This is a genomic window from Arthrobacter sp. Y3224198 (genome assembly GCF_059090025.1).
On record NZ_JBNHFG010000001.1, the window covers coordinates 1 to 115,343 of the forward strand.

98 protein-coding genes and 1 pseudogene (1 of these 99 running past the window's edge) are annotated in these 115,343 nt (G+C 66.9%); 70 read left to right on the forward strand and 29 right to left on the reverse strand.

All coding sequences use genetic code 11. From position 1 onward, the window contains the following. Both AC5RUF_RS00005 and AC5RUF_RS00010 read right to left on the reverse strand, forming a co-directional pair. Positions 1-212, reverse strand: a pseudogene (locus AC5RUF_RS00005) (hypothetical protein); the annotation flags it as partial. After that, the gene (locus tag AC5RUF_RS00010; RefSeq protein ID WP_493998623.1) at positions 209-973 is read right to left on the reverse strand and encodes an alpha/beta hydrolase; all 765 of its coding nucleotides are present in this window, start codon (positions 971-973) and stop codon (positions 209-211) included. The gene AC5RUF_RS00010 and the pseudogene AC5RUF_RS00005, both read right to left, overlap by 4 nt. A 168-nt stretch (positions 974-1,141) precedes the next feature. Between AC5RUF_RS00010 and AC5RUF_RS00015 the strand changes: the two genes are divergently transcribed. Next, positions 1,142-2,083, forward strand: a complete 942-nt coding sequence (locus AC5RUF_RS00015) for a lysophospholipid acyltransferase family protein (RefSeq protein WP_494129284.1) — start codon at positions 1,142-1,144, stop codon at positions 2,081-2,083. Positions 2,084-2,181: 98 nt separating this feature from the next. Then, positions 2,182-3,582, forward strand: a complete 1,401-nt coding sequence (locus tag AC5RUF_RS00020; RefSeq protein ID WP_493997039.1) for a class II 3-deoxy-7-phosphoheptulonate synthase — start codon at positions 2,182-2,184, stop codon at positions 3,580-3,582. 94 nt (positions 3,583-3,676) lie between these two features. Here AC5RUF_RS00020 and AC5RUF_RS00025 read toward each other — a convergent pair whose 3' ends face one another. Then, positions 3,677-5,809, reverse strand: coding sequence for a Stk1 family PASTA domain-containing Ser/Thr kinase (locus AC5RUF_RS00025; RefSeq protein WP_494129285.1), 2,133 nt, complete (start codon positions 5,807-5,809; stop codon positions 3,677-3,679). An 81-nt stretch (positions 5,810-5,890) separates the two neighbouring features. Then, complete coding sequence (locus AC5RUF_RS00030; RefSeq protein ID WP_494129286.1) at positions 5,891-7,219, reverse strand: LysM peptidoglycan-binding domain-containing protein; 1,329 nt, start codon at positions 7,217-7,219, stop codon at positions 5,891-5,893. Positions 7,220-7,526: 307 nt separating this feature from the next. Here AC5RUF_RS00030 and AC5RUF_RS00035 point away from each other — a divergent pair, with 307 nt between their 5' ends. Then, a complete protein-coding gene (locus AC5RUF_RS00035) occupies positions 7,527-7,880 on the forward strand; it encodes an Rv2175c family DNA-binding protein (protein ID WP_493997042.1) in 354 nt (117 codons plus the stop codon). A 221-nt stretch (positions 7,881-8,101) separates the two neighbouring features. On the opposite strand, the gene AC5RUF_RS00040 is transcribed toward AC5RUF_RS00035, so the two are convergent. After that, complete coding sequence (locus AC5RUF_RS00040; protein ID WP_494129287.1) at positions 8,102-9,277, reverse strand: polyprenyl synthetase family protein; 1,176 nt, start codon at positions 9,275-9,277, stop codon at positions 8,102-8,104. 3 nt (positions 9,278-9,280) lie between these two features. Beyond that, positions 9,281-9,793, reverse strand: coding sequence for a hypothetical protein (locus tag AC5RUF_RS00045; protein WP_494129288.1), 513 nt, complete (start codon positions 9,791-9,793; stop codon positions 9,281-9,283). 105 nt (positions 9,794-9,898) lie between these two features. Between AC5RUF_RS00045 and dinB the strand changes: the two genes are divergently transcribed. From dinB to nrdR, 25 genes are all read left to right on the forward strand, one after another. Continuing rightward, positions 9,899-11,122, forward strand: a complete 1,224-nt coding sequence (gene dinB / locus AC5RUF_RS00050; RefSeq protein ID WP_493996705.1) for a DNA polymerase IV — start codon at positions 9,899-9,901, stop codon at positions 11,120-11,122. A gap of 189 nt (positions 11,123-11,311) precedes the next feature. Beyond that, positions 11,312-11,686, forward strand: coding sequence for an SCO2097 family morphological protein (locus AC5RUF_RS00055; RefSeq protein WP_493996706.1), 375 nt, complete (start codon positions 11,312-11,314; stop codon positions 11,684-11,686). A gap of 283 nt (positions 11,687-11,969) precedes the next feature. Further along, positions 11,970-12,401: a division/cell wall cluster transcriptional repressor MraZ gene (mraZ, locus tag AC5RUF_RS00060; protein ID WP_493996707.1), complete on the forward strand. Its 432-nt coding sequence runs from the start codon at positions 11,970-11,972 to the stop codon at positions 12,399-12,401. 194 nt (positions 12,402-12,595) lie between these two features. Beyond that, positions 12,596-13,594, forward strand: coding sequence for a 16S rRNA (cytosine(1402)-N(4))-methyltransferase RsmH (rsmH, locus tag AC5RUF_RS00065; protein ID WP_493996708.1), 999 nt, complete (start codon positions 12,596-12,598; stop codon positions 13,592-13,594). Beyond that, on the forward strand, positions 13,594-14,307 hold the full coding sequence (gene ftsL / locus AC5RUF_RS00070; RefSeq protein ID WP_494129289.1) for a cell division protein FtsL: 714 nt from the start codon (positions 13,594-13,596) through the stop codon (positions 14,305-14,307). Before rsmH ends, ftsL begins: the two co-directional genes overlap by 1 nt. 45 nt (positions 14,308-14,352) lie before the next feature. Further along, complete coding sequence (locus tag AC5RUF_RS00075) at positions 14,353-16,134, forward strand: peptidoglycan D,D-transpeptidase FtsI family protein (protein ID WP_493996710.1); 1,782 nt, start codon at positions 14,353-14,355, stop codon at positions 16,132-16,134. Positions 16,135-16,150: 16 nt separating this feature from the next. Beyond that, a complete protein-coding gene (locus AC5RUF_RS00080) occupies positions 16,151-17,782 on the forward strand; it encodes a UDP-N-acetylmuramoyl-L-alanyl-D-glutamate--2,6-diaminopimelate ligase (RefSeq protein WP_494129290.1) in 1,632 nt (543 codons plus the stop codon). A 6-nt stretch (positions 17,783-17,788) separates the two neighbouring features. After that, a complete protein-coding gene (locus AC5RUF_RS00085; RefSeq protein ID WP_494129291.1) occupies positions 17,789-19,294 on the forward strand; it encodes a UDP-N-acetylmuramoyl-tripeptide--D-alanyl-D-alanine ligase in 1,506 nt (501 codons plus the stop codon). Beyond that, positions 19,291-20,394 (forward strand): phospho-N-acetylmuramoyl-pentapeptide-transferase, encoded by a 1,104-nt coding sequence (mraY, locus tag AC5RUF_RS00090; RefSeq protein ID WP_493998102.1) that lies wholly within the window; start codon positions 19,291-19,293, stop codon positions 20,392-20,394. The genes AC5RUF_RS00085 and mraY overlap by 4 nt, the downstream gene beginning before the upstream one ends. Continuing rightward, positions 20,391-21,938 carry a UDP-N-acetylmuramoyl-L-alanine--D-glutamate ligase gene (gene murD, locus AC5RUF_RS00095; protein ID WP_493998103.1) on the forward strand — a complete coding sequence of 516 codons (1,548 nt, stop codon included), beginning with the start codon at positions 20,391-20,393 and terminating at the stop codon, positions 21,936-21,938. The genes mraY and murD overlap by 4 nt, the downstream gene beginning before the upstream one ends. Position 21,939: 1 nt before the next feature. Further along, positions 21,940-23,340: a putative lipid II flippase FtsW gene (gene ftsW / locus AC5RUF_RS00100; protein ID WP_494129292.1), complete on the forward strand. Its 1,401-nt coding sequence runs from the start codon at positions 21,940-21,942 to the stop codon at positions 23,338-23,340. Further along, positions 23,337-24,446 (forward strand): undecaprenyldiphospho-muramoylpentapeptide beta-N-acetylglucosaminyltransferase, encoded by a 1,110-nt coding sequence (gene murG, locus AC5RUF_RS00105; RefSeq protein ID WP_494129293.1) that lies wholly within the window; start codon positions 23,337-23,339, stop codon positions 24,444-24,446. The genes ftsW and murG overlap by 4 nt, the downstream gene beginning before the upstream one ends. Continuing rightward, complete coding sequence (gene murC / locus AC5RUF_RS00110) at positions 24,443-25,876, forward strand: UDP-N-acetylmuramate--L-alanine ligase (protein WP_494129294.1); 1,434 nt, start codon at positions 24,443-24,445, stop codon at positions 25,874-25,876. Before murG ends, murC begins: the two co-directional genes overlap by 4 nt. After that, entirely contained in the window at positions 25,866-26,864 is a 999-nt protein-coding gene (locus tag AC5RUF_RS00115; RefSeq protein ID WP_494129295.1) for a cell division protein FtsQ/DivIB, read from the forward strand. Before murC ends, AC5RUF_RS00115 begins: the two co-directional genes overlap by 11 nt. 258 nt (positions 26,865-27,122) lie before the next feature. After that, on the forward strand, positions 27,123-28,319 hold the full coding sequence (gene ftsZ / locus AC5RUF_RS00120) for a cell division protein FtsZ (protein ID WP_494129296.1): 1,197 nt from the start codon (positions 27,123-27,125) through the stop codon (positions 28,317-28,319). Positions 28,320-28,350: 31 nt separating this feature from the next. Continuing rightward, positions 28,351-29,091, forward strand: coding sequence for a purine nucleoside phosphorylase YfiH/LACC1 family protein (locus tag AC5RUF_RS00125; protein ID WP_494129297.1), 741 nt, complete (start codon positions 28,351-28,353; stop codon positions 29,089-29,091). A gap of 33 nt (positions 29,092-29,124) precedes the next feature. Then, complete coding sequence (locus tag AC5RUF_RS00130; protein WP_494129298.1) at positions 29,125-29,877, forward strand: YggS family pyridoxal phosphate-dependent enzyme; 753 nt, start codon at positions 29,125-29,127, stop codon at positions 29,875-29,877. A gap of 100 nt (positions 29,878-29,977) precedes the next feature. Beyond that, the gene (locus AC5RUF_RS00135; protein WP_493998562.1) at positions 29,978-30,508 is read left to right on the forward strand and encodes a cell division protein SepF; all 531 of its coding nucleotides are present in this window, start codon (positions 29,978-29,980) and stop codon (positions 30,506-30,508) included. A 63-nt stretch (positions 30,509-30,571) separates the two neighbouring features. Then, entirely contained in the window at positions 30,572-30,862 is a 291-nt protein-coding gene (locus AC5RUF_RS00140) for a YggT family protein (protein ID WP_493998563.1), read from the forward strand. A gap of 155 nt (positions 30,863-31,017) precedes the next feature. Next, positions 31,018-31,674, forward strand: a complete 657-nt coding sequence (locus tag AC5RUF_RS00145; RefSeq protein WP_494129299.1) for a DivIVA domain-containing protein — start codon at positions 31,018-31,020, stop codon at positions 31,672-31,674. Positions 31,675-31,834: 160 nt separating this feature from the next. Beyond that, complete coding sequence (lspA, locus tag AC5RUF_RS00150) at positions 31,835-32,434, forward strand: signal peptidase II (RefSeq protein WP_494129300.1); 600 nt, start codon at positions 31,835-31,837, stop codon at positions 32,432-32,434. Then, complete coding sequence (locus AC5RUF_RS00155) at positions 32,431-33,366, forward strand: RluA family pseudouridine synthase (protein ID WP_494129301.1); 936 nt, start codon at positions 32,431-32,433, stop codon at positions 33,364-33,366. Before lspA ends, AC5RUF_RS00155 begins: the two co-directional genes overlap by 4 nt. An 85-nt stretch (positions 33,367-33,451) precedes the next feature. Next, a complete protein-coding gene (dnaE, locus tag AC5RUF_RS00160; RefSeq protein ID WP_494129302.1) occupies positions 33,452-36,991 on the forward strand; it encodes a DNA polymerase III subunit alpha in 3,540 nt (1,179 codons plus the stop codon). Positions 36,992-37,068: 77 nt separating this feature from the next. Continuing rightward, entirely contained in the window at positions 37,069-38,418 is a 1,350-nt protein-coding gene (hisD, locus tag AC5RUF_RS00165) for a histidinol dehydrogenase (protein ID WP_494129303.1), read from the forward strand. Positions 38,419-38,544: 126 nt separating this feature from the next. Continuing rightward, positions 38,545-39,045 carry a transcriptional regulator NrdR gene (gene nrdR / locus AC5RUF_RS00170; protein ID WP_493998016.1) on the forward strand — a complete coding sequence of 167 codons (501 nt, stop codon included), beginning with the start codon at positions 38,545-38,547 and terminating at the stop codon, positions 39,043-39,045. Between the two features lie 88 nt (positions 39,046-39,133). On the opposite strand, the gene ppgK is transcribed toward nrdR, so the two are convergent. Together ppgK and map are read right to left on the reverse strand one after the other, a co-directional pair. Further along, positions 39,134-39,934: a polyphosphate--glucose phosphotransferase gene (ppgK, locus tag AC5RUF_RS00175; RefSeq protein WP_493998017.1), complete on the reverse strand. Its 801-nt coding sequence runs from the start codon at positions 39,932-39,934 to the stop codon at positions 39,134-39,136. Positions 39,935-39,971: 37 nt separating this feature from the next. Next, on the reverse strand, positions 39,972-40,850 hold the full coding sequence (map, locus tag AC5RUF_RS00180) for a type I methionyl aminopeptidase (protein ID WP_493998018.1): 879 nt from the start codon (positions 40,848-40,850) through the stop codon (positions 39,972-39,974). A 76-nt stretch (positions 40,851-40,926) separates the two neighbouring features. On the opposite strand from map, the gene AC5RUF_RS00185 reads away from it, so the two are divergent. Continuing rightward, positions 40,927-41,091 carry an SPOR domain-containing protein gene (locus tag AC5RUF_RS00185; RefSeq protein WP_493998019.1) on the forward strand — a complete coding sequence of 55 codons (165 nt, stop codon included), beginning with the start codon at positions 40,927-40,929 and terminating at the stop codon, positions 41,089-41,091. Positions 41,092-41,119: 28 nt separating this feature from the next. Here the strand turns inward: AC5RUF_RS00185 and panB are convergent, their stop codons facing one another. After that, on the reverse strand, positions 41,120-41,986 hold the full coding sequence (gene panB / locus AC5RUF_RS00190; RefSeq protein WP_494129304.1) for a 3-methyl-2-oxobutanoate hydroxymethyltransferase: 867 nt from the start codon (positions 41,984-41,986) through the stop codon (positions 41,120-41,122). Positions 41,987-42,150: 164 nt separating this feature from the next. Here panB and AC5RUF_RS00195 point away from each other — a divergent pair, with 164 nt between their 5' ends. From AC5RUF_RS00195 to AC5RUF_RS00235, 9 genes are all read left to right on the forward strand, one after another. After that, positions 42,151-43,491, forward strand: coding sequence for a glutamine synthetase family protein (locus AC5RUF_RS00195; protein WP_493998434.1), 1,341 nt, complete (start codon positions 42,151-42,153; stop codon positions 43,489-43,491). A gap of 16 nt (positions 43,492-43,507) precedes the next feature. Then, complete coding sequence (locus AC5RUF_RS00200; protein ID WP_494129305.1) at positions 43,508-46,522, forward strand: bifunctional [glutamine synthetase] adenylyltransferase/[glutamine synthetase]-adenylyl-L-tyrosine phosphorylase; 3,015 nt, start codon at positions 43,508-43,510, stop codon at positions 46,520-46,522. A gap of 110 nt (positions 46,523-46,632) precedes the next feature. Next, positions 46,633-48,093 (forward strand): amino acid ABC transporter substrate-binding protein/permease, encoded by a 1,461-nt coding sequence (locus tag AC5RUF_RS00205; protein ID WP_494129306.1) that lies wholly within the window; start codon positions 46,633-46,635, stop codon positions 48,091-48,093. After that, positions 48,090-48,818, forward strand: a complete 729-nt coding sequence (locus AC5RUF_RS00210) for an amino acid ABC transporter ATP-binding protein (RefSeq protein ID WP_493998007.1) — start codon at positions 48,090-48,092, stop codon at positions 48,816-48,818. Before AC5RUF_RS00205 ends, AC5RUF_RS00210 begins: the two co-directional genes overlap by 4 nt. A gap of 63 nt (positions 48,819-48,881) precedes the next feature. After that, positions 48,882-49,544 (forward strand): NUDIX hydrolase, encoded by a 663-nt coding sequence (locus AC5RUF_RS00215; RefSeq protein WP_494129307.1) that lies wholly within the window; start codon positions 48,882-48,884, stop codon positions 49,542-49,544. A 71-nt stretch (positions 49,545-49,615) separates the two neighbouring features. Beyond that, complete coding sequence (locus tag AC5RUF_RS00220; RefSeq protein WP_494129308.1) at positions 49,616-50,062, forward strand: SdpI family protein; 447 nt, start codon at positions 49,616-49,618, stop codon at positions 50,060-50,062. Between the two features lie 268 nt (positions 50,063-50,330). Then, on the forward strand, positions 50,331-50,510 hold the full coding sequence (locus AC5RUF_RS00225) for a hypothetical protein (RefSeq protein ID WP_493996937.1): 180 nt from the start codon (positions 50,331-50,333) through the stop codon (positions 50,508-50,510). A gap of 79 nt (positions 50,511-50,589) precedes the next feature. Beyond that, positions 50,590-50,814 carry a DUF2188 domain-containing protein gene (locus tag AC5RUF_RS00230; protein ID WP_494129309.1) on the forward strand — a complete coding sequence of 75 codons (225 nt, stop codon included), beginning with the start codon at positions 50,590-50,592 and terminating at the stop codon, positions 50,812-50,814. 39 nt (positions 50,815-50,853) lie between these two features. Next, positions 50,854-51,198: a DUF8129 domain-containing protein gene (locus tag AC5RUF_RS00235; protein ID WP_494129310.1), complete on the forward strand. Its 345-nt coding sequence runs from the start codon at positions 50,854-50,856 to the stop codon at positions 51,196-51,198. 80 nt (positions 51,199-51,278) lie between these two features. Here AC5RUF_RS00235 and AC5RUF_RS00240 read toward each other — a convergent pair whose 3' ends face one another. Next, a complete protein-coding gene (locus AC5RUF_RS00240; RefSeq protein ID WP_494129311.1) occupies positions 51,279-52,172 on the reverse strand; it encodes an alpha/beta hydrolase in 894 nt (297 codons plus the stop codon). Between the two features lie 151 nt (positions 52,173-52,323). Between AC5RUF_RS00240 and AC5RUF_RS00245 the strand changes: the two genes are divergently transcribed. Beyond that, positions 52,324-52,869, forward strand: coding sequence for a dihydrofolate reductase family protein (locus AC5RUF_RS00245; RefSeq protein ID WP_494129312.1), 546 nt, complete (start codon positions 52,324-52,326; stop codon positions 52,867-52,869). A 32-nt stretch (positions 52,870-52,901) separates the two neighbouring features. On the opposite strand, the gene AC5RUF_RS00250 is transcribed toward AC5RUF_RS00245, so the two are convergent. Then, complete coding sequence (locus AC5RUF_RS00250; RefSeq protein WP_493996932.1) at positions 52,902-53,576, reverse strand: alpha/beta hydrolase family protein; 675 nt, start codon at positions 53,574-53,576, stop codon at positions 52,902-52,904. Positions 53,577-53,841: 265 nt separating this feature from the next. Between AC5RUF_RS00250 and AC5RUF_RS00255 the strand changes: the two genes are divergently transcribed. Next, on the forward strand, positions 53,842-54,018 hold the full coding sequence (locus AC5RUF_RS00255) for a hypothetical protein (RefSeq protein WP_494129313.1): 177 nt from the start codon (positions 53,842-53,844) through the stop codon (positions 54,016-54,018). Between the two features lie 170 nt (positions 54,019-54,188). After that, a complete protein-coding gene (locus tag AC5RUF_RS00260; RefSeq protein WP_494129314.1) occupies positions 54,189-54,842 on the forward strand; it encodes a hypothetical protein in 654 nt (217 codons plus the stop codon). Positions 54,843-54,955: 113 nt separating this feature from the next. On the opposite strand, the gene glnA is transcribed toward AC5RUF_RS00260, so the two are convergent. Next, positions 54,956-56,380, reverse strand: coding sequence for a type I glutamate--ammonia ligase (gene glnA, locus AC5RUF_RS00265; RefSeq protein ID WP_493996929.1), 1,425 nt, complete (start codon positions 56,378-56,380; stop codon positions 54,956-54,958). A 248-nt stretch (positions 56,381-56,628) separates the two neighbouring features. On the opposite strand from glnA, the gene AC5RUF_RS00270 reads away from it, so the two are divergent. After that, positions 56,629-57,069 (forward strand): RDD family protein, encoded by a 441-nt coding sequence (locus AC5RUF_RS00270; RefSeq protein ID WP_494129315.1) that lies wholly within the window; start codon positions 56,629-56,631, stop codon positions 57,067-57,069. Between the two features lie 456 nt (positions 57,070-57,525). On the opposite strand, the gene AC5RUF_RS00275 is transcribed toward AC5RUF_RS00270, so the two are convergent. From AC5RUF_RS00275 to lipB, 3 genes are all read right to left on the reverse strand, one after another. Then, complete coding sequence (locus AC5RUF_RS00275; RefSeq protein WP_494129316.1) at positions 57,526-58,278, reverse strand: DUF4191 domain-containing protein; 753 nt, start codon at positions 58,276-58,278, stop codon at positions 57,526-57,528. A 116-nt stretch (positions 58,279-58,394) separates the two neighbouring features. Next, positions 58,395-59,399, reverse strand: a complete 1,005-nt coding sequence (lipA, locus tag AC5RUF_RS00280; protein ID WP_494129317.1) for a lipoyl synthase — start codon at positions 59,397-59,399, stop codon at positions 58,395-58,397. Then, positions 59,396-60,121 carry a lipoyl(octanoyl) transferase LipB gene (gene lipB / locus AC5RUF_RS00285; protein WP_493997771.1) on the reverse strand — a complete coding sequence of 242 codons (726 nt, stop codon included), beginning with the start codon at positions 60,119-60,121 and terminating at the stop codon, positions 59,396-59,398. Before lipB ends, lipA begins: the two co-directional genes overlap by 4 nt. Before the next feature lie 157 nt (positions 60,122-60,278). Between lipB and AC5RUF_RS00290 the strand changes: the two genes are divergently transcribed. Together AC5RUF_RS00290 and AC5RUF_RS00295 are read left to right on the forward strand one after the other, a co-directional pair. Continuing rightward, a complete protein-coding gene (locus tag AC5RUF_RS00290) occupies positions 60,279-62,216 on the forward strand; it encodes a serine/threonine-protein kinase (RefSeq protein WP_494129318.1) in 1,938 nt (645 codons plus the stop codon). 48 nt (positions 62,217-62,264) lie between these two features. Then, entirely contained in the window at positions 62,265-65,813 is a 3,549-nt protein-coding gene (locus AC5RUF_RS00295; protein ID WP_494129319.1) for a S41 family peptidase, read from the forward strand. A gap of 78 nt (positions 65,814-65,891) precedes the next feature. Here AC5RUF_RS00295 and AC5RUF_RS00300 read toward each other — a convergent pair whose 3' ends face one another. The 5 genes from AC5RUF_RS00300 to AC5RUF_RS00320 form a co-directional block, all read right to left on the reverse strand. Then, complete coding sequence (locus tag AC5RUF_RS00300) at positions 65,892-66,320, reverse strand: OsmC family protein (protein WP_494129320.1); 429 nt, start codon at positions 66,318-66,320, stop codon at positions 65,892-65,894. Between the two features lie 79 nt (positions 66,321-66,399). Next, positions 66,400-66,747, reverse strand: coding sequence for a hypothetical protein (locus AC5RUF_RS00305; protein WP_493997266.1), 348 nt, complete (start codon positions 66,745-66,747; stop codon positions 66,400-66,402). Between the two features lie 368 nt (positions 66,748-67,115). Further along, on the reverse strand, positions 67,116-68,900 hold the full coding sequence (gene sucB, locus AC5RUF_RS00310) for a 2-oxoglutarate dehydrogenase, E2 component, dihydrolipoamide succinyltransferase (protein WP_494129321.1): 1,785 nt from the start codon (positions 68,898-68,900) through the stop codon (positions 67,116-67,118). Positions 68,901-69,023: 123 nt separating this feature from the next. After that, on the reverse strand, positions 69,024-70,406 hold the full coding sequence (gene lpdA / locus AC5RUF_RS00315) for a dihydrolipoyl dehydrogenase (RefSeq protein WP_494129322.1): 1,383 nt from the start codon (positions 70,404-70,406) through the stop codon (positions 69,024-69,026). A 189-nt stretch (positions 70,407-70,595) separates the two neighbouring features. Then, on the reverse strand, positions 70,596-72,125 hold the full coding sequence (locus AC5RUF_RS00320) for a leucyl aminopeptidase (protein ID WP_494129323.1): 1,530 nt from the start codon (positions 72,123-72,125) through the stop codon (positions 70,596-70,598). Positions 72,126-72,396: 271 nt separating this feature from the next. Between AC5RUF_RS00320 and AC5RUF_RS00325 the strand changes: the two genes are divergently transcribed. The 6 genes from AC5RUF_RS00325 (at position 72,397) to AC5RUF_RS00350 (ending at position 79,546) form a co-directional block, all read left to right on the forward strand. Next, complete coding sequence (locus AC5RUF_RS00325; protein ID WP_494129324.1) at positions 72,397-73,461, forward strand: proteasome assembly chaperone family protein; 1,065 nt, start codon at positions 72,397-72,399, stop codon at positions 73,459-73,461. Between the two features lie 33 nt (positions 73,462-73,494). Then, a complete protein-coding gene (locus AC5RUF_RS00330; protein WP_494129436.1) occupies positions 73,495-74,832 on the forward strand; it encodes an MFS transporter in 1,338 nt (445 codons plus the stop codon). A gap of 68 nt (positions 74,833-74,900) precedes the next feature. Beyond that, positions 74,901-75,656: an ABC transporter ATP-binding protein gene (locus AC5RUF_RS00335; RefSeq protein WP_493998168.1), complete on the forward strand. Its 756-nt coding sequence runs from the start codon at positions 74,901-74,903 to the stop codon at positions 75,654-75,656. 10 nt (positions 75,657-75,666) lie between these two features. Beyond that, complete coding sequence (locus AC5RUF_RS00340; protein WP_493998167.1) at positions 75,667-76,422, forward strand: ABC transporter permease; 756 nt, start codon at positions 75,667-75,669, stop codon at positions 76,420-76,422. Positions 76,423-76,566: 144 nt separating this feature from the next. Then, the gene (locus tag AC5RUF_RS00345) at positions 76,567-77,952 is read left to right on the forward strand and encodes a DUF4192 domain-containing protein (protein ID WP_494129325.1); all 1,386 of its coding nucleotides are present in this window, start codon (positions 76,567-76,569) and stop codon (positions 77,950-77,952) included. Between the two features lie 268 nt (positions 77,953-78,220). Next, complete coding sequence (locus AC5RUF_RS00350; protein ID WP_494129326.1) at positions 78,221-79,546, forward strand: RNA polymerase sigma factor; 1,326 nt, start codon at positions 78,221-78,223, stop codon at positions 79,544-79,546. 210 nt (positions 79,547-79,756) lie between these two features. Here the strand turns inward: AC5RUF_RS00350 and AC5RUF_RS00355 are convergent, their stop codons facing one another. After that, positions 79,757-79,978, reverse strand: coding sequence for a DUF7455 domain-containing protein (locus AC5RUF_RS00355; RefSeq protein WP_229947654.1), 222 nt, complete (start codon positions 79,976-79,978; stop codon positions 79,757-79,759). Between the two features lie 243 nt (positions 79,979-80,221). On the opposite strand from AC5RUF_RS00355, the gene AC5RUF_RS00360 reads away from it, so the two are divergent. After that, a complete protein-coding gene (locus AC5RUF_RS00360; RefSeq protein ID WP_493997677.1) occupies positions 80,222-82,333 on the forward strand; it encodes a DNA gyrase/topoisomerase IV subunit B in 2,112 nt (703 codons plus the stop codon). Between the two features lie 13 nt (positions 82,334-82,346). On the opposite strand, the gene AC5RUF_RS00365 is transcribed toward AC5RUF_RS00360, so the two are convergent. Further along, positions 82,347-83,360 carry a M56 family metallopeptidase gene (locus tag AC5RUF_RS00365; protein WP_494129327.1) on the reverse strand — a complete coding sequence of 338 codons (1,014 nt, stop codon included), beginning with the start codon at positions 83,358-83,360 and terminating at the stop codon, positions 82,347-82,349. A 16-nt stretch (positions 83,361-83,376) separates the two neighbouring features. Then, positions 83,377-83,742 (reverse strand): BlaI/MecI/CopY family transcriptional regulator, encoded by a 366-nt coding sequence (locus AC5RUF_RS00370; RefSeq protein ID WP_493998231.1) that lies wholly within the window; start codon positions 83,740-83,742, stop codon positions 83,377-83,379. A gap of 183 nt (positions 83,743-83,925) precedes the next feature. Here AC5RUF_RS00370 and AC5RUF_RS00375 point away from each other — a divergent pair, with 183 nt between their 5' ends. The 4 genes from AC5RUF_RS00375 (at position 83,926) to AC5RUF_RS00390 (ending at position 91,070) form a co-directional block, all read left to right on the forward strand. Then, the gene (locus AC5RUF_RS00375) at positions 83,926-85,527 is read left to right on the forward strand and encodes a cytochrome ubiquinol oxidase subunit I (RefSeq protein ID WP_494129328.1); all 1,602 of its coding nucleotides are present in this window, start codon (positions 83,926-83,928) and stop codon (positions 85,525-85,527) included. Positions 85,528-85,626: 99 nt separating this feature from the next. Further along, positions 85,627-86,643: a cytochrome d ubiquinol oxidase subunit II gene (cydB, locus tag AC5RUF_RS00380; protein ID WP_494129329.1), complete on the forward strand. Its 1,017-nt coding sequence runs from the start codon at positions 85,627-85,629 to the stop codon at positions 86,641-86,643. Further along, positions 86,640-90,068: a thiol reductant ABC exporter subunit CydD gene (gene cydD / locus AC5RUF_RS00385; protein ID WP_494129330.1), complete on the forward strand. Its 3,429-nt coding sequence runs from the start codon at positions 86,640-86,642 to the stop codon at positions 90,066-90,068. The genes cydB and cydD overlap by 4 nt, the downstream gene beginning before the upstream one ends. Before the next feature lie 9 nt (positions 90,069-90,077). Further along, a complete protein-coding gene (locus tag AC5RUF_RS00390; RefSeq protein ID WP_494129331.1) occupies positions 90,078-91,070 on the forward strand; it encodes a GNAT family N-acetyltransferase in 993 nt (330 codons plus the stop codon). Here the strand turns inward: AC5RUF_RS00390 and AC5RUF_RS00395 are convergent. Next, on the reverse strand, positions 91,067-91,822 hold the full coding sequence (locus tag AC5RUF_RS00395; RefSeq protein ID WP_494129332.1) for a metal-dependent transcriptional regulator: 756 nt from the start codon (positions 91,820-91,822) through the stop codon (positions 91,067-91,069). The genes AC5RUF_RS00390 and AC5RUF_RS00395 overlap by 4 nt on opposite strands. A gap of 166 nt (positions 91,823-91,988) precedes the next feature. On the opposite strand from AC5RUF_RS00395, the gene AC5RUF_RS00400 reads away from it, so the two are divergent. The 3 genes from AC5RUF_RS00400 to AC5RUF_RS00410 all read left to right on the forward strand — a co-directional run bounded on the left by AC5RUF_RS00400 (position 91,989) and on the right by AC5RUF_RS00410 (position 95,101). Next, positions 91,989-92,309, forward strand: a complete 321-nt coding sequence (locus AC5RUF_RS00400; RefSeq protein ID WP_494129437.1) for a metal-sensitive transcriptional regulator — start codon at positions 91,989-91,991, stop codon at positions 92,307-92,309. Between the two features lie 63 nt (positions 92,310-92,372). Then, positions 92,373-92,597, forward strand: a complete 225-nt coding sequence (locus tag AC5RUF_RS00405; protein ID WP_494129333.1) for a heavy-metal-associated domain-containing protein — start codon at positions 92,373-92,375, stop codon at positions 92,595-92,597. 44 nt (positions 92,598-92,641) lie between these two features. Further along, entirely contained in the window at positions 92,642-95,101 is a 2,460-nt protein-coding gene (locus AC5RUF_RS00410) for a heavy metal translocating P-type ATPase (RefSeq protein ID WP_494129334.1), read from the forward strand. 62 nt (positions 95,102-95,163) lie between these two features. Here AC5RUF_RS00410 and AC5RUF_RS00415 read toward each other — a convergent pair whose 3' ends face one another. Then, positions 95,164-97,662: a DNA gyrase/topoisomerase IV subunit A gene (locus tag AC5RUF_RS00415; protein WP_494129335.1), complete on the reverse strand. Its 2,499-nt coding sequence runs from the start codon at positions 97,660-97,662 to the stop codon at positions 95,164-95,166. 166 nt (positions 97,663-97,828) lie between these two features. Here AC5RUF_RS00415 and AC5RUF_RS00420 point away from each other — a divergent pair, with 166 nt between their 5' ends. The 4 genes from AC5RUF_RS00420 to AC5RUF_RS00435 all read left to right on the forward strand — a co-directional run bounded on the left by AC5RUF_RS00420 (position 97,829) and on the right by AC5RUF_RS00435 (position 103,307). Next, positions 97,829-100,516: a bifunctional acetate--CoA ligase family protein/GNAT family N-acetyltransferase gene (locus AC5RUF_RS00420; protein ID WP_494129336.1), complete on the forward strand. Its 2,688-nt coding sequence runs from the start codon at positions 97,829-97,831 to the stop codon at positions 100,514-100,516. A gap of 61 nt (positions 100,517-100,577) precedes the next feature. After that, complete coding sequence (locus AC5RUF_RS00425; RefSeq protein WP_494129337.1) at positions 100,578-101,252, forward strand: DUF5998 family protein; 675 nt, start codon at positions 100,578-100,580, stop codon at positions 101,250-101,252. A gap of 22 nt (positions 101,253-101,274) precedes the next feature. After that, positions 101,275-102,474 (forward strand): alkaline phosphatase family protein, encoded by a 1,200-nt coding sequence (locus AC5RUF_RS00430; protein WP_494129338.1) that lies wholly within the window; start codon positions 101,275-101,277, stop codon positions 102,472-102,474. 2 nt (positions 102,475-102,476) lie between these two features. Next, complete coding sequence (locus AC5RUF_RS00435) at positions 102,477-103,307, forward strand: thymidine kinase (protein WP_494129339.1); 831 nt, start codon at positions 102,477-102,479, stop codon at positions 103,305-103,307. A gap of 89 nt (positions 103,308-103,396) precedes the next feature. On the opposite strand, the gene sepH is transcribed toward AC5RUF_RS00435, so the two are convergent. Further along, positions 103,397-104,749: a septation protein SepH gene (sepH, locus tag AC5RUF_RS00440; RefSeq protein WP_494129340.1), complete on the reverse strand. Its 1,353-nt coding sequence runs from the start codon at positions 104,747-104,749 to the stop codon at positions 103,397-103,399. Between the two features lie 315 nt (positions 104,750-105,064). Here sepH and AC5RUF_RS00445 point away from each other — a divergent pair, with 315 nt between their 5' ends. Then, the gene (locus AC5RUF_RS00445; RefSeq protein WP_494129341.1) at positions 105,065-105,364 is read left to right on the forward strand and encodes a DUF4193 domain-containing protein; all 300 of its coding nucleotides are present in this window, start codon (positions 105,065-105,067) and stop codon (positions 105,362-105,364) included. A 4-nt stretch (positions 105,365-105,368) separates the two neighbouring features. Here the strand turns inward: AC5RUF_RS00445 and AC5RUF_RS00450 are convergent, their stop codons facing one another. After that, entirely contained in the window at positions 105,369-105,830 is a 462-nt protein-coding gene (locus AC5RUF_RS00450) for a DUF3093 domain-containing protein (protein ID WP_494129342.1), read from the reverse strand. 190 nt (positions 105,831-106,020) lie between these two features. On the opposite strand from AC5RUF_RS00450, the gene dut reads away from it, so the two are divergent. The 4 genes from dut to AC5RUF_RS00470 all read left to right on the forward strand — a co-directional run bounded on the left by dut (position 106,021) and on the right by AC5RUF_RS00470 (position 108,592). Further along, entirely contained in the window at positions 106,021-106,521 is a 501-nt protein-coding gene (dut, locus tag AC5RUF_RS00455; protein ID WP_494129343.1) for a dUTP diphosphatase, read from the forward strand. 210 nt (positions 106,522-106,731) lie between these two features. Continuing rightward, positions 106,732-107,502, forward strand: coding sequence for a DUF3710 domain-containing protein (locus AC5RUF_RS00460; protein WP_494129344.1), 771 nt, complete (start codon positions 106,732-106,734; stop codon positions 107,500-107,502). Positions 107,503-107,504: 2 nt separating this feature from the next. Further along, positions 107,505-107,846, forward strand: coding sequence for a single stranded DNA-binding domain-containing protein (locus tag AC5RUF_RS00465; RefSeq protein ID WP_494129345.1), 342 nt, complete (start codon positions 107,505-107,507; stop codon positions 107,844-107,846). Beyond that, entirely contained in the window at positions 107,843-108,592 is a 750-nt protein-coding gene (locus AC5RUF_RS00470; RefSeq protein WP_494129346.1) for a DUF3159 domain-containing protein, read from the forward strand. Before AC5RUF_RS00465 ends, AC5RUF_RS00470 begins: the two co-directional genes overlap by 4 nt. On the opposite strand, the gene AC5RUF_RS00475 is transcribed toward AC5RUF_RS00470, so the two are convergent. Together AC5RUF_RS00475 and AC5RUF_RS00480 are read right to left on the reverse strand one after the other, a co-directional pair. Further along, positions 108,487-109,293, reverse strand: a complete 807-nt coding sequence (locus tag AC5RUF_RS00475; RefSeq protein ID WP_494129347.1) for a potassium channel family protein — start codon at positions 109,291-109,293, stop codon at positions 108,487-108,489. The genes AC5RUF_RS00470 and AC5RUF_RS00475 overlap by 106 nt on opposite strands. Further along, positions 109,290-109,964 (reverse strand): potassium channel family protein, encoded by a 675-nt coding sequence (locus AC5RUF_RS00480; protein WP_493998475.1) that lies wholly within the window; start codon positions 109,962-109,964, stop codon positions 109,290-109,292. Before AC5RUF_RS00480 ends, AC5RUF_RS00475 begins: the two co-directional genes overlap by 4 nt. Before the next feature lie 226 nt (positions 109,965-110,190). Between AC5RUF_RS00480 and AC5RUF_RS00485 the strand changes: the two genes are divergently transcribed. The 3 genes from AC5RUF_RS00485 to dxs form a co-directional block, all read left to right on the forward strand. After that, positions 110,191-111,480, forward strand: a complete 1,290-nt coding sequence (locus tag AC5RUF_RS00485) for a class I SAM-dependent RNA methyltransferase (protein WP_494129348.1) — start codon at positions 110,191-110,193, stop codon at positions 111,478-111,480. A gap of 354 nt (positions 111,481-111,834) precedes the next feature. Continuing rightward, the gene (locus tag AC5RUF_RS00490; protein WP_494129349.1) at positions 111,835-114,660 is read left to right on the forward strand and encodes an aconitate hydratase; all 2,826 of its coding nucleotides are present in this window, start codon (positions 111,835-111,837) and stop codon (positions 114,658-114,660) included. Between the two features lie 172 nt (positions 114,661-114,832). Next, positions 114,833-115,343, forward strand: the start of a protein-coding gene (gene dxs, locus AC5RUF_RS00495; RefSeq protein WP_493997255.1) for a 1-deoxy-D-xylulose-5-phosphate synthase. It continues 1,463 nt past the right edge of the window; only the first 511 of its 1,974 coding nucleotides appear in the window; it begins with the start codon at positions 114,833-114,835; its stop codon lies off the right edge, out of view.

The following is a 115,343-nucleotide window of genomic DNA, read 5'->3' on the forward strand; positions in this document are numbered from 1 at the left end:
GCCCGGGTGCGCTCGGCGGGGGTTCCGGCGTCCGGCGCCGCTGCCGGCGCTGCTGGTACCTCCGGGCCGGACGGAGCCTCCGGGCCCGGTGCGGGGGGCCCGGCGTCGGGGGCCGCGGGACCGCCGTCGTCCATTTCTTCCAGGCGGGCCACCAGATCTTTCCAGACCTCTTCGTCCGTGGACTCGTTGTGTTCCGGCTCGCGGTCAGTCATGAACGCACTCCGGTGCTGACCTTTTGGATGAACTCATGCGAGCGGTCGAAAATCAGCGGCGCGTCATGGTCCATGGTTGCCACGTGGTAGCTGTTCTCCAGCGGCACCACTTCCAGGTCCGCGTTCACCAGCCGGCGGCGCAGCAGGTCCATGCTGGACTCAGGAACCACCGCGTCCACCCGCGAGCGGAACGCCAGCACCGGGGCGGTGACCGCCGGGAGGGACGCCGCGGTGTCCCGGAAGAGCTTGCCGAGCTGGTGCACCGCCCCAACCGGAGTCCGTGCGTAGGCGCCTTCATCCTGGCCCTCGAGCCGGATGTCGTTGCCGATGGCCGGTACCGATTTCATGACGTGTTTCAGCAGTCCGGAATACCGGGCCCGGGGGTCTGCGAACGTCAGCCCCGGATTCACCACGACGACGCCGGCCACCGGCCGGTGTGCGGCCAGGCGCAGTGCCAGTGCACCTCCCATGGACAGTCCGGCGGAGACAACACACTCCGTGCGTGTGCTGAGGGAGGAATAGGCCTGCTCGTATTCCTCATACCACCGCTGCCATGGAGTGCGGGCAAGTTCCTGCCAAGTGGTCCCATGCCCGGGCAGCAGGGGCAGGGCCACCGCGTAGCCTTGACCGGCAAGGTGGCGCGCCCAGGCTGCCAGGCTAACCGGGGACCCGGTAAAACCGTGGCTGAGAAGCACGCCCACGCCCGCGTTGGGACCATGCCCCTCATAGGAAAAGGCTTCGGCGCCGGGGAGGGAAGTCATACCTCTATGGTTGCATTAGCGGGGCTGTTTTCCACCCCGGCAGGGGCAAACTATTCACAGGCGCCGCACGCCGGAATTAACGGGCGGGGAACAGCGCGCATACAGTAGAGTCTGGGGAACCAAACAGGTCCCTAGTTTTAGTCTTGTCCGGACGGGAGATCAGGCCGCGTGTTCTATTGGGTGATGAAGACGATTTTCATCGGGCCGGTGGTAAATCTTCTCTTCAGGCCGTGGGTTAAGGGAATGAACAACATCCCCGAAACCGGCCCTGCCGTCCTGGTGAGCAATCATCTGTCCTTTTCCGACTCGATCTTCCTGCCGCTGGCCGTGCCGCGGCCGGTGAGCTTCCTGGCCAAGAGCGACTATTTCAACGGCAAGGGCATCAAGGGGAAACTGACAGCTGCCTTCTTCCGGCTGTCCAACCAGCTGCCCATGGACCGCTCCGGCGGCGCTGCCTCCGCCACGTCCCTCAAGGCAGGCGTCGACGTGCTGGAAAACGGGGGACTGCTGGGTATCTACCCCGAAGGAACCCGCAGCCCGGACGGCCGCCTCTACCGCGGCAAGACCGGCGTGGCCAAGCTGGTGCTCTCCACCGGGGTGCCCGTTATTCCGGTGGCGATGATCGGCACCGACAAAGTTCAGCCGATCGGGCGCAGGATCCCCAACATCCGCCGCATCGGCATCATCGTCGGCGAACCCCTGGATTTCTCCCGCTATGCGGGCCTGGAAAATGACCGGTTCATCCAGCGCTCCGTCACGGACGAAATCATGTACGAGCTGATGCGGCTGTCCGGCCAGGAATACGTGGATGTCTACGCCAGCACGGTCAAGGACAAGCTGGCCGCCCGGAAGGGCGGAAAGGCGGCAGAGGCCCGCAGTGCGGCCGTACGCCTCACCACCTCCGCGGATGCCGCCTCCGGGACGGGATCCGCCACCGGAGGTTCCGAGCTGCCCGACGAAGCCGGCGACAAGCTGCCGGGTACCGTCACCGTCATCGGATCGCAGCCGGCGAAGCCGGGCGCGGAACCGGTGAAGCCGGACACGGCGGACGGTGCGGATGAGGCGCCCGGGACCGGGAACGGCGGAACCCGGCGGTCCCACACCGCCTAGGAGCCGGTGCGCCGTCCGGCACCGCGCCGTATTGCGTGGACCGGCGGCGAATATGACGCGCTTGTTTGATCCCGGCGGGCAGCCAGTAGGCTTAAGTCGTGACTTACTCACCTGTAGACAGCGACTCAACCCCCACCACCCTTTCCGGAGCGGCGGCGACTTCCGCCAGCCACCCCGAGCTGGATAACTGGCGCTCCCTTCCGATCGGCCAGCAGCCGTCCTGGCAGGATGATCCGGGGTATAGGGCCGCCATCGAAGAGCTTTCGATGGTGCCGCCGCTCGTCTTTGCCGGTGAAGTGGACGTCCTGCGTTCCCGCCTGGCTGAAGCTGCCCAGGGGCGGGCGTTCCTGCTGCAGGGCGGTGACTGCGCGGAGACCTTCGAGGCCGCGACCGCGGACAAGATCAGCGCGCGTGTACGCACCCTGCTGCAGATGGCGGTGGTACTGACCTACGGTGCCTCGGTACCGGTGATCAAGATGGGCCGGATGGCGGGGCAGTTCGCCAAGCCGCGCTCCTCCAACGATGAGACCCGTGACGGCGTCACTCTCCCTGCCTACCGCGGGGACATGGTCAACGGCTTCGATTTCACTCCCGAGTCCCGCCGGCACGATCCCGCACGGATGGTCCGCGCCTACCACACGTCCGCTTCCACCTTGAACCTGATCCGCGCCTTCACCCAGGGCGGCTTCGCGGACCTTCGGCTGGTGCACCACTGGAACAAGGGCTTCACCTCCAACCCGGCACACTCCCGCTACGAGTCCCTCGCCCGGGAAATTGACCGCGCCGTGCGGTTCATGGATGCCTGCGGTGCCGACTTTGAAGCACTGAAGCGGGTGGAGTTCTTCGCCAGCCACGAGGCACTGCTTCTGGACTACGAGCGTGCCCTCACACGCGTGGACTCGCGGACCGGCCAGCCGTACGACACCTCAGGGCACTTCCTCTGGATCGGGGAGCGGACCCGCGACCTGGACTCGGCACACGTGGATTTCCTCTCCCGGGTACGCAACCCCATCGGCGTGAAGCTTGGCCCCAGTACCAGTGCCGAGGATGCCCTGGCCCTGATCGACAAGCTCGATCCGAACCGCGAACCCGGCCGGCTCACCTTCATCACCCGGATGGGCGCCCGGAACATCCGGGAGAAGCTGCCCCCGCTGGTGGAAAAGGTCACCGCCTCCGGCGCCAAGGTCCTGTGGGTGACGGATCCTATGCACGGCAATACCGTGACCTCGCCGAACGGGTACAAGACCCGCAACTTCGACGACGTAATGGATGAAGTCCGCGGGTTCTTCGAAGTCCACGATTCCCTGGGCACCTTCCCGGGCGGAATGCACGTGGAAATGACCGGCGACGACGTGGCGGAGTGCCTCGGCGGAGCGGACCCCATCGACCAGGAAGCCTTTGCCGAGGGGTACGCCTCGGTCTGTGACCCGCGGCTGAACCACATGCAGTCACTGGAAATGGCGTTCCTCGTGGCGGGTGCGCTGTCCCGCAGGGGCTAGCGGTTCCGGCTGCCCACAAAACAGGGCCTGTCTGGAAGGAGTTTCCTTCCAGACAGGCCCTGTTTGACGTCCCCATCGGTTGCCCGGCAGGGACCTAGACCACCTTGAGGGTGACGGTTGAGCCTTCCGGCGCCGTGCCGGCGCCCGGATCCTGGTCCCGGACCAGGCCCAGCAGCCCGCCCAGCAGGTTCTCCACATTTACCGTGAAGCCGCGGCTTTCCAGGTCCGCCTTCGCGTCCTCGGCGCGGCGGCCCACGTAATTGGGGACCTCGACCATCCGCGGTCCCATCGAGATGGTCAGCGTTACGGTGGAGCCGCGTTCCAGGAGGCCCGATGCCGGGGTCTGCGACACTACTGCCCCGGCGGGAACGGTAGCGCTGTTGACCTTGTCCGGAGCCATTGCGGCCGTGAGGCCCGCGGCCTCGATGGCCTTCACGGCCGCGTCCTCGGACTGCCCGGTGACGGCGGGAACCTCCACCGGCGCGGGCCCCTTGGACACCGTGATGTCCACGGGGGAGCCCAGGCGCAGTTGCGTGTCCGGCAGCGGCTGCTGGCTGATGATTTTGCCGATTTCGACGCTTTCGCTGTATTCCTCGGCCACGGTGCCCAGGACCAGCTGCGCATCGGCGAGGTCGGCCTCGGCGGACTCCACGCTACGCTGCACGATATTCGGTACGGAGAACAGCTGCGGGCCCTTGGAGACCAGCAGGGTGACCGGCTGGAACCGGCGGATTTCCCGGGTGGCCTCCGGATCGGTGCCCACGGCCAATCCGGCCGCCACCACTTCGTCGAACACCTCATTGGTGGTGTAGGTCAGCCCGGCATCGCCCAGCTGCACGCCGGCCTCTTCGACGGAGACGTTGCTGACATCGGGTACGGAGACCAGCGCTCCGGGGCCGGCGCCGAAGAACCACCCGGCAAATGCCGCCGCAGCCAGGAGGACTGCCACCAGCACACCCAGGAGGATGCCCCGGCGCCGGGGTTTTCCGCTGCGCAGGGCTACCTGGGGACGGTGTGCCTTGCGGTCGGTTTCCCGCATCCTGTCGCGGTCTTCCCGCTTCTCCAGCCGGCGCCGGGCGCGGGCACTGAGCCCGTCGCCGTCCGCGTCCGCATAGCCGTCGTCGGCTTCCCCGTCCCCGTCGGTATCGTCGCCGTCTCCGGTGTACCCGTGGCTGCCTGCCGGGAACACAGTGGTGGCGTTGTCGGTGCGGCTGATCACCTCGGTGTGGTTGCCATCGGAGGCCCCCTGGCCCGTGGCGGAGGCGTCGATGACGCTGGTGGCGGCACCGGCGGAGAGGACCTGCGTGGCACCGGAGATCACTTCGGTGGCAGCGTCGGGCGCGCCGTCCGGTCCTGCGGGCGGGCAGTGGAAGTCCAGCTCTTCGTCGCTGAGGGACGTACGGATATGGCGCAGTTCACCCAGCAGTGCCCGGCCGTTGACAGGGCGGTCCTCGGGGTCCCGGGCGGTGCACCAGCGGACCAGCTCATCCAGGTCCTCGGCCAGTCCCGGGCAGAGCGCAGAGGGTGCCGGGACGGAGGAGTGGACATGGGCGAAGGCCACCTGAATGGGGACGTCGCCGGTATAGGGCTGGCGCCCGGTGAGCATCTCGTACAACATGATGCCGGCGGAGTAGACATCGCTTCGTTCGTCGGCACCCCCGCCGGTCACGAGTTCAGGGGCCAGGTAGGCCACCGTCCCCACCAGGGTTCCGGTGTTGGTGCTGGTGGATACCGCCCGCGCCAGGCCGAAATCGGCGATCTTGATCCGGCCGTTGTCCGCCAGCAGGACGTTCTCCGGCTTGACATCGCGGTGGACGAGGCCGGCGTCGTGCGCTGCGGCCAGGCCTTCAACCACGGCGTCCATCAACGCAAGGGCCAGCCGGGGGGAGAGGGAGCCGCGCTCATCCAGCAGGCCGCGCAGGGTCCTGCCGGGCACGTACTCCATCACCAGATAGGCCAGGTTGTCCGCGATGCCCTGGTCCAGCACGCCCACCACATGCGGATGGGAGAGGCGGGCGGCGGATTTGGCTTCGCTTTCGAAACGGCGGAGGAACCCCCGGTCCGCAGCCAGGTGGGGATACAGCACTTTGAGCGCCACGTCACGGTCCAGCCGGCGGTCGGTAGCCAGATACACGGTGGACATACCGCCGCGGGCAATCAGGGACCTGACGTGGTAGCGGTTATCTACCAGCGTCTCTACCAGGGAGTCTTTCACGGGCTCATGCACTCTTCGATCCTAATGGGGGTAAGCGAAAGGGTCCGGATCGACACCCGATCCGGACCCAACCGCAACACTTCCGAAGCGTCCCTACTGGAAGGACGCCCGGTGCGCGAGCACGGAGTTTACGTAGCCCCGGGTATCGGCAAACATGCCGTATGTGTTCACGGAGTACTGGCCCTGGTAGTAGGACGCGATGGCGGTCTCCAGGCTGTCGCTGCTGCGGACCAGCGCGCTGATGATGGCGACGCCGGCCGTGGCGTTGTCGTAGGGATCCAGCAGGTTCAGCTGACGGCCCACAAGCTGCGAGGCCCATTCGCCCGAGGAGGGGATAACCTGCATGGTGCCGATGGCGTTTGCGGGGGAAACCGCACGCTGGTCAAAACCGGACTCCTGGAGGGCAAATGCCTGGGCCAGGGCCGGATCAACACCCATCTGGGCAGCCGTGTCAGCCACGATCTGCTGCATCTGCGCGCGGCTGGGAACGGGCAGGGAATTCAGGGTCTGCTTGTTCAGGTTGGCGCCGGCAACAACGTGCTCGGGGTAGGTGTAGTGCAGGAAGGTGCTGGGCACCAGGTCCGTGGGCGCCGCGGTGACCGGAGCAGAGGACGCAAGGCTGACGGTGCTGTCGCTGATGCTGATCTGCTGGCCCGGGTGGATAACCGAGGTCAGGGAAAGGCCGTTGGCGGCCAGGACCGAGGACAGGCTGACGCCGTGGCGCGCTGCGATGCCGCTGAGGGTATCGCCGGAAACCACCGTGTATGTGGCAGCGGTGCCTGCGGTGGAGGCAACCTGGACATCCGCCGGGGCAGCGGTGGGGGCCGTGGGAGCAGGGGCTGCTCCGTCCACGCGGATGGTCTGTCCGGGGTAAATGATGGAGGTGAGGCTCAGGCCGTTTGCGGACAGCACGCCGGAGAGGCTGACGCCGTGGCGGGCCGCGATGCCGCTGAGGGTATCTCCGGAGACAACGGTGTAGGTGCCGGCGGATGCCGCGGGGGCCGCGGGGGCCGCGGGAGCCGCCGGTGCTGCCGGTGCGGAGGCACCGGTCAACCGGAGATCCTCGCCGGCGAAGATCAGGGAAGTGGGCTGCAGGTTGTTCACGCGGAGGACTTCCGTCACCGAAAGCCCGTACTGAGCGGCAATCGAGGTGACGGTGTCGCCGCGGACAATGCGGTGGGTGGCAGGGACCGCGGACTCGGCAGGAAGAGTGGCGGGAACCTGAGTGGCCAGCTGGGAGGCGGCGACGCCGGTTGCTGCGCCGGTGTTCAGGTTCTTGATTGCCTGGAGGGGCATCTGGGGAAACAGCGTGTTCTGCGGGGCTGCAGGTGCGGCGGCGGCCGGCTCGGCAACGGCCAGCGCGGACATCATCACTGCGGGAATGGCGGCCGTGGTCACCGCGACACTCAGTTTGCGCGGCATTCCGGAACCAGCGGGACGTGCGCCTTGCGTTCCCGTTGTCGACGATGCGTTCATATGGTGCTGTTTCCTCATCTGTGATGGCTGCGGCCTTTACCGCAATCCTTGGGACTAAAAACAAGTGATGGAGCTTTGGTGCTGTTAATTCTGTTACTACTGTTGTTTAAGTTACTTGTGTGACTTTAGGTACTCCTGTGAATTTACACCAAGCGACCGCGGGCACAATACCTGAGTAGTCCTTTTTGTGTTTCAGTTAGGCCACTAATCGGCCAAGTGGCCCGCGGCACCCCGGGCATGGCACCCTTGAAGGGTGAATGAACTCCAGGAACTCGTTTCCGACTGGCTGACCCTGCCCGATGTGGCTGAACAACTCGACCTCCCTATTAACAAGGTGCATAGCCTGCTGGAGGAGCGCGCCCTGGTGGCCGTCCGCTTGGGCGAGCGGAAGATCCGCAGCATCCCCGCCGCCTTCATTGTCGACGGCGCAGTCCTCGACAGCCTGAAGGGCACCATCTCGGTACTGCATGACGCCGGGTTCGAGGACGACGAGATGATCCGCTGGCTTTTCACGGCAGATGAAACCCTGCCCGGCCGCCCCGTGGACGCACTCCGTGAAGGACGCAAGACCGAGATCCGCCGCCGCGCGCAGGCTCTCGCCTGGTAACCCTGCCTCGTTACGGCAGGAGGACCGGAACCCGGTAACACCTGTCACCGGCAGCATTGTCATAAGCGGACCTAATGACAAGCGCACTTAATATGCGGACTCTATAAACAGATGAGCCGCCACGTCGTTGACGTGGCGGCTCTGCTGTTGCCGGATTGTGCTGTTGCCGGAACGTGCTGCGTCCGGGATCCCGCTCCTGTTCCGTGCGCCGGCTGCGGGCTTCAGGAACTGCGCTTGACGGCTGCGTGCGCCAGCGCGTCCAGGGCAGCGCGGGAGACATCGTCCAGCGGCAGGTCGGCCAGGGCCGAAAAGGCCGCTTCGGTGTGCTGCGTAATGAGCTCTTCCGTGGCTGCCAGGGCACCGGTATCCCGGATGATTCCGCGCAGCAGTTCCACGCCGTCGTCGTCCAGGCCCGGGTCGCCGAGCCGCGCGGCAATCTCCCGGCGGACGTCCTCCCCTCCGGCGGACAGGGCATAGGCCACCAGGACCGTCCGCTTGCCTTCCCGCAGGTCGTCACCGGCCGGCTTACCCGTGGTCTGCGGATCCCCGTAGACCCCCAGGACATCGTCGCGCAGCTGGAAGGCTTCGCCGAGCGGCAGGGAGAACCGGGAGTATCCGGCAAGAAGCTCAGGTTCCGCTCCGGCCAGCGCCCCGCCGAGGGTCAGCGGATGCTCCGTGGTGTACTTCGCGGCCTTGTAACGCAGGATGTTCCGGGCCCGGATGACCGCGTGCTCGGGTTCATGGCTGGGGCCGACAACTTCTTCGAGGATGTCCAGGTACTGCCCGGCCATGACCTCCGTGCGCATCCGGTTGAAGATGCGCCGCGCCGGGGTCCCGTGGGCGGCGCGTTCCCCGACTGCCGAGAACATCTCCTCGCTGAGGGAAAGGCACAGATCGCCGGCCAGGATCCCGGCCGAGGAGCCGAAATGCGAGCCGTCCAAATGCCAGTTGGAATCGGCATGGGTCAGTGAGAAGGACCGGTGGACGCTCGGTCCGCCGCGGCGGGTGTCCGACCGGTCGATGATGTCATCGTGGATCAGGGCGGCACTTTGGAACAGTTCCAGGGCCACGCCCGCGCGGACCGCACAGGCGTCCAGTGCGGTGCCGCCGGCACCGCGCCATCCCCAGTAGGCCAGCAGGGCCCGGAGGCGTTTTCCGCCGCGGGCCAGGTTGTGGACCGCATCAAGCAGCGGAACGGCTTCGGCAGACACCTCGGCCAGGACCGAGTGCTGAACGGCCAGGAAGTCTTCCAGTTCGCTGCCGAGCAGGTGGCGGTAGGCAGCCTGCTCATCGGCGGCCGCCCGGGCGGCCGCTGCTGCGACTCCGGCGTTGGGCAGGGGAGCCACGGAACCGGGGGCGCCGGCGGATGCCGGGTCAGGGGTGCTGGCGGCAGTCATGGGCTACTTGTCCGTTTCGGTGGTGAGGGTGGAGCCGACAGTCACCGTGGCACGGCCGCCGTCCTTGACGATCACAGTAATATTCACGGTCTCGGGCTCGGCGGTGGCGGCGCGGACATAGTCCCGGGACGAGGGAGCCCCGCCCGCCGCGGGCGCGGCCGCGAACCCCTGTCCGGTGAGCGCCGCGTCGTAGAACGCGAGGATGTCGGCAACGGGCGCGGGGGAGGAAGCCACCAGGACGGAGGTCACCGTCCGGCCGGATCGGTCCACGGTACTCGAGAGGATATCCGCCCCGTCCATCACCGGGATCCGGTCCGCGGGGAAACCATCCGCCAGCGCCACCGGTGTGGCGGCGGCGGCGGAGGAGGAGACCGGCCCGGAGGTTGCGGCCGCGGAAGCCGGGGTGGACGGCGCGACGGCGGAAGCGGAGGGCGAAACCGCCGCTTCGCCGTTGTCGCATCCGGCGACAGCCAGCAGCAGGGATGCAGCGGTGAGTGCAGTAAGGGGCTTTTTCATCTGTTTCCGCATCAGTGGGGGGCAGGGGCCTGCACCCCAGTCTAGGCGACCGGGAGTCCGGGACGCCGAAGGCGAAAAGGGGGCGGGGGTGGCTACGATGAGAGCGTGAGCAATGGCCCCGATGCAGACAGCGGTAACCGTGACTGCACCATCATGCATGTGGATATGGACGCCTTCTACGTCTCCGTTGAGTTGCTCAAGCGTCCGGAACTGGTGGGCAGGCCGGTAATCGTTGGCGGGCTCGGGGGCAGGTCCGTTGTCCTGTCCGCATCCTATGAAGCACGCCGCTTCGGGGTGCGTTCGGCCATGCCCATGGCCATTGCCCGCCGGCAGTGCCCTCAGGCGGTGGTGCTGGAACCGCACCAGGAGGTCTACCGCTCCTTCTCCAAGCAGCTGATGGAGATTTTTGAGTCCATCACTCCGCTGGTGGAGCAGCTCAGCGTGGATGAAGCGTTCCTGGACATTTCAGGGTCGATGCGCAGGCTGGGGCCCCCGCGGGTCATCGGGGAACTCATCCGCAAGCGGGTGGCCGCCGAACTCGGGATGACCGCCAGCGTGGGAATTGCCGCCACCAAATTCGTGGCCAAGATTGCCTCCACACGCTGCAAGCCCAACGGGTTGCTGCTGGTGCCCAGGGAGCAGACCGTGGACTTCCTCCACACCCTGGATGTCTCCGCCCTGTGGGGCGTGGGCGCCAAGACGCGTGAAGTGCTGGCCCGCGTGGGTATTGCCACCGTGGCAGACGTAGCCAACACCCCGCCAAGCGTGCTGCGCCGGTTGCTGGGCGCCACCGGTGAACACGTGTATGAACTGTCCTGGGGGCGGGACGCCAGGGCTGTCACCCCGGTGCGCAGGGAGAAGAGTATCGGTGCGGAAGAGACCTTTGCCCGGGACGTCAGCGAGGACGAGGTGCTCCACACGGAACTGCTCCGCCTGGCGCACCGAAGCGCTGTGCGGCTGCGTGCCGCGGACCTGCAGTGCCGGGCGGTGTCCCTGAAGCTGAGGTACACGGACTTCACTACGCTGACACGCAGCCGCACCCTCACCGAGCCGGTGGACAGTGCGCAAATGATCTACGAGGCGGCGAAGGGTCTGCTGGCGTCACTGGGACGCAGGCCCCAGAGTGTTCGGCTGATCGGGCTTCGGGCCGAACAGCTAGAACCGGCACAGGGTGCAGCCATGCAGCTCACGCTGGACGGGCGCGAAGACAACTGGCGCTCGGCGGAGGACGCGCTGGACCAGATCAACCGGAAGTTCGGCGAACTGGGGGTTGTCCCGGCCCGGCTGATCCCTCCGTCGGCCCGCAAGCCACCGTCGGAAACGCCGTAACAGGCGCGGTGGAACCGGCCTGGAGGCCTACGCGGCCGAATACGTACACAGGCCGCTTTCGTGCGGACCCGTTGCCACCTATCCTTGGACTAAGTGCAAAGCAGCAGCGAGCCTGCGCAGGGAACACCCGGCGCCGCATGTTCGTTGGTTGGTTTACAGGGGCAGAAACCGGACGGCAAGGAGGCAGCAATGGCACTCTCGGAACACGAGCAGCGCTTGCTGGATCAACTGGAGCAACAACTACACGCCGAAGATCCGAAATTCGCGAATTCCATGGCGACATCCGCCGGCCGCGGTATTTCAACCCGGCGCATCGTCCTGGGGGCCCTGATGGCCGTGGCTGGACTGGCGGTGCTGCTCCTGGGTATTACCGAAGCCGGAATAGCGGTGGGTGTCATTGGATTCCTCGTCATGGGCGCCGGGGTCTACTACGCCACCACCCGCGGCCGGAAGAGTCCGCCCAAACCCGCGGACGGCCGCAAGGAACGTGAGTCCAGCACCCAGCGCGGCTTTATGAACAACCTGGAAAACAAGTGGGATGAGCGTAAGCGCGACCAGCCCTGACGTCCTGTTCCTCCGGTCCGCTCCCGGACCAACAGCTTCGCTAAAAGGATCCGCTCCGGCGGGTCCTTTTTTCTGTGCCGGCACGCCAACAGGTTCCCCAAATCCCTCCACTGCACTCCACCTCCGCTGTTTCCCCGGAATGACGCGGTTTTTGCGGCGCGGCGCGCCCGGAAACAGATAGCGCAAATCGTTGACTGTGGAGGGAAGTGGAGTAAAGTGGGGGACATAAGAGGGTAGGGGCGGTACTCGAGGGGTTTCCCCTAATCGGACGGGGTGGTGAGTGATGTTCCTGGGAACACATTCACCGCGTCTCGATGAGAAGGGGAGGCTGATCCTGCCGGCCAAGTTTCGCGAGGAACTGGCTGACGGCCTTGTCCTGACCAGGGGTCAGGAACGCTGCATCTACGTCTTCAGCCAGAAGGAATTCGAACGGGTCCATGACCAGATGCGGGAAGCTCCACTTTCCTCCCGCCAGGCACGCGACTACATTCGGGTCTTTTTGTCCGGAGCCTCTGACGAAGTCCCAGACAAGCAGGGCCGGGTCACCATCCCGCCGGCCCTCAGGTCGTATGCAGGACTCGGACGCGAGCTCGCCGTTATCGGTGCAGGAACGCGGGCCGAGATCTGGGATGCAACCGCCTGGCAGAACTACCTGGAAGAACAGGAAACCGCATTCTCCGAAACGGATGAGGACGCGATTCCCGGCATCTTCTAGGTGCACAACCCGCAATGACCACACCAGCACCAGCGGCCGGTCCTTGAATGAGATCTCCAGCCGCCCCACCGCACGCTTTCCTGGCTTCCCTTCCCCGGAGCCAGGCGGCTTTGACCGGTGAGGCGCGGATGGGGGCCTGATCCAAGAACCGGCAGCGGATGCCGGAACAACTATGTACGGAAGGAACGCCTCAGATGAGCGAAGAGCGCCCCACCGAGGAACGGCATGTTCCGGTGCTGCGCGACCGCTGCATCAACCTCCTGGCACCCTCGATCGAACGCGCGGTCGCGGAGAACGGACGCGCAGTGGTTGTGGATGCAACCCTGGGCATGGGCGGACACAGCGAAGCCATGCTGCAGCGGTTCCCCCAGCTGCACCTGATCGGCATCGACCGTGACCAGCAGGCCCTGGCCCTGGCCGGCAAGCGGCTCGAGCCGTTCGCTGACCGGACGGACCTGGTTCACGCCGTCTATGACGAGATAGCCGACGTCGTGAGGGACCTGGGCTTTGAGGGCATCGACGGCGCCCTGTTCGATCTTGGCGTGTCCTCGCTCCAGCTGGATGAACGGGACCGCGGCTTCGCCTACTCCTATGACGCTCCGCTGGACATGCGCATGGACACCACGCGCGGACGCACCGCGGCCGACGTCGTCAACACCTACAGCGAAGCCGAACTGGTCAGCATCATCCGGAAGTGGGGCGAGGAGAAGTTCGCCGGCCGCATTGCCTCGGCGATCGTTGCCACCCGGTCCACTCAGCCGTTCAGCACCACCGGAGAGCTGGTCGAGACCATCCGCAAGGTGGTCCCCGCTGGAGCGGCCCGCACCGGCGGCCACCCCGCCAAGCGGACGTTCCAGGCCCTGCGCATCGAAGTGAACGAGGAACTGGACGTCCTGGAGCGCGCCATTCCGGCGTCGCTCGAGGTGCTTAACGTCGGCGGCCGCGTGGTGGTCATGTCCTACCACTCGCTGGAGGACAAGATCGTCAAGGGCGTTTTCGCCGCCGGGGCACGTTCCTCGGCGCCCAAGGGTTTCCCCGTTGAACTCGAACAGCACAAGGCCCAGCTCACCAGGCTGACCAAGGGCACCGAAGTGCCCACTGACGAGGAAATCGCAGAGAACCCCCGGGCAGCGTCCGCCAAGCTCCGGGCAGTAGAACGAATCCGCAAACCCATGGATGGGGCCTCGAAATAATGAGTGAACGTCGGCCTTCGGCACGATTCGCAACCGGCCGGGCAACGGCCCCCACCGTGGGCAATACCGCCCGCGCGTTGGACTGGGATACCGCCGCACCCGCTCCTGCGCCGAGGCGGCGCACCCCGTTGTCGGTGGTGCCTGCCGCAACACGCCGCAGGCGCACCCCCTTCGCCGTCGTCTGTTTCGCCGCCCTCGTCCTGGGACTGGCATCCGTGCTGCTCCTGAATATCTCGGTATCCAGCGGCCAGTACGAGCTGGTGCAGCTGCAGGGGCAGCAGGCCGAACTCGCGCAGCGCAACGAAGCCCTGACCCAGGAAATCGAAAACCACCAGGCACCGCAGGTCCTGGCCGCCGCCGCCGGAGAGCTGGGAATGGTGTCCTCACCCACCTTCGGCACCATCGACCTGGAAACCCTCGCGGTCACCGGCACTCCGGAAGCCGCCAAGGACGGCGACCCGGCGAAGTCGCTGATCGGCGCCCCGAACGTATTGACATCACCGATCACCCCCGCGCCTTCCGTCGTTCCGGCCGAATCCCGCGATACGGTAAGGGCAACCGAGGCGCAGGAAGAAGCGGGTACCCGGGAAGCAGACCCGGCCCCCACCGTGCAGCCGGCCGCCCCGGCCGCACCTCCCGCACCCGAAGACGTTCCCGAAAGCGAGCTGAACGGCGGAACCATCCCGGTTCCCGCGCAGAAAAACGGAAACTGATCCAGGCCGGCAGGCATCGAATTTAGGCATTAACGAGGACACGTTGTGGCAAACACATCCGGCCCGGACAACCACAGAGTGGCCATCGTAGCGAGGCGGCTGCGCGTGGGAATGGTTATCGCCCTCGCGCTGCTGACAGTGCTGGGGCTGCGCCTTTTCCAGGTGCAGGCGCTGGACCCGGACGGCATGGCGCAGGCCGCCGTCGACAAACGGCTGGTCAACGTCACCGTTCCCGCCCTGCGCGGAAGCATCCTCGATGCCAAGGGCAACTATTTGGCACGCAGCGTCGAGCGCTTCGACATTGTGGTGGACCAGCGTCTCTCGCAGGACATAGGCGGGACCTACAAGCGCCGGGATGCCGCGGGGGCCCTGCAGGAAATCACCTTCGACCAGGCCTTCGACGAGCTTTCAGCCATTTTAGGACAGGACCCGGAAACCCTCCGCGCCTCAGTGCTGGGGGAGAAGGGGTTCAACTTCGTAGCCAAGACCGTAACCCCGGAAATCAAGGAGAAGGTCCTGGCGGTGAAGTTCCCGGGTATCTACGCGGACCGCACCACCCTGCGGACGTACCCGTCCGGGGCTGTGGGCGGTTCCGTGGTCGGCTTCCTTGGCACCGAAGGCGCCCAGGAGGGCCTTGAACTGACCCAGGACGAAATCCTGGCAGGCAAGGCCGGCAGCAAGACCTATGAAATCGGCGGCGACGGCATCCGCATCCCGTATGCCACGAACGAAGACGAGCCTGTCCGGGACGGGCAGTCCATCAAGCTCAGCATTGACCAGGACCTGCAGTGGTTCGCCCAGCAGACCATCGCCGCGCAGGTGGAGGAATACCGTGCGGAGTGGGGCAACATCGTAGCGATGGAAGTCGAGACCGGCAGAGTGGTTGCCCTTGCCGAATCGACCACGGTGGACCCCAACAATCCGGGGGCAACGCCGGCAGACTCGCGTAAGGCCCGTTCCGTGACCGATTCATTCGAGCCCGGTTCCACCACCAAGGTCATCACCATGGCCGCGGCCATCGAAGAGGGGATCATCACCCCGGCATCCCAGTTTGAACTCGAGCCCACCTACACGGTGGAGGGCCAGACCTTCAAGGACGCCAACCCCCACGGAGTGCTCCATATGACTTCCTCCGGCATCCTGGCCAAATCGCTGAACACCGGCACGGTGATGATCGGGCAGCAGCTGACGCCCCGGGAACGCTATGACTGGCTCCGGAAGTTCGGAATCGGCCAGCCCCTCAACGTCGGGCTGAACGGTGAGACTTCCGGACTGCTCGCCGAACCTGATGACTGGGACACCCGGCAGCAGTACACCGTGCTCTTCGGGCAGGGCCTGACCCAGACCGCACTGCATACGGCGAGCGTCTACCAGACCATTGCCAACGACGGCGTGCGGCTCCAGCCGAGCATCATCGATGCGGTGGTTGACGAGGACGGCACCGAGCATCCCGTGGAGAAGGCCGACGGCACCCGGGTGGTTTCGACCGAGACCGCCACGCAGGTGCAGCACATGCTGGAGACCGTGACCAAGGACGGCTCCGGTGCCAGCGGTGCGCTGAAACAGTACCGTGTCGGTTCCAAGACCGGTACGGCGGAGGCCCCCGGAGCCAACGGCGGCTACGACGGCTACACCCTCTCCTATGCTGGTATTGCACCCATGGACGATCCCAAGTACGTGGTTGTGGTTACCCTCCAGCGGCCGCAGGGCGATCTGTACTACATCGTGCCGGGCCAGTCCTTCCAGAAGGTCATGGAGCAGGTGCTGGTCAGCAACAACGTACCGCCGTCCACGGGCGAACCGGAGACCTACCCCATTGAGTACTAATTCCTGGAGCAACGAAGTGCCAACAAGTGAAAATCAGCCGTCGGGTTCCGGGCTTCGTCCGGCTGCCGTGGAGCCGATCACCGTGCGTGCGGCGGTGGACCGGTTGCCGGCCGCCCTGCGGGATATTGTGCCCGCTGCCGGGACAGCGGACACGGCCTGGGGCACGGAGCTGACGGGCCTGACCATCAACTCCCGGGAGGTGCAGCCCGGAGACCTGTACGTGGGCGTTCCCGGGGCACGCCACCACGGCGCCCGCTTTGCCGCCGCCGCTGAACAGGCCGGGGCAGCCGCTGTCCTGACCGACGCCGACGGCCTGGCACACACCGGCAGCCTGGGCATCCCGGTGTTCACCGCGTCCGAAGTCCGCCGGCTGGTGGGCCCGCTGGCCGCCGCCGTCTTCAATAGCATGCCCGCGGACGGCAGCCGTCCGGTGCTGCTGGGCATTACCGGGACCAACGGGAAGACCACCACTTCCTACTTCGTCAATTCCCTGCAGCAGGCGCTGGGCCGCAGCACCGGACTGATCGGCACCATCGAGATCCTTGCCGGCGGCGAGTCCATCCCGAGCGTGCTGACCACCCCGGAATCGCCGCAGGTGCACGGACTGCTGGCGCTCATGCGCGAACGCGGGCTGGATGCCGCCACCATGGAAGTCTCTTCCCACGCGATCACCTACCGCCGCGTGGACGGCGTCCGCTTCGACGTGGCAGGGTTCACCAATCTCACCCAGGACCACCTGGACCTGCATGGGTCCATGGAGGAGTACTTTGCGGCCAAAGCCGCTCTGTTCCAGCCGGAACTCTCCCGCCGTGCCGTGGTGACTGTTGACGACGAATGGGGGGTCCGCATGGCGGAACGGGCCGGCGTGCCCGTAACCACCCTGTCCACCGACGGCGGCACGCACGACGCCGACTGGAACGTCACCGAGGCGGCGCCGCGCGGACTCGGGCACTCCTTTGTGCTCTGCGGTCCCGCCGGCGAACGGCTGCGCGTGTCCACGGCCCTGCCCGGCGGCTTCAATGTCTCCAACGCTGCCCTGGCCACCGTCATGTTGCTCGCCTCCGGCGTGCCCGCGGCAGCCGTGCAGGAGGCCCTGGACACCCACGATCCGTTCACCGTCGAAGTTCCCGGGCGGATGCAGCTGATCGGCGAGGCGCCCGCGGCCATTGTTGATTTTGCGCACAACCCCGACGCCCTGACCCGCACCCTCGCCGCAGTCCGGGGCCCGGACAGCGGCAGCAGGGTGATTGTGGTCTTCGGCGCCACCGGGGAGCGTGACCAGACCAAGCGCCCCCTGATGGGTGCCATTGCCGCACGCCTCGCCGACGTCGTCGTGGTGACGGACGACGATCCGCACGGCGAGGACGCCGCGGCCATCCGTGCCGACGTCCTTCGGGGTGCCGAAGCGGCCCGGTCCGGTGAAGACCTTTCCTGCCTCATCGAGGAAGTTGCTCCGCGGGCCGCAGCGATCAACCGCGCCGTTGAACTTGCCCGGCCGCAGGACACGGTCCTGGTGGCCGGACGCGGCCACGAGGTGTGGCAGGAAGTGATGGGGGAGAACCTTGCCCTGGACGACCGGGTGGAGCTGCGCCGGGCTTTGACAAGATACGGATTCAGTGCCCTTTCGAGCGACGGGGTAGAGTCCTAAATCGTTATGATTGAACTTAATGCAGCCGAAATAGCGGCAATCACGGGCGGAAAGCTCATTGGTCCGGCCGCGGAAAACCCGGGCCTCACCGTGAATTCCGCCACCTCGGACTCCCGTGAGGCGTCCGAGGGCTCGCTCTTCATAGCCAAGCCGGGGGAATACTCCGACGGCCATCTCTTTGTGGGGGCGGCCTTTGAACGCGGGGCCGCACTGGCGCTGGTGGAACGTCCGGTAACCGACGACGCCGGGGCTCCTTACCCCGCCGTGGCGGTGCCCGACGCCGTGCTGGCCATGGGTGTCCTGGCGGCGGAAATCGTCCGCCGGCTCCGCGCCCACGGCGAGCTGACCGTCATCGGCATCACCGGATCCGCCGGAAAGACCACCACCAAGGACCTGCTGGCCGGCGTGCTGTCCGCTGCCGGACCTACCGTGGCGCCCATCGGCTCCTACAACGGTGAAGTCGGGCTCCCGCTGACCGTCTTTACGGCCGACTACGGCACGCGCTACCTCGTGATGGAAATGGGTGCCACCCGGATCGGCAACATCCGGTACCTGGCCGACATGGTGAAGCCCGACATCGGGGTTGTCCTGTTTGTCGGATCGGCCCACGCCGGAGAATTCGGCGGAGTGGAAAACATTGCCATTGCCAAGGGCGAGCTGGTGGAGGCGCTGCCGGCCGGCGGCACCGCCATCCTCAACGCGGACGACGTCCGGGTGGCCGCGATGGCCTCCCGCACCTCGGCGCCCGTCCTCTACTTCACCTCCTCGCCGGAGGAGGCACACGGCGCCAAGAACGCAGTCCGCGCACTGGATGCACGGACCGACGCCGAGGGCCGGCCGGTCTTTACGCTGCTGCTGCCCGACGGCGCACAGCACGAGATCCGCTCCGGACTGATCGGCGCCCACCACACAGCCAACCTGCTGGCCGCAGCCGCAGCGGCCTACGCGGCGGGTATCAGCGGTGAACAGATTGCCGCGGGCCTTTCCGGCCGCGCCGCCGCCAGCCGCTGGCGGATGGAACGGACGGACCGGGCGGACGGCGTCACCGTCATCAACGACGCCTACAACGCCAACCCGGAGTCCATGCGCGCTGCGCTGCGTACGCTTGCCGAACTCGGCCGCGAACGCCGGACCTGGGCGGTACTGGGCGAAATGCTCGAACTCGGGGAAGACTCCGTCACCGAGCACGACGCGATCGGCCGGTACGTCGTCCGGCTCAACATCTCCAAACTCATTGTCGTGGGCACCGGTGCCCGCGCCATGCACACCGGTGCGGTCATGGAGGGCTCGTGGGGGGACGAGTCCACCTTCGTGGAGACCGCGGAGGATGCCGAGCGCATCCTCGCGGAATCCCTGGCGCCCGGCGACCTTGTCCTGTTCAAATCCTCCAACGGGGCAGCCCTGCGCTACCTCGGCGATCGGATAGCCTTGGCCCCTGTAACACCGTCCGCACCATCTGACTCGGCCTCCCGGCCGGCACCTGCCGACAGGACCGGAGGCGAGAACCTGTGATCTCCCTGCTTGTGGGGTCCGCGCTGGCCCTGGTCTTCGCCTTTGCCGGCACGCCCCTCTTCATCCGTTTCCTGGTCCGCAAGGGATACGGCCAGTTTGTCCGCGACGACGGCCCCACCTCGCACCACACCAAACGCGGCACCCCCACCATGGGCGGCGCCGTCATCGTCGCCTCGGTGGTGGCTGCCTACTTCATCACCCACCTCATCAGCGGCATGCTCGGCTCGGGCTCGTTCAGCCCGACGGCGTCGGGCCTGCTGGTCCTGCTGCTCACGGTGGGCATGGGGTTGGTCGGTTTCATCGACGACTACACCAAGATCTCGAAACAGCGCAGCCTCGGCCTGAACGCGACCGCCAAAATCATCCTGCAGGCTGCAGTGGGCATTGCCTTCGCCATCCTTGCCCTGCAGTTCCCCAATGACCAGGGCCGGACACCGGCATCCACCGCGGTGTCCTTCATCCGCGACACCGGTTTTGACCTGGCCTTTGCCGGGACGGTCATCGGCGCCATCCTGTTCGTGATCTGGTCCAGCCTCATCATTACCGGCACCACCAACGGGGTGAACCTGGCCGACGGCCTGGACGGCCTGGCGGCGGGCGCCTCGATACTGGTCTTCGGGGCGTACTTCCTGATCGGCATCTGGCAGTTCAACCAGAGCTGCGGCTCCGCGGATGCAGGCGGGGTCTGCTACGAAGTCCGCGACCCCATGGACCTGGCACTGCTCGCCGGCGCCATGGCCGGTGCCCTGGTCGGCTTCCTGTGGTGGAACACGGCACCGGCAAAAATCTTTATGGGCGACACCGGCTCCCTGGCCATCGGCGGCGCCATCGCAGCCTTCGCGATCCTCTCCCGCACCGAGCTGCTGCTCGTGATCCTGGCAGGCCTGTTCGTGATCATCACGCTCTCGGTCATCATCCAGGTGGGCTACTTCAAGATCAGCGGCGGCAAGCGCGTCTTCAAGATGGCACCGCTGCAGCACCACTTCGAGCTCAAGGGCTGGGCGGAAGTCACCGTGGTGGTCCGGTTCTGGATCATTGCCGGATTGTGCGTCGCCGCGGCACTGGGCATCTTCTATGCAGATTGGGTGGTAGGACAGTGAGTGCTCCCCTGGAGGAACTGACAACCTGGGACGCGGACTGGGCCGGGCTGCGTGTGGTGGTCACGGGCATCGGCCTTTCCGGCTTCTCCGCAGCGGACACGCTGGTGGAACTCGGCGCCCGCGTTGTGGTGGTGGACGCGCGCGACACGGAGGAAAACCGTGCCAAGGCCGACACCCTGAAGATTGTCGGGGCAGCAGAGGTCCTGCTGGGGGCCGACGCCGTAGCGGATCTGCCGCTCATTGACGGGCAGGCCCCCGATCTGGTGGTGACGTCCCCGGGGTTCCGGCCGACGCACCCGGTGCTGGTGGCCGCCGCCGCTGCGGACATTCCGGTCTGGGGCGACGTCGAGCTGGCATGGCGGGTACGCATCCGCGAGGGCCGCAAGACCGCCCAGTGGCTGGCGATCACCGGAACCAACGGCAAGACCACCACTGTGTCCATGACCGAAAGCATGCTCCGCGCCGCAGGGCTGCGGGCAGTGGCTGCAGGCAACGTGGGCACCCCGATCCTGGACGCCATCCGGGATCCGGAGGGTTACGACGCCATTGCCGTGGAACTTTCCAGCTTCCAGCTGCACTGGACACACTCCATCTCTCCGCTGGCCAGCGTGTGCCTGAACATTGCCGAGGACCACGTGGATTGGCACGGCTCCTTTGAGGCGTACCTGGCCGACAAGGCCAAGGTGTACGAGAACACGCAGGTGGCGTGTATCTACAACGCCGAACAGTACGAGACCGAGCACATGGTCGAGGAAGCCGACGTAGTGGAAGGCTGCCGCGCCATCGGTTTCACGACCGGCGTCCCGGCAGTCAGCATGGTGGGTGTGGTCGAAGGCCTGCTGGTTGACCGGGCCTTCATCGAACAGCGCAAGGACTCGGCAGCCGAACTTGCCGCCATGGCGGACCTCGGTGAATATGCGCCGCGCCACATGGTGGCCAACGCACTGGCGGCAGCGGCCCTGGTCCGCGCGTACGGCGTTGAACCCGCTGCCGTCCGCGACGGGCTGCGCGCCTACTCGCCGGGCGACCACCGGATCCAGCCGGTGGCCCGGTTGGAAGACATCCTTTGGGTCAACGATTCCAAGGCAACCAATCCGCATGCGGCATCGGCATCGCTTGCCGCCTTCAGCAGCGTTGTCTGGATTGCCGGAGGCCTCTCCAAGGGTGTCGGGTATGACGACCTGATTGCCGCGCACCGGGACCGGTTGAAGGCAGTGGTGCTGATCGGTGTATCGACGCAGGACCTGCAGGAGTCGCTGGCAAGACACGCACCGGATGTGCCCGTGATCCACGCACTGGCAGAGCAGACTGGTGGGGACCCGGTGTCCGTAACCAGCGCTGAAGAGATCATGGTCCGGGCCGTCGCAGCGGCAGCCGCCGTCGCGGAAGCCGGTGACACGGTCCTGATGGCCCCGGCTGCGGCCTCCATGGACCAGTTCACGTCCTACGCCCACCGCGGAGAGGCTTTTATCGAAGCCGTCGCCGGGTATGTGGGGGAGCAGCAGGAGATACCGGGACAGAGCCAGACCCCAAAGGAGCCCTAGATTGTCCACCACGCCCACCGGCAGCAAGCGTAAACCGGTCCTGCGCCGCAATCCGGCCGCAGGGCCCGGTGCAGCCGGGGAGGGTGCGGTGCGGCCGGGCGGGACATCGGCACACGCCGGTTCGGGAGCGGAACGCGGGACGGCGGCCAAGGCCGCCGCAGCAAAGCCCACCGGCAGGACGGCGCCGGATGCGCGGACCTCCAACGGAAAACAGGGATCCGCGAAGCGTCTCCCGCGTTGGGACCGTTTTATGGTCTTCCTGGAAGGCAGCGGCCGCACTGCCACCGGGTCAAGCTACTACACCATCCTCGGTGCCACGCTGGCGCTGACGGCCATCGGCCTGATGATGGTCCTTTCTGCCTCCTCCGTGGAATCCATTGCCGCCGCGGCCGGAAGCGACGCAGGCGCAGCAACCACGTTCGACCTGTTCCTGAAGCAGTCCATGTTCGCTGCAGTCGGCGTGATCGCCATGCTGCTGCTCTCGCGGCTGAATCCCCGGCAGTACCAGGCCCTGGCCTGGCCGGGCTACTTCCTGGCCATCATCCTCCTGATCCTGGTGCTGGCCATCGGCAAGGAGGTCAACGGCAACAAGAACTGGATCGAGATCGGTCCCATTACCGGACAGCCGTCGGAAGCGGCGAAGCTGGCCATGGCCATATGGTTCGCGGCGGTGCTTTCCCGGAAGGGCCGGCTGATCAGCGAATGGAAGCATGCGCTGATCCCCGTGGTCCCCGGCGGCGGCATCCTGATTATCCTGGTGATGGCCGGCAGCGACCTGGGCACGGTGATCATCATGGGCATGATCATGCTGGCCGCACTCTTCTTCGCCGGTTCGCCCCTGCGGTTCCTGGGCGTTCTCGCCGCAGTCGCTGCAGTTGGCGCGGTGCTGATGTCTGCCGTCAGCGGCAACCGGTCCAACCGCATCAGCGCCTGGCTCCAGCTGGACTGTGATACAGGCCTCTGCGACCAGGCCAACGCCGGCATGTATGCGCTGGCCTCCGGTGGCTGGCTGGGTGTGGGGATCGGACAGAGCCGGCAGAAATGGAACTGGATTCCCGAGGCCCATAACGACTTCATTTTCGCCATCATCGGCGAGGAATTCGGCTTGCTGGGGACCTTGGTTGTCGTCAGCCTGTTCGCCGTACTGGCCATCGCCACGGTCCGGGTGACCATGCGGCACACCGATCCGTTCATCCGCATTGTCTGCGGTGCGGTGCTGGTCTGGATCATCGGACAGGCCGTGGTGAACATAGCCATGGTCACCGGACTGCTGCCCGTAATCGGCGTACCGCTGCCCTTCATTTCCTATGGCGGCTCGTCCCTGACCTTCACCCTCGCCGCGGTCGGCGTCCTGCTTTCCTTTGCCCGCAAGATTCCCGAAAGTGAAACAAAAGCTCCATGACGCATCATTCCTTGTCCGTAGTCCTGGCCGGAGGCGGCACCGCCGGGCACATCAGCCCGCTGCTGGCCATCGCCGACGCGGTGACCGCCCAGCGCCCCGACGCCCGCATCACCGTGGTGGGAACGGCGTCGGGCATGGAAACGCGCCTGGTTCCGGCTGCCGGCTACACGCTGGCCACCATTGACCGGGTGCCCATGCCGAGGCGCCCCTCTGCGGACCTCGCCAAGCTTCCGGTCCGCCTGGTGCGTGCCGTGCGGCAGGCAGGCGCCATCCTGGACAACGCGCAGGCCGACGTCGTGGTGGGGGTGGGCGGTTATGTGTCCACTCCCGTCTACCTTGCAGCCCGGCGCCGCTCCCTTCCGGTGATTGTCCATGAGGCCAATGCCCGCCCCGGACTGGCGAACCGGGTCGGAGCCCGCTTCGCCGCGGTGACAGGTGTTGCCTTTGAAGCGACCCGCCTGCCCAAGGCCGTCTGGGTCGGCATGCCCATGCGGCGGGAAATCTCCGGCCTGGACCGGACAGGTGCCAGGGCCGCGGCGCGTACCGCCCTGGGCCTGAAGCAGGACATGCCCACATTGGTGGTGACCGGAGGCTCCTCGGGAGCAGCCAGCATCAACCGCGCGGTGGAACAGGCGCTGCCGGCGCTGGCCGCCGCCGGAATCCAGACACTGCACATCACCGGTCGGGGCAAATCCCTGCTGGACGGAGCGGGGCGCCCGTTGGAAGCTCCGGGCTACACCCAGGTGGAGTACGTGGACGGCATGGAGACGGCCTACGCCGCAGCGGATCTGCTGCTGGCCCGGTCCGGTGCCGGTACGGTCTGCGAGATCAGCGCCGTGGGGCTGCCCGCCGTCCTGGTGCCGCTGCCGCACGGCAACGGGGAACAGGCGCTGAACGCCGAGGCGCTGGTGTCTGCGGGTGGCGCGCTCACCGTGGCCGATTCACTCTTCACAGCCGAATGGATATCCGGCAGGCTGATACCTTTGCTGGCCGATCCGGCCGCATTGGAGGCCATGTCACGGGCGTCCGCCAGCCTGGGCATCCGCGATGCGGACCGGCAGATGGCCGCATTCATTCTCGACGCAAGCGATAGGTCAAAGGCATGAACCGGCTCAATCCGAGCGAACTGGGAGAGGTACACTTCATCGGCCTGGGCGGCGCCGGCATGTCCGCCGTGGCCCGGGTGCTGGTGGCGCAGGGCGTTCCGGTGTCCGGGTCGGATGCCAAGGACTCGCCGGCGCTCCGCGCGCTCGAAGCCCTCGGCGCCGCCGTCCACGTGGGGCATGACGCTGCCAACGTGGACTCAGCTGACACCGTGGTGGTCTCCACGGCCATCCGTGAGCAAAACCCGGAACTGGTCCGGGCACGCGAACGGGGGCTCCGGATCATCCACCGGTCAGTGGCGCTTTCCGCTGCCATGGGGGAGCAGGACCTGGTGGCGGTGGCCGGAACCCACGGCAAAACCACCACCACCGCCATGGTGACGGTGATGCTGCGCGAAGCCGGACTTGACCCGTCCTTCGCCATCGGCGGCGACGTGGCGGCACTGGGCGTCAATGCCATGCACGGCTCCGGCAACGTGTTCGTGGCCGAAGCCGACGAATCGGACGGTTCGTTCCTGAACTACGCCCCGCAGGTCATTGTGGTGACCAACGTCGAGGCGGACCATCTGGACCACTACGGCACCGAGGAAGCCGTGTTTGCCTCCTTTGACGCCTTTACGGCACTGCTGCCTGCCGGGGGACTGCTGGTGGCGTGCGCGGACGACGCCGGGGCCTCGGCACTGGCCCGGCGCAGTGCGGCCCCGCGCACGGTGACGTACGGCTATGCGGCAACCGCCGACGTCCGTATTTCGGACACCCGGCCCGCCGGCGCGGGGTCGGCCAGCACACTGCACTTCCGGGCGGAGGGTGCCGACGCCGAGGTGCAGCTGGTCCTGCAGGTACCCGGAACCCACAACATCCTCAACGCGGCGGCTGCCTTCGCCGTCGGACTGGAGCTCGGCGTTGACCCGCAGGGCGCAGCCGCCGGCCTGGGCACGTTTTCCGGTGCCGCCCGCCGTTTCGAGGCCCGGGGCACCGCCCGCGGCGTGAAGGTCTACGACGACTACGCGCACCATCCCACCGAGGTCAACGCCGCGCTCAAGGCGGCCCGCACCGTGGCAGGAGAGCACCGCGTACACGTACTGTTCCAGCCGCACCTTTTCAGCCGCACCCGTAACTTTGCGGCGGAATTCGCCGCTGCCCTGGATCTCGCCGACACCGCCACGGTGCTGGACATCTACCCGGCGCGCGAAGACCCCATTGAAGGGGTCACCAGCGAGCTGATCACCTCCCGCCTGCACGTTCCCGGCGGCTATGCCGGCAATGCGGCGGAAGCAGTGGCACAGGTCGCTGACAACGCACGCGAGGGGGACATCATCCTCACCGTTGGGGCAGGCGACGTCACCGCCCTGGGTGGCGAACTGGTCCGCCGGCTTGCCGACGAGCCCGGACGTACGGCCGGAGCGGCCCGGAAGAGCGTCCATGGCAGGTAGGAAGCGGCCGGGGGACGACGCCGAAACCATCACGGCCACCCGCGAACTGGACGCAATGGACAAGGTGACGGACACCGGACCCCGCCGGACGGCAGGGCCGGCGGGAGCCGCGCCTGCGCCGAAACCGCGTACCGGAGCAAAATCTCACGGAGCAAAAGACCGCTCCGCCTCCCGGTCCGCGTCAGGATCCCGCTCCCGTTGGCCGGATAAGGCCCGCAGCAGTGCGGGCAAGCCCGGGGCCTCCGGGATTGCCGGCGGCAGCAGTGCGGGCACGGTCCTGGCCTTCCCTGAATCTCCGCGCAGGCGGCGGCGCCGGGCCGTCTGGATCGGCGCCGTGTCCGCTGTTGTAGCCGTGGCGTTGTTTTTCGTTTTCCTGTTCTACTCACCGGCCCTGGCACTGAAGACGGTGGTTGTGGAAGGTACCGACCTGATGCCGCGGGAGCAGGTTGAGGCGGCGTTGGAACCGCTGAAGGGGCAGACCCTGCCCACCATCTCGGACGCGGATGTCCAGGCGCTGCTGAAGGACCGTCCCGAGATCGAGGAGATTGACGTGGCGGCGCAGCCTCCCTCCACCCTGGTGGTCACTATCACCGAGCGGGAGCCGGTCGCGGTCCTGCAGGACGGCGCCCAGCTCGTGTTGATTGATGAGCAGGGCAGACGGCTCGCGGGGGCAGCGGACCGGGCGTCCGTCCCGTTGCCCCTGATTGACGGCGGCGCCGAGGCGGTGAACCTGCAGGTGTTCCCCAGTATTACTTCCGTCCTCGCGGCACTGCCCGCCGAGGTGTTGGCCACGCTGGAGAGTGCGTCGGCCGCCACCGTGGACTCGGTGGAGCTGAAGCTTGCCAGCGGGCAAACGGTATTCTGGGGGAGCGCCGACGCCAATGAGGCCAAGGCGCGGGTACTTGAGGCCCTGATGCGGATGGCACCGACGGATCCGCCCGTCCAGGTGTATGACGTCAGCACCCCGGACCGTCCGGTGACACGCTGACCGCGCGGGCAGGCGGGAGAAAGATTCCGCCGACACGCGGGGCCGGTAATTGCGGAAGAAGCGCTGGCCCCATAGCGTCTCAAGTAGAGGATTACTTGACATAACTATAACTCTCAAGTTGAGGGTTAGGGTTTGTCGGTTCAAGGTTTTCGGCCGGGCAGTCCGCGGGCATCCCAAGGGGGAGGGCCGCGCGGTTTATCCGGGCCGGCAGTTGTAGAAAACACAAAGTTGCAGAGATTCGAACAAGGGACACAGGACGTGGCAGCACCGCAGAATTACTTGGCCGTCATCAAGGTCGTCGGCATCGGCGGCGGTGGCGTGAACGCCGTAAACCGGATGATCGATGTTGGCCTCCGCGGCGTGGAGTTCATCGCCATCAACACCGATGCACAGGCTCTGCTGATGAGCGACGCCGACGTCAAGCTCGACGTCGGACGCGAACTCACCCGCGGCCTGGGCGCCGGCGCGGATCCCGAGGTCGGCCGCAAGGCCGCCGAGGACCACGCCGAGGAGATCGAGGAAGTCCTGCGCGGGGCTGACATGGTCTTCGTCACCGCCGGTGAGGGCGGCGGAACGGGTACCGGCGGCGCGCCCGTCGTTGCCCGGATCGCACGCTCGCTCGGTGCGCTGACCATCGGTGTTGTCACCCGGCCGTTCACCTTCGAAGGCCGCCGCCGTTCCAACCAGGCGGAGTCCGGCATCGACACCCTGCGGGACGAAGTCGACACGCTCATCGTCATCCCCAATGACCGCCTCCTGTCCATCAGCGACCGCAACGTGTCCATGCTGGATGCGTTCCGCTCGGCTGACCAGGTGCTGCTGTCCGGCGTCCAGGGCATCACCGACCTCATCACCACTCCGGGCCTGATCAACCTGGACTTCGCCGACGTGAAGTCCGTGATGCAGGGCGCCGGCTCCGCGCTGATGGGCATCGGCTCGGCCCGCGGCGAGGACCGCGCGGTCAAGGCCGCAGAGCTGGCAATAGCGTCTCCGCTGCTGGAGGCTTCCATCGACGGCGCCCACGGCGTGCTGCTGTCCATCCAGGGCGGTTCCGACCTCGGGCTCTTCGAAATCAACGAAGCAGCCCGCCTCGTGCAGGAAGTCGCCCACCCCGAAGCCAACATCATCTTCGGTGCCGTCATTGACGACGCCCTGGGTGACGAAGCCCGCGTCACGGTTATTGCCGCCGGCTTCGACCAGGTTGATGTCACCTCGCAGCCCGCTTCGCACAAGCCGGCCGAGCCCGCCACTCCGCCGTCCTCCGCACCGGCCGCCGGCGGCTTTGCGGCCGCAGCCCCGGCATCGGCAGGACTGTCGGCCTGGTCGCAGCGGTCCCACCAGCACAGCGATGTCCCGGCAGATGCCGGCTTCGACATCGACCTTCCGGCGGTAGTGGAATCTGATCTTTCCACCGGCCGTCCGGATGACCTGGACGTTCCCGACTTCCTCAAGTAGGAATCGGATACTGAGCGGCAAGCGCCCGGACATGGCAGCGGGGTTGTCCCGGATATTTTGGTGGCACCGGCAGGTTGGCGACAACCTGTGGGCCGGTTTCACCAACACATCTGCGGGCAACCTCGCTTTGCATGTCGGGGATGACCCCGCCGCCGTGCGACAGCGCCGGTCCGACCTGGAAACCGCCATGGGTGTGCACCCCGGCTCGCTGCAGTTCATGAACCAGGTCCACTCGGCGGTGGTGGTTGACGCGTCCGGCCCCACCGGCACCGGCGGCCCGGACCCCGGCGCGCCCACAGCCGACGGTCTGTTCAGTACCGACGGCAGGACACCACTGGCGGTGCTGGTGGCAGACTGCCTGCCGGTCCTGCTCGCCGGAACCGGAGCCGGCGGCCATCCGGTGACCGCTGCCGTGCACGCCGGCCGCAAGGGCCTGCTGGACGGCATCCTGCCCGCAGCGGTGGACAGGATGCAGACTGCCGGCGCCGCGGACCTGCACGCCTGGATAGGTCCGTGCGTCTGCGGGTCCTGCTACGAGGTGCCGGCCGCCATGCAGGAGGACGCCGTCCGGCTGCTGCCGGCCACCGCAGCGCGAACCCGCAGGGGCACACCCGCGCTGGACCTGCCCGCCGGTGCCGACGCGCAACTGACTGCCCTGGGCGTCCGGGTGGAGCGCATCCCCGGCTGCACGCTGGAAAACGAACAGCTCTCCTCCCACCGGCGGGATCCGTCCAGCGGGCGGATAGCCGGTGTCATCTGGCGCCGCGCGTAAAGAGGCGCCGTGCCCGGCGATAATGGAAAGACCATGACTTTGACTGATACACCCCGTGCCCTCGAGCTTGAGGAGCGGTTGCGGCGCGTCCGGAACCGGATCTCCGCCGCGCCGCGTCCGGCCGGCGTCGGGGAGCCGCGGCTTATTGTTGTCACGAAGTACTTCCCGGCCTCCGACGTGGAGATCCTCGCCGGACTGGGGGTCCGCGACGTGGGTGAGAACAAGGACCAGGAAGCCTCGGCCAAGGCCGCGCAGCTGCACGGGCTCGGCCTGGACTGGCACTTCATCGGCCAGCTGCAGTCCAACAAGGCGAAATCCGTGGTCCGCTACGCCTCCTCCGTGCACTCCGTGGACCGTGCCTCCCTGGTCACCGCACTGGGCAAGGCCATGGCCGCGGAGCAGGACCGGCGGGCGCAGGAGGGGCTGCCGTCCCGGCCGGAGCTGGCATGCTTCCTGCAGGTGGACCTTCGCGCGGCAGCTGCCCGGGACGCTGATCCCGGCCGCGGGGGAGCGGCGCCGGAGGATCTGCCGCAGTTGGCGGATGCTGTAGCGGGCACCCCGGGGCTGGTCCTGGACGGACTGATGGCGGTGGCTCCGCTTGACGAAGACCCCGCAGCCGCGTTCGCCCGGCTGCACCGGCTGTCGGAGCGCCTGCAGGCGGACCATCCCGGAGCGCGGGGCATCTCGGCGGGCATGAGTTCGGACCTGGAAGCCGCAGTGGCCAACGGAGCGACACACCTGCGAATAGGTTCCGATGTTCTGGGCCCGCGCCCGCCGGTGCGGTAGCGTCGAAGTACGAACATCACAAAGCCGCCGTCCGGCTGAGTAAACCGGCTATGCACTGGAATACGGACAGCTGCGGCGTTGAAGGATTAGAGGAGCAACCATGGCTGGCGCAATGCGCAGGACAATGATCTACCTTGGGCTCGCCGACGGTGACGAGCACTACGAGGCCGAACAGCGGAACCTGCGGGAAGCCCCGGCCAGGGAAGAAGACTTCGCTCCCATCCACGAGCCGGAGAACCTGGAACCCGAACCTGCTCCCGCCCCCGTCGTCCGCAATGCAGTGGAGGAGTACCGCGCACCCGTGACACCCATCAAGCGTGCCCCGTCATCCCGCGAGGATGTCTCGGGCCTGAGGCAGATCACCACCGTCCATCCCCGCTCCTACAACGATGCGAAGATTATCGGTGAGAGCTTCCGGGACGGCATCCCGGTCATCATGAACGTCACCGACATGGGGGAAGCAGACGCAAAGCGGCTCGTTGACTTCTCCGCAGGGCTGGTCTTCGGACTCCGCGGCAGCATCGAACGCGTCACCAACAAGGTCTTCCTGCTCTCACCCTCCTACGTGGAGGTCCTGGGCGACGACAAGAAGATCAGCGAATCCCAGTCCTCCTTCTTCAACCAGAGCTAACGTGCTCCCGTACCAACGGGACGCGGGGGCTGCCAACCGACTTCCGGAAATGAAACCCTTCGCGTGAATATCATTCTTCCCCTGGTGTACCTGGTGCTGGTGCTCTTCCAGCTCGCCCTCATCCTGCGGATTGTCTACGACGCGGTGCAGATGTTCGCCCGCCAGTGGCGCCCGAAGGGCCCGGCGCTTGTGCTGGCCACCGGCATCTACGGTGTGACGGACCCGCCGGTACGGCTGTTCCGCCGCATCATTCCGCCGCTCCGCCTGGGCGGAGTGGCCTTGGACCTGGCCTTCCTGGTCCTGTTCATCATCGTGTCAATCCTGACGCAGATTGTCGCAGGGCTGGCCTCCTAACGCAGGCCGGGACCGGGGTCCGGTTAGTTTTCGGCACCCAAAAGATATACTGTGAAAATTGATACAACCCCAGATTTTGTATGTCCGTAATTCTCTACGTAGAACCGCCTGCCTGACACGCAGGCGAATCTTATAATCCAGTATGAGGTGACCAGATGGCTCTGACGCCAGAAGATGTTGTCAACAAGCGGTTCCAGCCGACCAAGTTCCGGGAAGGCTATGACCAGGACGAAGTCGATGACTTCCTCGACGAGATCGTGGTGGAGCTGCGCCGGCTGAACGCCGAAAACGAAGATCTCCGCCGCCAGCTGGCAGAAGCCGCAGCCGGTGGTCCCGCTTCGGCGAAGTCCGTTCCCGCGCCCGTCGCGGCCGCCTCCACCACCGAGCAGGTCCGCGAAGAGCCGAAGCCTGAACCCAAGGTTGAAGCCCCCCGCGTCGAGGAGCGTCCGGCCCCGGTCGAGCCCAAGCAGGAGTCCGCTCCGGCTGCAGGCAACACCACGGAGACCGCCGCAGGCATCCTGGCCATGGCCCAGAAGATGCACGACGACTACGTCAGCGCCGGCGTGGAGCAGCGCGACAAGATCATTGCCGAAGCACAGATCGAAGCCAGCGGTCTCGTGACCGATGCCCAGGAGAAGAGCCGGAAGATCCTCAGCACCCTGGAACAGCAGAAGGCTGTCCTGGAGCGCAAGGTGGAGCAGCTGCGCGGCTTCGAGCGCGACTACCGTTCACGCCTGAAGGCATACATCGAAGGCCAGCTGCGCGACCTGGATGCACGCGGCTCGGTTGCTTCGGAAACCGCCGACGCGTAAGTTCGCCCGGTCCCGGCCGCGTACCGCGCTCGGATAGACTGAAGAAACACTGCAGCGGGCCGGCGGCCGGGTCACCCCGGCCGCCGGCCCGCTGTGTTTTTCGGCCCGACGGCGCCACCGGCCGGGCCATGCCACATCGAGCATCCCTAACGAAAGCACCATGACCACTTCTTCACCGGAGACCCCGGACAGCACCGGCACCGGCCGCAACCGCACGGGTATGGCGGCAATCGTCATGCTCGCCCTGGCAGCAGCAGCCCTTGTGGCGGACCAGCTCACCAAACTGTGGGTTGTCCGCACCATGACCGAAGGGCAGATCACCGACGTGCTGCCCCCGCTGCTGCGCTGGCACTTCATCCGCAATCCCGGAGCTGCGTTCTCCATCGGGACCGACTTCACCTGGGTCTTCACGATCATCATGGTGCTGGTCTCCGGTTTCCTGGTCTACCTGATGTTCAAGGTCCGCTCCCTGGCCTGGGCCACGGCCCTGGGCCTGGTACTTGGCGGCGCGCTCGGAAACCTGACCGACCGGCTGTTCCGCGCACCCTCCTTCGGCCAGGGGCACGTGGTCGACTTCATCGCGTTTCCGAACTTCGCGATCTTCAACATTGCCGACTCCTGCGTGGTGTGCGGCGTGATCCTGGTGTGCCTGCTGACCCTGCGGGGCATCGGCATCGACGGGAAGCGGACACCTCCCGAAGCCGCCGCAGTCGCCGGACGCAAACCCGCGGCAGCCGACGACGGCGAGGAGCAGCGATGAACGAGCTCCACGCCACGTTCGCTGTCCCCGACGACGCCGACGGCAAGCGCGCCGACGCCGTCCTGGCCGGGCTGCTGGACGTTTCCCGCTCGACCGCCGCGACCTGGTGCACCGACGGCTACTTCAGCTCCGGGGGCAAGGTGCTGGGCAAATCCGACAAGCTGCACGCCGGGCAGGAAATCACCGCCGACGTGCCCGAGCAGCGCGACCCGCTGGCCGTCGTCGTCGAACCCGTGGAGGATTTGAAGATCCTTGGCGACGACGAACACTTTGTGGTCATCGACAAGCCCGTGGGTGTGGCCGCGCATCCCTCGCCGGGTTGGGTCGGGCCCACCGTGGTGGGAGCGCTGGCCGCGGCCGGCTACCGGATCTCCACGTCCGGCGCCCCGGAACGCCAGGGCATCGTTCACCGCCTGGACGTGGGCACGTCCGGCGTGATGGTGGTGGCCAAGACCGAGCATGCCTACACGCTGCTGAAGCAGGCTTTCAAGGAGCGCACGGTCGACAAGATGTACCACGCAGTGGTGCAGGGACTGCCGGATCCCCTGAAGGGCACCATCGACGCGCCCATCGGCCGGCATCCCGGCTATGACTGGCGCTTTGCCGTGGTGGAGGGAGGCCGGCCCTCCGTCACCCACTACGAGGTGCTGGAGGCGTTCGGCAAGGCCTCGCTGGTGGAGGTGCACCTGGAGACCGGACGCACGCACCAGATCCGCGTGCACTTTTCCGCCCTGCGCCATCCGTGCGCGGGGGACCTCACCTACGGTGCGGATGCCAAGCTGGCAGCCGAACTCGGCCTGACCCGGCAGTGGCTGCACGCACGGAAGCTCGGCTTCACCCACCCCGGCACAGGCGAGTATGTGGAGTTCGTCAGCGACTACCCGCAGGACCTCCAGTACGCCGTGGATGCGCTGCGCAGCGGCAGTATCTAAGCCCGGCAGAGAGCCGCGGCACACCCGTGCCCGGCCCGGCGCGGCGGGGGACAGACCCCCGCCCGCCGGGGCCTAGAATGTACAGGTGGCTTCAGCAACTAGTACGTCAAAATCGTTTGCCCATCTTCACAACCACACCGAATATTCGATGCTGGACGGCGCCGCGAGGCTGACCGATCTGTTCAGCCACGCCGAGGAACTGGGCATGAACGCCCTGGCGACCACTGACCACGGTTTCGTCTTCGGTGCCTTCGACTTCTGGAACAAGGCCCGCAATGCCGGCATCAAGCCGATTGTGGGGGTTGAGGCCTACCTGACCCCGGGGACCGCGCGTGCGGACAAAACCCGTGTGAAGTGGGGCGACGGCGGACGCAACGACGTCTCCGGCGCCGGTGCCTACACCCATATGACTATGTGGGCCGAAAACACGGAGGGAATGCACAACCTCTTCCGGATGTCTTCGCTCGCCTCCCTGGAGGGCTACCTCTACAAGCCGCGCATGGACCGGGACCTGCTGCAGACCTACGGCAAGGGCCTGATTGCCACCACCGGCTGCCCCTCCGGCGAAGTGCAGACCAAGCTCCGGCTGGGACTCTACAAGGAAGCCGTGCAGGCCGCCTCGGACTTCCGGGACATCTTCGGCAAGGAGAACTTCTTCTGCGAGCTGATGGACCACGGGCTGGACATTGAGCGGAACGTCCAGGCCGACCTGATCAAGCTGGCCCGCGAGCTGAAGCTGCCCCTGGTGGCCACCAATGACCTGCACTACACCCACGCCGAAGACGCCTCGGCGCACGCGGCGCTGCTGTGCGTGCAGTCCGGTTCCTCCCTCGCTGACCCGAAGCGGTTCAAGTTCGACGCCGACGAGTTCTACCTGAAGTCCCCGGAGGAAATGCGGGCCATCTTCCGCGACTACCCCGAGGCCTGCGACAACACGCTGCTCATTGCCGAGCGATGCGACGTCGAATTCAACACCAAGGCGTCCTACATGCCGCGCTTCCCCTGCCCGCCCGGGGAAAACGAGGAATCCTGGTTCATCAAGGAAGTTGAAACCGGCCTGCACTACCGGTTCCCGAAGGGCATCCCCGACGATGTCCGCAAGCAGGCCGAGTACGAAATCGGCATCATCACCCAGATGGGCTTCCCGGGCTACTTCCTGGTGGTGGCCGACTTCATCAACTGGGCCAAGAACAACGGCATCCGCGTGGGACCGGGGCGTGGCTCCGGTGCAGGGTCCATGGTGGCCTACGCCATGCGCATCACCGACCTGAACCCGCTGAACCACGGGCTGATCTTCGAGCGCTTCCTGAACCCGGACCGTGTGTCGATGCCTGACTTCGACGTCGACTTCGATGACCGGCGCCGCTCCGAGGTGATCCACTACGTCACCGAGAAGTACGGCGCGGACCGCGTGTCCATGATCGTCACCTACGGCACCATCAAGGCCAAGCAGGCGCTGAAGGACTCCTCCCGCGTGATGGGCTACCCGTTCTCCGTGGGCGAGCGGCTGACCAAGGCCATGCCGCCGGACGTCATGGGCAAGGGCCTGTCCCTGCAGGACGTGCACAACAAGGACGCCAAACGCTACGGCGAAGCCGACGAACTGCGCGAGCTGCTCAAATCCGATCCCGACTCCCAGCGCGTCTTCGACACCGCCCTGGGCCTGGAAGGCCTGAAGCGCCAGTGGGGCGTGCACGCCGCCGGCGTCATCATGTCCTCCGACCCGCTGATCGACATCATCCCGATCATGAAGCGCGAGCAGGACGGGCAGGTGATCACGCAGTTCGACTACCCGACCTGCGAAGGCCTGGGCCTGATCAAGATGGACTTCCTCGGCCTGAGGAACCTGACGATCATTTCCGACGCGATCGAGAACATCAAGGCCAACCAGGGCATCGACCTGGATCTGGAGCACCTGGAACTGGACGACAAGGGTTCCTACGACCTGCTGGCCAGCGGTGACACCCTGGGCGTGTTCCAGCTCGACGGCGGGCCCATGCGCTCCCTGCTCAAGCTGATGCGCCCGGATAACTTCGAAGACATTTCCGCCGTCATCGCCCTGTACCGGCCGGGCCCGATGGGCGCCAACTCGCACACCAACTACGCCCTGCGCAAGACCGGGGTGCAGGAAATCACCCCGATCCACCCCGAGCTGGAGGAGCCGCTCCGGGAGATCCTGGATACCACCTACGGCCTGATCGTGTATCAGGAGCAGGTGATGGCCATTGCCCAGAAGGTGGCCGGCTTCTCGCTCGGCCAGGCAGACATCCTCCGCCGTGCCATGGGTAAAAAGAAGAAGTCCGAACTGGATAAGCAGTACGCCGGGTTCCACCAGGGCATGGTGGACCGCGGGTACTCGGAGGCCGCCATCAAGGCGCTCTGGGACATCCTGCTGCCGTTCTCCGACTACGCCTTCAACAAAGCCCACTCGGCCGCCTACGGTCTGGTCTCCTACTGGACCGCGTACCTCAAGGCGCACTACCCGTCCGAATACATGGCTGCCCTGCTCACCTCCGTGGGCGATGACAAGGACAAGCTGGCCATGTACCTGAACGAGTGCCGCAAGATGGGCATCACGGTGCTGCCGCCGGACGTGAACGAGTCCTCGGTGAACTTCACCCCTGTGGGCAAGGACATCCGCTTCGGCATGGGCGCCATCCGCAACGTGGGCGCCAACGTGGTCCAGGCCATGGTGGCTGCCCGCGAAGAGAAGGGCGCCTACACCAACTTCAAGGACTTCCTGATGAAGGTCCCGGCCGTGGTGTGCAACAAGCGGACCATCGAGTCGCTGATCAAGGCCGGCGCCTTCGACTCCATGGGCCATGCCCGCCGCCCGCTGGCAATGATCCATGAAGAGGCCATTGACTCCGTGGTGGTCCTCAAACGCAATGAGGCCGTGGGGCAGTTTGACCTGTTTGCCGCCATCAGCGACCAGGAGCCGGAAGACTCGATCAGCATCGACATTCCGGACCTGCCGGAGTGGGAGAAGAAGGACAAGCTCTCCTTCGAGCGCGACATGCTGGGCCTGTACGTCTCGGACCATCCGCTGCAGGGCCTGGAGGGCATCCTCAGCCAGCACGCCGACTCCACCATTACCAACATCGTGGGGGAGGAAGGCCCGCCCGACGGCGCCATCGTCACCATCGCGGGCATGATCACCTCGCTGCAGCGGCGCATCGCCAAGAACAGCGGCAATGCCTACGCGCGGTGTGAGATCGAGGACCTTGCCGGGTCCATGGAAGTCATGTTCTTCGGCCAGGTCTACGGGCCGATTGCGGCTGTGCTGGCCGAGGACCTGATTGTGGTGGTCCGCGGCCGGCTCCAGCGCCGCGACGACGGTGCCGTGACCCTGAACGCACAGGAACTGACCGTGCCTGACCTCAGTGAAGGGCACTCCGGACCGGTGGTCATTTCCATGGCGACGTACAAGGCCACCGAAACCGTGGTCTCACAGCTGGGCGACGTGCTGCGAACCCATCCGGGTACCTCGGAGGTGCAGATCCGGCTGAACGGATCCCGCACCGTGGAAGTGATGAAGCTGGGTGTGGACATGCGGGTCAATCCCACTCCGTCCCTGTTCGGGGACCTGAAGGTGCTGCTGGGTCCGGCCTGCCTGGACGGGTAGGGCACGGACCGGCAGCGCGGCGACGCAAACCGGAACGGGTGGGGGCCCGGCAAGAGCTGCTGGGTAGAATAATGCACGTGAATCCAACCAGTTCCGAAGCAGACTTTGACTCGTTCCGCACCATCGACCTGCGCGGGCAGCACCTGAGCCCCGCGGAGCTCAAAGGTGCCATGCCGCGCGCCGAGACCACGTTCGACGCCGCCTCGGACGCCGTCGCCGCCATCATCACCGACGTGCGCACCCGGGGTTTTGCCGCCCTGACCGAACTTGCGCAGCGGTTCGACGGCGTCGAGCAGCATCAGGTCCGGGTGCCCGGGGAAGCCCTCGATGCAGCGCTGGAACATCTGGATGCGTCCGTCCGGGCCGCCCTGGAAACGGCCATCGAACGGACCCGGACCTTCGCCAGGGCCCAGCGCCCCGCCGATGCCGAGGTGGAAATCCGCCCCGGGGCGGTGCTGGCACACAAGTGGCTGCCCGTTTCGCGGGTGGGACTCTATGTTCCCGGCGGGCTCGCGGTCTACCCGTCCTCGGTGATCATGAATGTGGTTCCGGCCCAGGCCGCCGGGGTTGAGTCGCTGGCCCTGGCCTCCCCGCCGCAGAAGGAGTTCGGCGGACTGCCGCACCCGACCATCCTGGCGGCCGCGAAGCTGCTGGGCATTACCGAGGTCTACGCGGTGGGCGGTGCGCAGGCCATCGCCGCCTTCGCCTACGGCGTGCGCGGCGACGGCGACAACCCGGCCATCCTGCCGGTCGACGTGGTCACCGGACCGGGCAACGTTTTCGTGGCCACCGCCAAGCGGCTGGTCAAGGGTGTGGTGGGCATCGACTCCGAAGCCGGACCCACCGAGATCATGGTCCTGGCCGATGACACGGCCGACCCCCGGCTGGTGGCAGCGGACCTGGTCAGCCAGGCCGAGCATGATCCGAACGCCGGCTCGGTGCTGGTTACCGCCTCCGAATCCCTGGCGGAGAAGGTCCGGGCCGAGCTCAGCCGCCAGGTCCGGGAGACCAAGCACAGCGAACGGGTGGCCACGGCGCTGTCCGGTGCCCAGTCGGGCGTGATCCTGGTGGACGGACTGGAGCAGGGCATAGCCGTCTGTGACGCCTACGCTGCCGAGCACCTGGAGATCCAGACCGCCGACGCAGCAGCAGTCGCGGCGCGGATCCGCAATGCCGGTGCCATTTTCGTGGGCAACTACAGCCCGGTCAGCCTGGGTGATTACTGTGCCGGCTCCAACCACGTGCTGCCCACCGGCGGCACGGCGGCCTTCTCCTCCGGCCTGAATGTCACCACCTTTATGCGTGCCATCCAGGTCGTGAACTACAACAGGGAGGCCCTGCAGGAGGTCAGTGCGGACATTGTGGCGCTGTCCGTCGCGGAAGACCTGCCCGCCCACGGTGACGCTGTCACGGTCCGCTTCGAGTAGCTGCCGGTGTGCCCGCAACATGTAGTAGGACTACCTACTACATGTTGTGGTGCTCCGCTTGGTTGCGGCCCGCTGTTCGCCCTATAGTTGGGAGCACCATAAGGCCCCTTCGCGAAAGGACGGGACATGTACTGTCCGTTTTGCCGCAACGCAGATTCCCGCGTCGTGGACAGCCGCCTGGCCGACGACGGATCCGCCATCCGCCGCCGCCGCCAGTGCCCCCAATGCGGGCGCCGGTTCTCCACGGTGGAGACCACCAGCCTCAGCGTGATCAAGCGTTCCGGGGTGGCCGAGCCGTTCAGCCGCAGCAAGGTCATCAACGGTGTCCGCAAGGCGTGCCAGGGCCGTCCGGTCAGCGAAGACGACCTGGCCATGCTGGCACAGGAAGTGGAGGAGTCCATCCGCGCCAGCGGCGTGGCGGAGATCGACGCGAACGAGGTGGGCCTGGCCATCCTGACTCCGCTGCAGAAGCTGGACCAGGTGGCGTACCTGCGCTTCGCGAGCGTCTACCAGTCCTTCGATTCCCTTGAGGACTTCGAAACAGCCATTGAGAAGCTGCGGGCCGAGGCTCGGGAGAACCACGGCCGGGTGCCGTCGGGAGCACAGCGGCCGCTGACGGCCCAGTAGGCGCATCACGGACATAGAAAGCGGCGGAAGGAGTATTCCTTCCGCCGCTTTTCCGTGCCCCGGCCTCTTTTACGCTCTGGCAGGCCCGCTACTTGATGTACTTGAAGTGCAGGGCCGCCTGCAGCGCGGCACCGACAATGCCGGCGTTGTTCTTCAGGTTGGCGGTCACCATGGGGGTGCGCAGTTCCAGCATCGGCAGGAAGTCCTCGCTGCGCTTGGAGATGCCGCCGCCGATCACGAACAGGTCGGGGGAGAAGAGGAACTCCACGTGCGAGAAGTAGCGTTGCAGCCGCTTGGAGTACTCTTCCCAGCTGATCCCGTCACGTTCCCGGGCCGAGGCGGATGCCTTGGTCTCGGCGTCGTGCCCGTCGATCTCCAGGTGGCCCAGCTCGGCGTTGGGAATCAGCACGCCCTTGTAGATCAGCGCGGAACCGATGCCGGTGCCCAGGGTGATGACCAGCACGGTGCCGTCCACTTCACGGCCGGCACCGTAGCGTGCCTCGGCCAGGCCGGCGGCGTCGGCGTCGTTCATCACCTGGACGTCACGCCCGAGCGCCTTGGTCAGCAGTGCGTCGACGTCGGTGTCCACCCAGCTCTTGTCCACGTTGGCCGCAGAGCGGGCGATGCCGTGCGAGATGATGGCCGGGAAGGTGACACCAACCGGGACATCGGGGCCCGGCCCGTCCGGGCGGGAGGAGAGCTCTGCGACGATCTGACCTACCACGCCTGCCACCGCTTCGGGGGTGGCCGGCTGCGGGGTGGGAATGCGGAAACGGTCGCCAATCAGCTTGCCCTTGGCGAGGTCGACAATGCCGCCCTTGATGCCGGTGCCGCCGATATCAATTCCGATGACGGCCTCGTGCTTGCCGGACTTATGCTTCTTGGCCATGGTTCTCCAGTAGTAGTTCTGAGCTCGGGTCTGCGGATTAGGGAAGGGTCAGAACTTCGGCGCCGTCCTCAGTGACGAGCAGGGTGTGCTCGAACTGCGCGGTGCGCTTGCGATCCTTGGTCGTAACTGTCCAGTTGTCATCCCACATGTCCCACTCAATGGTGCCGAGAGTGAGCATTGGTTCAATGGTAAACACCATTCCCGGTTCAATCAGCCTGCTGTACGCCGGTGCGGCGTCGTAGTGCGGGATGATCAGGCCGGTGTGGAACGCCTCGCCCACGCCGTGGCCCGTGAAATCGCGCACCACTCCGTAGCCGAAGCGCTTGGCGTAGGACTCGATGGTACGGCCGATGACGTTGATTTCGCGTCCAGGCGCAACGGCTTTGATGGCCCGGCGCAGGGACTCCTGCGTACGCTCCACCAGCAGGCGGGACTCTTCGTCCACGTCACCCACCAGGAACGTCCAGTTGGTGTCGCCGTGCACCCCGTCCATGTATGCGGTGATGTCGATGTTGATGATGTCACCGTCCGCCAGTTCCGTGCTGTCCGGGATGCCGTGGCAGATGACCTCGTTGATGGAGGAGCACAGGGACTTCGGGAAGCCGCGGTAGCCCAGCGTGGAGGGATAGGCGTGGTGGTCCAGGAGGAACTCGTGGCCCACCCGGTCCAGTTCGTCCGTGGTGACGCCCGGGGCGATATGCCGGCCCACCTCGACGATGGCCTGCGCGGCCACCTTGCTGGCAATCCGGATCTTCTCGATGGTCTCGGCGGACTTGACCTCGGAGCCGGTGAACGGGGTGGGGGCTTCCTTGTCCACATATTCGGGACGGGGAATCGACGCCGGAACCCGCAGCCGGGGGCTCACGGTCCCGGGCGAAAGATGTCCGACAGGTGCTGTGGCAAGTTTTTGGGGCATACCATCGATCCTATCGCCAGCGGCTCCGGCCGGGGGACGAGCAAAAGCCAAAGACAACAGCTGCAGGAGGACACCCATGGCCGATTTCTGGTTCAACGTTGTGACGCACGAGGTGGAGGAGGGCCCGCAGTCCGACTGGACGAAACTGCTGGGACCCTACCCCACCCGGGAAGAGGCGGAACTGGCGCTGCAGAAGGTCCAGGCGCGGAACAAGGCCTGGGACGCGGACGAAGACAACTGACCGGCGCGGACCCCCGGGCCGTGCCGGCCTAGAAGCTGTGTTCCGGTCCGGGGAAGGCGCCGCTGCGGACCTCGTCCGCGTATTCCTTCGCGGCCCGGGACAGCTCGGTGCGCAGGTCCGCGAACGCCTTGACGAAGCGCGGCTGCCTGCCGCCGCGCAGTCCGGCCATGTCCTGCCAGACGAGCACCTGCCCGGTGGTGGCGTTGCCGGCACCGATCCCGATGGTCGGCACCCGGACGGCGGCGTCGACGTCGGCGGCCACATCCGCGGGCACCATTTCCATCAGCACGCAGAAGGCCCCGGCTTCGGCGAGGGCGACGGCGTCCTGGACCACGGCCGCACCGGCGTCGCCGCGTCCCTGGACCTTGTAGCCGCCCAGTGCGTGTTCGGCCTGCGGGGTGAACCCGACGTGGGCCATCACCGGAATGCCGGCGGCCGTCATGGCACGGACGTGGTCCACGTAGTGCCGGCCGCCCTCCATCTTGACCGCGTGCACCAGCCCTTCCTTCATCAGCCGCACCGAGGACTCGATCGCCTGGGCGGGGGAGACCTCATAGGAGCCGAAGGGCAGGTCGCAAACCACCAGGGCGTGCTTGGCGCCGGCCGTGACGGACCGCGCGAAGACAATCATTTCGTCCATGGTGATGGGCAGCGTGGTGGCGTGGCCCATCACGTTGTTCGCGGCCGAGTCTCCCACCAGCAGGACCTCGATGCCTGCCTCGTCAAAGATTCCGGCGGCGTACTGGTCATAGGCGGTGAGCATGGCAAACCGGCCGCCGGTGTCCTTGAGCTGCTGCAGGTGCGAAATGCGGATTTTCTTCAGCGGCGGCGCGGCAGGCGCTGTGGAGTCCGCGGCTCCGGAGGCGTACGGGGAAGGCTGTTCGGCACTGGTCATGACTCGAGCCTACTAAAGAACGCACTTGCGGGACCGGCCCGCCCGCAGCGTGCGGTGCGTAACGCAACGGGCGGATGCGTCGCGCTGCGGCCGAAATCCGAAGTACGTAGGTAGAGTGAAGAAGGTTTCACATGTCTCGCCCGGGTACAGGAAAGAAGGTAAGGATGAACCGCCAGCAGGAATTCGTTCTGCGCACCATTGAAGAGCGCGATGTCCGGTTTGTGCGGTTGTGGTTTACCGACGTCGTGGGTTCCCTGAAATCCGTGGCGCTGGCACCGGCGGAAGTGGAAGGCGCCTTCGAAGAAGGCCTGGGTTTTGACGGCTCCTCGATCGAGGGCCTGGCCCGGATCTTCGAATCCGACATGCTGGCCCAGCCGGATCCGTCCACATTCCAGATCCTGCCCTGGCGCGGTGACGAGGAGCAGACCTCGCGGATGTTCTGCGACATCCTTACCCCGGACGGGCAGCCCTCGGCCGCCGATCCGCGCAACGTGCTCAAACGCCAGCTTGCCAAGGCCGCCGACATGGGCTTCACCTGCTACACCCACCCCGAGATTGAGTTCTACCTGCTCAAGTCGGACCAGCTGGATGCGGACGGCGAACCGGTACCCGTGGACCGGGCCGGTTACTTCGACCACGTCCCCGGCGGGGTTGCCCAGGACTTCCGCCGTACCGCGGTGTCCATGCTTGAAGCGGTGGGCATTTCCGTGGAGTTCAGCCACCACGAAGCCGGTCCCGGCCAGAACGAGATTGACCTGCGCTACGCCGACGCGCTGCAGACCGCGGACAACATCATGACTTTCCGCACGGTTGTCAAAGAAGTGGCCCTGATGACCGACTGCTACGCGAGCTTTATGCCCAAGCCCTTCTCCCACCATCCCGGCTCGGGCATGCACACCCACTTCTCGCTGTTCGAGGGCGACACCAACGCATTCTTCGAAGCCGGCGCCGAATTCCAGCTGTCCAAGACGGCACGCCAGTTCATGGCGGGCATCCTGCGCCACGCTCCCGAGTTCACCGCGGTCACCAACCAGTTCGTGAACTCGTACAAGCGCCTCTGGGGCGGCGGGGAAGCCCCCAGCTACCTCTCCTGGGGCCACAACAACCGTTCCGCGCTGCTGCGTGTCCCCCTCTACAAGCCGAACAAGGGGCAGTCCGCGCGCATCGAATACCGCGGCATCGATTCCGCTGCCAACCCGTACCTGTCCTACGCCGTGCTGCTGGGCGCCGGCCTCAAGGGCATCGAGGAAGGCTACGACCTGCCGCCGGGTGCCGAGGACGACATTGAGTCCCTGAGCGCGGCCGAACGCCGCGCCATGGGCCATGACCCGCTGCCGGCCTCGCTGCATGACGCGGTACGCGTGATGGAGGAATCCGAACTGGTGGCCGACATCCTCGGCGAGCAGGTCTTCGAGAACTTCCTGCGCAACAAGCGCGCCGACTGGAACGAATACCGCCAGCACGTGACCCGGTTCGAACTGCAGAAGAACCTGGGCATCCTCTAGGGGAAGGCGCGCCACTATGAGCCTGACCCGGCGGATGATCGCCACGGGGTTCCACGACCTGGAAAAGAGCACCCGTTTCCTGGCTGCCCGCGAACTGGAACCGGTGGACGAGGATGCCCTGTTTGCCGGGTTCAACTTCTCGGCGGACCCCGACCTGGCCCTGCAGTCCCTGGTGCGCCTGATCGGCCGCGCCCCGGAACTGGTGGATTTGGTCAACGCAGGGGAGGAGCAGGGCGAGGCCCTGTTCCGGCTGCTGGGCGCCTCGGAGGCCCTGGCGGAGTTTTTGATGCGCCATCCGCAGGACGTGTCGGTGCTGCAGCGCACGCTGCGCGCCGAGCCGGGCAGCACGGACGGGCCGGCGCTGCGGGCGTCGCTGCTGGACGCCGTCCATGCAGGCAGCGGCACCGCCCCCGTGGCCGGCCTGACCGGCACCGAAGCGTATGTGGCGCTTCGTTCGTGCTACCGCCGGCATCTGCTGGACCTGGCCGTCCGCGACCTCGGGGCGGCGTCGCCGACCGACTTCCTGCCCGCGGCCGGACGCGAACTGGCGGACCTCGCCGGCGCGGCGCTGGAGGCCGCGCTGGCGGTGTCCCGTGCGGAACTGGCTGCCAGCCATTCCGCCGAGGAAATCTCCGCGGTGAAGCTTGCGGTGATCGGCATGGGCAAGGCCGGTGCGCGGGAACTGAACTACATCTCAGATGTGGACGTCATCTACGTCATCGAAGCGTCCGGGATACCGGATCAGCGGGCAACGGCCATCGGCACCGCGCTGGCGGCCGGGATTTCACGTGCCATCAACGCCGCCGCTCCCGAGCCGCCGCTGTGGGAAGTGGACACCAACCTCCGCCCCGAAGGCAAGGACGGGCCGCTGGTACGCACCCTGGACTCACACCTGTCCTACTACCAGCGGTGGGCCCACAGCTGGGAGTTCCAGGCCCTCCTCAAGGCGCGTGCGATGGCAGGGGATCCGGACCTCGGCCGGCGTTACGAGGAAGCCGTCGCGCCGCTGATCTGGAGCAGTTCGGAACGGGACGGCTTCGTGGAGTCGGTGCAGGCCATGCGCCGGCGCGTCACCCAGAACATTCCCGCCCATGAGGAAGCCCGGCAGCTGAAGCTGGGCAGCGGCGGGCTGCGCGACGTCGAGTTCACGGTGCAGCTGCTGCAGCTGGTGCACGGACGGATTGATGAGTCGCTGCGGGTACGCGGCACCACCGCCGCTATTGCCGCGCTCAGCGACGCCGGCTATGTCGGCCGGACGGATGCGCGGGCCCTGGACGAGTCTTACCGGTACCTGCGGGTCCTGGAGCACCGCATCCAGATGGTGCATATGCGCCGCACCCACCTGATGCCCGAGAGCGAGACTGCCCTGCGGGTCCTGGCGAAGGCCAGCGCCGGCTCCCTTTCCGTGGAACGGCCAAGCGCGGACCGGCTGCGGGAACAGTGGCAGCGCACCAAGCGCCTGGTCCGGCAGCTGCATGAAAGCATCTTCTACCGGCCGCTGCTGAGTACCGCCTCGAACCTCAGTGCCGATGAAGTCCGGCTCAGCCCTGAAGCCGCCCAGGCCCGGCTGGCTGCACTCGGCTACGCCGATCCCCGCGGAGCCATGCGGCATATTGAGTCCCTGACCGTGGGCGTCAGCCGGCGCGCGGCGCTGCAGCGCCAGCTGCTGCCGGTGCTGCTGGCCTGGCTGGCGGACGGCGTGGACCCCGACGCCGGCCTGCTGGGTTTCCGCCGGCTCAGCGAGAACCTGGGCGACACGCACTGGTACCTTGGCATGCTGCGTGACTCCTCGGCAGCGGGGGAGCGGCTGTGCTCCATCCTGTCCTCGAGCCGGTTCATCACCGACCTGCTGGAGGTGTCCCCGGAGTCCACCGCCTGGCTCGGTTCCGACAAGGACCTGGTGCCGGTGTCCTTCGAGGCGCAGTGGCAGGAGATCCGGTCCAAGATGTCCCGCCACCCCGTCGCAGGGGAAGCCATGCGCCTGATCCGCCTGATCCGGCGCCGCGAGATGCTGCGCATCGCCATCGCCGACAGTGCGGGCCTGCTCAGCCAGCAGGATGTGGGCCGGGCACTGGCCGACGCCGACCGTGCCGCGGTGCTCGGGGCGCTCCACGTGGCGGAGGGCGAGGTCTTCGGCAACAGCGGGAAACTGACCGACCTGCTGGTGGTGGCCATGGGTCGGCAGGGCGGGCGCGAAATCGGCTACGGTTCCGACGCGGACGTTATGTACGTCCACCGGCCCCTGCCGGGCGCGGATCCCGCCGCCGCGCAGGCCCAGGCCGAAAAAATCGTCTCCTCTATCTCCACGTTCCTGCAGCAGCCGTGCACCCCGGCAGTCCTGGCCGAACGGCCCCTGGTATTGGATGCAGGCCTGAGGCCCGAGGGGCGGCAGGGTCCGCTGGTCCGCAGCCTGGAGTCCTACCGGGGCTACTACGGACGGTGGTCGCTGATCTGGGAAGCGCAGGCTCTCCTGCGGGCCCGGCCCATGGCCGGCAGCGATGACCTGGGCGAGGAGTTTATGGCCCTGATCGACCCCTTGCGCTACCCGGAGGACGTCACAGCCAACGACGTCAGGGAGATCCGCCGTATCAAGGCCCGCGTCGAGTCCGAACGGCTGCCCCGCGGAGCCGACCCCTCCCGCCAGCTCAAGCTGGGCCGCGGAGGGCTGAGCGACGTCGAGTGGTTGGTGCAGCTGCTGCAGCTGCAGCATGCCCGCAGGATCCCGGAGCTGCGGACCACCGCGACCCTGCCCGCGCTGGATGCCATTGAGTCCGCGCAGCTGTTGCCGGCCGCCGACGTGGCCACCCTGAGGCACGCCTGGCTGCTGGCCAGCCGGATCCGAAGCGCAAATGTTATCCGGGGCGGACGGAACCCCGACGTCCTGCCCTCCTCCCGCCGCGAGCTGGACGCCGTGGCCCGCTGGTGCGGTTACGGTGCAGGTCAGGGTGGGGTTTTGGAGGAAGACTACCTGCGCGACACCCGGCATGCCCGGGCGGTCTTCGAACGGTATTTCTACGGATACGGGGCGTAGGTCACACTTCCGGCGGGCCTTTCGGTTCGTTGCATTGCCACTGGTCTAGGTAGGCTCTATGGGGGCATTTGCGGCGCCAGCCGCAGTGAAAGAGCTAGGAGACGTTTATTTTGCTTAGTGGCAAACGGGCTTTTAAGGGCCCGGCTAAACTGGCCGTACCGCTGACCGCATTCCTCGCAACGTTGGCCTTGCTGCTTGGCGTACCTGCGGCCGGGGCTTTCGCGGCGGACAGCGTCGAGGGTGAAACCTTCGTCATCGGCACGGACACCACGTTCGCACCTTTCGAGTTCCGGGAGAACGGTGAACTCGTCGGCATCGACATGGACCTGATGAACGCCATCGCGGATGCTGAAGGCTTCGACGTCGAAATCCAGTCCCTGGGCTTTGACGCTGCGCTGCAGTCTCTGCAGTCCAACCAGGTGGACGGCGTGATTGCCGGTATGTCCATTACGGATGAGCGCCGGCAGGTCTTCGACTTCTCGGACCCGTACTTCGAATCCGGCATCCAGATGGCCGTAGCCGAGAACAACAACGACGTTAAGGGCTACGAGGACCTGCGCGGCAAGCGCGTAGCGGTGAAGACCGGCACTGAAGGGCAGACCTTCGCCGACTCCATCAAGGGCCAGTATGGCTTTGAAGTGGTTGCCTTCGCCCAGTCCGCGCAGATGTACGACGACGTCAAGGCCGGCGGATCGGTGGCCGTGTTCGACGACTACCCCGTGCTCGCGTACGGCGTGAAGTCCGGCAACGGACTCAAGACCGTCACGGAGAAGGAAGCCGGCAGCTCCTACGGGTTTGCCGTCAACAAGGGCACCAACGCCGAGTTGCTGGCGGCCTTCAACACCGGCCTGGCCGAACTGAAGGAAAGCGGCGAGTACCAGGAAATCCTGGACACCTACCTCGAGGCCGGCGCCACGGATTCCAGCTTCTGGACCCTGGTAACGGACAACGCCCCGGCGTTCGCCAAGGGCCTCGGCCTGACCCTTCTGGCCACCGCCCTCTCGCTGTTCTTCGCCCTGATCCTGGGCGTGGTGTTCGGCTTCCTGAAGGTCGGCAGCTTCAAGGTGCTGCGCGGCATCGCCTCCGTTTACGTCAGCATCTTCCGCGGCACCCCGGTCCTGGTGCAGGCCTTCTTCTTCTACTTCGGCCTGCCGCAGATCATCGACCGTCCCGTGGACGTGCTGACTGCCGGTGTGCTGACGCTGAGCCTGAACGCCGGCGCCTACATGACCGAGATTGTCCGCGGCGGCATCCAGTCCGTGGACCCCGGCCAGATGGAAGCAGCCCGCAGCCTGGGCCTTGGCTACGTCAAGACCATGCAGAAGGTCATCATTCCGCAGGCCATCAAGATCATGACGCCGTCATTCATCAACCAGTTCGTCATCACGCTGAAGGACACCTCGCTGCTGGCCGTCATCGGCTTCGCGGAGCTGACCTACCAGGGCCAGCAGATTTACGCCGTGAACTTCCGCACCGCGGAGGTCCTCATCATTGTGGCGGCCCTGTACTTCATCGTCATTACGCTGCTGACCAAGCTGGCGGACGTCCTGGATAAGAGGTTTAACAAGTGAGCAAGATCGAAACCATTGGACTGCGCAAGTCCTACGGCACCAACGAGGTCCTCAAGGGCCTGGACGTGGCCGTGGCCGAAGGCGAAGTGGTCTGCGTTATCGGCCCCTCCGGATCCGGCAAGTCCACGTTCCTGCGCTGCCTGAACAAGCTGGAAGACATCACCGGTGGCACGGTGACGGTCAACGGCGTTAACCTCACCGATCCCAAGGTGGACCTGAACTCGGTCCGCCAGCACATCGGCATGGTGTTCCAGCACTTCAACCTGTTCCCGCACATGACGGTGCTGGAGAACATCATGCTGGCACCGGTCCAGCTGAAGAAGGCGTCCAAGGCCGAGGTCCGCAAGACTGCGCTGGACCTGCTGGACCGGGTGGGCCTGGCCGACAAGGCCCACGCCCGCCCCGCGCAGCTCTCGGGCGGCCAGAAGCAGCGCGTGGCCATTGCCCGTGCCCTGGCCATGAAGCCGGACATCATGCTTTTCGATGAGGCGACGTCGGCGCTGGACCCCGAGATGGTGGGCGAAGTGCTGCAGGTTATCCGTGATCTCGCCAAGCAGGGCATGACCATGGTGGTGGTTACCCATGAGATGGGCTTCGCCCGTGAGGTGGCCGACCGGGTCATCTTTATGGCCGACGGATACATCGTGGAGGAAAACTCTCCCGAGCAGCTGTTCGGCAACCCGCAGGCCCCGCGCCTGCAGGACTTCCTCGCCAAGGTGCTCTAGCCTTCCGGGACCTCCCGTCTTCACAGCAGTGGCCGCCGACGGTGATTCGCTATGCTTCTTCGCATGAGTGAACTCACCGGTACGGCGGCCACTGTTGTCCTGCTGAGGGATTCCGACGCCGGCCCCGAGGTCCTGCTGCTGGAACGCCCCACGGCGGGATCCTTCGGCGGTGCCTGGGTATTTCCCGGCGGGCGGGTGGATCCCGGCGACCGCCGGGCCGGCGAGCCCGAGGCCGAGGCCGCCCGCCGTGCCGGCATCCGCGAAACCGAAGAGGAAACCGGGCTGCAGCTGCAGCCGGAGGCCCTCACGGCATTGTCCTGCTGGTTTCCGCCGGACAACATTCCGCGCCGCTACCAGACCTGGTTTTTTGCCGCGATGGCGCCCGACGGCGAGATCCGCCTGAATCCGGGGGAACTGCTGAACCACCTCTGGCTGTCGCCTGCCGAAGCCCTGGACCGGCACGCCAACGGCCTGATGCAGCTGGTTCCGCCCACCTGGGTGACGCTGAACAGCCTCCGCAACGATGAGGCGGCCGACGCGGCGCTGGCCCGCATCGCGGCAACAGAGCCCGAAACCTTCCGCACCCGTCCGCTGCCCGGCTATGCGCCCGGCACGGTGGTGGCCTGGGAGGGCGACGCGGAGTACGACGTCGCGGGCTCGCCGTCCGCCGCCCGGCACCGGCTGCTGATGGACGGTACGCGCTGGCGGTACGAGCGCACGCCGTAGGACCGTTATCGGTAACAGGAACGATGCGGAAGCTGTGTCCGAAGCCTTCCCGCAGCCGCTAGACTCCCCGTATGGGGATGATGATGACCGGAGTTTTTCTGCTTGGATGCGGTGCCGTGCTTTCGTGGGCCGCTGAGACCACCGCCAGGGGACGCACGGGGGTTAACTCCCTGATAGGCATCCGGGCGGGGTGGGTGACCAGGTCCGAGGCGGCGTGGCTTGCCGGTCATCGCGCTGCCCGGGTCCCGACCCATGCGGCGGCGGCTGTGTTCGCCGCCATGGGGGTGTTCGCGTTGGTTTTCCGCGGACGGGATGAGGCGCTGCTGGGCCTGGTGGTGGTGTCGGGCTCCCTGCTGGTGCTGGTCCTCGTCCTGACCGGTGCAGTTCGCGCCAACCGGGTTGCCTACCGGGTGGTTGCCGCTGAGGTGCTCGCCAAAGAGACAGCGGACGCCGGAGCAACTGCCAGTCCGGGCAGAAAAGCGGGATCCGGAACGCGCGGACCGGTTCTTCCGGACTAGAGCGTGGCTTCGGGACCAGCAACCGGGCCGGTCAGGGAATACGAACCCGCCCTCGCCCGCCCGGTGGAGCGGCTGCCCGGCCCCGGGACGCTGCCCGGGGGGCTTTATGAACCCAAATGGGACGGTTTCCGTGTTGCCGGCATCGACGGCGAGCTGCGGAATGTCGGGCGAACTGCCCCGCTGAAGCCGGCCGCGGCCCGGTCTGACTGCGTCCCTGGCAGCCGCCGGCAGGGACCAACCGTGGCCGGAAACGATTAAGTCTGCGGCCATGGACCGGTTCAACGGGGGAGCGGAACCCACGCGGATCGTCCGGGTGGAACCCCTGGTGGTGGAAGTGTCCGCAGACACCGCCTTTGCCGGCACCTCTTTCCGGCATGCGCTGCGGTTTGTGCGCACGCGGCCGGACATGGACCCGGACGAAGTGGGACTGCCGGCAGGCCTTCGCTGATGTTCTGGCCGATTTGCCATTCCCCCCGCCGGTAACGATAAGGTTGCTGATTATCCGAATCGAGGGAAGGATGGAATTCATGCCAACCGGAGATGTCGAGACGTATTACGAAGACGGAAAGTGGAAGAACCGCCGGCAGGGAAGCTCCCGCGCATTCTTTGTGGGCGGCACCAAGGCCGAGGCCGGCGTCGTAGGACGCGAAGCCGCCCGCCGCGACCGGGTGGAGCACATCCTCAAGAACGAGGACGGGCGGATCGGCCAGAAGAACAGCTACGGCCACGACCCGCGCAACATCCGCGGCTAGCGCTGACTCATCAAGCCCTATCCCAGGAGGAGGACCATCATGAGTGAATCACCTGCACACGAGAACCTGCCCCTTCCCGACTATGACCACATCCCGCTCGGCACCCTGCCGTCGCGGATCTCGTCCCTCGACGAGTCCGCAGTGTCCGAGCTGCTCGCGTTTGAACAGGCGCACGGCAAACGGCTGCCGGTCGTCCAGGTGCTGGAGCACCGGCTGGAAGCCCTGCAGAACGGGGCCGAGCCCAGCGAGGGCGGCCTGCCCGAGAACCTCCCCGAAGTGTCTTCCAGCTCCGGCGGGTCCAAGGTGTCGCCGGCCACCACGGGACCGAAGATCAACCCGCCGTCACAGGGCGATCCCACCAACCCGGCCCAGCCCCGTAAGTAGGGCTAAGCACGGTCAGGTCCGCGCCGGCGGGCCTGCCGAGCGCGGACCGGCCCCCTGCACCCGCAGGGGGCCGGTTCTGCTTAAGCCTGCCGGAGTGCCGCCAGGATCTGTTTCCGGGCCGCCCGGCCCTCCGGAACGGGCAGGAGCGGGTAGACATGGACGCCGCCCTCCGCGACGTGCAGGGACACCCGGCAGCCGGCCGTCCGCATTGCCACCTCCAGTCGCCGGATATCCGGATACGGCAGGTCACGGGTTCCGGCGAACAGATCGGTGGGCGGCAATCCGGCGAGGTTGCCGTTCAGGGGGCTGATCCGGGGATCATCCAACGGGTCGCCGTCGGCCCATGCCTCAGCGGACACACGAAGACCCGTACGGCTCAGCCAGGGGTCGCGCGCTTCCACGCCGGCCAGGTCCGGGTTCTGCATGGCCAGGTCCACCCAAGGTGACAGCAGCACCAACCTGCCCGGCTGTGGCAGCGACAGGGCCGGCAGCTGCTCGGCAAAGGCCAATGCCAGCCCGCCGCCCGCCGAATCGCCCATAAGGGTGATGTCTTCGGCAGCGTGCTGCCTCAGCAGCTCCTGATACACAGCGGCCAGCAGGGGAACCGCATCACGGTGGTTGTGCCGGGGAGCCAGTCCAGACAGCGGAACCTCCACCCGGTGACCGGCGGACGCCAGCCGGGCAATGAACCTCCAGTGCCAGCCGGTGATCGGACTGGTGTAGGAGCCGCCGTGCAGGTACAGCACCGCTGACCGCGGGCCGGCGCCCGGGTCCGGCGTACCTGCGACCGAATAGCAGGTGAACCCGTCCACGCTGCGCTGCCCGACCGGGAATTTACGGCGCAGCCGGCCCGGAGGGGGTGACGGATGTTTGGGCGCCGCCAGCCGCTGCGCAGCCCGCTCGGCCGTGGCGGTCAGGGGTTTCCGGCTCCACCGCAGGTACGGGGTGAGCATCCGCATCGCAACACTGGCCATCACTGCCCCCATCGGATCTGCCCGCCTGCGCAGAAGACTACTGCAGGCCGGGCGCGCGCCGCCCCCGGCACACCGCAGACCGGCGCACCGACGATCCGGCGACCTCACACGCACTGTTGACACCGGGACCCCGTGCGAACAGCCTGTAGGCATGCGAAAGGTAACCTCTTCCCTCTTCAGCACGGTCGACGGCGTGGTGGAATCACCCAATCTCTGGCAGTTCGACCACTTCGACGACGACATGGGCCCCGCCATGGAGGCCGCGTTGGCGGACATGGACACGGTGCTGATGGGCCGCAACACCTATGAGCAATGGGCCTCCTACTGGCCGGATCCCTCGCACGACGACGAGTTCGGCCAGTTCATCAACCCGGTACGCAAGTACGTGGCCTCCCGTACCTTGGACGGACCGCTGGAGTGGGAGAACTCCTCACTCATCGACGGTGGCCTGGAGGGTTTTGTTGCGAACCTGCGCACCACCGAAGGCGGCACCATCGGTGTGCAGGGGAGTATATCGGTGGTGCGGCAGCTGCTGTTCGCCGGACTGCTGGATGAACTGACCCTGATGGTCCACCCCGTGGTGGCGGGCGATGGGCAGCGGCTTTTCCGGCCGGAGGATCCCACCACCCGGCTGGAATTGAAGAGTTCACAGATCACATCCTCTGGCAACGCGCTGCTCACCTACTCGCTGCGGTAAGGCGGCCCGGGGGAGACGGCAGGAAAACAGGGTCAGGCGGTGACGGTACCGGTGCGGATGAACTGCAACACCGGCTCCGCCAGGGCTGCCCCGATCACCTCGGGCGGACGCTTGTTGCCGCGGATTTCAAAGGAGTGGTTCCCGCCCTCGACCCGCACAACGTGCGCGTTCGCCCCGATCCGTTCCGCCACCGGTTCAAGTTCGCCGGGCAGTGCAAACGGGTCCCGGGTGCCCTGGAGGAACAGCATCGGCAGGGTCAGCCCGTACAGGTGTTCGTCCCGCAGCTTCTCCGGCTTCCCCGGCGGGTGCAGCGGATAGCCCAGGTACACCAGCCCCGCTGCAGGCATCCCCTCGGCCACCGCCATGGAGGCCATCCGTCCGCCGAACGACTTCCCGGCCGCCCATACCGGCATACCGCCGCCGCGGGCAACGGCAGCGTCCATGGCCGCCTTCCAGGCCTCGACGGCTACGGGTGCCTTGTCAGGAAACTTCTTGCCCGCCTCCCGGTAGGGGAAGTTGAAGCGCAGCGTGGCCGCACCGCCGTCGTTCAGGGCCTCGGTGAACCCGGTCAGGAAGGGATGCTCCATGCCCGTGCCGGCGCCGTGGGCGACGGCGACGACGGCGGTTGCGTCCGCGGGGCGGGCGAACACCGCCGATACCCTCCCCTCGCCAACGGGTAGGCGGAACTGTTCGCTCTGTACGGGCATGTGTCCTAATCTACGCCGGCAGGGGCTGCCCCCGCCTTGAGTGCCCGCGCCAATGGCCCTAAACTTGATAGCGGACAGGATCCGAAGGCAAAGACGCATGCAAGCACGCGAAAGCATGCCGCAGCCTCTCCTGTAATCCGCGGTCCGCCTCAGAGCGACGAACCGCAGCACTCACCACTCCGGCACTGAAGCCACATCATTTCGGAAACCCGGCTATCGCCGTGCCCGGAGTACCACCATGCCTCTCGAAGGGAGCATCAGTTATATGTTGAAGCACGTCGCCTCGACGCGCACCAGGACCACCTCGTCCCGCATCACCGCACAGATCGCCGCTATTGCAGCGGGCTGCGCGCTGGTAGCCGGGGGAGTATCTGCTGCCGAGATCGCCATGCTGAACGCAGAGCCGGCCCCGAACCCGGTTATCGCTGAAGCAGCCGTGTAACACCACCGGCCGAATGCCGCGGTGCCCGCGGGCGCAGCGCAAAGGAAGTCTCCGCCGTCGTTCCCTTCACCGGGGATGGCGGCGTTTTGGTGTCCGGGGTGCTTTTCCGGGCAACGGCCCCAGGCCTCCTAGAATGGAGGGCACACCCCTTCACTATCCGCAGGAGCACCGTGCCCAGAGGCAAACACCATCCGCCGCGTCCCAAACCGGCCAACAGCGAGGGCATGCTTATTGCCAATGACCTGAAGAAGGATCGAGGCTGGACCGACGGGCAGATCAAGACGTTCCTGCCCGAGCCGGACAAAACGGCGCGCAACCCGTTCTCCCGCAAGGCCGCACCCATGAAGCTCTACGCCCTGGAGCGGGTGGAGGCAATTGAAGCGACACCGGAGTACCGGAAGGCCCGGGAAGCCTCACGGAACCGGCAGCTGGCCGCCCGCGAACGTGCCCTGGTGAAAAAGAAGGCGGCCGTCGCCGTCGCGCAGTCACTGGACCTGCGCATAGTTCCCGAACAGTGGGAGACCGTGCAGCGCAAGGCCATTGAGCACTTCAACGGCCGGCTGCGGGGCAAGCAGTCTCCGGCGAGCCTGTCCACGGCACCCTCACGGCTGAACCGGCTGACCGTGAACTACCTGCGCCACCAGCAGACCTCCTACGAAGAGGAGCTGAAGGAATTCAAGGGCGTAGTGGGGGTGGGGGAGGCCTATCTGGTGGTCCGCAACCGGATCCTGGACCTGATTGCCGAAACCTATCCGCAGCTGGCTGCTGAGTGCGAACGGCAGAAATTCGATGCTCCGCAGCTTCCCGACGGCGTCACGTTGTAGCCCAACGGCGCCGGTTGGGCCCGTATCGTCCGACTGCCCGGCCCGGCCGGTGCAAAACAGCAGCAGGGCCGCACCGTTTGGTGCGGCCCTGCTGTTTCTTCGCTTCTTACCGACTAGACGCCGTAGTAGAGCTCGTACTCGTAGGGGTTCGGACGCATGGCGAGCGGCAGGATCTCGAATTCGCGTTTGTACGCGATCCAGCTGTCGATCATGTCCTGGGTGAACACGCCGCCGGCCTGCAGGAACTCGTTGTCGTTCTCCAGTGCGACCAGGGCTTCCTCGAGGGAACCCGGAGCCTTCTGGATGTCCTTGGCCTCTTCGGGCGGAAGCTCGTAGAGGTCCTTGTCGATCGGATCGGCCGGCTCGATGCGGTTCTTGATGCCGTCCAGACCGGCCATCAGCTGGGCCGAGAAGGCCAGGTACGGGTTGGAGGAGGGGTCCGGCGCGCGGAACTCGAGGCGCTTGGCCTTCGGGTTGGAGCCGGTGATCGGGATACGGATGGCAGCGGAGCGGTTGCCCTGCGAGTAGACCATGTTCACCGGTGCTTCGAAGCCCTTGACCAGGCGGCGGTAGGAGTTGACCGTCGGGTTGGTGAAGGCGAGGACAGCGGAGGCGTGCTTGAGCAGGCCGCCGATGTACCAGCGGGCCAGGTCAGACAGGCCGGCGTACCCCTTCTCGTCGTAGAACAGCGGCTCGCCGCCGTTCCACAGCGACTGGTGGCAGTGCATGCCCGAACCGTTGTCGCCGAAGATCGGCTTCGGCATAAACGTGGCGGACTTGCCCCAGGCATCGGCCACGTTCTTGACGATGTACTTGAACTTCTGCAGATCATCCGCGGCGTGCGTCAGGGTGGTGAACTTGTAGTTGATCTCGGCCTGGCCGGCACCGCCTACCTCGTGGTGGGCGCGCTCGACCTCGAGGCCCACATTGTCCAGCTCAACGCTGATGGCGTCGCGCAGGTCGGCCTGCTTGTCCACCGGGGCAACGGGGAAGTAGCCGCCCTTGTAGGGGGTCTTGTTGCCCAGGTTGCCGCCCTCTTCCTCGCGGCCGCTGTTCCACGGAGCTTCGATGGAGTCCACCTTGTAGAAGCTGCCCTTGGGGGAGGATTCGTACTGGACGTTGTCGAAGATGTAGAACTCGGCTTCGGAACCGAAAAAGGCGGTGTCGGCGATGCCGGTGGAGGCCAGGTAGGCCTCTGCACGCTCGGCAACGCCGCGGGGATCGCGGTGGTACGGCTCGCCGGTGCGGGGGTTCACGATGGAGAAGTTGAGCGCCAGCGTCTTCTCGATACGGAACGGATCAATGAAGGCCGTGGTCACATCCGGGATGAGCTGCATATCGGACTCGGCGATGCCCTGGAAGCCGCGGATGGATGAGCCGTCGAACAGCTGACCGTTGACGAAGAAATCGGCATCTACGGTTTTGGCCGGCACGTTGAAGTGCTGCTGCACTCCGGGAACGTCGGTGAATCGGATGTCGACGAACTTCACTTGCTCGTCAGCGATGAACTTGAGGACCTCGTCCGCGTTCTTGAACATCGTTTCTGTGCTCCTATACAACTGTTTGGATGGAAGACCTCGGGCTGCAAGACCTAAGCTGGCGCCCGGTCCCTTGACGGTCCGGCGCAACACCTTGACCCTAAAGGGCCCCGGTTTCCCGGCAGTGACGCGTGTGTTTCCGGCACGTTACGCAGTCGATGGTCTCTCTTCCACCCTATCCGCAACGGACCGGCGCAGTGATAATAGGGGGTTTATTTGCGTCATGCGCACCCGGGTAGTCTTTAACCGTGGTCGATAGAAGCGATATAGGTTCCTGGCTGGAAGGCCCTCCCTCCGATGAGAGCACCTGGCCGGGCAAACGCCTGGGCCGGCCCCGGAGCGGGCCCGGCTCAATTGCGCGCGTGGGGCCGCGTCTGGGCGCCATCCTTATTGACTGGGCCATCGCTTCCCTTATCGCCTACTGGCTATTCGACGGGGAGGACTTCGCCATCCTCGCGGTCTTCGCGGCCGAACAGATCCTGCTTGTCGGCCTGCTGGGCTACAGCATCGGCCACCGGGTGTTCAGCCTGCAGGTGCAGAAGATGGATGGTGGACCGGCAGGCATTCCGGCCGCTATCGTGCGTACCCTGCTGCTCTGCCTGGTGATTCCCGCCGCGGTGTTCGACGCTGACCAGCGCGGCCTGCATGACCGGGCCATGAACACGGTCCTGGTAAAGGTCAAGCACTAGCCTTTCCTTCTCCCGTTTCCTCCGGCAGGCTCGGGAGGCCTCTGCCTGCCTCGCCTGCTCGTCCTTCCCAAGCTCTGTGGCTGCTGTTACCGCTGGGGTCATACCTGTCACACCCGTAGCAAAGTGTGGGAAGTTCGGCGTGGCCCCTTCTCCGGCAGGCTCGGGAGGCCTCTGCCTGCCTCGCCGTGCTCGTCCTTCCCACGCTCGGTGGCTGCTGCTACCGGTGGGGTCACAACTGTCACACCCGTACCGAAGTGTGGGAAGTTCGGCGGCCAGGCAACCCCGTGGTACCGAGGTCGCGGGCGGCGTCGCCCGTCCCCGCTGTGCGGGGCTCAGTCGGACCGGAGAACGTGAACTGCGGGAGCCGCAATGGCCGCCCGGGTAGGAACCGCAGGGCAGGGAATGCTTCCGGCACAACAAAAAAGGCCCCTCGAAAGGGGCCCTTTTTCAGAAATCCTAGCGTCCGCGGGTTGCCTTGCGGTCCGGACGGGCACGGTAGGGATCGATGCCCTTGGGGATCGGCAGCCGGGTACCCAGCGCTGAAAGGCGCTTGTTGACGGCGGCGACTTCCTGCTTGGTCAGTTCCTTCGGCAGCTTCTTGGCCGTGGTGGCCACCTTGGCCAGCGGCACCTGGCCCTCGCCGCGGCCGGTCTGGATGACGTGTACGGGCACCTTGGGGGCGATGCGGTTCATCCGGCGGCGTTCGCCGTCGGCCAGTGCCTTGGCGCGCGCAGGGGAGCCTTCGGTCACCAGGACGATGCCGGGACGGCCGATGGCGCGGAACACGGCTTCCTGCGTACGCGGGTTCACGGCAACGGGCTGTTCCTCAAGGATCCAGCCGCGGCGCAGCACGCTCAAGGCAGCGCCGGAAGCACCGGGCTGGCCTTCGATCTGCGAGAACGCCGCCCGCTCGGCGCGGCGGGACAGGATGAACACTGCGGCGAGCAGGCCAAGCGGGATCGCGATGATGAGCATCGTGATCCAGTTGTTGATCAGCAGGCCGATCAGCAGGCCCACGGCAATGATGCCGAAGAAAGCGCCCACCATCAGCCAGACAACGTTCGGATCGTTCCGGCGGGTCATCTTGAAGATGTCCACCATCTGCTTCATGCGGCCCTGCTTTTTGGGCTTCTTTTCCCCCTTCGGCTTGCGGGAAAAGACGCCCTTGCGGGCGCTCTGGGCTGCGTCGGAATCAGTGCTTTTGGCCATAATGAGTCAATTCTACGTGATGCGGGCGTGCGGTTATGAAGGGCGCGCTCTGATGAAGCGGAGCACTGTTGTAACGATCGCAGTCCGGCAGGCGGGGCGTTTCCCCGCCGGCGGGATCAGGAGCGGGCGAGAATGGAGGAGGCTTCCTGCAGTGTGGTGCCGGAGTCCTCGATGTGGGCCAGCAGCGGGGGAAGCTCCCGGCCCTTGCGGCGCATGGCCCCGGCCCAGAGCCGGCCGGCCCGGTAGGAGGAGCGCACCAGGGGCCCGCTCATCACGCCCAGGAACCCCAGTTCCTCCGCCTCGGTGCTGATGTCCACGAATTCCTGCGGCTTGACCCACCGGTCCACCGGCAGGTGCCGTTCGCTCGGACGCAGGTACTGGGTGATGGTGAGCAGGTCGCACCCGGCGTCGCGCAGGTCCTTCAACGCGCCGCTGACCTCTTCGCGGGTCTCACCCATCCCTAGGATCAGGTTGGACTTGGTGACCATGCCCATGTTCTGGCCCTGCGTGATGACGTCCAGGGAGCGCTCGTACCGGAACGCGGGCCGGATCCGCTTGAACAGGCGCGGAACCGTTTCAACGTTGTGGGCAAAGACTTCGGGCTGCGCCTCGCAGATATCGATGATGTGCTCCACCTTGCCGGAGAAGTCGGGAATGAGGATCTCGACGCCGGTGCCCGGGTTCAGTTCGTGGATCTTGCGGATGGTCTCGGCATAGAGCCAGACGCCTTCGTCTTCCAGGTCATCCCGGGCTACGCCCGTGACCGTGGCGTAGCGCAGGTTCATCTGCTGCACCGAGCGCGCCACCTTCGTCGGTTCCATCCGGTCCAGGGCGGAGGGTTTGCCGGTATCGATCTGGCAGAAGTCGCAACGGCGCGTACATTCGGAGCCGCCGATCAGGAACGTGGCCTCGCGGTCCTCCCAGCATTCGAAGATGTTCGGGCAGCCGGCCTCCTCGCAGACGGTGTGCAGTCCCTCCGTCTTCACCTGCTTCTTCAGCTCCACGAACTCCGGGCCCATGTTCACTTTGGCCTTGATCCATTCGGGCTTGCGTTCCACGGGTACGGCGGCGTTGCGCTGTTCAATGCGCAGCAGGCGGCGTCCTTCAGGGGCGAGGGTCACAGCAGGGCTCCTTTCGGCCGGCCGTCGGCAGGGATGGCGCCGGCGCCGGGGACTTCTGTCGGGGTAAAGCCGGTCAGGTCCGCGGCGCGGACGGTTAGTTCTGCTTCAATGCGGCCGACGACGTCCGCAGGGGACACGGTCCGCCCGGTTTCGGCGCTGATCGAGGTGGTGCCGGCGTCGGTGATTCCACAGGCGATGATCTGGCTGTAGGGCGCCAGGTCATTGCTGCAGTTGAGGGAAAAACCGTGCATGGTCACCCCGTGGTGCACACGGATGCCCACGGCAGCGATCTTGCGGTCCGGGACGCCGAAAGGCAGCCCGTCTCCGCGCACCCACACGCCGGAGCGGCCATCGACGCGGACGCCGGAAATCCCGTAGTCCTGCAGCACGCAGATGACGGCGGCTTCCAGGGCGGCGACATACGCCTTGACGTGCGCGGGATCGGCCAGATGCAGGATGGGGTACCCCACCAGTTGTCCCGGACCGTGCCAGGTCAGTTTGCCGCCGCGGTCCACGTCGATCACGGGTGTGCCGTCGAAGGGGCGTTCGTGCGCCTCGGTCCGCCGTCCTGCCGTGTATACCGGCGTGTGCTCGAGAAGCAGGACCGTGTCGGGCGCTTCGCCCGCCAGAACCTGCCGGTGCAGCTGCTGCTGCAGGTCCCAGCCTGCCGAATAATCCACGTAGTGCGGAGCCAGGCCTACGCGGGTGAACTCCAAAGCCATGGGGACTAGCCTAGACCCCCGCGGACGTAATGTGGACCACATCGCGCTGCCGCCTGCGGGGCGCTGTTTGCGGGCCTGCCGGAACCTGCCGGCCGGCTCTCTGACTACCTTGTGGATAACCGGACGGCGGGCCGGCAGCGGTTGACACTGGGGTGCCATGGACACTTCCCCGGGGAACCGCAACCCTTCACCTCCTGATGCCGCTCTGCCTCCCGTCCCCGCTGCGCCCGGGTTTGCGGTGGACCGGCTGCTGGGGGTAGGTGCCAGCGGGGCGGTGTGGCTGGTACACAACGACGCCGGGCAGCGCTTTGCGCTGAAAGTGCCCGCCGGCGCCGGGCACCGGGCGTTCGAGGCCCGCCGGGAAGTCAACGTGCTGGCGCGGCTTGAGCATCCGCACCTGGTGGCGATGCATGGTGTAGCCGAGACCGACCAGGGGGACGGCCTGGTAGTGGGGTACGCCGCCGGCGGCAGCGTCGGGGCCCTCGTGGCGGCCCGCGGACCGGTCCGGCCCGGGGAAGCAGTGACGGTCCTGGTGGGGATCGCGGATGCCCTGGCCTATCTGCACGCGCGGGGAGCCTCACACGGGGATGTTTCCCCGGCCAACATCCTGTTCACCGCAGGGGGCAAACCGCAGCTGGCAGATTTCGGCCAGTCCCGCCTGCTGGGTGAACCCGGATCGCCCGTACCGGGGACTCCCGGGTTCACGGCACCCGAGGCCGGAGGGGCCGCCGGGCGGCGGGCCGCCCGAAGCCGCCTCGGATCAGCCGGGGACATATACGCGCTCGCCGCCGTCGGATGGTTCCTGCTCACCGGTAACATCCCGCCCCCGGTCAGGGACCGGCCGCCGCTTTCCATCCTGGTGCCCGGGGTGGGCAGGGAGCTTCCGGCCCTGCTCGAGGCGGGACTGGCGGAGGATCCGGACGAGCGCCCCTCAGCGGAGGAAATGGCGGCATGGGCCTACCGTGGCGCCGCGGCGCTGCCCGTGGACCTGGTGGCGTCGGCGCATCCCGAGGTGCGGCCCGAACTGATGACGCGCCGCACCGGATCGGCAGCCCGCGGGGGAGCGGGCGGGGGAGCGGGCAGGGGACCGGGCAGACGCGGACTGCTGCGCCGGAGGGGAGGAAGGCGCAGGGTAGGGCGGAACCGCAGGGGAAATGACATCGGGGATTGGCCGGGAGCAGGAGACGCGGGCGCAGCGGGCGGCAGTGCGGGCGGTGCCCGGCGGAACGGGCGGAACGGGCGGGTGCGCACGGGCAGGAGAGAGCGCCGCAGCATGCCGGGTATGCAGAGCATGCCGGGTATGCAGGAGGATGCGGGGCAGCGGGGGAGCAGGGACGGAAGGCAGAGCCGGCTCCTGCCTCGTGCCGCTGCAGCGCTGGTGGTGTCCGTACTCCTCCTGGCCGGCATCGCGCTCGCAGCTCCGGACCTGCTCCGTGCCGACTCGAACCGATCAGCAGGACAAGCATCACGTCCGGCCGTCCCTCCCACTGTTCCGGCTCCCACTGTGCCAGCTGCCACCCTGCCGGCTCCCACTGTTCCGGCGCCCGTGGCGGAAGCCGACGCGAGCGGGACGGTGCTTCCTGCGCCGATGGGAACTGCAAGCCTGCCGGCAGGCCCTGCCCCCGGATCTCCTGCCCCGGGGGTGCCCGTGGAGGCGCTGGTGGAGCGGACCAGGGCCACGGATCCGGCAGAGGCCGTGCCGGCGCTCGCGGAACTGCGTGCGCTGGCTTTCAGCAGTGCAGACGCGAGACTGCTGGACCACGTGGATGTACCGGGATCCGAGGCGATGCTGGCTGACCGCGAACTGGTGTCACTGCTCCTGCAGGAAGGCAGGAGATTCCGTGGGCTGAGCCTGGCGGCGGATGTAGTCGCTGCGGTCCCAGGAAGTGCCGGCACGGCACACGCAACCGGGCCCGGCGCGGCTGGGCCGGGGGCGGTGCAGCTGGGTGTCCGGCTGACGGTTGGGCCGTACCAACAGGTGGATGCGGCAGGAATGGTCCTGGCCGAGGAACCGGCACAGCAGCAGGATGTGGTGCTGGAACTGGTGCAAACCGCAGGGGAATGGAAAATCAGCAGGGTGCTGGTTCCCGAATAATGCAGGTTGCTGCCCGGACAAGCAGGGGCCGAAAGATAGGATCGGTTTATGAGTCCAACTGCTTACCTTCGTTACCCCGATCTGCGCGACGACCTGATCACTTTTGTGGCGGAAGACGACGTCTGGATGGCCCCGGTTGCCGGCGGCCGTGCCTGGCGGGTCTCCGCCATGGGGCTGCCGGCGCGAAGCCCCAAGTTTTCGCCGGACGGAACCCGCCTGGCGTGGCAGGTTGTCCAGGGCGGCGCCCCGGAAATCGTCACGGCTGACGTCGACGGCGGCGACTTCCGCCAGCTGACCTTCTGGGGCAGCCAGAGCACCCGCCTGAAGGGGTTCAACTCCGCCGGACGGGTCATCGCCACCACGTCGGTGGAGCAGGAGGACAACCGGCTGCGCTGGGCCTTCGAGGTGCCCCTGGACGGTGCTGCGCCCGTCAAGCTGCCCTACGGTCCGGTGGAAACGCTTGCCGAAGGGCCCGCCGTGGGGGACGAACGCCCGATGGTGATCGGCAGCATGCTCACCCGCGAGCAGGCGTGGTGGAAACGGTACCGCGGCGGCACGGCGGGAAAGCTCTGGATCGATGCCGACGGAAACGGGGAGTTCGAGCGCCTGGTGCCCGAACTGGACGGCAACCTTTCGGACCCTATGTGGATCGACGGCCGCATCGTCTTCCTCTCTGACCACGAGGGTTACGGCAACCTGTACTCGGTGACGCCGCAGGGAACGGACCTCCGCCGCCACACCGATTTCGAAGGTTTCTATGTGCGGCACGCGTCCTCGGATGGCAGCCGCATCGTGTTCGAGTCCGCCGGCCGCATCTGGTTCCTGCCCTCCCTCGATGCCGACGCACAGCCGGTGGACATTGTCCTCGGCTCGGCGGGCACCGCGCGGCGCCCCCGGCCACTCGACGTCGCCAAGCACCTGGCCGGTGCCGTGCCGGATGCCACCGGCAGCGCCAGCGTGGTGGAAAGCCACGGCACCCTGCACTGGCTCGCCCACCGGGACGGACCCTCACGAGTCATCGAGGCCGATTCCGCCGTCAGGGCCCGCCTCGGCCGCCCGCTGGGGAACTCCAAGGCGGTATACGTCAGTGACCGTGACGGTGAAGATGCCGTCTACATCTGCAACGTTTTCGGTGAAGTTCACGCTGCCGGCGCAGTCCCGGCCCGGACCCGTGACGCCGGATCGGAACCGGACACCGCTACGGGACTCGTCCTCCCGCGCCCGGTGTCGGCCACCGGGAACGGTAACGGGTCCGCTCCGGTTCCCGTGCTCACAGACGAGCAGCCTGCCGGTGCGCCCGACGCCGGGCAGGCCGGAGACAAGGTCCATGACGAGGGTGCGGACGGCGGCACCGTCCGCATCGGGTTCGACCGTCCCACGCGGGTCAGCCAGCTGGCAGCCAGCCCTGACGGCAACCGGGTGGGTGTGGCGACCGAATACGGCGAAGTGTTCCTGCTCGATGTTGCCACCGGCGAACTGACCCCGGTTGCAGCCTCGGACTTCGGCGCGGTGGACCAGTTGGCCTTCTCGCCCGATTCACAGTGGCTCGCCTGGGCCGAACCGGTAAACGCAGGCGGGAGCCGGTCACGGATCCGCCTGCGGGCGGTGACCGGCAGCGACACTGTCATCGACGTCACCGACGGCCGCTTCAGTGACCACGACCCGGCCTTCACGAAGGACGGGAAATACCTGGCGTTCCTCTCCGAGCGAAGCTTCGACCCGGTCTACGACACGCACCGGTTTGACCTGAGCTTCCCGTCCTCCACCAAACCCTTCATGGTGGCCCTGGCTGCCGGAACGCCATCGCCGTTCGGTCCGGCCGTGTCCGGCGGAATGCCTGCGGACACGGCCGGCGACGGGGACAAGGAAGGTACTCCCACTGTCCGGGTCGACGCCGAACGCATAGCCGACCGGATCATCGCGGTGCCGGTGCCGCAGGGACGTTACGAGAAGCTCCGCGCCGCGGACAACGCACTCCTGTGGCAGGCCACGGACATCTTCGGCGTTACCGGCGACGGCCGCGCCACCGCCACGGACCGGGAACCGGCATCACGGCTGGAACGGTTTGACCTGGAGAAGAAGGACGTCTCGGTTCTGGTGCCTGCACTGGACACCTACGAAGTCAGCGGCGACGGATCTCGACTGGTGCTGCGGCACGAGGGCAATGTCCGCGTGGTTCCGTCCGGCGCCCGTGTGGAGGAAGACTCCGCAGAAAACGTCCGGGTGGACCTCGGCCGGATCCGCGTGCGCATCGATCCCGTCAAGATGTGGGGGCAGGCCTTCGACGAGGCGTGGCGGCTGCAGCGTGACTTCTTCTGGGCACCCGACATGGCCGGAATTGACTGGGAAGGCGCCCGTGACCGCTACCGCCCGCTGGTGGAGAACCTCGGCAGCCACGATGACCTGGTTGACCTGCTCTGGGAAATGCACGGCGAACTGGGAACCTCCCATGCCTATGTCACTCCCGCACCCGCAGCCGAACCCGGTTCCGGGGCCCAGGGCTTCCTGGGTGCCGACCTGCGGCCCGCCGCCGGGGGGTGGGAAGTTGTCCGCATCCTCGCCGCCGAGTCATCCGACCCGCAGGCCGTCTCGCCGCTGAGCGCCCCCGGCGCCGATGTCCATCCCGGTGACATCATTGCCGCAGTGGACGGCGTTCCGGTTCCCGCAGCCCAGGGGCCCGCTGTCCTGCTGGCCGGTGCCGCCGGCCGGGCCGTCGAACTGACGATTGTCCCCGCCTCCAAGGAAGGGGAAGCCCCGCAGCAGCGCCGCATCGCCGTCGTCCCGCTGGCCTCCGAAGAAAGGCTGCGGTACCAGAACTGGGTCAGCGCCAACCGGCGTACCGTCCGGGAGGCATCCAACGGCGAGTTCGGCTACCTGCATATCCCGGACATGGTGGCCAACGGCTGGTCCCAGCTGCACCGCGACCTGGATGAGGAAGCGTCCCGCAAGGCGCTCGTGATCGATGTCCGGCGCAACCGCGGCGGCCACACCTCACAGTTGGTCGCCGAGCTGATCGGCCGGAAGGTTACTGCCTGGGAGAACCCGCGCGGCGGCCAGCCCTCCACGTATCCGGCGCACGCACCCCGCGGACCGGTGGTCATCCTCACCGATGAGTTCGCCGGTTCCGACGGCGACATCATCACCCAGACGTCAAAGCTGCGGGGCATCGGTCCCGTCATCGGCACCCGGACCTGGGGTGGCGTCGTCGGCATTGACGGCCGGTTCAAACTGGTGGACGGAACGGCGGTGAACCAGCCCCGGTACGCCTACTGGTTCACCGGCGGCGTGGGCTGGGGCGTGGAGAACCGCGGCGTGGAGCCGGACATCGAGGTTACCTTCCCGCCGCACGCCTACGTGGCCGGTGACGACCCCCAGCTGGAACACGGTGTGGGGATCCTGCGGGAAATGCTCACCGAGCTGCCCACGGACCAGCCGCCGGCCCGGGCGGGTTATCCCGTCCTGCAGCCGGCGCCGCTGCCGCCCCGGCCGCAGGGTCGTCAGGGCGAGCACGGGCAGGAGGGCGGCGGGCTGTCCATTCCAGCCCCCGTGTCCGCCGGCACGGGCAGCGCCGACGAATCCAAGGAGAACCGGCACTAGGACCGGCACGGACAAACGGGAAGGGCCCGGACTGCGATTGCAGTCCGGGCCCTTCCCGTATCGGCGGCGTCCAGGCGGTCAGGACTCCAGGGAGGCATCCATGGTGATCTCAATGCCGGCCAGGGCCTGGGACACGGGGCAGCCGGTCTTGGCCGATTCGGCCAGGTCGTCGAACTGCTCTGCGGTCAGGCCGGGAACGACGGCGGTGACCTTCAGGTGGCTGCCGGTGATGCCGGTGCCCGGAACAAACGTCACATCTGCGGAGGTGGTGATGCGTTCGGCCGTCTTACCGGCTTCGGCCAGCGCGTTGCTGAAGGCCATGGAGAAACATGCCGAGTGGGCGGCCGCGATGAGTTCCTCCGGGCTGGTCTTGCCGTTGGCCTCTTCGGCCCGTGCCTTCCACGTGACGTCGTAGGTGCCCAGGGCGGAGCTGTCGAGGGTCACATCGCCCTTGCCGTTGAAGAGGTCGCCGTTCCAGACGGTGTGGGCTGAGCGGACTGTAGCCATGGGGTCTCCTTAAACAGTGATGGGATGGGGCCGGTCGAAACCGGCGCACCATCCCATCCTATTTCGGCTGTTGTGCCTGCTACCACATAGTGGCAAGCGCGATGTTGACGACTGTGAGGATACCGACGCCGTGGGCAAGGCCGGCAGGGACCTTTTCGTCCTTCTTGTAGCGGCGCTGGCCGATGAAGGCGAGCACGGCAATAACCAGGGCGATTGTCAGCTTGAAGGCGATCTTCAGGTGGTTCACGTCGCCGTCGCCCGCTTCTGCAACGCCAACCAGGGCAAGGCCCGTGATCAGCTGCAGCAGGGCGCCGTGGAACTGGCCCGGCAGTACGGTCGGGTTCTTGATCCGGGCGAACCACAGACCGACGATGATGGCCGCACCGAGAATGTGCAGGAAAACGAGGAAGCTCTGAAGGATATCCATACCTCAAGTTTACCGACAGCGTGTCAGCACATTGCCCACATAACGCCCCTGCGGCGTAACTTTTCTACAACATGTAGAGAAAACCGGGTTCCGCATCCCCTGCCGGAGCCTGGTCCGCCGCCAGCCGGATCCGCCGGCGGGCCAGGGGCGGGCTCCCCCCCTGCCCCCGCCCCGTCCGTCCTTCCCACGCTTTGTGACTGTCGTTACCAGCGAGGTCACACCAGCCACAGCTGTACCGAAGCATGGGAAGTCCGGCACCAGGGCCGGCCTCCGTCAGCCGCACCACCCGGAGGGTGCAGCGGGAAACGGCGCAGGGCGCCCTCCCGAAAACGGGAGAGCGCCCTGCGAAGGTGCAGCCGGTGCTTCTGCTAGAGGCCCAGGTCCGACTCGAAGTTACCCTCTTCGAGGCGTGCCTTCAGCGTCTGCAGGAAGCGTCCTGCATCGGCGCCGTCCACCAGGCGGTGGTCGTACGTCAGGGAGAGGTACATCATCGACCGGATGGCGATGTTGTCATTGCCCTCGGCATCGGTGACAACCATGGGGCGCTTGACGATGGCGCCGGTGCCCAGGATGCCGACCTGCGGCTGGTTGATGATCGGGGTGTCGAAGAGGGCTCCGACGCTGCCGATGTTCGTGATGGTGAACGTGCCGCCGGACAGCTCGTCGGGGCCGATCTTGTTGTTGCGGGTGCGGCTGCCGACATCGGCGATCTTCTTGGCGAGACCGGTGATGTTGAGGTCGCCGGCATCGTTGATGACCGGAACCAGCAGGCCCTTCTCGGTGTCCACGGCAATGGCGAGGTGCTCGGAGTCGTGGTACGTGATCTCCTGCGTCTCGTTGTCGTAGGAGGCGTTCAGCTTCGGGTGCTGCTTGAGTGCCTCGACAACGGCCTTGGCGATGAACGGCAGGAAGGTGAGCTTCGCGCCGTTCTGCTGCTGGAAGTTGCCCTTGGCCTTCTGGCGCAGTGCCGCGATGCGGGTCATATCCACTTCGTGCACCTGGGTCAGCTGTGCCGACTCCTCCAGCGACTCGCGCATGCGGCGGGCGATGGTCTGGCGGATGCGCGGAGCCTTCACGGTGGTGCCGCGCAGCTTGGCGCTGGCTTCGCTGATCTGCGCGGGAGCTGCCTTGTCCGAAGACGCAGGGGCAGCAGCCGGTGCAGAGGATGCCGCAGGCTGGGAGGAGGCCTTCTTGGCTTCGGCAGCCTCGAGTACATCCTGCTTGCGGATGCGGCCGGCAACACCGGAACCCTTCACGGTGGAGAGGTCCACCCCGTGCTCGTTGGCGAGCTTGCGCACCAGCGGGGTCACGTAGGTGCCCTCGCCGGAGTCAGCCTTGGGAGCCTCCTGCTTGGGGGCTTCCTGCTTGGGGGCCTCCTGTTTCGGAGCTTCCTGCTTGGGGGCTTCCTGCTTCGGCTCTTCCTTCTTTTCCGGCTCGGCGGCCGGAGCTTCACGCTCGTCCTTGGAGGCCGCCGCTACGGGCTCGGCTTCCTTCGGCTCGGCCTTTGCCGGGGCGGCGGCACCGGAACCGATAACGGCCAGCACGGAGCCGACCTCGGCGGTGTCGTCCTCGTTGACGCGGATTTCCAGCAGCTTGCCGGCCACGGGGGAGGGGATCTCCGTGTCGACCTTGTCGGTGGAGACCTCCAGCAGCGGCTCATCCATCTCGACGTCGTCGCCCACGGCCTTCAGCCAGCGGGTGACGGTGCCTTCGGTGACGGATTCGCCCAGTGCCGGCAGGGTGACCTCGGTGCCTTCGCCCGAACCGGAATCGGAGGAAGCGGGTGCCTCTTCGGCGGCCGGAGCCTCCTCGCCTGCAGGAGCCGGAGCCTCTTCTGCCGGAGCTTCCTGGGCCGGGGCTTCCTGGTTGGCGGCGCTGCCGCCGTCGTCATGCTGGGCGCCGGAGCCGGAGCCGGAGCCGTCGCCGATGCGCACAAGTGCGGCACCAACCTCGGCGGTCTCGTCTTCGGCCACGAGGATTTCCTCGATGACGCCCGCCACGGGGGAGGGGATCTCGGTGTCGACCTTGTCGGTGGACACCTCCAGCAGCGGCTCGTCAACCTCGACGCTGTCGCCGACGTTCTTGAGCCAGCGGGTGACTGTACCTTCGGTGACGCTTTCACCAAGGGCGGGTAAGTTCACGGTTTCAGACATATTGTCCCCGTTTCTCCTTGTTAGATCTTTTGTGCCCAGCCGTACCGCTGGTGCCGGTGATGTTTTCCCGCGGGGGCGCTGCCGGCGGACCGGCGGCGCCTCCGCGGAAGTGAATTCTTTGGGCTAACCGTGAAGCGGCTTGCCGGCCAGGGCCATCGCGGCCTCACCCAGGGCTTCGTTCTGGGTGGGGTGTGCGTGGATCAGGCTGGCAATATCCTCAGGGTACGCCTCCCAGTTAACGATCAGCTGGGCTTCGCCGATCTGCTCGCCGATGCGGCCGCCGATCATGTGGACGCCCACAATGGGGCCGTCCTTCTCGCGGACCATTTTGATGAGGCCGGAGGAGCCGAGGATGGAGGTCTTGCCGTTGCCGGCCAGGTTGTATTCCTGGATCTCAACGTTTTCGGCGCCCAGCTTGTCCTTGGCCTTGGCCTCGGTCAGGCCGACGGAAGCAATTTCCGGCTCGCAGTAGGTGACCTTGGGGATGTTGACGTCCTCGACGACAACCGGCTTCAGTCCGGCGATTTCTTCGGCAACGAAGATGCCCTGCTGGAAGCCGCGGTGTGCGAGCTGCAGGCCGGGAACAATGTCGCCCACGGCGTAGATGTTGCCGACGCCGGTGTGCAGGCGGTCGTTGGTGATGACGAACCCGCGGTCCATGGTGATGCCGGCTTCTTCGTAGCCCAGGTTGGCGGTGACGGGGCCGCGGCCCACGGCCACGAGCATCAGGTCAGCCTCGAAGGTCTTGCCGTCGGCCAGTGTGACGACAACGCCGTCGTCGTTCTGCTTGACGTTGTCGAAGAAGATGCCGGTGCTGAACTTGATGCCGCGCTTCTTGTAGGCGCGTTCCAGGTTCTTGATGATGGCCGCGTCTTCGTTCGGGACCAGGGAAGGCAGGCCCTCCACAATGGTGACGTCCACACCGAAGGAGTTCCACACGGAGGCGAATTCGACGCCGATGACGCCGCCGCCGAGGATGACCGCGCTCTTGGGCACGGTGTCCATCTTCAGTGCCTGGTCCGAGGTGATGACCTTGCCGCCGATTTCCAGGCCCGGCAGTGAACGGGAGTAGGAGCCGGTGGCCAGGATGATGTTCGTGCCGGTGTAGGTCTCGCCGTTGACCTCAATGGTCTTTTCGCTGGTGAGCTTGCCTTCGCCCTCGATGACGGTGATGCCCTTGGACTTGATCAGGCCCTGCAGGCCGCGGAACTTGCCCGCAATGATGTTGTCCTTGTAGGAGTTCACAGCGTTCATGTCGATCGAGTCGAACGTGGCGTTGATGCCGTACTTGGACGCCGTCTTGGCGTTCTCCGCGATTTCCGCGGAGTGCAGCAGTGCCTTGGTGGGGATGCAGCCGTTGTGAAGGCAGGTCCCGCCCAGCTTCCCCTTTTCAATGAGACCTACGGAGAATCCCAGCTCCACGGAACGCAGTGCTGCGGCGTAGCCGCCACTGCCTCCGCCGAGGATCAGGATGTCGAACTCTTGCGCAGCTGCCTTATCGGCCACTTGGACGCTCCCTCGCGTAATCGTTGACGCGCCCATGCGCGCCGGTGAGTATTTGGGCGTTTGTGATCAGGTCTCACCCTATCGCCCCCTACCACCGGCATCCACTTGGAGACAGGCGGTAGGGGGTGAAGTGTAACGAGAAACACCAGCCACATTCGTCAGTTCCGTTTCACGGAACCGGATTGGGTGCTACGAAGCGCGGGCGACCACGTCTTCGGCGTAGGCCACCAGGGTACGGACGGCGACGCCGGTGCCCTCCTTCGGGGTGTAGCCGTAGGGCGAGCCCTCGTTGAAGGCCGGGCCGGCGATGTCCAGGTGGGCCCACGGGATCTTGGTGCCGTTAACCTCGCCCACGAATTCACGCAGGAAGGTCGCGGCGGTCATCATGCCGCCGAAACGCTCGCCGTGGTTGGCGATGTCGGCCACCTGGGAATCCAGGCTGGCGCGCAGCTCCTCCGGGATGGGCATCGGCCAGAACAGCTCGCCGGCGCGGTCGGCGGCGGCCTTGACGGCGTCGCGCACCCCTTCTTCACCCATAACGGCCGAGACCCGGTTGCCCAGGGCGATCATCTGGGCACCGGTGAGGGTGGCGACGTCGATGATGGCGTCCGGTGCTTCCTCACTGGCGGCAACCAGGCCGTCGGCCATGACCAGCCGGCCCTCGGCATCGGTGTTGAGGACCTCGACGGTGCGGCCGCCGTAAGTGGTCATCACGTCGGAGGGACGCTGGGCGGTGCCCGAGGGCATGTTCTCGGCGATGCACAGCCAGGAGGTGACCTTGATGGGCAGTCCCAGCTCGGCGATGGCGAGCAGCGCGTTGAGCACGACGGCGGCGCCGCCCATGTCCGATTTCATGGCCTGCATGCCGGCCGGCGGCTTCAGCGACAGTCCGCCCGAATCGAAGGTGATGCCCTTGCCCACCAGGGCCAGCTTCACCTTGGACCGCAGGGGCGCGTATTCGAGCTTCACCAGCCGCGGCGGGCGGGCCGAGCCCTTGCCGACGCCGAGGATCCCGCCGAAGCCTTCGCGTTCAAGCTTCTTCTCATCCATTACCGTGACCTTCACGGGCAGTGACTTCGCCAGGTCCTTGGCGGCAGCGGCGAAGGTCTCCGGGTAAAGGTGGCTCGGCGGCTGGTTGACCAGGGTGCGGGTGGCGTTGACCGCACGGCCCAGGATGCGGGCGCGTTCCAATGCGGGCTTCAGCGCCTTGTCATCGGCGGCGGCAGTAATCACGGTGATGGCCGATACGGGCGCAGGGACCTTGCCGGCGCTGGCGGCGCTGCGGTGCTGGGTGAAGCTGTAGGCGCCGAACAGGGCACCTTCGGCGACGGCGGCGGCGTCGGAAACGGTGGCGGCCGGCAGCGCCAGTGCTACGGAGCCGGTCCCGGCAATCTGGCGCACAGCGGAGCCGGCAGCACGGCGGAGGGTCTCTTCGGAGATGGCGACCCCGGGGGACACCGTACCCAGTCCCGTGAGGACGAGCATGTCGGCGTCGGCCTCAGGCAGGCCGGGCAGCCGGTGCACCTGGTCCGCAGCGCCGGTCACGCCGAGCAGCGGCAGCGAAGCAGCCAGGGCAGCGGTGGCCTTGGGGGAGAGCGGGCTCTCGATCAGGACCGGACCGTCGGGGGTCTGCCCGACGCCGATCACGAGGGCGTCGGCGGTTACCTTCCGCCCGTCCTTGGCTACTGCCGACAGGCTGGGTTCACTGGCTTTGTTCACGAAGCTGTTTCCTCACGTTTCTGAGTATCTTTGCCGTTACCACATCGATCGTAGTCTCCCCACGTGCCGGGGTCGCAACGTTGCGTGCCGCAGGGACGGGGCAGGGTGCGGCAACGGACTGCCTTCCGCCCGGCCACGCAGCCGGAATGAAACGGGTACCTGCGTGCGTTTACCCTTGAGTAAGGGCACAGCAGGGCGGAAAGCCGCTGCTAAGCGGCGTCTGGGGCTGTGCCAAAAGCGCATTTACACGAGTTGTCGGGAGGGGTAGGACATGCTTGATCCGCTGACCCTGTTTAACCTGAATCCAGAGGTGGCGGACTCCGCCGATCTGCGCGGACTGAAGCTCCTGGCCGGGTTCACCGGCTTTGCCGAAGCCGGCCATGTGGTCAGCCAGATCCGCGATGAGCTGTTCGATGCCCTGGACCATGACCTGGTGGCCACTTTCGACGCCGACCAGCTGATCGACTACCGCACCCGCCGACCGCAGGTCTCCTTCATCGAGGACCACCTCAGCGACTACGAGCCGCCGCGGCTCGAGCTGCACCGTATGTACGACGGACTGGGCGAACCGTTCCTGTTCCTGACCGGATTCGAACCGGACCTGCAGTGGGAACGTTTTGCCGCCGCCGTGCTGCACCTGGTGCAGGCCTTTGAGGTTGAGCTGGTCTGCTGGGTGCACTCCATTCCGATGCCGGTCCCGCATACCCGTCCCATCGGGGTCACCACGCACGGCAACCGCCCGGACCTGGTCGAAGGGATCAGTTCCTGGACGCCCATCGCGCAGATCCAGGCGGCCGTGGGACATGTGCTGGAAATCCGGCTGACCGACGCCGGCGTCGATGTGGTGGGCCATGTGGTCCATGTGCCGCACTACCTGGCAGAGGCCGAGTTCCCGCCCGCCGCCGTCGCCGGCCTTGAATACCTGGGTGCCGCGGCGTCGCTGGTGCTCCCCACGGACCGGCTGCGCGAGGCCGGCCGCGACGTCGAGCGCCAGATTGCCGAACAGGTGGAGGCCTCCACCGAGGTCAAGGGCGTGGTGGCCACGCTGGAGAAACGCTACGACCAATACACTGAAAGCACCGTCCGGCGTTCCCTGCTGGTCAAGGACAATGACGAACTGGCGGACGCCGAGGAAATCGGTGCCGCGGTTGAGGCGTACCTGGCCAGCCCGCAGGCCGAGGAGGAATCCGAGGCGCTGTGGCCGGAGACCACGCAGGCTGCCGGTCCGGACGGCCGGGACGAGGACGCACAGTCGGATCAGGAGAATGCACCCCATGCCAGCGAGGGCACGGACCACGGCAACAACGACGCCGACGGGCGGCAGGGGCAGGCCTAGCGCACCCGGCGCCCGCCGGAAGCGGGTGTGCCGGTGAACGGTAAGCGGGCCTGGATTGTCTGGTGCGTGGGCGTTTTCGCCTACATGGTTGCGGTCACTCAGCGGACCTCGTTCGGCGTGGCCGGCATTGAGGCGACGGAACGGTTTTCCGCCACCGCGTCGGTGCTCTCCGTCTTCACTGTGGTCCAGCTGCTGGTCTACGCGGGGCTGCAGATCCCCGTGGGCGTGCTGGTGGACCGTTTCGGGCCGCGGCTCCTGATTGCCGGGGGAGCAGCCCTGATGCTCGCCGGCCAGTTCCAACTGGCCACCGCCGACTCCGTGGGTGCCGGCATCCTCGGGCGCTCCCTGGTGGGGGCCGGCGACGCGCTGACCTTCATTTCCGTGCTCCGCCTGTTGCCGGCCTGGTTCTCCGGTCGGAGAATCCCCGTACTGACCCAGTACACCGGCATTGTGGGCCAGCTCGGCCAGATAGCCAGCGCCATTCCCTTCGCCTTCGTGCTGCACCGCTTCGGCTGGAGCACCGCGTTTGTCTCGGCTGCCTCCCTTTCGCTGCTGGCGCTGGTGCTCACGCTCGCCTGCGTCCGGAACCGGCCCGACGGCGGCGAAGCGCCCGTTCCGCTGCCGCTGCGGCAGACCGGCACCTCCCTGGCCGAAGCGTTCGCCCAGCCCGGCACCAGGCTGGGGATGTGGACCCACTACACCGTGCAGTTTCCCGGCACGGTGTTTGTCATGATGTGGGGCTTCCCGTACCTGGTCAGTGCCGAAGGCGTCTCTCCCGCCGTCGCCTCCGGCCTGATGACCTTCTTTGTGGTGGTCGCCATTGTCTGCGGCCCCTGGATGGGTTCCTGGGTGGGACGGCATCCGCTGCGGCGCTCCACCATGGTGCTGCTGATCGCCGGAGCCATGGCCCTGGGCTGGCTCGCCGTGCTGCTGTACCCCGGCCCGGCGCCGCTGTGGCTGCTGGTGCTGCTGGTGGCGCTGCTTGCCGTCGGCGGGCCGGGGTCCATGATCGGTTTCGATTTCGCCCGGACGTACAACCCCAGCCACCGGCTGGGCACGGCCACCGGAATCGTGAACATCGGCGGGTTCATTGCCTCGCTGGTCAGCATGTACCTGATCGGCGTGGTGCTGGACGTGCTGGACAGCAGCGGATTCTCCGGCGGGGACCTGTACGCCCTGGGCTCGTTCCGGATCGCTTTGGCCGTGCAGTTTGCCGTGATGGCCGTAGGGGTCGTGGGGATCCTGCGGACCCGCGCCAAAATCCGTTCGCGCCTGGCCGACGAGGGTTCGCCGCTGCCCCCGCTGCGGGCCGCCCTGGCCCGGGAACGCCAGCGGCGCCGGGAGGACCGCCGGGGGACCGCAGGCCGGTAGCAGCTGCGTGCCGCCGGGGGCGGGCCGCACCCTTGACCCGGTGCAGGGCGTTATCCAGAATTGGCCGCATGACCGGTGCACAGGTGCGCGGGGGCACAGCGGTGGATGTCCGCGGGCTGGCCAAGACTTTCCGCAGCGTGACGGCGCTACAGGACGTCACGTTCTCCGTGGCGGCAGGTGAAACCTTCGGAATCCTCGGTCCCAACGGTGCCGGCAAAACCACCACCGTCGAGTGCGTCACCGGGGCGCTGCGCCCCGACGGCGGGCAGGTCACGGTGCTGGGCGTGGACCCGGCCACGGACCGGGACGCGGTGCGCGAACGCGTGGGCTATCAGCTCCAGGCCGCCGCGATGCCCCCTGCCCTCCGCGTGGAGGAAGCATTGCGGCTCTTCGCGGCCTTTTACCGTTCACCTGCGGATGTAGCGGATCTGCTGCGGACCGTCGGCCTGGAAACGCACCGGAAGCGGGCCTTCGGCAAGCTTTCCGGCGGACAGAAGCAGCGCCTCTCTATCGCCCTTGCCCTCATCGGCAGTCCCGACGTGGTGGTGTTTGACGAGCTGACCACGGGGCTTGATCCCCAGGGCAGGCGGGATGCCCGGGAGCTGATTTCCCGGGTGAAGGACAGGGGCATCACGGTCCTTTTGGTGACCCACTACCTCGACGACGTCGAGCGCCTGTGCGACCGCCTTGCCATTATCGACGCGGGACGGACCCGCTTTGTCGGAACCCCGGCGGAACTGCTCGCCGTTTCCGGACCGGGCTCCGGCGCCGGGTCCCTGGAGGACGCCTACCTTGCCTTCATCGAACAGCCGGCCGGCGAGTGAAGGGAGGACCATGCGTGCCTTGGGAGCCCTGACGCAGGCCGAAGCCAAGCTGTACCTGCGCAATCCGGTGAGCATCTTCATGGCCCTGGTACTGCCCTCGGCCATCCTGCTGCTGCAGGGGTTCGTCATTCCCGGGACCAGGACACCCATGGGAGGGACCGATCCCGTCTACGCGGACCTCCGCCCCATCGACCTGCTGGTGCCCCTTGCCATTGCCGTGGCTCTGTCCAGCGTCGCCGTGACCAACTATCCCTCCGCCATCGGCGGCTACCGGGAGACGGGAGTCCTGCGCCGGCTCGGTGTCACGCCCGTGGGCGCGCACCGGATCCTGTTTTCGCAGTGGATCGTCAGCGCCGCTTCGCTGGCCGTGGCAGTAACCCTGGCCATTGTGCTGGCCCGGCTGGCCTTCGGCAGCCTGATGCCCGCCAGTATTGGGCTGGTGCTCCTGGTGCTGGTCTTCGGGACGGCGGCCATGATGGCCGTGGGGTCGCTTATTGCCGCCGTAGCCGGAACGGCCCAGACCGCCTACGGCATTGGTTTCCTGGTTTTTATGACCTGCATGTTTACCGCCGGGCTGTGGACGCCGGGACCGCTGATGCCCGAGGGCATCCGGCAGGTTGCGTCGCTCACTCCGCTCGGAGCCATGACCCAGGCCCTGACGGCAGCCTGGTACGGCGGACCGCTTACGGCCGTTCCCTTCCTGGTGATGGCCGGCTGGACCGTTCCGTGCTCCCTGTTGGCTGCAAAGGTGTTCCGCTGGACCTGAGCCTGTTTTCCGGGCGGCCGTTCACTCTTCGTCCACACGGACTCTTCCTCCACCCGTCGGCCGTTCCGCCATCGGAGCGGCGGCATATGCACAGGCGCTGCGGGTGCCCTGCGGCTGACGCAAACGCACTGAAAGCCTTGGGACATGAGTACAGAACCGGCCGCCGGCACTCCGCAGAACCCCTTCCGGGTCAGCGCACCGCCGGACATCCTCAGCCTCATTCCCCACACTCTCGGGTTCGAACCGGAAAACTCGCTGGTGCTGATGGCCCTGTGCGGGGGACGCCTTGGCGCTACCCTCCGCCTCGACCTGCCTCCCGGACGGGGGTTCAAGTCCGCTGCCGCAGCGGCGTATGCGCTCAACGCCTGCCGCTTTATGGCTTCCGACCCTGAAGCCGACGGTGCCCTGCTCGCCCTGTATACCGATGAACCCTGGACAACGCCGTCGCATCCGCCCTACCGGCCGCTGGTCCGCCGGCTCGAAAAGGAGTTCAGCGCCGCCGGCCTGCCGCTCCGGGACGGCTGGCTGGTGGGGCCGGACCTGTGGCGCAACTACTTCTGCGGCCGTCCGGACTGCTGCCCCTGGCCGGGCACGCCCAGGCAGCAGATTGCCGACAGCATGCTCAACACCGAACTCATCTACCGGGGGAGCGCCGTGGCTGCCTCGCTGAAAAGCGCGGTGGGGGACGGGTTCCCTGCTTCGTGGGGCAACCAGGGCGCGGTGGGTGCGGCGCAGGCACGGTTTTCCTGCCGGTTAGACGGACGGTGGACCGAGAGCCGGCAGTTCCGGGGGACACTGCTGCGGTGGGTGCGGGCGGCAGGGGTCGAAAGCGGGCAGCCGCGGCCGGCCAACCGACTGCGTGGTGACACGGAACTGGCCGGTTTCCTCCTGGCCAGCCTGTGTGACCGGTCAGTGCGGGACACATTGCTGGTAGCGGGTGCAGCCGGCATTCCGGCGGCATTGCAGGGGGCCCAGGCCAACGGCCTGATGCGCCGGCAGGTCCATGCCCCGGTGTTTCCCAAGCCTGCACCGGCTGGAATCGGCTCGCCGGGCGGAACGGATATGCGGGACGGAGCGGATGCACCCGATGGAACCCCTGCAGACACTGGAGCGGATATGCCGTCCGGAACCGACGCCACGGACCTTTTCGGGGAGGAACCCGTGCCGGGTCGCCCCGCCCCGGCCGCGGCGTCGGCCGGGAACTTCCGGAACATCCTGGTGGGGACGTCATCAACCGCCCCGGACTGGCCCCTGTTGGACCGGATGTACGCAGTCTTCCGCGAGCTTGTCCCGGTGGCCGAGGGGGATCCGAAAGCGGCACTGCTCTCCCTTCTGGCCTGGATCGAATGGGCCCGCGGACGCGGGTCCCGGGCGGACGTCTACCTGCGCCACGCCCTGCAGGCCTCGCCGGACTACCGGTTGGCACTGCTGCTGCGGGAACTGCTGGGGACCGGGGTGCTGCCGGATTGGGCGCGTTCCCGGGCAGCCTCGTGGCCGGGGACGGCAGATGAAGGAGGCCGCGCCGGATAGCGGCGGGCGGGCGCCGGGGGCGCGGCCGGTGCTGTGCCGGCACCGAAAACGTGCGACAATGGGAACCGAGACCCGGTCGGGTTCGTGTATCAAGTGTCCTTTTGAGCTGCCAGCCCCTGCGGCAGGCGGAACAAAACACCGGCACGGCGTGTTCTACCAAGAGCATTCCAGATGTCGGCATCACTTGGATCCAAGCACGGACTTGACAGGGTCATAGTGGTGTTGCCCCCAATGGCGGTGCCACAACCCGCCGTATGAAAGGTTTTCTGTGTCGCCGAGAAAGACAACTGCAGTCGAAGAGACTGACACTGCACAAAAGCGCACTGCCGCAGCTGAGGCCCCCTCCGTGGCGGCCACCAAGGAGCCCGCTTCCGGCGAAAAGACCGCTCCCAAGACGGCCCGGAAGCCTGCCGCCAAGAAGGCGCCGGCGAAGGCCGGCACTGCGGCTGCAGGCCGCAAGACCGCTGCCAAGACCACCAAGGCTGCCAAGGGTGCGAAGACGGAAGCCGACGAAGAGATCCACGACGAGCCGGCCGACATCGAGCCCGACGCCGAGGCCGTGGAAGCTGCCGATCCCGCTGCTGAGAGTGCGCCCACCGGATCCGGTTTTGTGTACTCCGACGCTGACGACGACGACGCACCTGCCCAGCAGGTTGTATCCGCCGGCGCCACCGCGGACCCGGTCAAGGACTACCTGAAGCAGATCGGCAAGGTTGCCCTGCTGAACGCAGAGCAGGAAGTGGACCTTGCGCTGCGGATCGAAGCAGGTCTCTATGCCGATGAAAAGCTGGCCGCCGACGAGCTTCTCCCCGCCGACAAGCGGATGGACCCGAAGCTGAAGCGCGAGCTGCAGTGGGTCTCCCACGACGGAAAGCGTGCGAAGAACCACCTGCTGGAGGCCAACCTCCGTCTGGTGGTCTCGCTGGCCAAGCGCTACACCGGCCGCGGCATGCTTTTCCTGGACCTGATCCAGGAAGGCAACCTGGGCCTGATCCGTGCCGTTGAGAAGTTCGACTACACCAAGGGCTTCAAGTTCTCCACGTACGCCACCTGGTGGATCCGCCAGGCCATTACGCGTGCCATGGCTGACCAGGCCCGCACCATCCGCATCCCGGTGCACATGGTCGAGGTCATCAACAAGCTGGCCCGCGTCCAGCGCCAGATGCTCCAGGACCTGGGCCGCGAACCCGCTCCGGAAGAGCTGGCCCTTGAACTGGACATGACCCCGGAAAAGGTTGTGGAGGTGCAGAAGTACGGCCGCGAGCCGATCTCGCTGCACACCCCGCTGGGCGAAGACGGCGACTCCGAGTTCGGCGACCTCATTGAGGACTCCGAAGCCGTTGTCCCGGCCGACGCCGTGAGCTTCACCCTGCTGCAGGAGCAGCTGCACTCCGTGCTGGACACGCTCTCCGAGCGTGAGGCCGGCGTGGTTGCCATGCGCTTCGGCCTGACCGACGGACAGCCGAAGACCCTGGACGAAATCGGCAAGGTTTACGGCGTGACCCGTGAGCGCATCCGCCAGATCGAGTCCAAGACCATGTCGAAGCTGCGGCACCCGTCGCGGTCCCAGGTCCTGCGGGATTACCTGGACTGATCCGGGCCAAGCCCCCGGTTTCTCCGGCGACACCAACGGCACCCCTTCCGCTGCGGCGGCAGGGGTGCCGTTGCGTTAAGAGCGAAACGGCACGGTGGAGCAAAACGCGGCAAAAAAGAAGTCCCCTTCCAACATGGAAGGGGACTTCTGCAAGCTTGTGCGTAATGCCCGCGCCTGTGCGGACGCTGATGTCCGCAGTGCTGCCGGTAATTACTCCGCCGGGACCGGCGCCTTCTCGTTCAGGCGCGACGTTTCGTCCTGCCATTCCGAGGTGAGCGGACGGAGATTGGCCTCGACCGCCCGGGCGTGGTGCCCGCAGAAAAGCAGTTCCCCACCGGAGGATTCCAGTACGGCACGTACGTATGCCTGTGCGCCGCAACGGTCGCAGCGGTCCAGGCTGTTCAGCTCACGGGTTGCTACTGCTGCTGTCATGAGTTGCCTCCTCAAGGGTGTTGATACTTCATATAACCATCTTTGGTGCCCCGCCCATTGCAGGTTCGGCCGCCTTTCGCTCTACGCGTACCATTTGCGGCCGGCCGTGTGTGCAGTCTCACCCTGCTGAGTCGCTGACCGGAACTGTCACCGGCGGGGATTAACCTTGTAGGAGTCCCGGTTGTTCCCCGGACACCTATCCGTCTGTTGGCCAGCGGCCGATACCAAGGAGTTTCATCGCACGTGGCGCCCCCAAGTTCGAACTACACTGCCCGGCACCTTTCCGTCCTGGAGGGCCTTGAGGCTGTCCGCAAGCGGCCGGGCATGTATATCGGTTCCACCGACTCCCGCGGACTGATGCACTGTCTCTGGGAAATCATCGACAACTCCGTGGATGAGGCACTGGCCGGCTTCGGACAGAGCATCAAAGTCATCCTGCATCCGGACGGATCGGTGGAAATCCACGACGACGGACGCGGCATCCCCGTGGACATCGAACCGAAGACCGGGCTCTCCGGCGTCGAAGTGGTGTTCACCAAGCTCCATGCCGGAGGCAAGTTCGGCGGCGGCTCCTACGCCGCCTCCGGCGGCCTGCACGGCGTCGGCGCCAGCGTGGTCAACGCCCTGTCCTCGCGGTTGGACGTCCAGGTGGACCGTGCCGGCAAGACCTACCAGATGGCTTTCCGCCGCGGCGAGCCCGGGCACTTTGCCGACACCGGCAAGAACCCCGCACCGGAGGCGAAATTTACCCCGTCCCCGGACAGCTCGCCCCTGGAGGTAGTGGGCAAGGCCAAGCGCGGCGTCACCGGCACCCGGATCCGCTACTGGGCGGACCGGCAGATCTTCACCCCCGACGCCAAGTTCTCCTACACCGAACTGCAGGCCCGTGCGCGCCAGACCTCCTTCCTGGTGCCCGGACTGCGCATCACCCTCCGGGATGAGCGCCGGCTGCCCGGCACGCCCGGGGAAAACGGTCCGGTTGAGGAGGTCTTCCACCACGACGGCGGGATTGCGGAGTTTGTCGAGTACCTGGCCGCCGACGCCGCCGTCACCGACATCTGGCGCCTCCACGGTTCGGGCAAGTTCAAGGAATCCGTGCCGGTGCTTGACGAGAGCGGGCACAGCCGCATTACCGAGATTGAGCGCGAGTGTGAGGTGGACATCGCCCTGCGCTGGGGCATCGGCTATGAAACGAGCATCCGCTCCTTCGTGAACATCATCGCGACCCCCAAGGGCGGCACGCACCAGACCGGGTTTGAGCAGGGCCTGCTCAAGACGTTCCGCAAGGTCATCGAGGCCAACGCCCGCAAGCTCAAGGCCGGCAACGACAAGATCGAAAAGGACGACGTTTTCGCGGGGCTGACCGCGGTCCTGACCGTCCGGCTGGCCGAGCCGCAGTTCGAAGGCCAGACCAAGGAGATCCTGGGCACCTCGGCCGTGCGTGCCATCGTGAGCAAGGTGGTGGAAAAGGAGATCACCGCGCGCCTGAACTCCACTGCCCGTGCCGACAAGGCACAGTCCTCGCAGCTGCTGGAGAAGGTGGTGGCGGAGATGAAGTCGCGCATCTCCGCCCGCGTGCACAAGGAAACCCAGCGCCGTAAGAACGCGCTGGAAACCTCCACCATGCCCGCCAAGCTGGCCGACTGCCGGATTGATGACCAGGAACGCTCCGAGCTGTTCATTGTGGAGGGCGACAGCGCCCTCGGCACGGCCAAGCTTGCCCGGTCCTCCGACTACCAGGCACTGCTGCCCATCCGCGGCAAGATCCTGAACGTGCAGAAGGCTTCCGTGGCGGACATGCTCTCCAACGCGGAGTGTGCGGCGCTGATCCAGGTGGTCGGCGCAGGGTCGGGGCGCAGCTTCCAGCTGGACGCGGCCCGCTACGGCAAGGTCATCTTCATGACGGACGCCGATGTGGACGGTGCGCACATCCGCACCCTGCTGCTGACCCTGTTCTTCCGCTACATGCGTCCGTTGGTAGAAGCCGGACGGGTCTACGCCGCTGTACCGCCACTGCACCGGGTGGAGGTCATCAACGCAGGCTCCAAGAGCAACGAGATGGTCTACACCTACAGCGAAAAGGAACTGCACCAGGTGCTGGCCCGCCTGGAGAAGGAAGGCAAGCGCTACAAGGAACCCATCCAGCGCTACAAGGGTCTGGGCGAAATGGACGCCGGCCAGCTGGCGGAGACCACCATGGATCCCCGGCACCGTACGCTGCGCCGGGTCCGGATCTCGGAGGCGGCTGCGGCGGAACAGGCCTTCGAACTGCTGATGGGCAGCGACGTAGCCCCGCGCAAGGACTTCATTATCGCCGGCGCCGCGATGCTGGACCGGGACCGCATCGACGCCTGATCGGCCAGTTCTGCTAATCCAGCAGTCCGGGCGCGATCAGCAGGGTGGTCGGGACGGCCAGCAGCAGTACCGACAGGCAGAGCACACAGAGCCGCTGCCATCGGGGCAGAGGCGGCTGCGGCGTCAGCAGGCGGCTCAGCCGGCCGGCGGTGCCGAGCGGCTCCAGGAGGTCGGGACCGCCCAGCGCGGCGGGGGAGTCCAGTCCGGGCCCGACCGCGGCCGGGATTGACGCACGTGCGGACGAAGGCTCATCAGCGCGGGGAGCGGGCGGGTCCGTCCGGCCGGACCCCACAATGGCCACGGAACGCACCAGCGTCAGCCGGTCCACTTTTCGCAGTGCCTCGTCGTCGGCCAGCATCTCGATCAGCTCATTCACCGAGCGCTGCGCCATCAGCGAGGTGGGCAGCCATGGCAGTGCCGCGCGCCAGGCGGCAAAGGCCCACAGCAGCAGGTGGTGGTGCTGGGCCAGGTGGGCCCGCTCGTGCGTCAGGACGGCGGAGAGCTCCTCCTTGGACAGCATGTTCAGCAGGCCGTCGGAGAGCACCGTGACGGACCGGGCGCCGCCGGGCAGGCAGTAGGCCACCGGCGTCGGATGCTGGATCACCAGGGTGGCCGGCGTGTCGGCAGAAGGGGAACTGAGCAGGTTCAGCATGTCCCGGTGCCGGCGCCGGCCGCGCAGGATGCGGTACCAGGTCAGCAGCAGGGTAAACACCAGATGGACACTTAGCAGTGTGGCGGCGCTCAGTGCGAAGACATGGACCAGGCCCAGGTCACTGGCCGGGGCATGGGCCAGCAGGATGCTCCAGAGTCCGTGCAGGCCGTCCAGGAGGTTGTCTCCCAGCGGTTCCAGGCCCCAGGTGAGCATGGCGCCGATCATGGACAGGCCGCCCGCCAGGGCGATGGCCTGCCACAGGACCATGGCAGTGAAAGGGGAACGCGCAGGCCACTTTGCCCGCGAAAGGAGAATGGGAACCGGCCACGCCAGGACAATTGCGAGGGCGGCCAGAGCGTAGGAGGCCCAGAACACTCTAGGGGTGCGCTACCTAGGCGCCGAGCAGCCTGCGGAGCATTTCGGCCTCGGTGTCGGAGACCGAGCCGACAAACCGGGCCAGCACGGCTTCCCGGTCATTGGCGGTGCCCAGGGCCTCGTGCATCAGCTCGGCGGTGTGCTCGGCCCGGGTGGTTACTGCACGGTAGCGGTGCGGCCGGATGTCACGCTCTCGCCGGACCAGGGATTTTTTCTCCAGGCGCGAAAGCACGGTCAGTACGGTGGTTACCGCCAGGCCCTTGCCGTCGGCGGAATCCTCGCGCTGTGCCAGCTTTTCACGCAGCTCGTTGGCAGTGGCAGCCTCGGGGGACTCCCATAGCAGGTCCATCATTGCCCGTTCAAGCTCACCGAGTGTAGCCATCTGCTTCCTTCTTTTATGCGTAAGACCAGCGGGCCCGCCATGCTGGCCCGGACTTACTAATATACCGCGTTTCCGGCCTAGGTTCTACATCACGTAGAAATCTTGCCAAAGTTGTTCTACGCTTTGTAGAAGTCAGTCTTCTACGTCCTGTAGAAGTTGTAGCTCTATTGAAGGACAAATAGCGTGGAAGCACTGGATATCGCCCGGTGGCAGTTCGGCATCACCACCGTCTATCACTTCCTAATGGTGCCGCTTACTATCGGTTTGGGCATCGTTGTGGCGGTCCTGCAGACCGCATGGGTCCGTACCGGTAAAGAGCAGTACCTCAGAATGACGAAGTTCTGGGGCAAGCTCTTCCTGATCAACTTCATCCTGGGCCTGGCCACGGGCCTGGTGCAGGAATTCCAGTTCGGCATGGCCTGGAGTGAATACAGCCGCTTCGTCGGCGACGTTTTCGGCGCCCCCCTGGCGCTGGAGTCGCTGCTGGCCTTCTTCACCGAATCGGTGTTCCTGGGGCTGTGGATCTTCGGCTGGAAACGGCTGCCCAAGAAGATCCACCTCGCCTCGCTCTGGATTACCACCCTCGCCTCAATGCTCTCGGCCTACTTCATCCTGGCCGCCAACTCCTGGATGCAGCATCCGGTGGGTGTGGAAATGGTGGACGGCCGTCCCGTCATGAATGACATCTGGGCCGTCCTGACCAACAACACCCTGCTGGTGGCCTTCCCGCACACCGTTTTCGGCGCCTTCGCCGTCGCCGGCGGCTTCCTGCTGGGCATTGCCTGGTACCACCTGTGGAAGCGGCGCCGGGACGGGATCGACACCGTCGATTCGAAGGGCTACGTCGTGGTGGGGGAGCGCCCCGAGATCGGCCGTGACAAGACCGACCATGCCGTCTGGCTGCGTTCCCTGCGCATCGGCGCCGCCGTCGCCGTGGTGGCCTTTGCCGGCGTCGCGGTCAGCGGTGACCTGCAGGGCAAGCTGATGTTCGAACAGCAGCCCATGAAAATGGCTGCTGCAGAAGCCGCCTGCCATGACGGCACCGGTTTCTCCGTCCTCTCCATCGGTGACCCGGGGGCCGTGAACTGCGAAGACGTGGACACGCTCATCGAAATCCCGGGCATGCTCTCCTTCCTCGCCAACGGTGACTTCGACACCGAGATCCGCGGCGTGAACACCCTCCTGGACCAGTACCAGGACGCTTACGGCACGCACCTGCCGGACGACGAAATGTACGGCACCAACGCCGGTGCCGAGATCGACTACACCCCGAACTTCGCCGTCACCTACTGGGGCTTCCGGATCATGATCGGGTTCGGCGGCATCGCGGCCGTCGCCGCTGCCATTGCCCTCTGGGTGGTCCGCAAGGGCACGGTCCCCGAGTCCAAGTGGCTGATGCGCCTGGCCGTGTTCGGCATCCTGGCTCCCTTCGGCGCCAACTCCGCCGGGTGGATCTTCACCGAAATGGGCCGCCAGCCGTTCGTGGTTGCGCCCAACCCCACCGGGGTGGATGGTGTCTTTATGTTCACCGCGGCGGCAGTCTCGCCCGGCGTGAGCATGGCCGAGCTGATCTTCTCCGTGAGCGCTTTCACCCTGGTGTACCTGGCCCTGCTGATCGTCGAGGTCCGGCTGCTGTTCAAGTTCGTCCGCGGCGGCGTACCGGCCGCCATGCCGGACCTGCTGCACGGCGACGACGGCAGCACCGGCGGCCTCGACTCGGCCGGCGGCGACCCCGACGGCAGCGCCGGAAAGCCAAAGAGCGACGTCCTTGACTTCGCCTACTAGCGCCCGGCGCACCGCGACCATCCTGACGGCGGCCTGCGGGCCGCTGTCAGGATCCACCCCGACTTTGCCGGCTACCGGCACCCCTGGAGCTCTGAAGTAATGTCGCTACCGTTGTTCTGGTTTATCGTGATCGCCTTCCTGTGGGTGGGCTACCTGTTCCTGGAGGGCTTCGACCTGGGCGTGGGCATGCTGATGAAGCTCATGGCCCGCAACGAAAAGGACCGGCGGGTTCTGCTGAACACCATCGGTCCCGTCTGGGACGGCAACGAGGTCTGGCTGATCACGGTCGGAGCCATGACCTTCGCCGCCTTCCCGATGTGGTACGCCTCGCTGTTCTCGGCCCTCTACATTCCGCTGGTGTTTGTGCTGCTGGGGCTGATCTTCCGCGCCGTATCCATCGAGTACCGCGGCAAGCATGACAGCGACAGCTGGCGCAACCGCTGGGACTGGGGGCTGGCCCTGGGCTCGTTCGTCGCCGCGTTCGGTGTGGGTGCGGCCCTGGGCCTGACCACCACCGGCCTGCCCCTGAATGAGAACGGCGACCGCGTTGGCGGCGCCTTCGCCTGGTTCACCCCGTACGCCGTGCTCGGCGGCGTGGCCGTGGTGGCCTTCTGCCTGGTCCATGCCTGCGCGTTCCTGATGCTTAAGACCGACGGCGAGATCCGTGAGCGCTCCCGCAAGGTGGTGCTGCGCTGGCTGCCCCTCGGCATCCTCCCGCTGGCAGCCTGGGCCATCATTGTCCAGTTCATGAATGCCAAGACCGCCACCCTGCCGCTGCTGGTAATCGCCGTGGTGGCCGCCGTACTGGCTTGGCTCTTCGCCCGCCGCGGCAGTGACGGCAAGAGCTTCGCCAGCCTCGGGGTCTTCCTGGTGGCCGGTGCCGCCACCATCTTCGCCTCCATGTACCCGGTGGTCCTGCCCTCCACACTGGATGCCGCCTGGAACCTGACGGTGGAGAACGCCTCCGCGTCGCCGTACGCCCTGAAGGTCATGAGCTGGGTGGCCCTGTTCGGCCTGCCGGTGGTGGTGCTGTACCAGGGCTGGACCTACTGGGTCTTCCGGAAGCGGGTCACCGCCGAGGCCATCCCTGCCCCCCACAGCTTCACCGCCCAGTGAAGCCGGTCCTTCCGGTCAGCGCCACCAGCCGCCGGGCGCTGTACCTCCTCGGATTCCTTGCCGCACTCAAGGCCGCAGGACTGGTCCTGCTGGCCGACGCCGTGGCCGGCGGCATCGCCGGCCTGGCGGCGGACGGCCCGGACTGGAACCGCATGCTGTTCCTCGGCGCCGCCGGTGCCGTGCTGCGTTCCCTTGCGGTCTGGGGGCAGGACACAGTGGCCCAGCGTGCAGCGGCCGGGGTCAAGGACGAACTGCGCAGCCAGCTCACCGACCGTGTGCTCGCCGACGGCGGATCCGTGCCGGGGATGGGCAGCGGCGCCCTGAGTGTGCTGCTCACCCGCGGCCTGGACGGGCTGGACAACTACTACTCCAAGTACCTGCCCGCGCTGGTGACCTGCGCCGTCGTGCCCCTGCTGGTGGGTGCGCGCATCCTCGCTGCGGACTGGGTCAGTGCGGTGGTCATTGTCCTCACCGTTCCGCTTATCCCGGTCTTTATGATCCTGATCGGGCTGCACACCGAGGATAAGACCGCGGTTGCGGTGGATGCCCTGAACCGGCTCTCGGACAACATGCTGGAACTGGCCAAGGGGCTGCCCGTACTGGTGGGCCTGGGCCGGGCGAAGGCCCAGACCCGCGCGCTGCGGGACGTGGCGGACCGCTACCGCACCACCACCCTGGCGACCCTGCGGGTGGCGTTTATGTCTTCCCTGGCCCTGGAACTCATTGCCACTATCTCGGTGGCGGTGGTGGCCGTGTTCATCGGCGTGCGGCTGGTCCACGGCGGCATGCCGCTGGAAGTGGGCCTGCTCGCGCTGATCCTGGCACCCGAGTGCTACCAGCCGCTGCGTGACCTGGGCACCGCCCACCACTCGAGCGAGGACGGGTTGGAAGCCCTGAACCGCACCAACGCGGTGCTGAAGGCGCCCGAGTCCCGTCCGCTGGTGGCCCCGGCCGCGCCGGACAACGCTGCCTCCGCAGAACGGGGCGCTGCGCCACTTGCTGTGCGGGACCTGACGATCGCCTACGAGGGGCGGCCGCATGCCGCCGTCGCGCACCTTGGCTTCACCGTTCCCGCCGGGGCCATTGCGGCCCTCACCGGGCCCAGCGGCACCGGAAAAACCTCGGTGCTCGAAGCCCTGGCCGGACTGCGCCGGGACGGCGGGGATACCCGGATTACGGGATCCGTGAACGGCGTGGACCGCGCCGCCATGGCCTGGATACCCCAGCATCCCGTCCTCGTGGAAGACACCGTCGCCGCCGAGATTGCCCTGTACGCCGGCGTGCCGGTCCCCGCCGACGGCCTCCCGGATGAGGCCCGCGAAACCGCACGCGCTGCACTGGAGCGCATCGACGCCGGGCATCTCCTGGACGCCGCGACGGCGGATCTCAGTCCGGGCGAGCAGCGCCGCGTGGCCGTTGCCCGCGCGCTGGCCCGCATCTGGACCCGGCCCGAGGTGCGGGTCCTGCTGGCCGACGAACCCACGGCGCACCTGGATTCCCGCAGCGCCGCCGCCGTGCGACGTGCGCTGACCGGGCTGCGGGGCCGGGCCACGGTACTGCTCGTGGCGCACGACGCCGACACCGCAGCCATTGCCGACCTCCTGATCCCGGTGGACCCGCACGGCGCAACGACCGGTGCGGCGCCCGCCCCACTGCTGCCTGCTGCCGCGGGAACCGGGACCGCAGCCGACCCGGCGCAGCGCGCCCCGGAGGGCACTCCGGCTGCCCCGGGCACCGGTGCCACGGCGGCTGCATCCGCCCGCCAGGCCCACCAGCCGCTGTGGAAGAACCTGCTGGTGCTGCGGCCCTGGAGCAAACAGTTTGTCCTGGCCCTGATCCTGGGAACCGGCGCCACCATGTTCGCGGTGACGCTCACGGCGCTGTCCGCCTGGCTGATTGTCCGCGCCAGCGAACAGCCGCCCATCCTGTATCTGCTGATGGCCATTGTGGGCGTACGCTTCTTCGGCATCGGCCGGGCACTGCTGCGCTACCTGGAGCGGCTCTCGCTGCACGATGCCGTCTTCCGCGCCACCAACACGTTGCGTGTGAGGCTGTGGAACGGCCTGCTGCAGCGGCCCGAGGGATGGCGCCGCGTGGCCCGCGGCTCCGGAGCGCTGGAACGGCTGGTCGGCGACGTTGACGAACTGCGCGATATTGCGCCGCGGGTTGTCTTCGCACCACTGACCGGCCTGCTCACCGCAGCCGGTGCCTGCCTGACGACCTGGCTGCTGGTCCCCGAGGGACTCGCCATACAGGTGGCACTGTGCCTGGTGGGCATGGTGGTGGCACCGCTGCTGGCACTGCTCGCCGACTCGGCCGCGCGGGCCGCCACGGTCAACCTGCAGGCACGGTCCATGTCCGGCATGGCCCGGCTGCTATCCGCGGCCCGGGACCTGGAAGCCAACTCCAGCTCAGCGCCCGTGCTGGCCCGGCAGGCAGGCTACGAAGCCGCCGCAGCCAAGGCCGTGCGCCGCAGCGCCTGGGCGCAGGGACTTGCCAATGCGCTCACGGCCCTGGCCTGTTCACTCAGCGCCCTCTACATGGTCAGTGCCGCCCGTGAGGCTCCCGCAACGGTGGCGGCCGTAGTGGTGCTGGTCCAGCTGGCGCTGATCGAACCCTTTGTTGCCGTCAACGGCTCCATCCAGCAGTTCTTCGCCTGGCGGACGCTGGGGGACAAGGTGCTCCCCGATCTGGGTACCGACGACGTTGAAGAGGATGCGTCCGCGGAGGAGTCCGCTGCGCGGGCCCGGTTCGGCAAGGTGGAGACCCTGCAGCTGAGCGGCATCCGTTACCACTACCCGGACGCCGCCCGGGATGTGCTGGACGGCGTGAACCTGGAAGTTTCCGCGGGGGAGTGGGTAGCCGTCACGGGCCCCTCCGGCAGCGGCAAATCCACGCTGCTGGGTGTCCTGCTGGGCTTCCTTACACCGCAGGCGGGAACCTACCGGATCAACGGCTCCCCGGCACAGTCACTGCCGCCGGCCGCCCGGCGCATGGCCTGGTGCCCGCAGGAGGCCCACCTGTTCGACTCGACCCTGCGCGGGAACCTGCTGCTGGCCCGGGACCGATCCCATGCGCCGACGGAAACCGAGCTGCTGGACGCCCTGCATGCGGTGGATCTCGGCCCGCTGTTCGCGACGTTGCCGGACGGGCTGGATACCCCGATCGGCGCCGGCGGACACTTCCTCTCCGGCGGGCAGCGCCAGCGCCTTGCCGTGGCACGTGCGCTGCTCGCGGCAGCCGACGTCGTGCTCCTGGACGAACCCACGGCTCACCTGGATGCCGAGGCAGGGGAGCAGCTGATGGCGGACCTCAAACGCGCCCTGCGTGGCAAGGCTGTAGTGGTGGTGACCCACAACCCCGCCGACGCCGCCTGGTGCGGCCGCGAGGTCACATTGGGTGCGGGGGCGGTGCTTCTGCCCTAGGGTGGATGCATGCAGACGCCCTCCCTTCCCGTAGTTCCCGGGCCGGAAACCGGCCTCCGCTGGAGGTCCATTGCGGCCGACGACGTCGACGCCTGGTACGCGCTGGTGCGCCGGATGGCCGAGACGGACAAGCCTGCCTGGGTGGAGCACCGCAGGGACCTGGAGCAGGCGCTGGAAACCAGCTCCGGGGATCCGGCCCTGGATACGCTGATCGGCCTGGACAAGGAAGGCATGGCCCGCGCCTACGGACGCATTGCCCTGAATCCCGGATCCGAGACCGGGTCCGGGTTCGGCGGGGTGGATCCGCAGTGGCGGCGCCGCGGGATCGGCTCCGCCGTCTTCCGCTGGCAGGAAGCGCGCCTGCGGCAGCGGCTGCTCAGCGAGCACCGCAGGCACGGCGTGCTGCGCACGTACGCCGAGGAAGCGAACGCCTCCCACGTGGCCCTGCTGCAGTCCGCGGGGGCCGACGTGGTGCGGTACTTTACGGAAATGACGCGGCCGCTGGACGGCGAACTGCCGGACGCGCAGCTTCCCGAAGGCATGGAGTTCCGGACCTTCAGTGCCGGGAATTCCGAGGCCATCCGCCAGGCACACAATGAAGCCTTTAAGGACCACTGGGGCAGTGAGCCGCGCAACAAGGAGCGCTGGGGGTTTACCGTCGGCCACCCCGAATTCCGCCGCGACTGGAGCTTTGCCGTGCTGGACACCGGCTCGGGGGAGGTGGCGGCCTACCAGCTGGCCAGCTACGACCCCGAGAGCAAGGACATCCACGGCTACACGGAGGGCTACACCATGCTCCTCGGGGTGCGGCGGGCCTGGCGCGGACGCGGACTGGCCCCGGCCATGCTGCGGGAAGCCATGCGCCGCTTCCGGGAGGACGGCATGGACAATGCCGGCCTGGGGGTGGACACCAGGAACCCGTCCGGGGCGTTGGATCTTTACGAAAGCCTCGGCTACCGCCCCACGCACCGCGAAGTGGTCTTCGACAAAACGGTGCTCTAGCTCCCGGTTCCCCCTGCGGTGCCCGCCGGTTTTGGCCCACCGCCTGCTTCGCCGTCCGGGACCCCGCCCGGATCGCCGGCCGGCGTCTGGAGGATCCAGATGGCTTCCGCCGCGGGCAGGCCCAGGTCCATGGTCCGGCCGCAGGCTTCAATGGTGAGGGTCCCCGCGTAGGGCTGGCGCCGGACCACGGACAACACGGTGTCCAGGTGAAGGCCGAGTCCGGCGATATAGCGCAGCAGCTCCGGTTCATTGTCCGACACCCGTGCCACTATGCCCTGCGTCCCCGGCTCGCAGCGGCTCAGCCGCAGGGCGTCGAGAACCGGGAAACGCCCGTCCGAGGCCGGGATGGGGTCTCCGTGCGGGTCCCGGACGGGATTGCCGAGGCGGGCAGCGAGGGCATCAACCATCTTGTCGGAGACCGCATGTTCCAGATGCTCGGCCTCGTCATGGACCTCGTCCCACCGGTACCCCAGGTATTCCACCAGGAAGGTCTCGATCAGCCGGTGCCTGCGTACCATCCCCACCGCGGCCTTCTCGCCGTCGGGTGTCAGCGCAATGGAGCCGTACCGGGCGTGCGTCAGCAGGCCCTGGTTGGTCAGTTTCTTCACGGCCTCGGAAACGGACGACGGCGAGAAGCCCATGTGCACGGACAGTGCCGACACGGTCAGGGGCTCATCCGTCCATTCCTGAGCGGTCCAGATGACCTTCAAGTAGTCCTGGGTAGCCGTTGATAGTTCGCTGTGTGGTGCCACATCCCCACCTTACTGGACGTGCCGAACCGGTTTACAAAATACCCCTGGGGGGTACTTGTGCGCATACCCCATGGGGGTATAACGTAGGCGTAGCCGAGGAAGGGAGCAGGTTATGAGTGCAGCAGTACCGGGAACCGAGGAGGGCGTTATCCCCGCGCCTGCCGGAATGGAAGAAGCCGGTGACCACACCGGACCGTACGGATATGCCTCGGACAAGGAGGCGTACCTTCGCCGGCTGCGGCGGGTTGAGGGGCAGGTCCGCGGCATCGCCCGGATGGTGGAGGAAGACAAATACTGCATCGACATCCTGACGCAGGTGGCGGCCATCAACAAAGCCCTCCACTCGCTCAGCCTGGGGCTGGTCTCCGACCACATGTCGCACTGTGTGGTGGGAGCCGCACGCGAGGCGGAACGTACCGGCAACCCGGAGCTGGTCCAGGCAAAGGTCCAGGAAGCCGCCGACGCAATCGGCCGGCTGCTCCGCTGACCCGCACCACGACTTCCGCACCAAAGATTTCCGCATCAAAAGACGTCACAGAAAGAGAAGGCTATGGAAACCACCACACTGAACATTTCCGGCATGACCTGCGGCCACTGCGTTGCCTCCGTGACGGAGGAACTCAAGGCCATCAACGGCGTCGACGACGTCCAGGTGGACCTCAACGCCGGCGGAATTTCCGCAGCCACGGTGACCTCAAGCCGGGCTGTTGCTCCGGCTGAACTAAGCGAAGCCGTAGCTGAGGCCGGCTACCTGGTAGTGGACACCGAGGCGTAGCAGCTGCCGCCCTTGCCGGCAGCACGCAACAGAAGGGAAGAACCATGGAGACCCGGGAATTGGTGAACAACAACGCCAGGGCCGTTGAGCTCGAGATCCAGGGCATGACGTGCGCGTCCTGCGTCGCTCGGGTGGAACGGAAGCTGGGCAGGATCGACGGCGTCGAAGCCTCAGTCAACCTGCCGCTGGAGAGCGCGCGGGTCACCGCTCCGGCCTCGGTGACGGACCAGCAGATCCTTGATGCCGTGAACTCGGCCGGTTACAAGGCACGGCTGAAGAACGCCCCGTCCCGCCCAGTCCCGCCCGCAGCGGTGGAAGGATCCGGCCATGATCGGGGAGGGCACGCGGGTGTGCAGACGTCGTCCGGTGCCGCCGCGGATAGTCCCGGCGGGAGCCATATGGCGCACGGCGCGGACCCGGACACCGGCCGGCGTGAGCATGCCGCCTCCACCGTGCATGCCGCCCACGCAGACCATGCGGGCCCCGCCGACCATGCGGGCCCCGCCGAAGACCATGCCCACGGCGGGGACCACATGTCCCACGGCGGCAGCGCCGCGGTCCTGCGGCCGCGCCTGATCCTGGCCGCTGTGCTGAGCGTCCCCATCCTGCTGATTTCCATGGTTCCCGCCCTGGCCTTTCCCCATTGGGGATGGGTGGCTGCCCTGTTGGCGCTGCCGGTGGTCACCTGGTCCGCCTGGCCCTTCCACCGCGCCGCCGCGATCAATGCGCGGCACCTTGCCTCGACCATGGACACGCTGGTGTCCATCGGCGTCGCGGCGTCGTACCTGTTTTCGGTCGGCGAGCTGGTGGCCGACCCTGCCCTGACCGCCGACCCCGGAATGGGTTCGGATCCGCACCTGTACTTCGAGGTGGCCTCCGTAGTGGTGACGTTCCTGCTGCTGGGCCGTTACCTTGAGGCCAACGCCAAGACCAAGGCCTCGGACGCGCTGAAGTCCCTGCTGAACCTGGGCGCCAAGGAAGCCACCGTGCTGCGCGACGGACGGGAAGCCCGCATCCCGGCGGACCAGCTGGCCGTGGGCGACGTGGCCGTTGTCCGTCCCGGGGAAAAGATCCCGGCGGACGGCGTGGTGGTCGACGGCCGCTCGGCCGTGGATGCATCCCTGATCACCGGCGAATCCCTGCCCGTGGAAGTGGACGTGGACAGCAAGGTCACCGGTGCCACGATCAATACCTCCGGACGGCTGCTGGTCCGCGCCACGCGGGTGGGCAGCGAAACCACCCTGGCCCAGATGGGCCGCCTGGTCAGCGATGCACAGTCCGGCAAGGCGCCCATTGCCCGGCTCGCGGACCGGATCAGCGCGGTCTTCGTGCCGGTGGTCCTGGGCATCGCGGTCCTGACCTTTGTGCTTTGGCTGCTGTTCACCGGTGACCTCCAGGCGGCGTTCGTAGCCGCCGTGGCCGTGCTGGTGATTGCCTGCCCCTGTGCGCTCGGGCTGGCCACGCCGGTCGGGCTGCTGACCGGAACGGGACGCGGCGCGCAGCTGGGAATCCTGATCAAGGGCCCCCAGGTGCTGGAGGATACCCGCACTGTGGACACCATTGTGCTGGACAAGACCGGAACCATCACCACGGGCAGGCTGTCCGTGGCCCGGGTCCGCCTCCTGGACAGCGCACCGGCGGACCTGGACGAAGACGGGCTGCTCCGCCTTGCCGGCTCAGTGGAGGACGCCGGCGAGCATCCCATTGCCCGTGCCATCGCCGCCTCGGCACACTCCGGACCGGGCACCGTGGCTGTGGAAGACTTCGATTCCGCTCCCGGCGGAGGAGTCCGCGGCACCGTGGACGGACGCCGGGTTGTCGCGGGCCGGCCGGCCTGGCTCGATGAGAACGGCATCGACCTCGCCGACGGTGCCTACGCAGCACTCCGCTCCGAGCAGGAGGCCGGGGCGACGGCGGTCCTGGTCGCAGTGGATGGAGTGGCTGCGGGCATCATCTCCCTGCAGGACACGCTCAAGGACGGGTCGGCAGCCGCCATTGCACGGTTCCGCAGTCTGGGCCTGCGCCCGGTGCTGTTGACCGGCGACAACGCCGTGGTGGCCGCGCAGGTGGCTGCCGCCGTCGGGATCCCCGCGGAGGACGTGCTGGCCGACGTCCGTCCGGAAGGCAAGGTTGACGCCATCCGGCGCTTCCAGGCGGAGGGCCGCACGGTGGCCATGGCCGGCGACGGAGTGAACGACGCCGCCGCGCTGGCCCAGGCGGACCTGGGCATCGCCATGGGCTCGGGCACCGACGTCGCCATGGAAGCCGCTGACCTGACCGTGATGGGCAGCGACCTCGGGCAGGTGGCCACCGCCATCGAACTGTCCCGCCGGACGCTGCGCACCATCAAGACCAACCTGTTCTGGGCGTTCTTCTACAACGCCGTGGGGATCCCGGTGGCAGCCTTCGGGCTGCTGAACCCGATGATCGCCGGCGCCGCCATGGCAGCCAGTTCGGTGCTGGTGGTGGGCAACTCGCTGCGGTTGCGCGGTTTCGGTAAGTAACCGCTGAAAAGACAGCGGGCGGACCTCAGAAGGTCCGCCCGCTGTTTGCGTTAAGCCGCGTTTCAGCCCTGGCTGGGGCCGATGGCGTCCACGGCATTGGCCAGCGGGACGCCGGACCCGTCGCGGCGTCCATGTTCGGTGGGCAGTGCCCGGGCCACTCCGTTGGCGGCGGAAGCCTTCGCCGGACCGTGACCGGCCCAGGCCACCGCGAGGCTGTCCTCGCCCTTCAGGAACCGGTGTGCCCGGACACCGGCCGTAGCCCGTCCCTTGGCCGGATACTCGGCAAACGGCGTCACCTTGACCGAACCGCCCGGTGTCCCCGGCAGTGTTTCGGCCGCCGTGGACACGGTGACCACGACGGCGTCGGGATCCTCACCGGCCACCGCGCCGAAGAAGACCACGGCGTCGTCGGCGGCCAGCTTGATGCCGGCAACACCGCCGGCCGTACGGCCCTGGGCCCGGACGGCGGACGCGGGGAAGTGCAGCAGCTGTGCGGACCGGGTGATGAACACCAGCTCATCAGTCTCGTTGGCGGCCACTGCGGCGCCCACTACTTCGTCCTTGGGCTTGAGCGTAATGGCCTCCCAATCATCCCGGTTCAACGGGTAGTCGGGGTTCACCCGCTTGACCACGCCGTTGCGGGTACCCAGTGCCACCACTTCGTTCAGGGGCACCAGGCCGATGAGCTTTTCGCCCTTGCCCAGGGTCATGAACTCCTTGACCGGCACACCGCCGGCCAGGTTGGGCAGGCCGGCCGTGGAGGGCAGGGCCGGGAGGTCCAGGACCTGCACGCGGATCATCCGGCCGCTGGAGGTCAGGGCGCCGATCTCGCCGCGGGCTGTGGTTTTCACTACCGACCGGAAGACGTCGTGGCGCACCCGCTGGCCGCTTTCGGCCAGCGGTTCCTGGTCCGACGTCCGTGCCACCTGGCCGGAGGCGGAGAGGATGGCCCAGCACGGGTCGTCCGGGATTTCCAGCGGCAGCACGGCCTTGGCGCCCTTGCCGGTGGCACCGGCGGCCGCGGCCACGGCGGCACCCTTCAGCGGGGAGGCAGCCTCCGACTCCAGCAGCACCGTCCGGCGCGGCGTGGCGTACTTGGCGGCAACTTCGCCCAGCTCATCGGACACCAGCGCACGCAGTAGCTGCTCCGAACCCAGGATTGCCTCGAGTTCCGCGATGGCCTTGCGCAACTCGTCCTGTTCCTTCTCGAGCTCGATGCGCGAGTATTTGGTCAGCTGGCGCAGCCGCAGTTCCAGGATGTGGTTGGCCTGGATCTCGGTCAGGTCGTAAACGGCCATCAGCCGGGTCCGGGCCTGGGCGGTCTCGTCCGAGGAGCGGATGATCTGGATGACCTCGTCAATGTCCACAATGGCGATCAGCAGGCCTTCGACCAGGTGCAGCCGGTCCTTCTTCCGGCCCAGACGGTAGGCGGTGCGCCGGCGGACCACGCCGATGCGGTGGGCCACGTACACCTGAAGCAGTTCCACCAGGCCCAGGGTGCGCGGCTGGCCGTCCACCAGGGTGACATTGTTGATGCCGAAGGAATCCTCCATGGGCGTGAACTTGTACAGCTGCGCCAGCACCGCGTTGGGATTGAAGCCGTTCTTCAGTTCAATGACCAGCCGCAGCCCGTGGCTGCGGTCGGTCAGGTCCACAATGTCGGAAATGCCCTGCAGTTTCTTGGACGTCACAGCGTCCTTGATTTTTTCGATGACCTTTTCCGGGCCGACCATGTACGGCAGCTCGGTCACGACCAGGCCGGTGCGGCGCGCGGTCAGCTGTTCCACCTCCACCTTGGCGCGGGTCTTGAACGAGCCGCGGCCGGAGGCGTAGGCGTCGCGGATGCCGTCCAGGCCGACAATCCGTCCGCCGGTGGGGAGGTCGGGGCCGGGGATGAAGCGCATCAGCTCCTCCAGCCCGGCGTCGGGGTGGGCGATGAGGTGCTGGGTGGCGGCAATGACCTCGCCGAGGTTGTGCGGGGCCATGTTGGTGGCCATGCCGACGGCGATGCCGGTGGCGCCGTTGACCAAAAGGTTCGGGAAGGCGGCGGGCAGCACCTCGGGCTGCTCCAGCTGGTTGTCATAGTTCGGGACGAAGTCCACCACGTCTTCGTCCAGGTGGTCCGTCATGGTCAGTGCCGGGGCCGCCAGCCGGGCCTCGGTGTACCGGGCGGCGGCGGGGCCGTCATCCAGCGAACCGAAGTTGCCGTGCCCGTCGATCAGCGGCAGGCGCAGCGCCCAGTCCTGGGCCATGCGCACCATCGCGTCGTAGATGGCCGTGTCACCGTGCGGGTGCAGCTTGCCCATGACTTCGCCCACCACGCGGGCGGACTTCACATGCCCCCGGTCCGGCCGCAGCCCCATGTCCGACATCATGTACAGGATGCGCCGCTGGACGGGTTTCAGTCCGTCACGCGCATCGGGGAGGGCGCGCGAATAAATGACCGAGTAGGCGTACTCGAGGAACGAGCCTTCCATCTCGGTGGTGACATCAATGTCGATGATGTTCTCGGCGATCACTTCGCCGGGTGCGGACTTGGAGACGGGTTGGCGCCGGGCCATGCTGTTGTCGGATCCTTGCAGTGGTAGGAGGTTGGAGTAGGCGGTCTGGAACGCGCGGATTTTCCCGCCGTGTCCCGCCCGGGTTTCGGTGCCGGTTTTGAGGCCGGTTCCGGTGGTGCGGAGCGGTCTGATGACTCTGCGGAAGAATCCCCACTACTCTGAGTCTATGGTCGAGCAGGGACATTACCCCGAATATTGGGAAGCCGACGTCGTGTTGCGGGACGGCGGCACGGGCCATCTGCGCCCGGTTTCCCCCGCAGACGCAGACGCCCTGCAGGCGTTCCACATGCGGCAGTCGCAAAGCTCCATCTATCTTAGGTTCTTCACCTACAAGGCCAAGCTCACCAACAAGGAGCTGGAGCGGTTCACCAACGTGGACTACCGCAACCGGGTGGCCTTCGTCATCACCATCGGTGACGAAATCATCGGGATCGGCCGCTACGACCGGCTGGACGACCCCACCGAGGCCGAAGTGGCATTCAACATTGCCGACGGGCACCAGGGCCGCGGCCTGGGCTCCATTCTGCTGGAACACCTTGCCGCTGCCGCGCGGGAAAACGGCATCCGCCGGTTCTCCGCCGAAGTGCTGCCGGAGAACCGGAAGATGATCGGCGTCTTCGCCGATGCCGGCTATGAGGTGCGCCGGCATTTTGACGACGGCGTCATCGCCCTCGACTTCAACATCGACCCCACGGAGAAATCGCTGGCGGTGATGGAAGCCCGCGAGCACCGCGCCGAGGCGCGCAGTGTTGCGGACCTGCTCTCGCCGTCGTCCATCGCGGTGATCGGCGCCAGCCGTGAATGGGGTTCGGTGGGCTACCAGCTGCTCGAGCACATCATCGAGGGCGGCTTCAAGGGCTCCGTGTACGCCATCAACCCGGAAGCGTTCGAACTGGCCGGGATGATTTCCTACAGCCGGATTGCGGATGTTCCCGAAACGGTGCAGCTGGCCGTGATCGCCGTGCCCTATGACCAGGTCCTGGACGTGGCCGATGAGTGTGCGGCGGCCGGGGTCAAGGCCCTGCTGGTGGTGACCGCCGGTTTCGGGCCCAAGGGTCCCGAAGGCCTCGCCCGGCAGCGCGCCCTGGTCCGCCGCGCCCGGGCGCACGGCATGCGGGTGGTGGGACCGGCATCGCTGGGGCTGATCAACACCCGGCCCGAGGTGTCACTGAACGCCTCCATGGCCCCGTCCCTGCCCAAGCGCGGCGGGCTGGGACTGTTCAGCCAGTCCGCGGCCATCGGCGTGCTGCTTTACGCCACGGCCCAGCGCCGGGCCCTGGGACTGTCTTCCACCATCTCCGCCGGCAACCGTGCCGACGTTTCCGGCAACGACGCCATGCAGTACTGGGAAGACGACGCCGACACCAAGGTGGTGGCGATGTACCTGGAGTCGGTGGGCAACCCGCGCAAGTTCTCCCGGCTCGCCCGCCGGCTGGCCCGCACCAAGCCCGTGATCGTGGCCAAATCCGATGTCACCGGGCTGCAGCTTCCGCCCGGACATGCGGTGCGCACCACCCAGGCACCGCCCGGGGCGCTGGACGCGATGCTGCGCCAGTCCGGCGTCATCCGGGTGTCCACCAACGAACAGTTGATCGACGTGGCACAGATCGCCGTCAGCCAGCCGCTGCCCGGCGGCCGCAAGGTAGCGGTCTTCAGCAACTCCGTGGCGCTGGGCCGGGTGCTGGCCGACGCCTGCACCGGCCTTGACCTGGAGATCACCCGGCTGGAAACCGAACTGGCACTGGATACCGGCATGAGCGTAGCGCTGCCGCAGCTGCGGCGCACCGTCATCGAGGCGCTTTCGGATGACGCGGTGGACGCCGGCGTCGTCGCCATCCTCCCCGCACCGGGACTCACCACCGACGCCATCGCCGCCGCCCTTGCCGAGTGTGTGCAGGAGACCGGGAAGCCCCTGGTGGCCGCCTTTACCGGCATTGTCGACCCGCGGGCCCATGTGGAAGGCCTCCTGGCCTCGGGCGACGACGCGCCGGGGAACGGGCTGCCGTGCTTCAGCAGCCCAGGCGCTGCCGTCAGCGCGCTGGCGTCGCTGGTGCGTTACACCGAGTGGGCCAACCGTGACCACGGCAGCTTCGTGGAGCCGGCCGGAGTGGACACCGAAGGCGCGGCCGCCTTCATCGCCTCCCTGATGGACCAGGTGGTGGGAGACCGCCTCACCCGGCTGGATCCGGCCCAGACAGCCCGGCTGCTGGAGTTCTACGGCGTGGCGCTGCTGCCCGCGGTCAGCTTCTCCACCGCGGAGGAAGCGGTGGAAGCCGCCGGACAGCTCGGCTGGCCCGTGGCGGTCAAGACCCGCGAAGGTCACCTGCGGCACCGGCTGGATCTGGGGGGAGTGCGCCTGAATATCTCGGGGCCGGAGGCCCTGGCCGCGAACATCGAACAGATGCGCGAGGCGCTGAGGCCTTACGGCGAGTTCGAGATGGAAGTCCAGAGCATGGCTCCCAGCGGGCAGGGCTGCCGCATCCGCGCCATCGAGGACCCTCTGTTGGGCCCGGTGCTCTCCTTCGGCCTGGCCGGTGATGCCACCAGCCTGCTCGATGACTGGGCGCACGGTGTGCCGCCGCTGACGGACCGCGACATAGCGGAGCTGGTGCGCACCCCGCGGGCCTCGGTGAAGCTGTTCGGCTACCAGGGCCTGCCCGCAGCCGACGTGGCGGCGCTGGAGGACCTGATTGCCCGGCTGGCGGTTTTGAAGGATGAACATCCGCAGATTGCGCTGATCGAGATCAATCCGGTCCTGGTCTCGGCCGACGGCGTGACGGTGCTCAGCGCCGACATCCGGCTGGGCAACCCGCAGCGGCGCACGGACAGCGCCCGGCGGGCCATGCGGGACTGATCTTTTCCACTGCCCGCGCGCCATTTAGGCACTGGGGGGCGATCTGGGGGAAACTGGAAGCATGTCGCCGTTACTTTCCGCTGAACGCCGCAGCCTTGACGCCTCCATGGAACGGGCAGGGTTCTACCCCACGCTTCTGGCCGATGTGGTCCACGATGCCCTGGACGGGCGCGAACCGCTGTCCCACCTCATCCACCTGGAAACCCACTTCGAACGTACCGAGGTGCACCGCCACATCACCGTCCTGGTGTTGACCGAGGACATGCTGGTGATCACCCACGTGGATGACCAGCAGCTGGACGAGGCCGGCGAGCAGATGATGGCGCAGGTTTCCACCGAATCCGTTCCGGTGACCCAGATCCGCTCCGTCGTGCTGGGGTACATGTACGCCCAGCCGCAGAACTACAAGCCCTCCGATCCGGTCCGGGAAATGACCCTGGCCATCGCCTGGTCCGGCGGGCAGCGGCTGGACATGGGTCCGGCAGGCTGCGCCGACCCGCAGTGCGAGGCCGACCACGGCTACACGGGCACCATTGCGCAGGAGGACATTGTGCTGCGCGTCAGTTCCGAAGCGGACGGCGCCCAGGCGGTGCAGAACGCCAAGGCCTTCGCCCGGGCCCTGCGCAAGGTGAACACCGACACCACCGCCGCACCGCGGGCGTTCGACGGCGGCGACCCGCGCCAGCGCATCCCCGGCATCGGCGGGCGTTTCAACCGCGCCCATCCGCAGCGGTAAGTTCGTGGTGTCTGTTCCCGCTGTGCCCGAATCCCTGCCTGCAGCCCCGGCCTACGGAACCCGTTCCGTGGCGGATGTGCTGTCCAGCGCTGCCGCCGTGCTGGGTGTGCCCGGCTACGACAACCTGTTGAACCTGCCCGAGGCACGCCGTGTATGCGTGGTGATGGTGGACGGACTGGGGATGTCCCTGCTGAAGAAGCGCGGCGGCCATGCCCCGTTCCTCAAGGGTTTCCTGCCCTCGGCGCGCACCCTGAGTGCGTCGTTCCCCACCACCACCGTGGCCTCGCTGGCATCGCTTGGCACCGGGCTGCCGCCGGGCCGCCACGGACTGGTCGGCTACGACGTCCTGGACCCGGGTCAGGACAAAGTGGTGAACATGCTCGGCTCCTGGGATGCCGGCGTGGATCCGCTGCAGTGGCAGCCCTATCCCACGGTATTGGAGAAGGCTGCCGAACATGTTTCCGTGGCGACGGTCAGCCTGCCGCGCTTCGCCGATTCGGCGCTGACCCGGGCGGCATTGCGGGGCGGGGAGTTCCTTCCTGCCTCCGGGGTGCATGCGCGGGTTTCTGCAGCAGCTGACGCCCTGGCCGGTGCCGACCGGATGCTGATGTACCTCTACTGGAACGAACTGGACAAGGCGGGGCACCGTTACGGTGCCGCCTCTCCGGAATGGGGTAACCAGCTTGAGGAGCTGGACAGTGCCTTGAAGCGCCTGGTGGCGCGGGTGCCGGCCGGGACCCTGGTGGTGCTGACGGCGGACCACGGCATGGTGGACGTACCGGTGTCCCAGCGTTTCGATTTCAGCTCCGAGCCGGAACTGGTCAACGGGGTCCGGCATACGGCGGGGGAGCCGCGCATGGTGCACCTGTACCTGGAACCTGATGCCGGGACCGGGGCACTGGAACGCCTGAAGGCGGCCTGGCAGGCAGCGTACGGCAGCCGCGCCTGGATCTTTACCCGCGACGAGGCGGTCCGGGCCGGTTACTTCGGCCCCGAGGTGGACCCGGCAGTGCTGCCGCGCATCGGTGACCTGATGGTGGCCGCCAGAGAACCGATCGCCCTGTACGACACCCGCCGCGTTGCCGCCTCCGCCCTGGAAGTGAACGGCCAGCACGGATCACTGACCAAGGCCGAATGCGAAGTGCCGCTCCTGGTCCTGGCAGCCCCCGAAACATCCACCCGCAAACACGCCGGAGCCCAGCGGGCCCGCGGCGGAAAGTAGTCATGGCAGAACTGGTCTTTTTCTCGGGCACCATGGACTGCGGCAAGTCGACGCTTGCGCTCCAGATGGACTACAACCACAGCGCCCGCGGGCGCGGCGGCATCCTGTTCAGCCGCAATGACCGGGCGGGGGAGTCAATGATCTCCAGCCGGCTCGGACTGCAGACCCCTGCAGTGGAAGTACGCGACGCCACGGACTTCTGGGAGGAAGTGCTGCGCTGCCGGGAGGCCGGCCACAACGTGGACTACCTCATTTGCGACGAGGCGCAATTCTACAGCGCCGGCCAGGTGGAACAGCTGGCCTACATCGTTGATGAAATGGACATCGACGTGTTCGCCTTCGGAATCACCTCCGACTTCCGCACCCGCCTCTTCCCGGGATCCGCCCGGCTGGTGGAGCTGGCGGACCGGATAGAGGTCCTGCAGGTGCGTGCCCTGTGCTGGTGCGGGCGGCGGGCAACGCACAACGCCCGTACCGTCGACGGCGTTATGGTCACGGAGGGCGACCAGGTGGTGGTCGGCGACGTCGAGTCACGCACCGCAGCAACGGCTGCCGCATCCGGCACCGGCGAAGCCGCCAGGGACGCCCCGCTGTATGACGACATGCCGCTGTTCGAAGCTGATGACCTGCCGGGCGTCAGCCACGGCAGCACGGGCGGAGAGCACGCCGCCGCCGCTCCGGAACCGGCCGTGGGATACGAGACCCTCTGCCGCCGGCATTACATGCGGCGGGTAACCGCGCAGCAGGCGGCGGCCCTGGAGGAATCCGAAAGCCCGGCACCCACCGAGGTCTGCTCCGTGGAACTGCGGACCGGGCGGCACCGGCGCGGCTGAGGATTCCGGCGGGTGCAGGACCTGACACCCGGCTTAAAACTCGAAGGCCGCCGGACTTGGTCCGGCGGCCTTCGAGGTGGCAAGGCGGGTCAGTCGCCCTTGGTGCCGAAGACAATCTCGTCCCAGGACGGAACCGAGGACCGCTTGGGCTTGATGGCGCGGCGTTCCTGCGTGCCGTCCGTCTTGCCGTCGGCCTTGGTGGCCTCCGGCTCCTCGGGGCGCTGGCCGCGGCCGCCGTTGGGCAGACGGTCCCAGGGGAAGTCCCGGCCGGCGTTCTTCCGCGCTGCAGGCTCTGCGGTGGTCTCCTCCGGCACCTCGGTGTCCGGTTCGGCGGCGTCGGCCTTGCCTGTCCCGCGGTCAGCGGCATCCTGTGCTTCAGCGTCGGGGGTTGCTTCGTCGCGGGTGCTGCGGCGCCGGAAGGGCCGGGCCAGGACGCTGATTTCCCGGGTCTGGGTCACGCTACCGGGAAGGTTGACGGGGTCAACAGGGTCTTCGGTGTCCGCTGTATCAATCGACGGCGCCAGCGTCAGCCGGCCGGTCCGCGGGCGGCGTCCGTTGTCTTCCTCTTCCTCTGCATCGGCGCGTCCGTCGCGGGGATGGGCGGCCGGCACGCTGCCCTTGGCCAGCAGTGCCGCCAGGGCGTCATCACCGTCTTCGTCGCTGCCCAGCCGCTGCCCGCGCCGGGTGCGCAGGACCTCGAGGATGCTGTCGGTGTCATCGGAGGGTTCCTCCGGACCGCTTTCGGCCTCGAAATCGAAGACGCGGTCCGCAACGGCGGCCAGGCGCCGGGTGGGCACGGGTGTGTCCAGCGGTTCCAGTTCACTCAGGACCTGGGCCCAGCGGTTGGTGTTGGTCACGCTCTTGCGCAGCGGGCTGAAGATCCACCGGGCGGGTGGCTCCTCACCGACGGCCACCCGTGATTTTTCGGTCAGTTCGAAGCGGGCCACAACGTCCCAGCTGCCGTCCGGACGCCGCCAGGCATCCCACTGGGCGGAATCGGGATCAACGCCGAAGGCCCGCAGGCGGTGGCGGACCATATCGCCCAGGTTGACCGGGTTCTCTCCGAAGGCGCTGCGGTATCCGTCATGGGTGGCGGACATGGGTGCGGCTACCTCAACGGCCTGCGCCTGCCGGGCAACATATTCCCGTTCGGCAAGGACGGGGCCTTCGTAGCGGCGGATATGCGCCAGGTCGAGGCCGGACAGCTCGGCAACCTCTTCGGCGCTGGCACCGGAGCGGATCCGGGACTGGATGTCCCGCGGGGTCATGCCCGGGCCTGATCCGGAGGATGTGTCGGCCTGCGGAGCGGAGCGGTGCGCGGGACGCGACGCAGCCACCCGGAGGGCTTCGTCGATCCGAAGGCGGAAGGTTTCCCCGCCCTTGCCGCTTAACAGCAGATGTTCGCCACCTTCATGGACACCCACCAGCCGTAGATCCTGCATCAAAAAATCCTCCACCCGATAGCAATTCCTTCTTGAAACAATGCCATCCCCGACGGCGAAAACCTAAGCTTTGCGCGGGTGTGGCGCGTTTCAGCTGCTCCGGCGAGCCCCCTTAGAACACGCCGTCGGGGATCGGCCCGGCGCCCGGTTCGCTTTTTGATCCGGGTTAGGTAAAAATCTCTGCACGACGGGCACAAAACAGGTATCCGTGGCGTTGATATCTCCGAGTCACTCCAGACGGGTCCGCACAGCCGGTCCTGCGCGGACTCGGACAACGGCGAAACACCACTCAACCGGACGGTGAGAAAAGACATTATGGCGACGGATTATGACGCCCCGCGCAAGACGGAAGAAGACGCCGGCGAGGAGTCCATCGAAGAGCTGAAGACCCGGCGGACCGACCCCGGGTCGGCGGTTGTTGACGAAGACGAAACAGAAGCGGCCGAAGGTTTTGAGCTGCCCGGCGCGGACCTTTCCAGCGAGGAGCTGCTGGTGCGGGTGATGCCCGCCCAGGCGGACGAGTTCACCTGCGCCTCCTGCTTCCTGGTCCGCCACCGGTCACAGATAGCCCTTGAAAAAAACGGGATGTTCTACTGCGTGGACTGCGAAGGGTAGGTCGTCAGCGGCTCAGGGCCTCGACAAGCTTTTCCGGATGGCGGGAGGACGTGAGCCAGTACGGGGTCCGGTCCGCCGGGTCCGTGATTTCCATCCGGACCACCGGAGAAATCCATCCGCGGATGCACAGATAAGCCGTGGCGTTCAAAGCGGGGCCGCGCTGCAGGGTGGCGTCGTCGCCGCGGAAGGCCTCCACCTTGCCGATGTAGTGCCGTTCAATCTGCGCCCGGCCCACCTGGAGGGTCTCCGGGGTAACCCGGATCAGCGGGGTGGAGAGGATCAGCAGGACGGCAAGGATAATTGCGGCGATAATCGCGGCCGTGATTCCCGCAAAGAGGCTGATGGGTACGAAGACCAGGATGCACGCCGCGGCGAGGCCTGCGGCCACCAGCCAGATCCAGATGGAGGGTGTGAGCCGCTCGGTGTACAGCACGGCGTTGGGGCTCTTGGCAGTAGGGGATGACATACCTTTAGCTTTCCACCTTTGCGCAGGCATTTCATCCCGCGCCGTGCCGGGTTCGGACAGCCCGGGTTCCGTACAGGAAAACGCGCTAAAGTGAGTGCGTTGGCCCGGGCGGCCCGGCCTGTGCAGCAGCCCCCGCTGCCACACTGCATGTGCCACACTGCACGCAGGACATGATGCATACGCACAGGACATGTTGGTCGAAGTGAAACCGGAGAAACTGGTGCAAGGAGCAGGGACACCCCTGAAGGTACAGATCAAGATGCTCGACGACGGGCTGGAACCGCCGTCGTACGCGCACCCGGGCGACGCCGGTGCGGACCTTCGCTCGCGCATCGACTTCACGCTCGCCCCGGGGGAGCGCCGGCTGATCCCTACCGGCGTCGCCTTGGCGCTGCCCCACGGATATGCGGCTTTTGTGCATCCCCGTTCCGGCCTGGCCACCAAGCACGGCATCAGTATTGTCAACGCCCCGGGAACGGTTGATGCCGGTTACCGCGGGGAGATTTCAGTGACGCTTATCAATACGGATACCGCCGCGCCGGTATCGCTGCGGCGCGGGGACCGGGTTGCCCAGCTGGTGATCCAGCGGGTGGAAATTGCAGAGTTCGTGCCCGTTGACGAGCTGCCGGATTCCGTCCGCGGCACCGGCGGCTTCGGTTCCACCGGCGGGTACACGGCCATCCCGGTCTGATCCGGTCCCGGGCTGATAGGGCCCCGGCCGGCGGAAGCCGCGTCCGGGAACCATGCCGGCCGGGAAGATACCCGCGCCGGCTGGCCCGGCTGCCGGGTCGTTCGAAGGAGCCTCCGGACGGGCACCCGCGCAGGAGCTTTCCGGGCGCACTGGCGGGCAGAGACTTCACTTCCTAAACAGACTTGCAGATACGAGAGAAGGAACCTGGTTATGGCATTTGGGCGCCGTAAGAAAACCAAGGCAGAAGAACCGGCCGATACCACCGCTGCAGGCACTGCAGACGCTTCGGCCGGCACCGGCGATGCCGGCAACGGCGGGACCGGCAGCGCCCCGTCCGGCAGCGGGTCCGCGGACCAGGTTGGACAGCAGAACCCGACCGGCCCTTATGACCTCAGCGACCGTCCTTCCGAGGAGGGGTACATCGATCTGGGTGCGCTGCGGATTGCCGCCTCGCAGGGACTGCAGTTGCGGTTGGAGGTCGAGGAGAAGACCCAGCGTGTTGTCGCGGTGACCTTGGACCTCGAGGGCTCCAGCCTCCAGCTCCAGGCCTTCGCAGCGCCCCGTTCGGAGACCCTTTGGGACGACATCCGCGAGCAGATCGGCAAGTCCGTGGCGTCCCAGGGCGGAACGGTGGACGAACTCACCGGAACCTTCGGCACCGAGCTGCTTGCCAAGGTCCCCGCACAGGCGCAGGACGGATCCAAGGGCTACCGGGTGGCGCGCTTCGTCGGTGTCGACGGACCCCGCTGGTTCCTCCGGGGCGTTTTCGGCGGGCCTGCCGCTATGAACCCCGACGCCGCCGGCCCGCTGGAGGACGTCTTCCGAAACGTCGTGGTGGTCCGGGGCGAACACCCGCTGCCTCCGCGCGACCTGCTGCAGCTGCGGCTGCCGCGCGACGCCTCTCCGCTGCCGCGTCCGGCCGCCGGGACCGGGAAGCCCGCCGCCCCCGAGCGCGGCCCTGAAATCACGACGATCGGCTAGCAGTGCCCACAGCCTACGGTTCCACCCAGTGCGTAAGTATCAAGTCGCTGCCTGAGCGGGGCCGCGCCTACTGCCGGGGCTACGTGTCCGCCATAACGGTGGTTCCTGTCACGGAATCACCGCGCTTTACCGCCGTGATGGAGGATGCCGCCGCCGTCTACCGCGCGGCAGGCCCCGGACCCCGCCCGAAGGTCCGGCTGGTGTGGCTGGGCCAGCGGAGGGTGCCCGGCATCGAAGCCGGAACCTTGCTGGCCTTCGAGGGCATGGTCTCGGTTATCGACGGCCGTCCCACAATCTTCAACCCGCGATACGAAATCATTGGACGCCCGGAGGCTGACTCATGACCGCACCAAAGCCGGACAGCCAGCCGGACGGCCGTCCCGACGGCCAGCCGGACATCAACCAGCTGGCCGGACAGTACGCAGCACGCGCCGGAATGGAACGCCGGGAAGACGGGCAGATCGACGTGCTTAAGTCCGTGGGCGGCGTCCGCGGACTGGCCGAGGCCATCGTGCCCGGCCTGCTGTTTACGCTGCTCTACACGGTGGGTGCCGGCCTCAACGCCGCGCTGGTCGCGGCCGTGGCTGCCGCCGCCGTGTTCTCGGTGGCCAACCTGATCCAGCGGCGGCCGCTGGTGCAGTCGCTTACCGGCGTGGCCGGCGTCGCCATCTGTGCGTTCGTAGCCCTGCGCAGCGGCGACGGCGCCACGTACTTTGTCCCGGGGTTCTACCTCAACGGTGCCTACATCCTGGCGTTCCTGGTTTCCATCGCCGTGAAGTGGCCGGTGGCCGGACTGCTGTTCGGCTTCATCCGCGGCGAGAACCTGGACTGGCGTACCGTCCCGGTGCGGCTGAAGGCGTACATCTGGGCCAGCTGGATCATCGTGGCCGTTTTCGCGCTCCGTCTGGCCGTCCAGCTGCCGCTCTACCTGGCGGACAACGTTGCCGCCCTGGGCACCATGCGCCTGGCCATGGGCGTCCCGCTCTACGCGCTGGGGCTGTGGCTGGCGTGGGTCGTGTCCCGTCCGGCAGCCATTGTTTCCCCGGGTTCCCCTGAGGCTTCCGACTCGGCGTCGGCACCGGAGTCCTGAGCGCCGCTGCCTGACCCGGCGGCGTCATCCGCGGGGGACAGGGCACCGGGGGACAGTACGGCACGCAGTTCGTCCTCGGCGGCGATGGTGGTGATGAAGAAGAGCTCGTCGCCCGGTTCCACCACGTCGTCGCTGCTGGGCGTAATGGGTGCGTCGTCGCGCAGAATGGCCACCACGGTGGCATCCAGGGGCCAGTCGATGGAGCCGAGGGTCTTCCCGGTCAGGTGCGAGTTGTGCGGGACGGTGAACTCCACCATGGAGGACACGCCGGTCTGCAGCGTCAGCAGGCGCACCAGGTCGCCGATCTCCACGGCTTCCTCCACCAGGGCGGTCATCAGGCGCGGCGTGTTCACCGCGACGTCCACACCCCAGGAATCGTCGAACATCCAGTCATTCTTGGGGTTGTTCACCCGGCCCACCGTGCGGGGCACGCCGAATTCGCTTTTGGCCAGCAGCGAGACCACCAGATTCACCTTGTCATCGCCGGTGGCGGAGACAACGACGTCGGCCTCTTCCAGGGCGGCGTCCTTCAGCGTGGTCAGCTCACAGGCGTCTCCGATCAGCCACCGCGCGCCGCGCAGTCCGCTGCGGCCCACGCACTCGGGCTTCTCATCGATCAGCAGCACTTCATGGCCGTGGGCGAGCAGTTCCTTGGCAATGGAAGAGCCCACGCTGCCGGCACCGGCAATCACAACTTTCACAGGGACTCCTTGATTGGTTCCTTGGACAGGATCTTGCTGATTTCCGCCGTCCGGTCCACGGACATCATGGCGTGCAGGACATCGCCCTGCTGGTAGCTGCTGTCCGGCCGGGGAAGGATGCCTTCGCCGAAGCGGGTGATATAGGCGATCCGCACCGAAGCGGCGGCTTCGATGCTGCCCAGCGAGCGGCCCAGCCAGCCTTCATGCAGGGACAGTTCACCCAGGATCAGCCGTCCGGAGGATTCCCGGAAATCTCCGTTGATGCTCTGTTCGGGCAGGATGCGGCGCAGCACCTGGTCAGCGCTCCAGCGCACGGCGGCAACCGTGGGAATGCCGAGCCGCTGATAGATTTCGGCCCGCCCCGGGTCGTAGATCCGGGCCACGACGTGGGCCACGTGGAAGGTTTCGCGGGCTACCCGGGTGGCCAGGATGTTGGAGTTGTCGCCGCTGGAAACCGCGGCGAACGCGTAGGCCTCCTCGATGCCTGCGGCCTTCAGGGTCTCGCGGTCAAAACCCACGCCGGTAACCTTGCGGCCGGTGAAGGTGTGCCGCAGGCGGCGGAAGGCCCGCTCGTCCTGGTCGATGATGGCGACCGAGTGGCCGGCATTGTCCAGGGTGTGGGCCAGGCTGACGCCCACGCGCCCGCATCCCATGATCACGTAATGGGCCAAGTTGCCCTACCTCGGTTTCGGTTCGGTCCGTCGTTCTTGCTGTTGGTCTTGCTGTTCGTTCCTGCTGTTGGGTCCGGCTGTTCGCAGATCCCCGCGGGAACCAGCCGCGCCGGCGCGGAAACTGATTCAACGCAAGCTTAGTCCTGAGTCCGGCCGAAATAGCACCGCGCTCCGCTCTCGTGGTGAGATGGAGTTTTAGCCCCTTTCAGGAAGTACACGCACCCCCATGACAATTGAACTCACCATCGGCGCCCCGGCCCACGGCGGCCACTTTGTTGCCCGGCACGAAGGGCGTGTTGTTTTTGTCCGGCACGGACTGCCGGGGGAGCGGGTCCGGGCGCGGCTGACGGAATCCGGTGAGGACGCCAAGTTCTGGCGCGCCGACGTCGTCGAGGTTCTGGAGCCTGCGGAAGGGCGGGTTGAGCACTTCTGGAAGGAAGCGGACGCCCTGCGGGCCGCTGCCCGGGGCAAGCTGCCCGTGGGCGGCGCCGAGTTCGGCCACATCGACCTGCCGCTCCAGCGCCGGCTGAAGGCGGAGATCTTCGCCGAGCAGCTGCGCCGGCTGGGCGGGACCGACCTGGTTCCCGACGTCGAGCCCGCCCTGGAGGAACGTGCCGACGGCCTCGGCTGGCGCACGCGCGTGAGCTTCTCCGTGGCGCCCGGCGGACGGCTGGCCATGCACGCGCACCGGTCGGAGGAACTGGTGCCGGTTCAGGAGATGCCCCTGGCCTCCCCGGAGATCAACGGGTTGCGCCTGTGGGAGACCGATTTCTCGGGTGCACAGCGCGTGGAAGTTGCCGCGCCGGCGGCCGGGGGAGCGACCCTGGTCCTGCTGATCCCGGCTGCGGGAACGCGTCCGCGCGCCCTGGCCCGGATTGCCGCGAGCCTGCCCGACGGCGTCTCCGTGGCGGCCTGGGACCCCGAGAGCCACGAGCTGACGCGACTGAAGGGTCGGACCTGGGTACAGGAAACCGTCCTGGGCCATGACTACCGGGTCACCGGTGCCGGGTTCTGGCAGATCCACCGCAGCGCCCCGCAGACCCTTGCCCAGGCTGTTCTGGATGGCCTGGAAGTGCAGCCCGGGGAGTCCGTGGCGGACCTGTATGCCGGTGCCGGGCTGTTTACCGCTCCGCTGGCTGCCGCGACGGGCGAAGCCGGACGCGTCCTGTCCGTGGAGGGTTCCCCGGGTACCAGCCGCGACGCCCGCAAGAACCTCTTCGCCGCACCCCAGGTGCAGATCGCCCAGGGGCGCGTGGACAAGGTGCTGCGCAGTGCGGACAACCTGGACGTGGTCCTGCTGGATCCCCCTCGCGCCGGTGCCGGCAAAACGGTGGTCCGGCAGATCGACGCCGCCGCGCCGCGCGTGGTGGGGTACGTATCCTGCGATCCGGCGTCGTTCTCCCGGGACCTGGGGTACTTCCGCAGCTCCGGCTGGGAACTGGGCAGCCTCCGGGTCTTCGACCTGTACCCGCACACGCACCACATGGAATCCTTCGCCGTCCTGCGCAAGCCCTGATCCGGCTCCGGGCTGCCGCCGCTGGACCCGCCGCGGCGCCGGCTCCGGCCTCGCCCCGGAGGGCCAATATGACGGGCGCGAGGCCCGTCACGACGCGTCGTGGCCTATATCTCCTCTGCGGGCCCCTGTAAAGGCTAGGATGGGAGGCAGTTGTCCAGTCCTGCGCCTTAAACAGGGAGAAACAGGGGGTTTCCGCTTTTTGCGGGAATTCATCTCCCGGGCAGGGGGCCCGCTGGCAGGGAAATGAACCACCGGTTTCCCGTGCCGGCCCTTTTACCCGCCGGTTAGGGAGACCTAACTGGCGGGCAGTAGTGAGCTGGACAAAGATAACAAGGTGGCGAGAGGAGTCCTGTTATGACTAATGTGGACAGCTTCGGTTCCAAGGGCGTACTAGACGTCAACGGTTCCGAATATGAAATTTTCCGGCTGAATTCCGTCGAAGGCGCCCAGAGCCTTCCGTTCAGCCTCAAGGTCCTGCTGGAGAACCTGCTCCGCACCGAAGACGGTGCGAACATCACTGCCGACCACGTACGTGCCCTGGCGCAGTGGGATGCAGCAGCAGAGCCCAGCACTGAAATCCAGTTCACCCCCGCCCGGGTGATCATGCAGGACTTCACCGGTGTCCCCTGCATTGTGGACCTGGCGACCATGCGCGAGGCCGTAGCCGACCTCGGCGGCGACCCCAAGCGCGTGAACCCGCTGGCGCCGGCGGAAATGGTCATTGACCACTCCGTCCAGATCGATGCCTTCGGCAACTCCGGCGCCCTGGAACGCAACATGGAGATCGAGTACCAGCGCAACGGCGAGCGGTACCAGTTCCTCCGCTGGGGCCAGACGGCATTTGATGACTTCAAGGTAGTTCCCCCGGGAATGGGTATTGTGCACCAGGTCAACATCGAATACCTGGCCCGCACCGTGATGACGCGCGAAGTGGACGGCGTGCTGCGCGCCTACCCCGACACCTGCGTCGGCACCGACTCCCACACCACCATGGTCAACGGCCTGGGCGTGCTCGGCTGGGGCGTTGGCGGCATTGAAGCCGAGGCGGCCATGCTGGGCCAGCCCGTCTCCATGCTGATCCCGCGCGTTGTCGGCTTCAAGCTGACCGGCGAAATCCCGGCCGGCGCCACCGCCACCGACGTTGTGCTGACCATCACCGAAATGCTGCGCAAGCACGGCGTTGTGGGCAAGTTCGTCGAGTTCTACGGTGAGGGTGTCGGCGCCGTGCCGCTGGCCAACCGCGCCACCATCGGCAACATGAGCCCCGAGTTCGGCTCCACCGCCGCGATCTTCCCGATCGACGACGTGACGCTGGATTACCTGCGCCTGACCGGCCGCTCCGAGGAGAACGTGGCCCTCGTCGAGGCCTACGCCAAGGAACAGGGCCTCTGGCACGACCCGTCCAACGAGGTCAAGTACTCCGAGTATCTCGAGCTCGACCTGTCCACCGTAGTTTCCTCCATCGCCGGTCCGAAGCGTCCGCAGGACCGCGTGGAACTGACCAACGCCAAGACCCAGTTCCGCAACGACCTGAAGAACTACGTCCACGAGACGGTCGAAGCTGAAAACGGCACTGTTGACGAGACCCTGGAAGAGACCTTCCCGGCCTCGGATGCGCCGTCGTTCAACGCCAACGCCACGCACGTCGAGGATCACGAGCACGACCTGGTTGCCGAAGCCGACGCTCCGGCACAGCGCGCCAGCAACTCCGTGCCGGTCACCATGGCGGACGGCCGCAGCTTCGAGCTGGACCACGGCGCCGTGACGATCGCCTCGATCACCTCCTGCACCAACACGTCCAACCCCTCCGTGATGATGGCCGCAGCAGTGCTGGCCCGCAACGCGGTGGAGAAGGGCCTCGCGTCCAAGCCGTGGGTCAAGACCTCCGTGGCTCCGGGCTCGAAGGTTGTGACGGACTACTACGAAAAGTCCGGGCTGATCCCGTACCTCGAGAAGCTTGGCTTCTTCGTGGTCGGCTACGGCTGCGCCACCTGCATCGGCAACTCCGGTCCTCTCGAAGAGGAAATCTCCGAGGCGATCAACGAAGCCGACCTGGCCGTCACCGCAGTGCTCTCAGGCAACCGCAACTTCGAAGGCCGCATCAACCCGGACGTCAAGATGAACTACCTGGCTTCCCCGCCGCTGGTAGTTGCCTACGCCCTGGCCGGCACCATGGACTTCGACTTCGAAAATGACCCGCTGGGCCAGGACGAAGCCGGCAATGACATCTTCCTGAAGGACATCTGGCCGAACCCGGTCGAGGTCCAGCAGATCATCGATGCCTCCATCGACAAGGAAATGTTCTCCAACAGCTACGACACCATCTTCGAAGGTGACGAGCGCTGGCAGTCCCTGCCCACCCCCGAAGGCGCAACCTTCGAGTGGGATACGGAATCCACGTACGTTCGGAAGCCCCCGTACTTCGAGGGTATGAAGGCACAGCCCGACCCCGTCACGGACATCGACGGTGCACGCGTGCTGCTGAAGCTGGGCGATTCGGTCACGACCGACCACATCTCCCCGGCCGGTTCCTTCAAGTCCGACACCCCGGCAGGCAAGTACCTGCTGGAGCACGGTGTGGCCCGCAAGGACTTCAACTCCTACGGCTCGCGCCGTGGCAACCACGAAGTCATGATCCGCGGCACCTTCGCCAACATCCGCATCAAGAACCAGCTGCTCGACGGCGTTGAAGGCGGTTTCACCCGTGACTTCAGCCAGCCGGACGCACCGCAGGCTGCCGTTTATGATGCCGCGATGAACTACCAGGCCGCCGGCACCCCGCTGGTTGTCCTGGCCGGCAAGGAATACGGCTCCGGTTCCTCGCGTGACTGGGCTGCCAAGGGCACCGCACTGCTGGGCGTCAAGGCCGTCATCGCCGAGAGCTACGAGCGGATCCATCGCTCCAACCTCATCGGCATGGGCGTCCTCCCGCTGCAGTACCCGGCCGGCGTCAACGCCGAATCGCTGGGCCTGACCGGTACGGAGACCTTCTCGGTTGAGGGTGTCACCGAACTGAACAACGGCAACACGCCCAAGACCGTTCGGGTCACGGCCACCCCCGAAAACGGGGAAGCCATCACCTTCGATGCCGTCCTGCGCATCGATACCCCGGGTGAAGCCGACTACTACCGCAACGGCGGCATCCTGCAGTACGTGCTGCGCCAGATCTCCGCTAAGTAGCAGTACACGCACCACGCTCAGGGCCCCGTTTCCCCGATCCGTCCGCTGGACGGAGGAGGGAAGCGGGGCCCTGATGCATCAAGAGGGAACCGCGGAACATGCGCCGCGCGTTAGAGTTAACCATTGCGACGGTGTGCAGTGCCGCCGATACCGACTCAAGGGAGGCACCCTGTTGGGACTTCTGGAAACAATCCGGGATCCTCGGGACCTCAGCAGGCTTTCGCTGACACAGCTGAAGCGGCTTGCTGAAGAGATCCGTTCATTTCTGATCACCAATGTCGCCCAGACCGGCGGCCACCTCGGGCCCAACCTGGGCGTGGTGGAACTGACCATGGGGATCCACCGGGTATTCGATTCCCCGCGGGACAGCATCGTCTTTGACACCGGCCACCAGTCCTACGTCCACAAGATCCTCACCGGACGGCAGGACTTCGCCACCCTGCGCCAGCAGCACGGACTGTCCGGCTACCCCTCGCGCGCCGAATCCGTGCACGACATCGTGGAAAGCTCCCACGCTTCCTCGTCCCTGTCCTGGGCGGACGGCATTTCCCGCGCCCGGCAGCTCAACGGTGAAGGCGACCGCTACACCGTAGTGATGGTGGGCGACGGCGCCCTGACCGGCGGCATGGCCTGGGAAGCACTGAACAACATCGCGGCGGACCAGCGCCGGCGCGTGGTGATTG

Excerpts from the sequence above, each read along its gene's own strand:
- AC5RUF_RS00010 (WP_493998623.1), bottom strand. The coding sequence starts at position 973 with ATGACTTCCCTCCCCGGCGCCGAAGCCTTTTCCTATGAGGGGCATGGT.
- AC5RUF_RS00030 (WP_494129286.1), bottom strand. The coding sequence starts at position 7,219 with ATGCCGCGCAAACTGAGTGTCGCGGTGACCACGGCCGCCATTCCCGCA.
- AC5RUF_RS00040 (WP_494129287.1), bottom strand. The coding sequence starts at position 9,277 with ATGACTGCCGCCAGCACCCCTGACCCGGCATCCGCCGGCGCCCCCGGT.
- AC5RUF_RS00045 (WP_494129288.1), bottom strand. The coding sequence starts at position 9,793 with ATGAAAAAGCCCCTTACTGCACTCACCGCTGCATCCCTGCTGCTGGCT.
- AC5RUF_RS00055 (WP_493996706.1), top strand. The coding sequence starts at position 11,312 with ATGGCACTCTCGGAACACGAGCAGCGCTTGCTGGATCAACTGGAGCAA.
- mraZ (WP_493996707.1), top strand. The coding sequence starts at position 11,970 with ATGTTCCTGGGAACACATTCACCGCGTCTCGATGAGAAGGGGAGGCTG.
- rsmH (WP_493996708.1), top strand. The coding sequence starts at position 12,596 with ATGAGCGAAGAGCGCCCCACCGAGGAACGGCATGTTCCGGTGCTGCGC.
- ftsL (WP_494129289.1), top strand. The coding sequence starts at position 13,594 with ATGAGTGAACGTCGGCCTTCGGCACGATTCGCAACCGGCCGGGCAACG.
- AC5RUF_RS00085 (WP_494129291.1), top strand. The coding sequence starts at position 17,789 with ATGATTGAACTTAATGCAGCCGAAATAGCGGCAATCACGGGCGGAAAG.
- murG (WP_494129293.1), top strand. The coding sequence starts at position 23,337 with ATGACGCATCATTCCTTGTCCGTAGTCCTGGCCGGAGGCGGCACCGCC.
- murC (WP_494129294.1), top strand. The coding sequence starts at position 24,443 with ATGAACCGGCTCAATCCGAGCGAACTGGGAGAGGTACACTTCATCGGC.
- AC5RUF_RS00115 (WP_494129295.1), top strand. The coding sequence starts at position 25,866 with ATGGCAGGTAGGAAGCGGCCGGGGGACGACGCCGAAACCATCACGGCC.
- AC5RUF_RS00125 (WP_494129297.1), top strand. The coding sequence starts at position 28,351 with ATGGCAGCGGGGTTGTCCCGGATATTTTGGTGGCACCGGCAGGTTGGC.
- AC5RUF_RS00130 (WP_494129298.1), top strand. The coding sequence starts at position 29,125 with ATGACTTTGACTGATACACCCCGTGCCCTCGAGCTTGAGGAGCGGTTG.
- AC5RUF_RS00135 (WP_493998562.1), top strand. The coding sequence starts at position 29,978 with ATGGCTGGCGCAATGCGCAGGACAATGATCTACCTTGGGCTCGCCGAC.
- AC5RUF_RS00145 (WP_494129299.1), top strand. The coding sequence starts at position 31,018 with ATGGCTCTGACGCCAGAAGATGTTGTCAACAAGCGGTTCCAGCCGACC.
- lspA (WP_494129300.1), top strand. The coding sequence starts at position 31,835 with ATGACCACTTCTTCACCGGAGACCCCGGACAGCACCGGCACCGGCCGC.
- AC5RUF_RS00155 (WP_494129301.1), top strand. The coding sequence starts at position 32,431 with ATGAACGAGCTCCACGCCACGTTCGCTGTCCCCGACGACGCCGACGGC.
- nrdR (WP_493998016.1), top strand. The coding sequence starts at position 38,545 with ATGTACTGTCCGTTTTGCCGCAACGCAGATTCCCGCGTCGTGGACAGC.
- ppgK (WP_493998017.1), bottom strand. The coding sequence starts at position 39,934 with ATGGCCAAGAAGCATAAGTCCGGCAAGCACGAGGCCGTCATCGGAATT.
- map (WP_493998018.1), bottom strand. The coding sequence starts at position 40,850 with ATGCCCCAAAAACTTGCCACAGCACCTGTCGGACATCTTTCGCCCGGG.
- AC5RUF_RS00185 (WP_493998019.1), top strand. The coding sequence starts at position 40,927 with ATGGCCGATTTCTGGTTCAACGTTGTGACGCACGAGGTGGAGGAGGGC.
- panB (WP_494129304.1), bottom strand. The coding sequence starts at position 41,986 with ATGACCAGTGCCGAACAGCCTTCCCCGTACGCCTCCGGAGCCGCGGAC.
- AC5RUF_RS00195 (WP_493998434.1), top strand. The coding sequence starts at position 42,151 with ATGAACCGCCAGCAGGAATTCGTTCTGCGCACCATTGAAGAGCGCGAT.
- AC5RUF_RS00200 (WP_494129305.1), top strand. The coding sequence starts at position 43,508 with ATGAGCCTGACCCGGCGGATGATCGCCACGGGGTTCCACGACCTGGAA.
- AC5RUF_RS00215 (WP_494129307.1), top strand. The coding sequence starts at position 48,882 with ATGAGTGAACTCACCGGTACGGCGGCCACTGTTGTCCTGCTGAGGGAT.
- AC5RUF_RS00220 (WP_494129308.1), top strand. The coding sequence starts at position 49,616 with ATGGGGATGATGATGACCGGAGTTTTTCTGCTTGGATGCGGTGCCGTG.
- AC5RUF_RS00225 (WP_493996937.1), top strand. The coding sequence starts at position 50,331 with ATGGACCGGTTCAACGGGGGAGCGGAACCCACGCGGATCGTCCGGGTG.
- AC5RUF_RS00230 (WP_494129309.1), top strand. The coding sequence starts at position 50,590 with ATGCCAACCGGAGATGTCGAGACGTATTACGAAGACGGAAAGTGGAAG.
- AC5RUF_RS00235 (WP_494129310.1), top strand. The coding sequence starts at position 50,854 with ATGAGTGAATCACCTGCACACGAGAACCTGCCCCTTCCCGACTATGAC.
- AC5RUF_RS00240 (WP_494129311.1), bottom strand. The coding sequence starts at position 52,172 with ATGGCCAGTGTTGCGATGCGGATGCTCACCCCGTACCTGCGGTGGAGC.
- AC5RUF_RS00245 (WP_494129312.1), top strand. The coding sequence starts at position 52,324 with ATGCGAAAGGTAACCTCTTCCCTCTTCAGCACGGTCGACGGCGTGGTG.
- AC5RUF_RS00250 (WP_493996932.1), bottom strand. The coding sequence starts at position 53,576 with ATGCCCGTACAGAGCGAACAGTTCCGCCTACCCGTTGGCGAGGGGAGG.
- AC5RUF_RS00255 (WP_494129313.1), top strand. The coding sequence starts at position 53,842 with ATGTTGAAGCACGTCGCCTCGACGCGCACCAGGACCACCTCGTCCCGC.
- glnA (WP_493996929.1), bottom strand. The coding sequence starts at position 56,380 with ATGTTCAAGAACGCGGACGAGGTCCTCAAGTTCATCGCTGACGAGCAA.
- AC5RUF_RS00275 (WP_494129316.1), bottom strand. The coding sequence starts at position 58,278 with ATGGCCAAAAGCACTGATTCCGACGCAGCCCAGAGCGCCCGCAAGGGC.
- lipB (WP_493997771.1), bottom strand. The coding sequence starts at position 60,121 with ATGGCTTTGGAGTTCACCCGCGTAGGCCTGGCTCCGCACTACGTGGAT.
- AC5RUF_RS00290 (WP_494129318.1), top strand. The coding sequence starts at position 60,279 with ATGGACACTTCCCCGGGGAACCGCAACCCTTCACCTCCTGATGCCGCT.
- AC5RUF_RS00295 (WP_494129319.1), top strand. The coding sequence starts at position 62,265 with ATGAGTCCAACTGCTTACCTTCGTTACCCCGATCTGCGCGACGACCTG.
- AC5RUF_RS00300 (WP_494129320.1), bottom strand. The coding sequence starts at position 66,320 with ATGGCTACAGTCCGCTCAGCCCACACCGTCTGGAACGGCGACCTCTTC.
- AC5RUF_RS00305 (WP_493997266.1), bottom strand. The coding sequence starts at position 66,747 with ATGGATATCCTTCAGAGCTTCCTCGTTTTCCTGCACATTCTCGGTGCG.
- sucB (WP_494129321.1), bottom strand. The coding sequence starts at position 68,900 with ATGTCTGAAACCGTGAACTTACCCGCCCTTGGTGAAAGCGTCACCGAA.
- AC5RUF_RS00325 (WP_494129324.1), top strand. The coding sequence starts at position 72,397 with ATGCTTGATCCGCTGACCCTGTTTAACCTGAATCCAGAGGTGGCGGAC.
- AC5RUF_RS00335 (WP_493998168.1), top strand. The coding sequence starts at position 74,901 with ATGACCGGTGCACAGGTGCGCGGGGGCACAGCGGTGGATGTCCGCGGG.
- AC5RUF_RS00340 (WP_493998167.1), top strand. The coding sequence starts at position 75,667 with ATGCGTGCCTTGGGAGCCCTGACGCAGGCCGAAGCCAAGCTGTACCTG.
- AC5RUF_RS00345 (WP_494129325.1), top strand. The coding sequence starts at position 76,567 with ATGAGTACAGAACCGGCCGCCGGCACTCCGCAGAACCCCTTCCGGGTC.
- AC5RUF_RS00355 (WP_229947654.1), bottom strand. The coding sequence starts at position 79,978 with ATGACAGCAGCAGTAGCAACCCGTGAGCTGAACAGCCTGGACCGCTGC.
- AC5RUF_RS00370 (WP_493998231.1), bottom strand. The coding sequence starts at position 83,742 with ATGGCTACACTCGGTGAGCTTGAACGGGCAATGATGGACCTGCTATGG.
- cydB (WP_494129329.1), top strand. The coding sequence starts at position 85,627 with ATGTCGCTACCGTTGTTCTGGTTTATCGTGATCGCCTTCCTGTGGGTG.
- AC5RUF_RS00390 (WP_494129331.1), top strand. The coding sequence starts at position 90,078 with ATGCAGACGCCCTCCCTTCCCGTAGTTCCCGGGCCGGAAACCGGCCTC.
- AC5RUF_RS00400 (WP_494129437.1), top strand. The coding sequence starts at position 91,989 with ATGGAAGAAGCCGGTGACCACACCGGACCGTACGGATATGCCTCGGAC.
- AC5RUF_RS00405 (WP_494129333.1), top strand. The coding sequence starts at position 92,373 with ATGGAAACCACCACACTGAACATTTCCGGCATGACCTGCGGCCACTGC.
- AC5RUF_RS00410 (WP_494129334.1), top strand. The coding sequence starts at position 92,642 with ATGGAGACCCGGGAATTGGTGAACAACAACGCCAGGGCCGTTGAGCTC.
- AC5RUF_RS00415 (WP_494129335.1), bottom strand. The coding sequence starts at position 97,662 with ATGGCCCGGCGCCAACCCGTCTCCAAGTCCGCACCCGGCGAAGTGATC.
- AC5RUF_RS00420 (WP_494129336.1), top strand. The coding sequence starts at position 97,829 with ATGGTCGAGCAGGGACATTACCCCGAATATTGGGAAGCCGACGTCGTG.
- AC5RUF_RS00425 (WP_494129337.1), top strand. The coding sequence starts at position 100,578 with ATGTCGCCGTTACTTTCCGCTGAACGCCGCAGCCTTGACGCCTCCATG.
- AC5RUF_RS00435 (WP_494129339.1), top strand. The coding sequence starts at position 102,477 with ATGGCAGAACTGGTCTTTTTCTCGGGCACCATGGACTGCGGCAAGTCG.
- sepH (WP_494129340.1), bottom strand. The coding sequence starts at position 104,749 with ATGCAGGATCTACGGCTGGTGGGTGTCCATGAAGGTGGCGAACATCTG.
- AC5RUF_RS00445 (WP_494129341.1), top strand. The coding sequence starts at position 105,065 with ATGGCGACGGATTATGACGCCCCGCGCAAGACGGAAGAAGACGCCGGC.
- AC5RUF_RS00450 (WP_494129342.1), bottom strand. The coding sequence starts at position 105,830 with ATGTCATCCCCTACTGCCAAGAGCCCCAACGCCGTGCTGTACACCGAG.
- dut (WP_494129343.1), top strand. The coding sequence starts at position 106,021 with ATGTTGGTCGAAGTGAAACCGGAGAAACTGGTGCAAGGAGCAGGGACA.
- AC5RUF_RS00460 (WP_494129344.1), top strand. The coding sequence starts at position 106,732 with ATGGCATTTGGGCGCCGTAAGAAAACCAAGGCAGAAGAACCGGCCGAT.
- AC5RUF_RS00470 (WP_494129346.1), top strand. The coding sequence starts at position 107,843 with ATGACCGCACCAAAGCCGGACAGCCAGCCGGACGGCCGTCCCGACGGC.
- AC5RUF_RS00485 (WP_494129348.1), top strand. The coding sequence starts at position 110,191 with ATGACAATTGAACTCACCATCGGCGCCCCGGCCCACGGCGGCCACTTT.
- AC5RUF_RS00490 (WP_494129349.1), top strand. The coding sequence starts at position 111,835 with ATGACTAATGTGGACAGCTTCGGTTCCAAGGGCGTACTAGACGTCAAC.